This is a genomic window from Enterococcus spodopteracolus (assembly GCF_030441955.1).
Lineage (GTDB): Bacteria > Bacillota > Bacilli > Lactobacillales > Enterococcaceae > Enterococcus_B > Enterococcus_B spodopteracolus.
Genome location: NZ_JARJHD010000002.1, coordinates 57672 through 173014, shown reverse-complemented (window position 1 = coordinate 173014; position 115343 = coordinate 57672). Strand labels below are relative to the sequence as shown.

Sequence of the window (115343 nt, the reverse complement as noted above, 5' to 3'; positions counted from 1 at the left end):
TATATGATGCTACTTCAGCTAAAGTAATAGCTTGGGATTCATCCATGCCGGCACTCACTGTTCTCGTCAAATCTGACATATGCGCAGGATAGCCCAGCTTACTCCCCGTATCTACAGCCAATGTTCGGACATAGGTACCTTTGCCACATTCGACTTCAAACCGCCACGAAACGGTACCTGCTTCTTTTGACCAGAGGATTTCACTCGTTCGTTCAAAACGATAGATCTGTGCCTTGCGTACAGGTCGTTCCACTGTTTCATTATTTCGAGCATATTCATATAAACGTCGACCATTGATTTTCACAGCCGAGTACATTGGAGGAATCTGTGTGATCTCACCGACCAAAGCAGCCATTGCTTCATCTACTTGGTCTTCTGTCAACACTTCGGTGACAGCTCGTTGTTCAACGATTTCTCCTGACTTGTCTTCAGTCGTTGTACTGTAGCCAAGTGTGATTTCTCCTTTGTAGGTCTTCCCCGAATCGGCCAGATATTCAATGACTTTAGTGGCTTTACCAATACAAATTGGAAGAACACCATCTACATCAGGATCTAATGTCCCCCCATGTCCGATTTTCTTTGTATGTAAAATTTTTCGTAATTTGAATACACAATCGTGGCTAGTCATGCCGCGTTCTTTCCATAAAGGTAATAAGCCTTCCATTTTCTGTTCTCCATTCTTTTAAGTATTAACTGAATTATTATAACACATCGGATCAAAAACTGACGGGATTGATCCTTAAATGTACGATTATTTTGTTTTAGAAACATAAACGTAACAAAAGTTCACACTGTTGTAAATAGAAAGGTGGTATTCTTTTTGTAAAGGAGGGAGCACCTATGGAAAATCTTTTCTTTGCACCTTTTGATTGGTTATACGGATGGTTATCTGGTAGATGATCGGATGATTCTTTGATCAGTCAATTCTCATAATTTGCTTTTATGATGAAACATGTTTTCCCCAAAAAGCGGACAATTCAGCGATGATCATCTGCTACGAATACAACGAAAAAATTCGAAAATGGCTCCTGCTATTTTTGGATTTTTTCGTTGTATTTCGTTTGGCTCTCTAGTGTCGAATGAAAATATACAAAAAAACAGTGAGGATACAGTTATTGTATCCTCACTGTTCGACCATTGATACGAACGAGTCAACCCGTTAGAACATTAGTCTTTGTTTAAATTACGCAATAATTCATCGATATGATTACCATATACAACTGATTCGTCTAGCTCAAACGTCAATTCAGGTGTTTTATAAATGCTCATGTTATGCCCTAATTCACGACGAATCAGTCCACTTGCTTTATTCAACCCTTCTTGCGCTTTTTTCTTATCTGAAGCTAAGTCAGATAAAAGGCTATAATAAATCGTTGCTTGTTGCAGGTCACCCGTGACATGCACATCTGTGATTGTTACGTTTTCCACACGTGGATCACGTACTTTTTTGCGTAAGATATCATTCACTTCTTTTAAAATTTCTTGACCGACTCTGCGGTCACGATAGTTAGCCATAATGAGCGGCCTCCTTTTTTTAAATTAGTCGACTTTGATTTCTTCCATAATAAAGCCTTCGATAACATCGTCTACTTTTAGATCATTGAATTTCTCAACCATTGCTCCACATTCAAAGCCCATTTTCACTTCTTTAACATCGTCTTTGAAGCGTTTCAAGCTTGCTAATTGTCCTTCGAAAATGACGATACCATCACGAATGACACGCACGCCGCTATCACGACGAATGTAACCATCAGTGACAAAGGCACCAGCGATCGTTCCGACTTTTGATACTTTGAAGGTTTCACGGACAGTCATTTGACCAGTGATTTTCTCTTCAAATTCAGGATCCAACATCCCTTTCATCGCTGTTTCGATTTCTTCGATGGCTTTGTAGATGATACGGTGAAGACGGATATCCACTTCTTCTGTATCTGCTTGGATTTTCGCTTGTGGTGTCGGACGAACATTGAAACCAATGATGATCGCATTACTTGCCGCAGCAAGCGTCACATCACTTTCATTGATTGCTCCAACAGCTGAATGGACGATCTTGACACGTACACCTTCAACGTCGATCTTCTTCAATGAAGCAGCTAATGCTTCGGCTGAACCTTGTACATCAGCCTTGATGATAACATTGACTTCTTTTAATTCGCCTTCTTTTAAGCTTTCAAACAAGTTGTCTAATGTCACACGACTAGTTGCTGCACGTTGTTCTAACATCGCACGTTTGCCACGTTCTTCACCCGCCGCACGAGCTGTTTTCTCGTCTTCAAAGACAACAAAACGATCGCCTGCTTGGGGTACATCATTCAATCCTGTGATTTCAACTGGTGTTGCTGGTCCAGCTGTTTTTTCACGGCGTCCTAAGTCGTTGACCATTACACGTACACGACCGTATGTGTTTCCAACAACGATTGGGTCTCCAACATTCAATGAACCTTGTTGAACAAGTAATGTTGTCACAGGACCTTTTCCTTTGTCTAATCGTGCTTCGATCACTGTACCGATCGCACGTTGTGTTGGATCAGCTTTCAAGTCTTCCACTTCTGCGACTAAAAGAATCATTTCTAATAGTTCTTCGATATTTTGGCCGAATTTCGCTGAGATTTCTACAAAAATCGTTTCGCCGCCCCATGCTTCAGGAATCAATTCATATTCACTTAATTCTTGCATCACATGTTGTGGATTTGCACCTGGTTTATCGATTTTGTTGACTGCAACGATGATTGGAACACCAGCTGCTTTCGCATGGTTGATCGCTTCTACAGTCTGTGGCATTACACCATCATCAGCGGCAACAACTAAAATCGTGATATCAGTGATACTTGCACCACGAGCACGCATACTTGTAAAGGCCGCATGTCCTGGTGTATCCAAGAATGTGATTGGTTTGCCATCGATATCGATTTGATACGCACCGATATGCTGTGTGATACCACCGGCTTCTCCGCTTGTTACGCGAGAATGACGTAAAGTATCGAGTAAAGTTGTTTTACCATGGTCAACGTGTCCCATGATCGTAACAACTGGTGGACGTGAGACTAATTTTTCTGGATTCACTTCATCCGCTTCAAAGAATTTATCAATATCCGCAATATCTACTTGGATTTTTTCTTGTGGTTCCATACCGTAGTCTGTTGCTAACAATTCGATCGTATCTTTATCTAATGCTTGGTTTTGATTGACCATCACGCCTAGCATAAATAATTTTTTAATGATCTCTGCTGGTTCGCGGTGAATTTTCTTCGCGATATCTGCAACATTCATACCTTCTGTATACTCTAATACTTCAGGTAACTCACGGAATTTACGTGGTGGAACTGCTGGCTTGTTTGAAGTTTGTTGTTTGCCTTTTTTCCCTTTTTTGTTGAAACGATTGCGGTTGTTATTGTTGAATTTGCCGCGATTGTTATTATTGTTTCTATTTTGGCTGCCGCCTTGGTTTGCTCCTTGACGGTTTTGGTTGCTGCCTTGGTTGTTAGCTTGGCGATTTTGGTTGCTACCTTGAGTAGTTCCCTGACGGTTTTGGTTACTGCCTTGGTTGTTACCTTGGCGATTTTGATTATTGTTTTGAGTAGTTCCTTGACGGTTTTGATTGTTTCCGCCTGTCTGGCTACTCTTATTCTGATTTGTTGATTGGTTTTTTCCTTGATTCACTTGACCGCTCCCTTGACCGCGATCTTGATAGTTGCGGTTACTTTTATTTTTTTGTTGGTTCGATAGTTCGTTTGTTTTCTTTTGGTTACTTGGCTGTTGTCCGGCTGGTTTTTGGTTTGCTTTTTGTACTGGTTGCTTTTTCTGCTGTGGTTGGTTGAACGCTTGTTGCAGTTTCTTTTCATCTTGTGTGCTGACCGCACCCATGTGATTTTTCACATCGATTCCAAGTTTCTGCGCTTTATCAACGACCTCTTTACTAGACTTGTTCCATTCTTTCGCTAGTTCATAAATTCGTTTATTGCCCATGCAATCACCTTCCTAACCTTCAATTAGCTCCTTGACCTTTTTTGCAAAGCCGGTGTCCGTGATTCCTATCACTTTCCGAGGTTTACCGATCATCTGCGTGATTTCTTCCTCAGAAAACAGCTCAAAGCAAGGAACTTTGTAGTACGAACTCTTATCTTTGATTTTTTTTCTGGTATTCTCACTGGCATTACTTGCGACGAAAACGATCTTGGCTTTTTGGCGACGGATGTCTCCGATCGTCAATTCTTCACCTGTGATCATTTTTCCGGCACGCATCGCTAGACCAATAAGATTCATGGCTTTTTGCCGATTCATTCCATTCATTCGCCAAATAGCTCTTTTCGGGCTTTTTGGTGAGTGACGTAATCTAATAGTTCTTGATAAAATTCATCTGTTAGCTTAGCTTCAAGTACACGATCCAAGAGATGTTTATCCCAAGCTTGTTGTACTTCCTCCGGCTCAAGTGAGACATACGCTCCTCGTCCAGGCATTTTTCCAGTAGGATCGATCGATACCACGCCTTCTTTTGAACGTGTGACACGAATCATCTCTTTTTTTGGTTTCATTTCACCTGAAACCACAGATTTGCGTAAAGGGATCTTCCTTTGTTTCATCTCTTTGCCTCCTTCACTAGCAGTTAAATTTCTTCTTGTTCAGTTACTTCAGCTGTTTCGTCTTCAAATGCGATTGTTTGATATTCATCATCTGTCAAATCTGATTGGATGATTGCTTCATCGTGTAATTCTTCAGAGATTGCTGCTTCTGCCTGAGCTTTTTTCTCATAGAATTCAGTCATGTCTGACTCTGATTTGATGTCGATTTTGTGGTTCGTCAATTTGGCTGCTAGTCGCGCATTTTGTCCGCGTTTACCGATTGCCAATGACAATTGATAATCCGGCACAACGACCGTACAAGCTTTTGGATTTTGTTCGTCAAAAATGACATCCACGACTTGTGAAGGATTCAATGCGTTCGCAATGAACACCGCAGGATCTTCATCCCACTCAACGATATCCATGTTTTCGCCCTTCAATTCATTCACGATTGCTTGGACACGTTGGCCTTTAGGACCGACACAAGTGCCGACAGCATCGATATTCGGATCAGTTGAGCGAACAGCCACTTTTGAACGATCGCCTGCTTCTCTAGCAACGCTGACGATTTCAACAAGTCCATCATAAACTTCTGGTACTTCTTGTTCGAATAAGCGACGCAAAAGATCAGGATGACTACGGCTAACAAAGACTTGAGGGCCTTTTGATGTATTCTCAACACGTGATACATATACTTTGATACGATCATGTGGTTGATAAAATTCATTTGGCATTTGGTCTTGTTTTGATAGTACCGCTTCGATTTTACCTAAATTGACATAGATATAACGTTTGTCTTGACGTTCAACGATACCTTGCATAATGTCTTTTTCATAAGCACTGAATTCGTTATAGATGATCGTGCGTTCTGCTTCACGTACACGTTGCAAGATGACTTGCTTAGCTGTTTGGGCAGCGATACGACCGAAATCTTTTGGTGTGACTTCAAAACGGATCTTGTCACCGATCTCGTAAGCAGGATTGATCAACAAGGCGTCTTTCAAAGATACTTCTAATTGTGAGTCCATCACTTCTTCGGTGACTTCTTTCACTGCATAGACATGGATCTTGCCTTTTTTTTGTTCAAATTCTACTTCTACGTTTTGTGCTTGCCCATAATGGCGTTTGTATGCAGAAACTAACGCAGCTTCTAAAGCGTCGATCACGATTTCTTTTGAGATTCCTTTTTCAGCCTCTAAAGCATCTAACGCGTTCAACATTTCTTTACTCATTCTTCTGTTTCCTCTCCGTGATTAAAATTGGATTGCTAAGCGAGCTTTGGCAATATTCTTACGGTCAAAAACAATTTCTTTTTCCCGTGTCTTTATGCGTATCTTCAATGTAAGCTGTTCAGCATCAAATGATTGGAGAAAACCTTCGTATTGTTTTTCTCCGTCAACTGGTTGATATAAAGACACATGGATATACTCTCCTCGTGCTTTTTCATAATCTGCCTCTTTTTTCAAAGGGCGTTCTGCGCCTGGAGATGATACCTCTAGAAAATATGCTTGTGGTATCGGGTCTGGCTCTGTCGTATCAAGTTTCTCACTTAATTTTTCACTGACAAATGCGCATTCTTCAATGTCGATTCCGCCTTCTTTGTCTATAAACACCCGTAAAAACCAGCTTTTTCCTTCTTTGACAAATTCTACTTCTACTAGCTCAAACTTTTGTTCATCTAAGATCGGTGTCACCATTTCTGTGACTGTTTCAACGACGCTACTCAAAGATTTCGCCTCCTTAAAATTAGATCCGTAATTCCATTAAAAAGAGTGAGCGAAAATTCCGCTCACTCACAGTTAGTATCATTACCTTAAATAACTATAACATAAACCACTCTAAATGACAAGCCATATCATTAGAACCAACTGGCAACCAGCTTTACTAATCTTTGCTTTCATTTTGATTCATTTTCATTTCTGACGTTGACTTTTATAACATATCAAATAACGATAATTGATTTTCATCAGGTAAATCTTTCAAGACACCATTTTCTGTCATATACTCGATCAACGTCTTCGAGACTTTCCCACGAGTTGCCAAGTCTTCTTTGGATAAGAAAGGACCATCTTTTCTAGCTTCGACGATTTGTTTCGCTACGTTGGCCCCTAAACTTGGTACCGCACGGAATGGCGCAATCAGCGTATCTCCTTCGATCACAAAGTTTACTGCATCGGATTTGTATAAATCGATCATTCCGAATTTCAAATCACGTTCTAGCATTTCATTGGCTAACTCTAAAACTGTCAACTGATTCTTTTCTTTTACAGAAGCATCTAACCCTTTATCCGTGATTTCCTTCATCGCCTCTTTCACTGCTTCTTTTCCTTTGCACATAGCGACAAGATTAAAGTCATCTGCACGAACGGAAAAATAGGCACAGTAATACAATATCGGAAAATAAACTTTGAAATAAGCAACCCGTAGCGCCATCAAAACATAGGCGGCGGCATGGGCTTTCGGGAACATGTATTTGATTTTCGAACAAGAATCGATGTACCAGTCAGGTACGTTATTTTCTTTCATTGCGGTCAAATACGTTTCACGTAATTCGTCAGGGATCTTATTCCATAATCCTTTACGCACCGTCTCCATGATTTTGAACGCCATGCCACTATCTAAGCCAGCATGGATCAAATAAACCATGATATCGTCACGACAGCCGATTACTTCAGCCAGCGTCGCATCCCCACGTTTGATCAATTCCTCTGCGTTTCCTAACCAAACATCCGTACCATGAGAAAGACCAGAGATCTGCAATAATTCCGCAAAGGTCGTTGGATGTGTTTCCTCTAACATCCCACGAACGAAACGTGTCCCAAATTCCGGTATCCCTAGTGTACCTGTTTTAGAATAAATCTGTTCTTGTGTGACTCCCAAGACTTCGGGTCCAGAAAAGATCCGCATCACTTCCGGATCATCGGTTGGGATCGTTTGTGGATCAATCCCAGATAAATCTTGCAACATCCGGATCACCGTTGGATCATCGTGTCCCAGGATATCAAGTTTCAAGACATTGTCATGGATCGAGTGGAAATCAAAGTGGGTCGTTTTCCATTCTGAATTCTGATCGTCTGCCGGATATTGGATCGGCGTGAAATCATATACATCCATATAATCGGGGATAACAATAATCCCTCCTGGATGCTGTCCGGTCGTTCGTTTGACCCCAGTAGCACCTTTGGCTAAGCGATCCACTTCGGCGCTGCGGTAATGCAAGTTGTGATCACGTTCAAACCCTTTTACAAATCCATACGCCGTTTTATCTGCAACAGTACCGATCGTTCCCGCACGATAGACATACTCTTCGCCAAATAATACTTTCGTATAATGATGGGCTTCTGCTTGGTAATCCCCTGAGAAGTTCAAATCGATATCGGGTACTTTATCGCCATGGAAACCTAAGAATGTTTCAAACGGAATATCATGCCCATCTTTATTTAAACGAGCGCCACATTTTGGACATTTTTTCTCAGGCATATCAAATCCTGAACCGTAAGTTCCATCTTCATAAAATTCCGAATACTGACAATCTGGGCAATAGTAATGGGGTGCCAATGGATTGACCTCTGTGATCCCTGTCATGGTTGCTACGAAACTAGAACCAACCGAGCCACGAGAACCTACTAAATAGCCATCTTCATTACTTTTATGCACTAACTTTTGTGAAATCAAATAAATCACAGAGAAGCCATTACCATTGATCGAATCCAGCTCTTTTTTCAGACGCTTTTCTACGATATCCGGTAATGGATCACCATACATTTGTTTTGCCTTCGAATAACTTAGATCCGTGATTTCATCTTCCGAACCAGGAATTTTAGGGGTATATAATTCATCTTTCACTGGCACGACTTCTTCACAGATATCTGCAATCTTATTGGTATTTTCAACTACGATTTCTTTTGCTAAATCCGTACCTAAGAAGGAGAATGCAGTCAGCATCTCATCTGTTGTTCTGAAATGCACTTCGGGCAGACTGTGACGATTCAATGGATTGGCTCCCCCCATCGAATTGACCAAGATTTTACGATAGATTGCATCTTCTTCATTCAGGTAGTGGACATTTCCTGTCGCTACAACGATTTTATCTAATGATTTGCCGATTTCTACTAAGTTACGAATGATTTCTTCTAAGTCATGTTCATTTTTGACAAGCTCTTGCTCCAAGAGTGGTGCATAGACAGCTTTAGGCATGACTTCGATATAGTCATAAAATTTCGCCCGGTTACGTGCTTCTTCTACCCCTTTTTGCATCATGGCTTCAAAAATCTCACCCTTGTCACAGGCAGAGCCAACTAACAAATCTTGTCGGAATTTTTTTAGCTGTGATCGGGGGATTCGTGGCACGCGTTCAAAATAATCGACGTTTGACATCGAGATCAATTTGAACAGGTCTTTTAATCCAGCTTGGTTTTTAGCTAGTAATGTGACATGGAAAGGTCGCGCCCGTTTGTAAGAATCACCTTCACCTACATGGGCATTCAACTGATCGTGATAATACATTTCGTGGTTTTCCATCGCTTCTTTGATAAATATCCAAGCCAGATGTCCGGTTGCTTCCGCGTCATAAATCGCGCGGTGATGTTGTTCCAAGCTAACACCGAATTTTTTGGATAGTACACCTAAACCAAACCGTTTGAATTGTGGATATAAATAACGAGCTAATTCTAAGGTATCTATAACTGGATTGGCTGCTTCAGGGATGTTGTATTTGGCATAACTTGTATTCAAAAATCCCATATCGAATGCCGCATTATGGGCAACTAGGATCGCATCTTTTGAGAATTCCAAGAATAAGCGTAAAACTTCCTCCTCAGATTTTGAACCGCGAACCATTTCATCCGTGATCCCTGTCAAATCAATGGTTGTTCGTGATAAGGGATGTCCAGGATCGATAAATTCATCAAAACTTTCGATGACATTTCCTTTGTACATTTTAACAGCAGCTAACTCGATGATCGTATCATAAACAGCAGACAAACCTGTTGTCTCCACGTCAAACACGACATAAGTGGATTCACTCAATGAATCATGGGCGTCATTATACGCAATCGGCACCCCATCATCGACCACATTCGCTTCGACACCATACAAGATCTTCACACCAGCTTTTTTCCCTGCACTATGTGCCTCTGGAAATGCTTGTGCACCGCCATGGTCAGTGATTGCAATTGCTTTATGTCCCCACTTACCTGCTTGTGCCACAAGATCTGAAATATTGTTCGTTGCATCCATAGTACTCATATTACTATGAAGATGTAATTCGACACGCTTTTCCTCTTCAGGAGAATAATCTTTACGTGGTGCATGTTTAACTTCTAAAATGTCTTGGGCATTCATCACTAGGTCACGAACAAACGTGTCTTCTTGGACACTCCCACGAACTTTCAACCAACTACCCGTACTGATTGCTTCAAAGATTTGTTCATCTTTTTCATTATTTGAAAACTTTTTGACGATAAATGAAGAGGTGTAATCTGTGATCTTCAATGTCAAAATCTTACGTTTTGAACGAAGCTCACGTACTTCTTTATCGAACACGTAGCCTTCGATCGTTACCCGGCGTTCCTCTTCCAAGATATTGATCATCGGTGTGATAGGCTCATCATTCGGGATATTTCTTCCTAGTTGGATTGGCCCGTCAAGCGCTGGTAATTGCTCTTTGCGCTCTTTTTTCTTTTGTTCATGAACAATCAAACTTTCAGCCGCTTGTTTCATGAACGCCTCAGCCTGTTCTTGTCGTCTTTCTTCAAAAAGCTTTAGGACTCTTTCTGCTTGTTGCTCATCAACTTCTGGTTCGATTCGAAACTTAGGAAAACCGTAACTAACAAATAACTGTTCTACTAATGGCAGATATTGTTGTTTAAGATAGCCGATCGCTCCCTCACCATCAACAGGCAAAATCACCTTATGCTCTTTGATCGTTGGTACTTGCGTCTTTAATACCTTTTGTACTAAAGGTGTATCGCATTGCTGACTTTCCAGTGCTTGCGACCAATAATCTTGTAAGAGTTGTTCATCGAATGTTTGATCCGCTGCTTGGACTGTGATTTTCACCTCAGCAATTTCTTTGAACGCAAGTATAACATGCTGCACCAGCGAGCGATAAAGCATCACAGGCAAAATAGCTGGAAAACGTAACGTAAACTCCCACAGACGAGATTTACGATGGACCACCACCTGTTCCATTTCCCCAGCAGAAATAAGCGGATGTGCTTTTTCTGTTTCTTCTAATTGGATCTGCTCCAATAATTTCTCAAATAACTCTCGTTTTTCTGACAAAAATATACGCCCTTTCTGTCAAGACCAGAAATTATTCCATTTCCGACCCTTACTTTTCAATACTATCTAGTATAACCCTTTTTAGGGAAATTTTCATTAAGGTTGTAAGAAAAGCGCTCTGACCTGAGCAGTAAGCTGGAAAATCAGAAAATAGCTTTTCATATTTTTTAATTTTCCAGCTTAATGTTGAAGGTTAGCTTTTCGAAAACCGTTTATCAGGTTGTGAAAAAAGCGATCAGCACTGAGGAATAAGACAAGAAAATCGAAAAATGGCTTTTTCATTTTGATTTTTTTGGCTTATTATTGAAGTGTTGCTTCTTGGACACCGTTCATTAACTGAGGAAAAGGAAATGAAAAAGTCGCTTCCGTCTCCTAAAAGACTGATACGACTTTTCCACTCTTGCTTATTCGCCTTGATTCAATAAAATCGGTAATGTATTTACAAGTTCTTCTTTACGAACTTCGACCATTTCACCTGTTTTTTTGATTTTCACTTCGACGATGCCATCTACTGCTTTTTTACCGACGGTGATACGGATTGGACATCCGATCAAATCAGAATCAGCAAACTTAACACCGGCACGCTCATTGCGATCATCAACAAGTACTTGATAACCAGCTTCGTTCATTGCTTTTTCCACTTCATTCGTCAAGTTCGTTTGGAACTCATCTTTTAAGTTCATTTGTACGACATGCAAATCAAATGGTGCAATGCCTTTTGGCCAGTGAATACCGTTTTCGTCTGCATTTTGTTCAACGATCGCGGAAAGTAGACGGCTCACACCGATACCATAGCAACCCATGATCACGTGTTTTTCACGACCATTTTCATCAAGAACAGTAGCTCCCATTGATTCACTGTAACGTGTACCTAGTTTGAAGATATGCCCGATCTCGATCCCTCGAGTGAAGGCTAATACGCCATTATTATCTGGCGAAGGATCGCCTTCTTGGACGAAGCGTAAGTCTTCATATGCTAGAACATTGAAATCACGTTCTGGATTGACATTGATATAATGGTAGCCAGTTTCATTCGCTCCCGCAATAGCGTTTGCCAGATCTTGAACATGACGATCCGCATAGACTTTGACCTCTTCAGCTACACCGATTGGTCCAACTGATCCAAAATCAGCGCCTAAATAGTTTTTCGCTTCTTCTTCTGTTGCTTCTTCTAAGAAATCTGCACCTAAGAAGTTTTTCAATTTCACATCATTGACTTCATGATCGCCACGAACTAAAACTAGAACAGGTTGCTCATCTGCTGTGAAGAGTACAGATTTAATAATTTTTTGTGGTTGAACGTCAAAGAAAGCTGCAACCTCTTCGATGGTTTTCACATCTGGGGTTTCTTTCTTTTCCATTTCCAATTGTGTTTCATGGGATTTTTTTGGCACATAGTAGCTCGTCGCCATCTCCAAATTTGCTGCATAGTCACTTTCTGTTGAATAACAAATCGTGTCTTCACCAATTTCTGAGATTGCCATAAATTCTTTTGAGTCTTTTCCGCCCATCGCGCCACCGTCACCGATGATTGCACGGAACTCTAGACCACAACGCTTAAAGATCTCTGTATAAGCTTTTTCATAATCTTTGTATGTTTCATCCAAACTCTCTTGAGAGGCATGGAAAGAATAAGCATCTTTCATGATAAATTCGCGTCCACGCAATAGTCCAAAACGAGGACGTTTTTCATCACGGTATTTCGCTTGGATCTGATAAAGATTCAAAGGTAATTTTTTGTATGAATTGACTTCATCACGGATCAATTCTGTAAATGTTTCTTCATGTGTTGGTCCTAAGATCATCTGACGATCGTTGCGATCATTCAAGCGATATAAGTTGGGCCCGTATGTTTCATAACGACCAGATTCTTGCCATAGCTCAGCAGGTAAAATCGCTGGCATCAACATTTCTACTGCGCCGATTTTTTCAAATTCTTCGCGCATGATCGTTTTTAATTTTTCTAATACACGATTTGCAAGTGGTAAATAAGAATAGATTCCAGCCGAAACCTGACGAATGTAACCGGCACGTAGTAAGATTTGATGACTTAATACTTCCGCATCATTTGGAACCTCTCTTAATGTTGGAATCAACATTTTTGATTGTCTCATTATCTAAACTCCTTTATTCCTCAAATAATCTAACGCATGTCATTATACCCTACTTTTTCTAGAAAAAGAATCGTTGAATGTCATTCCATGTTACTAATACCATCAATAGCATCAGGAAGCCAAAACCAACAAGCGTCAAAATGCCTTCTTTTTCCTGACTAAGTGGTTTACCACGGACACCTTCAAAAATATTCAAGACTAGTTTTCCACCATCTAATGCTGGGATTGGCAATAAATTGACGATCCCTAAATTCATGGATAAGATTGCCATCAAACCAATGACTGTCATGATTCCTTGATTCGCTGCCTCAGAAGACAATTGGAACATCATCACCGGTCCACCTAATTTGTCCAAGCTAAAGCCGGTAAATAATGAACCTAATGCTTTGAATATTTCCAAAGAGCTACTAAATGCACGTTGTGTTCCACCGATGATCTTATCGAAGAAGCCAGTTTTCATTGGCGCTTGTATCCCAAGTTGACCAATTTTTTCACCATTCGACTCAATTGCTTTCGGTGTCACTTCAACAGAAGAAACCTGTCCATTTCGTTCAACTTCAAAATCAAGTGGTTTATCTGGATTTTCAGTAATGATCGCTGTCAGATCATTCCATGTTTGGATTGTTTTTCCCTCTACTGAAAGAATTTCATCATTTTCTTTCAGTCCGGCTGCAGCCGCAGCTCCGTCTGGCGTAACAACACCGATTTGGTTGGTATTTGTGACTGTCACCCCGCCTTGCATGAATGCTAATATGATGAATAATAGAATCGCTAGAATAAAATTATTCATTGGACCCGCAAAGTTAGTCAACATTCGTTGCCATAATTTGGCTGATTGGAACTGTACATCTCTCGGTGCGATCCTCAATTCAGTCCCATCCGCCTCGATGATCGAAGCATCATGATTCACTGCATACGTTACTTCTTGCGTTTCATCACCATTCACATAACCTGTGATCGTGAGTGCTTCATCAAGATCATAACGGATCAATTCCATTGGGATCGCATTGGTCAATTGGATTTTTTTGCTTAAATTGATTTTCTTTACGACATGATCTGAATCCATCAAGAGTGATAACGGCATTCCTGGGGCCATTTCCGTTTCGTCGTCCCCATTCCCAGCCATTCTCACATAGCCACCGATTGGTAACAAACGCAATGTATAAGTCGTGCCGTCTTTTGCTTGATGACCGTAGATTTTAGGTCCCATGCCAATCGCAAACTCACGAACTAGGATTCCTGATCGTTTCGCAAAGAAGAAGTGGCCAAATTCATGTACGATCACTAAGATGCCAAAAACGATAATGAACGTGATAATTGTTCTCATCCTATTCTCCTTTACATTAATCATTATTTTTTATTCAGTTAAAATAAAACTACTTAATTTTACCATATTATCCAAACTTCACCAAGCACCGATTATAATGTGAAAAAATAAAAATTCTGTAAAGAATCCCTTCATGATCTTGTCTTCTTGACTAGTAAATGACTGACCGCTTAGGAAGCTTCTCTACAGAATTTTGATTTATATCAATCCAAATAAATACATGACAGGAAAGACGAATAACAGACTATCGAATCGATCCAATATTCCTCCATGTCCTGGTAAAATATTCCCTGAATCTTTGACTTCGTAGTGACGTTTGATCGCAGACTCAACTAGATCCCCGAATTGTCCAACAATCGAAAGAATGATCGTTAGGAGTAACATGACTAGTAGTCCATGACCAAACAATTCTTGTGGTGGATACAATAAGAAGTACAATAATGCAACAACTACTGCACTACCGATCCCCCCTAATGCACCTTCAATCGTTTTGTTGGGTGAGATATCTGGCCATAGCTTACGCTTACCAAAACGTCTACCAACTAGATATGCGCCAATATCGGTTGCCCAAACGATGAATAAGCCAAAAAGCAATACGTTGATTCCTTCTGTACGCGCACTAACAAAGTTTTGAAAACCAAAACCGACATATAAACTGGTAACAACTGGAAAACCAGCTTCATCGATCGTATACATATTTTTTGAGAAGACAGCGGCACCCAATAGGATCATCACAGTCAAATAAAACAACATAAATTCATTTGTTTGTTCAGGTAAAAAGAAAAACCAGCGCTCTTTCGGCAGGACAAGAAAAACTGCACCGATGGCAGAAAGAACTCCTTCAAAACTTAATAGTGTCAATCCTTTCATACGAAAAAGTTCATAGACACCAACTACTGCTAATAAAGCCGCTACTAGCTCAAGACCAATTCCTCCGATCCAAATGATCGGAATAAATAATGCCAATGCTACGACCGCAGTGATCACACGTTGCTTCATGATTGTTCTCCTTTATCTACACTTTTTACGCCACCAAAACGACGGTCTCGATGTTGATAAGAAGCGATTGCTTCCTCTAAATGGGCGCCGTCAAAATCTGGCCATAAGGCTTTTGAAAAATATAATTCACTATAAGCAATCTGCCACAATAAGAAATTACTGATCCGTTCTTCGCCACTTGTCCGTATGACTAAACCTGGATCGCGAAGTTCGGGAGGTAAGAAACCGGTCATCAAATGATCCGCGATCATGTCCTCGTCAATGTCTTCCGTAGAAAGATCATTTTCTTTTACTTGTTCACTGATTGCTTTGACTGCAGAGATGATTTCTGCCCGACTACCATAATTCAGGGCGAAGTTTAAGATCATTCCCGTATTTTCTTTGGTTTGTTCAATGGCACGGCGTACTGCATCTTGCGTATGTTCCGGCAAGAGTTCTTCATAGCCCATCACTTGTACCTTGACATTTTCAGCAATCAACTCAGGGACGAACGTATCAAAAAAGTCTACAGGTAATTGCATCAAAAAATTGACTTCCTCTTTTGGACGTTTCCAATTTTCGGTCGAAAACGCATAGAGCGTTAACACCTTTACCCCAAGTCGAGAAGCTTTTTTAGTGACTTTCTTAACGGTTTCCATGCCTTCTTTGTGGCCAGCCACTCGCGGAAGACGACGATTTTGTGCCCAACGACCATTCCCATCCATGATGATTGCGATATGTTTCGGGATATCTCTCTGCGCATCAAAATGGTACTCACTTTTTTCTTGAATATATTTGTTTTTTTGCGGAAAAAAACGTAACATTCTTTTTCCTCCCATACTAAAAAATTACAACTATCTTTACCATTATAGCAATATCTATCGTTATTTCCTATGGTATAGCCCTTTTTTTACGCAAATTCAAAGGATTTTTTAGTTTTTCTTAGTCAAAAAAGTAAAAAACAGGAGACAGCACTTCACACTGTCCACCTGTCTTTATTGATTCTTATACTTCAAGCAATTCTTTTTCTTTGTCTGCAGCGATACGATCTACTTCTTTGATACTGTCATCTGTTAGAGTTTGCACTTCTTTTTCTAAGTCACGCAAATCATCTTCTGTAATATCGCCATTTTTTTGTTGTTTCTTGTACTCATCGATTGCATCGCGACGAATGTTACGGACAGCGATTTTTGCATTTTCAGCTTCTTTTTTCACGTCTTTCGCTAATTCTTTCCGACGTTCTTCTGTTAACTGAGGAATGACTAAACGAATCACATTTCCGTCATTTGTTGGGCTGATACCGATGTCGCTTGCCATGATCGATTTTTCGATGTCTTGAAGCACACTTTTATCGAATGGTGTGATCATCAATACTCTTGCTTCTGGGATCTGGATCGATGCTAGTTGGTTCAATGGTGTTGGTGCGCCATAATAATTAACAGTAATACGATCTAATAAGCTCGCATTCGCACGGCCGGCACGGATCTGTCCAAGTTCACGTTGTAGATTTTGTGCTGCTTTTTGCATCTTGTCTTTTGCTTCTGTCATAATTGCATCTGCCATTGTTTATTTCCCCCTTACGGTTGTTCCGATATTTTCACCTAAGATTGCTCGGCGAATGTTTCCATGTTCATTAAGATTGAACACAAGTAACGGGATATCATTGTCCATACTCAATGAACTAGCAGTTGAATCCATTACTTGTAATCCTTTTGCAATGACTTCCATGTGTGTCAATTCATCGAATTTCACTGCTGTTGAATCGATTTTTGGATCGGCAGAATAAACACCGTCAACATTGTTCTTAGCCATTAAAATAACATCAGCGCCAATTTCAGCTGCACGTAATGCCGCAGTTGTATCTGTAGAAAAATAAGGGTTTCCAGTACCACCGGCAAAAATAACGATGCGCCCTTTCTCTAAATGACGCTCTGCTTTACGACGGATGTATGGTTCTGCGATTTGTCGCATTTCAATTGAGGTTTGTACGCGTGTAGGAACACCAACATTTTCTAATGTATCTTGTAATGCTAAAGCATTCATCACAGTTGCTAACATGCCCATGTAATCCGCTTGTGCACGTTCCATCCCCATTTGTGCGCCAATTTGACCGCGCCAGATATTTCCACCGCCGACAACAATTGCCATCTCTACGCCTAACTCGTGGACTTCTTTGATTTCTTGGATGATTTCTTTGATAACTGGTGGTTTGATTCCAAACCCTTCATCTCCAGCTAAAGCCTCTCCACTTAATTTTAAGACGACACGCTGATATTTTGGTGTGACCATGTTCATTCCTCCAATATTTTCTATTGACATTCTACCATATCCAGATAGTTTAGGCACGAAAATACCTATGCTCCTGATATCTCTTGCCCTAAAAAAAAGAGCTGTGACGAATGTCGCTGCTCCTCATTTCATTCAAATAAGCGATGGAATCGATGGGGGCACAAAGAAAACGGAGAATGATCTTCATTTTCTTTGCACCAAACATCGTCCCATTGATCAAGTCTATAAACCGGATTATTTTTTCACTTGGTTCATTACTTCTTCTACAAAGTTATCTTCGCGTTTTTCGATACCTTCGCCGACTTCAAAGCGGACAAATGATTTCACAGTTGCGCCTTTAGAAGCAACAAATTTTTCAACAGTCATATCAGGATCTTTAACGAATGGTTGGTCAACCAATGCGATTTCAGCTTTAAATTTGTTTAAGCGTCCTTCAACCATTTTTTCAACGATGTTCGCTGGTTTGCCTTCGTTCAATGCTTGTTCAGTCAAGACTGTACGTTCGTGATCTAATTCAGCTTCAGGAATTTGTGTTTCGTTTACATAACGAGGGTTGATCGCTGCTACGTGCATCGCTACGTCTCTAGCTACTGCTTCGTCAGTCGTACCTTCTAAAACAGCTAATACAGCAATACGTCCACCCATGTGTAGGTAACCGCCAAATGCAGCGTTGTCCTCTTTTTCGATTACTTCAAAACGACGGAAGCTGATTTTTTCACCGATAACTTGTGTTGCTTCGATCAAGTCAGATTCAACTGTTCCTTTTGATGTTTTGATTTTCATTGCTGCGTCCATGTCAGCTGGTTTGTTTTCAGCAACTAGTTCAGCGATTTCTTTTACTAAGTCTTGGAACATTTCGTTTTTAGAAACGAAGTCTGTTTCTGAGTTGACTTCAACGATTGCTGCAGTATTACCTTTCACTGCAACTGAAGCAAGACCTTCAGCGGCGATACGATCGTTTTTCTTCGCAGCTTTAGCCATTCCTTTTTCACGTAAAAGATCTACTGCTTTTTCGATGTCACCTTCAACTTCAACCAATGCTTTTTTCGCGTCCATCATTCCTACGCCAGTCATGTCGCGTAGTTCTTTTACCATTTTAGCTGTAACGTCTGCCATTTTTTCTTCCTCCTAGTTGTATGCTTTTTCTTTAAAAAAAGCTGTTTCAAAGGAGAGTGAGGCTTGTCGCCTAGCCTTTGAAACAGCTCCATCATTTAAAAATTATTCTGCTGAAGAGTTGTCGCCTTCAACAACATCAACGATTTCTTCGATTGAAGTCGCTGTGTTTTCTGCTGAAAAATCTTCTTCAACTACTTGATCTTCCCCTTGATTTCCTTCGATGAAAGCATCAGCCATTTTTGAAGTAATCAATTTAACGGCACGGATTGCGTCGTCGTTTGATGGGATAACTACGTCGATCTCATCTGGATCACAGTTTGTATCAACCATTGCTACGATTGGGATATTCAATTTGTGTGCTTCTTGAACGGCAATGCGTTCTTTACGTGGGTCAACGATGTACATTACATCTGGGATTCTTGGCATATCAGCGATACCACCTAAGAATTTTTCAAGACGTTCACGTTGTTTGTTCAAACCAGCAACTTCTTTTTTAGGTAGAACTGCAAAAGTTCCATCTTCTTCCATTGCATTGATTTGTTTCAAACGAGCGATACGTTTTTGGATCGTATCCCAGTTTGTCAATGTTCCACCTAACCAACGGTGGTTTACAAAGTATTGTCCAGCACGAGTAGCTTCATCTTTGATTGCTTCTTGTGCTTGTTTTTTTGTACCTACGAATAAAGCAACGCCACCTTCTTCTGCTACGCTCTTCATGTAATCGTAAGCTGCATCTACTAATTTAACTGTTTTTTGCAAGTCAATAATGTAGATTCCGTTTCTTTCTGTGAAGATGTATTTCTTCATTTTTGGGTTCCAGCGACGCGTTTGGTGACCAAAGTGTACACCGGCTTCTAGTAATTGTTTCATTGAAATTACTGCCATGTTTGTTTCCTCCGATTTGGTTTTTATTTTCCCTCTTCTTGTCTTCCAACTCGCTAGCCAACTTTTACAAGCACCGACCAACGATCCAACAAGAATGTGGATTTATTGAGTAGTGACGCAAGATACACCAAAGTGATCTTTTTCTGCTCAACATTCAATAGTTTAACTGAATTGGGCATAAAATTCAAGAAAAAAAAATCAACTTACTTAATTTTTTGTGTCTTCTTTTTCTCCCTCTCATTTTTTTATTTTATTTCTTTGTTTTTTTATAAGGAATTCGTGAAAAAATAAACAGGTAACTGGAAAATAAAGATGGGCAATTCAACGTTTTTTTGTTATGATACTTGTGAAAAGTTTCGTTAAAGGAGAACTAAAATGCGAAAAACTGAGCGACACTTGTTGATTAAACAAATCATTGAAGATAATACGATCCGTACACAAGATGAAATGTTAGCTAAGCTGACTGAAATGGGTGTATCTGCGACTCAAGCGACGATTTCAAGAGATATACGTGACTTAAAAATCGTCAAGGCGCCTGATGAAAATGGTGTTTCCCATTTTGTCCTGTTCAAAGAAAAGGAGACAGCTGAATCAAAAAGCGAAGATGAAAAACGTTTGATCCAGATGATTGAAGATATCGTGTTAAAAGTGGAACGAGTTCATTTTTTGACTATCGTCCACACCTTACCAGACAACGCACCATTGTTCGCTGCTGTCTTAGATGAAATCAAACCGCCTCATATCGTTAGTACGATTGCTGGCTTTGATACAACGATCATTATTTCGAAAGATGATGAAGATGCGCAGTTAGTTGAAAACTTCTTGCATCATCCCACTACAGCTACAATTTTTTAAATACCATAACAAATAGTAATTGTATCTATATTTTTTGATGTTGGTGAAATTTGCCAGCATCTTTTTTATTTGAATCAATACTAGAGAAGAACCTTGAACCTCTCTCAAGTCGACTTAATCTTTCGTTGCTATGAAAGTTCCGGTATACCTCGTACTCAATTACCTCATAGAAACAACAATAGGAATGTCTTCCACTGGTAGAATACATACAAATATCATTGAGACACACAACAAGCGCTAAAAAATCATTTAAAGATTAGTTAACTTTTAATCAGGCAGGTTTTGCCAGTTTCATTTCAACATAAAACAACTATGAAACTGTATGCCTTACCAAAAATACGTCAAAAAAGCCGGGATTTTTTCAAATCCCGACTTGGCTCGTTTCTTAAATAAACTCTTCTAGATAAAAATCAATTTAATTGTAAAATATGTCATGGATTATTGACTGAAACATAACATTTAGATTTCTCTTCAGAAAATCTTTGAACAATGAAACTTTTTACATTTTATCTGGTGCATGTAATCCTAATAGACGTAAGTCTTCTTTTAGTAAAACAGTGACAGCATAAACTAACGCTAAGCGCGCATCTTTTTGGTCATCATCCGCTAAGATTTTTGTATGTGCATAGTACTTGTTGAACGCTTGTGCCAATTTGATCGCATGTTTTGCAATGATCGATGGCTCATATTTTTCACCAGCTTGAAGCACTGTTTCAGGATATTTCTGTACAAGCTTCACGACTTCCCAACTATTTTCGTCATTCAACGCATAAGCTTGATCTTCAGAAGGAACAAAACCTGCTTTGTCTAATAAACTCATCGCCCGAGCATGAGTATATTGGACATAAGGACCTGTCTCTCCTTCAAAACGAACCACTTCTTCTAAATTGAAGTCAAACGTATTTAAACGATCATTTTTTAAATCGTGGAAAATAACAGCACCCACACCGACTTGTTTTGCGATGACATCTTTGTTTTCCAAATCAGGATTCTTTTCACTGATTTGTTGTTTCGCTGAGTCGATTGCTTCATTCAATACTTCTTCTAGTAAAACGATCTTTCCTTTACGTGTCGATAGTTTTTTACCACCTTGTGTGATCAAACCAAACGGGATATGGTGCATATCATCTGCCCAGTCAAAACCTAGTTCTTTCAAGACAGCTTTCAATTGTTTAAAGTGATAACTTTGTTCATTACCAACTACGTATAGTGATTGACTAAAATCATACGTACGTTTACGGTATAGTGCAGCTGCCAAATCACGCGTAATATAAAGTGTCGCACCATCTGATTTTTTGATCAAGGCAGGATTTAGATCATAAGCAGATAAGTCAACGATTTCTGCACCTTTGTCTTCTTGTAAGAGATGTTTTTCTTCTAGTAATTCGACGATTTCATCCATCTTGTCATTATAGAAAGCTTCCCCGTTCAATGAATCAAAACGAACTTCTAACAAGTCATAGATCTTGTTGAATTCTTTCATTGATTCGTCACGGAACCATTGCCATAACTCCATCGCTTCTTCGTCGCCTTCTTCTAGACGCTTGAACCAAGAACGAGCTTCATCATTCAATTCAGGTTGTGTTTCAGCTTCTTCGTGGAATTGGACATATAGACGCAATAATTCATTGATTGGTTCAGCTTTAACAGATTCAGCAGATCCCCATTTTTTGTAGGCAACGATCAGTTTTCCAAATTGTGTGCCCCAGTCTCCTAAATGGTTGATACGTACTGGTTGGTAACCTAATTTTTCCATAATAAAGCCAATTGAGTTTCCGATTACTGTCGAACGTAAGTGACCCATTGAAATTGGTTTTGCAATATTTGGTGAAGACATATCGATCGGCACGCTTCCTTGGTTACCGATCGTGCTATCCCCATAGTGTTCTTTTTCTTTTACTACTGTAGCTAACACTTGCTTACTGATGATCTCTTTGTTCATAAAGAAGTTCAAGTATGGTCCGACGACTTCGATTTTTTCAAAATTTGTTGCATCGATTTTCTCAGCAAGATCCGCTGCGATCTGTTGTGGTGCTTTGCGGAAGATCTTTGCTAAAGAGAACGTGGGAAATGCGACATCTCCATGATCCGCTGATTTTGGATTTTCAAGTAATTGTGCGACTTGCTCCAACGTCAAATCATCTTGTACGACTTCATATAGTGCTTTTGCAACAACATCTTTGTTATTCATTTATTTTCCTCCTACATATTGTTTGCTGTAAAACAAAAAAATCTCTAGCAAATCCATCTTTTCCATGAATTTACTAGAGACGAGAATTCCCGCGGTACCACTCCAATTGTCCTAAAAAAGGACCTGCTCAATCTGATATCGGTAGACGACCGTCTGTCAAAGACAGAGTTCTCCAAGTGCGCTTCATTGGGATTTGTTCGTCCGGCTTCCACTCTACCCAGACTCGCTTTGAACGAAATGACACCAATTACTCTCTTGTTCAGCAAACGTTGCTCTTATTTAACTTGATTTGAATTATAGCAGATATCCCATCTCCTGGCTAGAGTTTTCTTCATAAATAAACGGTGTTCGAAAAGCTGACCTTCAACAATAAGCTAAAATGTCCAGGAGGTCTAAAGGAGATTAAAAACCAACTGGACATTTTATACACATGGTCATGGTAAAACGATAAAAAGTTTCTTACGCTTCATCAGCAACAATGATTGTTCCTTCTTCTGAAGCTAATAGATTTTCAATATTTTCTAAGGAAGTAATAATTGCTTTCCCAGTAGGACGAGCCTCAACAAAGGCAATCGCTGCTTCCACTTTTGGCAACATGCTTCCTGGAGCAAATTGGTTTTCAGCAATATACTGTCTCATTTCTGAAACACCAACTGTTTCTAATTTCTTTTGATCTGGTTTTTGATAATTTACGTAGACATTATCGACACCAGTCAACACGATCAATAGATCTGCACCAATGATCTCTGCTAATTTTTCAGAAGCAAAATCTTTATCGATAACAGCTTCTTTTCCGTCAAGACCAGTCGCAGTTTCCACTACTGGAATACCACCGCCACCTACAGAAATCGTGATCACGCCTTGTTCGACTAATGTTTGGATCACACGAGCTTCTTTGATTGAGATTGGTTTTGGCGAAGCAACAACCTTACGCCAGCCACGACCAGCATCTTCTTTGAATGTAACGGAAGAGTCTGCTTTCATCTGATCGTTCGCTTCTTCTTCTGTATAGAACGGTCCAACTGGTTTGCTTGGATTTTTGAACGATGGATCATTTTCATCAACGATGACTTGTGTCACTAAAGAAACGACATCTTTATCGATTCCTTTTTCCTTCAACACTTCGCCCATCGCATTTTGTAACCAGTAGCCAATGGAACCTTCCGTCATTGCCACACAAGTATCTAATGGCATAGCAGGCGTTTTTTCGGAATCAGCTGCTTGCTGTTGGATCAACAAGTTCCCAACTTGTGGCCCGTTCCCGTGTGAGATGATTAGTTCATCTCCTTGTTCAATGAATTTCACTAAGTATTTTGCTGTTTCCATCAACGCGTCTTGTTGCGCTTTTGCACTTGCATCTGTTGATAAAATTGCGTTTCCGCCCAATGCAACGACTACTTTTCTATTTGCCATGTTTATCTCCCTTTCTTTCAGAACATTCTGAATTTTAACGATGACAAAACAAGCCAGCGTTCCTCTCGAACGATCCCCACGCTGACTCGTTTTGATTACTTACTTGTTAGTTGTTACACACGAGGAATGAATAAGTTTCCTAGTGTTGCTGCCATGATTGCTTTGATTGAGTGCATACGATTTTCTGCTTGCTCAAATTGACGTGCATATTTACTGCGGAATACTTCGTCTGTTACTTCCATTTCAGTGATACCAAAGCGTTCTTTCATTTGTTCACCGTAAACTGTCTTCGTATCATGGAATGCTGGTAAGCAGTGTAAGAAGATCAAACGATCTGTGTTGTTTGTTTTTTCGATCATATCCATATTGATTTGGTAAGGTTTCAATAATTTGATACGTTCTTCGAATTTATCCTCTTCACCCATTGATACCCAAACGTCTGAATAAAGAACGTCTACTCCGTCTACCCCTTTAGCAACATCGTCAGTAATCATTAATTGTGCACCTGATTTCGCTGCAAACTCTTCAGCCATTTTCACGATTTCTTCTTCAGGTTGTAATTCTTTTGGTGCAACGATACGCATGTTTGTTCCTAAGATCGCACCTGTTACTAACAATGAGTTAGCCATGTTGTTACGTCCATCGCCACAATAAGCAACTGTGATGCCTTCTACTTTACCGAAGTTTTCTTGGATCGTTAAGAAGTCAGCGATCATTTGAGTTGGATGCCATTCATCAGTTAAACCATTCCATACAGGTACGCCTGAGAATTCAGCTAACTCCTCCACCATTTTTTGGCTGAAACCACGGAACTCGATGCCGTCAAACATACTACCTAATACTTTCGCTGTATCTTCAGTCGATTCTTTTTTACCTAATTGGATGTCATTTGCACCTAAATACTCTGGATGCGCACCAAGATCGATTGCTGCAGTTGTAAATGCTGCACGTGTACGTGTTGATGTTTTTTCAAATAGTAATGCAATGTTTTTTCCTTCTAAGTAATGATGTGGGATGCCACGTTTTTTCAAATCTTTCAAGTGTTGAGAAAAGTCGATCAAATATTGTAACTCTTCCTTTGTAAAATCTTTTTCTGCTAATAAACTTCTTCCTTGAAATACTGATTCTTTCATATGAACATTCTCCTTTAAAATTGTATTCTATTTGATAGTACATAAAGCACTTGGTATTAAGAGGAAATCCGATGGCAGCTGACAGTGACTGCCATCAGGAATAAACTATTTTAAATCTTCACGAACTAATGGTTGGCTCATGCAACGAGGGCCACCACGACCGCGTGACAATTCACTTGATGTGATTTCCAAGACTTTGATGCCGTAGCTTCTCAATAATTCGTTTGATACATAGTTACGATTGTAAGTAACTACAACCCCTGGAGCAATCGCTAATGTGTTTGAGCCATCATTCCATTGTTCACGAGGTGCAACGATCGCATCGCCATTACCTGTTGGGATCAATACAAGATCATCTAACCCTAAAACTGATTTCAATGACTCTTGTAAATCATCTGAATGAGAAATTTTGATATCATCGCCAGCTTGTTCAATTGTAAAGACGTCCATTTTTCCTTCTTTACTTTGGATCGCTGGATGGATTGTGAATTTATCATGATCAACCATAGTAAATACTGTATCTAAATGCATCATAGCACGATTATTCGGGATCTTGATTGCCAAGACTTTTTCAAATCCTGCATTTTTCGCAAATAAGTGACGTGCTAAACGCTCGATTGCTTTTGCATTTGTTCGTTGTGAGATACCAACAGCGACAACTGTGTCACTAAGGATCAATTCATCCCCACCTTCGATATGATCTGGATTTTCGCGATCCAACCATACGTCAACCCCTTTATTTGCAAAACGTGGGTGGTGGTTCAAAATGTATTCTGTGAACATTGACTCACGACGACGTGCTTCAAATGCCATTTTATTGATTGTCATCCCATTCCCCATTGATGCGGAAGGGTCCCTTGTAAAGTATAGGTTTGGCATTGGATCCATGTAGAAAGGATAGTCGTCATCAGATGATAAATCGTATAAACTACGTGATTTCACATCGATATCTTTTGTACGGACACCCGCCATGATCTTATCTACCATATCTTGAGTTTCCATTGATAGAAGGAACTCATGAAGACCATCTCTAACAGCATTAGATGCAATAAAAGATTCATCTAACATTTTATTTAAAAATTCCTCTTTGACATTACCTGCATCGATTGCTTCAGCCGCTAATTTTTCTAAATATAATGTTTCAGCGCCTTCACTTTGGAGCACTTGTGCAAATTCATCATGCTCAGCTTGTGCAATCGGTAGATACGGAATGTCGTCGAACAACAAACGATCCATAATATCAGGCGTTAGATTTTCCACTTCTTGACCAGGTCGTTTTAATAATACTGTCTTTAACTTTCCTATCTCAGAGAAAACGTGAATCGGTTTATCCATGTTGTGTTGCCTCCTTCGTTTTGATTACATACTTAGAATAAACTGCTTTTGTAATCACTTTCATGCTTTTCTCGCATTTAAAAAGAGAAGAATCTCTCATTATTAAAGCATAATTAAATAATTACACATTTTTGCATCTTTTATTAATAATTTCTCTTTTTTTTATACTGAAAACTCTCTTAAAAAAATTTTTATTCATTAAAAAAATTTTTCTGTATATTTTTAAATCCCATTTAAATTAATGTTGTTAGCGTTTACTTTATGTATATTATTTGTTTTTTATACACTTTTATAATCAGTCATCAAATTATATTCATCTGTTCTGTATAAATCCTACATAATAACAAACGCAATTAATATTTTACAAAATATAGCTTTTCTCGGAATGTATTATGGCTTTACAAAAGAAATAAAAGAAGTCACAATAGAAGGAGAGAATTATAGGAAGCAGGGATGTTCATGCGTGTAAATAAAATTGATTATCATTTTTCTAAACTCAGATATCAACCTGATTTTGAACACTTTACTGATGAGGAATTTGAAGAAATCAAAGAGCAGACTGTCCTACGTTCATATAAGAAAGGACAAGTGCTTTTTGATGAAGGAGATGAGCGGCAACGTTTCTATGTCTTAACAGAAGGATTGATCCGTTTAGAGCGTTATGACGAAAGTGCTACTTATTACTACTATGATTATGTCACAGCCAATAATCTCTTTCCAATGTCTGGTATTTTTGAAGAAGAACCTTATACGTATACAGCACAAGCCATGACAGATATCGAGACTTTTTATTTTCCTGTAGCTTGTTATGAAAAAATCGTCAAAAACAACCCCAATCAATTGATTTACATGATCCAGAAGTTAGGAAAAGTTGTTCAGATGCACGAACTACGCATCCAAATCGGCTTGACCTCCAGTGCATTTGACCGAGTGAAACAAAACTTATTTGTTTTAAAAGAAGAATTAGGAATCCCTACAGAAGACGGTCATATATCGATCCCCTATCCCATCACGTTGAAAGAACTAGCAGTCAATAGCGGGACCACTCGTGAAACCGCCGGACAGGTGATCAAACAGCTGAAAGATTCCGGCTTGGTGAATTATGACAAGAAGCGGTTCACGTTTTGTAAGGAGGCAGTGACGCCGGGATGGCGGGAGTGATTCTTTGCCATCCTCTGCTATAAATATTAATAAATGAGCCAAAGGTATTGGAAGATATCCACTACCTTTGGCTCATTTTTTGATAAATAAAAAAGAAGTAAGTAAATCATTCACTTACTTCTTCTCTCTTGAATAAATGAAACAATAGGATTTGTTCTCATTACTACTGTAAAGATAAAATACAGGGTAATAGCAATCAAACCTTGGACGATATTAGTGATTAAACTTGCTTGCATAGAATTAGTCAATATTCTGGTAATCATCATCATTGCAAGTGCTGAAATAAAATAAATACTTATTCGCCGAAAATTAAAAGAAAAGTTAGTAGATTTGAGAAACGAACGCACTCTTACTGCAGTAACAAAGAATTCAGCCAATAAATTAGAAATGACAACTCCAAAAAAACCAACAGTTGGTAGTAAGATTAGATTACTGATAATGTTTATACCTGCACCAATAATCACAGATTTATTATATTCTCTAACTTTACCTATAGGAATAAGGTACTGTCTTGAAACAGCCATACCTAGCGGAATAATTACTATTAAAGGAGTAAAAAACGGGATAACATTATTAATAAATAAGAACTTTTCCCCAAAAAACCATGGAACAAGCTTATCATATACAGTTAACATCCCAAACATAATCGGTAAACTAAAAAACAACTGTAAATCAATCGTTTTATCCATCAGCTCTACAATTCGCTCAACATTTTTTTTAGCAAACAAACCACTCATATGTGGAAGTAAAACAATATCAAGTGTAGTGATGATTGTTATAAAGACTGTATTTAATGTGAGTGAGTTTGTATAAAATCCAACTGCTGAAGCCCCTATGAATAATCCTAATAAGGTCTTATTTAAATTCGTATATAAGGTAATCGCTACTTGGGGTATAAAGAATTCAAACGAGCCTTTGATGTGACTAAAACTTTTTTTTAGATTTATTTTTTGAAATGTTATATAAGGTTTGATAAAGAACCAAACTAACACTTGTGAAACAAATATACCAGCTGTTTGGATCAAAATATAGATACCTACATCATTTGAATCTTTAATAAAAAGCAGTATCAACACAAAAGTAATTATTTGAACGAATAAACTTGATACACTAGTTAACTTAAAATCTTCAATTCCCATAAAGAACCATGATATATCAAAAAGCACTGCTAAAATGGTTAAACTTTGAAAATAAAAATAATTACTGTTAGGTAAGAAACTGACAACAGCAATGTAGATAAAAAATACTGCTAATGTCAATATCGCTTTAAATACAACAATTTCCCAAAATAATTTAGAAATGTCCTCTTGTCGATTATACGCAAGTGCGATTTCTCTGTTCCCATACATAGCCACACCTAAGCTAGCAACTAGTACAAAATATTGTGCAATTGAATTGGTATAGTTGAAGATCCCTATTCCAGCAGGACCTAACGCCATAGAAACTATAGGTATGGTTATAATTGGAATAACTATTTTCATTATCTGGAAGATGGATTGATAAATGAAATTACGAGCTATGTTTTTCACTCAATCAATCCCTTCTAAAAATATCTCTAGTATAAACTTTTTCTTCAACGTCATTCAATTCTTCATCAAATCGATTGGAGATGATTACATCACTTAGATTTTTAAAATCTGCTAGTTCAGGTATCACCGGAAACCCTGAAAATTCCTTCTCATCTACAGTAGGTTCATAAACAATAACAGAAATACCTCTCGCCTTCAGTCTTTTCATTACTCCTTGAATTGAAGAATAACGAAAATTATCTGAAGCAGCTTTCATAGTCAAGCGATAAATCCCTACAACTTTGGGACTTCTAGCTAAAATTTGTTCAGTGATAAAATCTTTTCTCGTCGCATTTGCATCAACGATTGCACCAATCAAATTACTTGGGACACCACTATAATTTGCACGTAATTGCTTAGTATCCTTTGGTAAACAATACCCTCCATAGCCAAATGATGGGTTATTATAATGTGAACCAATTCTAGGATCTAGTCCGACACCTTCGATAATTTGCTTACTGTCTAAACCATTCGATTCAGCATACGTATCAAGTTCATTGAAATAAGCAACTCTTAAAGCTAAGTAGGTATTTGAGAACAATTTGATTGCTTCCGCTTCTGTTGAATTCGTCAATAGTATCGGGACATCATTATCATGAGCATTTTTCTTAAAAAGATTAGCAATTTCTTGTCCCCTAACTGAGTTTTCGCCAATCACGATTCTTGATGGGTGAAGGTTATCGTATAGGGCTTTACCCTCACGCAGAAATTCTGGTGAGAATATTATCCGCTCCGTTCCATACTTTTTCTTTAACTCTTCTGTGTACCCTACTGGAACAGTTGATTTGATTATAAAAGTAGCATCCGTTCGAATTGCTAAAGCTTGTTCGATGACTTTTTCAACTGATGAAGTGTTAAAATAATTCTTTTTTTCATCGTAATCTGTTGGGGTTGCAATAATTAAGTAGTCACCGAAAATCACAGCTTCTTCAAAGTCTTTGATAAAATTAATTTTTAGATTATCCTTTATTAAAAATTCACTAATTTCTTTATCCTCTATAGGAGAAATTCTTTGATTCAACTGGTCTATTTTATCTTTAACAATATCATATGCTTTGACTTCAACGCTTTGGCTTAGAAGTAGTGCATTTGCTAGGCCAACATAACCTAAACCGAATACTGAGATATTCATATTTAATTCTCCTCTACATAATATTTTTTATTAGATAATTGATCTGTAGATACCATAAACCAGAAAAAGAAACTTGAAATATTCACGATACTTGATAGTCCACTTTCAAATAAATAATATAATAGGTAAGTAAAAATTATTGCAGTTTTGTATTTATCAAATTTTGTAGTTTTATTTTTGTTAGTTAAAAATTTTATAACAGATGCACACCAAAGAGTTAACCCGATTAGCCCAAATTTGCCAAATAACTCTACATAGGCGTTTGTTATAACCTGATATTGAGGGTGAGTTTGTAAAAAACCTCCAAAAAACAAAAAAATTAGATTATCATAACTCAATATATCTTGCCAAATACTTAATCTATGACTCGATAATGTATCTATATATGACAAAAAGTTTTTATTACTTTCAAAAATGTTATTAGAGAACAATATGAGCATAATAATGATCAATATAACTAAAAACATTAAACTTTTTTGTTTTTTCTCAAAGTGAAAAATAGAAGTTATAACATAAAACAAAACAAATACTATAACTGCAAGAAATACAGCGCGACTATCTGTTAAATAAATTATATAAACGCTAATTATAGAAAAAAGTAAAGAAATTATTTTTCTATTTATACGAGTATTGCTCGTGAATGCATAATAAAATGAGAGAAGAAAAAATACTAAACAAAACTGCGCTAACTCATTGGGATTATTAAAATATGATATAAATCTATATCTATTAGATTGCAAATAATAATTATCATTGAAAAATGACAAAAAAATTGAAGGTAAAAATAAAAATAGGAATAAAGAAAGATACATTATACTCAATACTTTTTCCATTAGTTCTTTATTTATATTAGGAAAAATAATAAAAATAAATGGGAGGTAGATGACTACTAATAATATAAAACTAACTATATTAGAAATAGTAGCGTTAAAAAAAATGGGAATCCCTGAAAATACAGCTAATGTAGAGAAAAGAATAGTGTTTTCTTTACTAATTTTTATTTTACTTTTATTTAATAATATATAGACCACTATAAATATGAGTGATAAAGCAAATTTTAGAAAGTAAAAAATGGAAGACTGTGGTAATTTAGTAAACGATAATATATAAGACGAAAATAAGAGAAAAAGTAAAAGTATTAATATTTTATCTTTTTTTATTTCATTAAGCACCATAAAAATAGCTCCTATTTTCTAATTATTTTTTCGATTTTAGTAGATATTTCGTTTTTAAATTTTGAAAAATCTACTTTTGATTCCATATAATTTTTTATTTTCTTTTTCATTAATAAATGTTCTTTTTCATCTTTATAATACAATTCTTTAATCGCTCGTCTAAATTCTTCAACATTGTCTAATGAACATACATAGCCTTCTTCCCCATTTTCAATATCATTCCAGGGCGTCTTATCACTAATTATGACAGGACAATCGTTTAATAAAGATTCCGAAATCACATGTCCGTAATTTTCACTTTTCGTTGGAAATAAAAAAGCATCATATTGACTAAATATTGCTCCAACCATTTCATGTCTAACATTACCTTTATACTTAACTTTTATATTTTTTGGTAGATTAGATATTTTATCTTCACAAAGATTCCAATATTTCTTATCTTCAATTGGCCCAAAAATATCTAGAGATATTTCTTCATTGAGTGTAGTTAAAATATCAATAGCATAATCCAAATTCTTTTTAGACACAATTCTGGACAAAAAAACTAAATGCAAACTATTGGGTTTCTTCAATCTTACATTATTGTCTTCGTTTGTTTTACTAGGGATATTTGTAAATGTCAGTATAGAATCCGGTGAAAATAAGTGTTTTAATACTTCTTCTTCTTCTTGGCTAGTCGATTGGAAATATACATTTTCTCGGAACGTATAGAATAATTTAAATAACCGTAAGTATATTGTTTTTTTTAATTTCTTATTGCTCATAGCTCCGTTCAACAACTGTCCTCTAGGAGCAATGAGTATAGGAATCTTATTAGGTGTTAAGAAAATTGAACTCAATAATTTATAATCAAAGAAACTATTAATATAAATCAAATCTGGATTTAACTTCTTAATTATATTTTTTATACGGCTAATCCAATTTTCTTTTTTACTCAGATATAGAACCTGTGCTTCAAATCTCGAATTCCAGCCTTCATCAATTCCATTCAATCTTTCTTGTTGATTTAAATCATTATCTTTTGTAACAATGTAAAAATTGAAGTCTTCTTTTAACAATTCACAGAAATTTTTTATGCTTACTGGAGGTCCACCATAGTTTTGTGCTGGAAAATACCCTTCTGCTAAAATCAATATATTACTTTTCATTTTTTCCACACCATCCGATTCACATAATCGGTATAAGACAAAATAATTCGTAACACTTTCTCTGAAACATTTGGCATTGAATAATCTGAGACCTTTCTCAAGGTATCATTCTCTTGTGTTTCTAACACTTCTAGACCTTTAAGAATTCTTTCTTTTTCCAGTCCGACCATCATCACACTTGCTTCTTCCATTGCCTCTGGGCGTTCATGCGCTTGACGGATATTCAATGCTTTAAAATTCAAGATAGAAGCTTCTTCACTAATGGTTCCACTATCACTTAACACTGCTTTGGCGTTGAGCTGTAACTTATTGTAGTCATTGAATCCCATCGGTTTCATTGTTTGGACCAATTGATGAAATTCGATTCCTTTAGCTTCAATCATTTTCATTGTCCGAGGGTGCGTACTTACAATGATTGGTAACTGATATTTCTCAGCAATCGTATTTAGACTATCTACTAAATTCATAAAGTTGTTTTCGGAACTGATATTTTCTTCACGATGGGCGGAAACAACAAAATATTTTCCTTTTTCCAGACCAAAACGTTGAATGATGTCAGAATTCTCAATATCCTCTTTTCTCGAATGAAGTACTTCAAACATCGGACTTCCAGTTTTAATGATGCGATCGGCAGGTAATCCTTCACGTAAAAGATATTCTCTTGCAATATCACTATAAGTTAGATTGATATCTGCTGTGTGATCTACAATTTTTCGATTTGTTTCTTCTGGCACACGTTGGTCAAAACAGCGATTTCCAGCTTCCATATGAAAAATAGGAATATGTCTTCTTTTCGCAGCGATTGCACATAGACAACTGTTTGTATCACCTAATACTAGGAAAGCATCAGGTTTTACTTCCTCTAAGATGGGATCAATCTTGATTAAGATATTTCCTACTGTTTCAATTGCTGTGCCATTTGCAGCGTTCAAAAAGTAATCTGGTTTTCTTAATTTAAAATCTTCAAAAAATACTTCATTTAATTCATAGTCATAGTTTTGACCGGTATGAACTAATATGTGTTCAATCGCTTCTGAAGTCTCTAAACGATTGATTACTGCAGATAATCGGATAATTTCTGGACGAGTACCTACAACGGTCATCACTCTTAATTTTTTCATTCATTAAACCTCCACATAATAAGTATCAGGTTGTTCTGGATCAAATGGTTCATTGACCCACATGACGGTTACCATATCTGATTTACCTAGATTCTCAATATTGTGTGTATAACCAACTGGGATATCCACTACTTCTAATTTTTCACTAGAAACAAAATATTCAATCACTTCATCTGAATCTATTTTTCTGAAACGAATGACTCCTTCGCCATTTACCACTAAAAATTTTTCATTTTTTGTATGATGCCAGTGATTTCCCTTAGTGATGCCTGGTTTTGAAATATTAATTGATACTTGGCCACGATCTTTTGTTCTTAAAAATTCTGTAAAAGATCCACGATCGTCTACATTCATTTTTAAAAAATATGAAAATTCGTCTTCTGGTAAAAAACTTAAATAAGTGCTGTAAAGATTTTTTTCAATTCTTCTCGAAAAATCTGGTAAAGTTAAGCTCACTCGACTTTCTTTAAAAGAAATAATCAGTTCTTTCAATTCGCCAACAGTGATTTGATCAACTTCTCGAACAGAGCAATACCCTTTTTCCATATATGGTTTATCATTTAAACAAAAAATCAATTCCTTGACTACGTCATCAATATAACACAATTCAATCATCGCATTAGGATCATTGACTGTTACTTCTTCATCACGAGCAATCTTGTAACAAAAAGTAGCAACTACCGTATTATAATTTGGACGTGACCATTTACCATACAAATTTGAAAAGCGATAGATATAAACTGGTGCACCTGTTTCCTCATGATATGATTTTAAAAGGTCTTCACCAGCTTTTTTACTCTTGCCGTAAGAGTTATCCAAAGAAGCTTGAATAGATGAAGAAATCATCACGGGGCATGTATTATGATATTCTTTTAGCTTTCCAAGTAACTCTGAAGTAAATCCAAAGTTACCTTTCATGAAATCGTCCTCTTCTTTCGGGCGATTCACACCTGCTAGATGAAAAACAAAATCTGCTTTTTTGCAATATTCGTCTAATAAATTTTTGGGTGTGTCGATATCAAAACTGAGAACATTTTCATATCCTTCATTTTTTAATTCAGCAATCAAATTTTTACCTACAAATCCATTGGCTCCAGTTACTAAAATATTCATTTTGTATGCCACGCTTTCAACTCTTTTTTTACATAATCCAATTCAAGAAGCTTTTCTTTGATTTCTGCTACTGATAATCGATGAGTATTATCTGAATTGTACTCACCTTCTTGTGTTAATTCTTTACTACCTTCAAAAAAGTATTTATCGTAATTCAAATCACGCGTATCCGCAGGCACACGATAAAAATCACCCATATCTTTAGCAACTAGATACTCTTCTTTGGTAAGCAAAGTTTCATATCTCTTTTCGCCATGGCGCGTTCCAATCACATGGACTTCGTTATCTACATTAAATAATTCAATGATTGCTTGAGCTAAATCCCCAACAGTTGAGGCAGGTGATTTTTGAACCATGATATCGCCAGCTTTGGCATTCTGAAATGCAAAAATGACCAATTCAACAGCTTCGTCTAAACTCATTAAAAAGCGAGTCATTCCTGGATCAGTTACTGTCAGTGGCTTACCCTCTTTGATTTGCTCAATAAATAGTGGAATGACCGAACCACGAGAAGCCATGACATTTCCATAGCGAGTCCCACAGATCGTTGTTCGTTCATCCGCTACTGTTTTCGCCTTAGAAACGAAAACTTTCTCCATCATTGCTTTAGAGATTCCCATGGCATTGATTGGATAAGCTGCTTTATCTGTAGAAAGACAAATCACTTTTTTTATCCCCATCTCAACAGCTGCTGTAACTACATTATCCGTTCCGATAATATTTGTTTTTACAGCTTCCATTGGGAAAAATTCACAAGATGGTACTTGTTTAAGCGCAGCAGCATGAAAAACATAGTCTACTCCGTACATAGCGTTTTTAACACTGTTGATATCTCGAACATCACCAATATAAAATTTTAATTTATCATTATTGTATTTCTTTCTCATGTCGTCTTGTTTCTTTTCATCGCGAGAAAAAATACGTATTTCTTTAATATCAGAATCTAAGAATCTTCGCATCACCGCGTTCCCGAAAGAACCAGTTCCACCGGTGATTAATAATACTTTGTCTTTAAACATCCTCCAAAACTTCCTATCTTATGATTTTAAGTGCTTCATTATGATTGAATAACTATTGTTTACATCATAATTATCTTTTAAATAATTATATGCATTTTTCCCTAATTCAATTCTTTTACTATTATCTTTTAACAAAAGAATATTTTTGATGAAATTTTCCAAGTCACCGTGTAATGAACTATAACCAAATTTCCCTTTTTCAATTATTTCAATAAGATCAGTATTTTCATCTACTGCAGCCACGACCGGTTTTTGAGATTCCATATAACCCAAGATACGAGAAGGAATATTCGGGATTGTAAATTTTTGATCTAGAAATACTAACCCTATATCAGAAATAGACTCAATTTTTTTATATTCTTCCTTAGGCAAACTATTTATTAAAACTGTGTTCTTAATTTTATTGTAGCTCAAATAATTTTCTATTTTTGAGTATTCGGTTCCAGATCCAACAATTACTAATGTATAATCTTGGTTATCTTCTAAATATTTAATGATTTCGATTAGAAAATCTATTCCTTGAGGTTTGCCTAAATTCCCTCCATAAAGTAATACAATTCTTTCTTCTGGAATATTATATTTTCTTTTTACATTACCAATAGCTATTGTAGAAGAATCTATCGGGCCAACTTTAATTGAATTAGGGTTTATTTCAATAATCTGATTTGCATCAAAAGTGTTATTTGTTTTTATATATTCTAAGTTCTTATATGACATTGTTCCAATAAAATCAGAAACCTTATATAAATCAATTTCTTTTTTTCGAAAATACTTATAAACAATACTTTTTTTTGATAAATGTTGTAAATCAACTGCATTTTGTGGAAATATATCTTTTAACAGTAGATAACTTTTGCAATTATCTCGTCTTTTTACATATTTTATCACTTTGGCGAAAGTCACCGGAGGTGTAGAATATATAACTAAATCAAACATTTTGTCGCTAAAATATTTTTTTATTCCTGCAATAAACTGATTTTCTATTAAAATGGTAGAAATTCCTTTTTCTATTTTATTAGTCTTTTGTATATTGCCAATTTTCAGTTTTAAAATTTCACATTTATTATTATCTTTAATTAGATGTGTCTTTTTTCTTTTTTTTCTTTCGGTAGGCGATATGATGGAAATATTATGTCCATGATCAACAAATTCAGACATTAAGTCCGTATAAATATTTCTGTCAACTAAACTATCAAAATCCAAAAGAGTAATAAACAAAATATTTAATGCCATCAATATTGATCTCCTTTAAATTTTTCTGGTATATCTTGTGTAAGTGTATTAATATTTTCGCTTTTGATCACTTTAATTATTGTATGAAATATTATTGTTACATCACACAAAAAGTTTACTGAGTTTATATACTTAACGTCTAATTCGAATTTTTTTTGCCAACTAATCGCATTCCTACCCTTGACTTGCGCTAATCCCGTTAATCCTGGGCGGACGCTATGACGTTTCCGTTGTTCCTCATTATATAATGGTAAATATTCAACTAATAATGGTCTTGGACCCACAAACGACATATCTCCTTTTAAGATATTCCAAAGTTCAGGGAGTTCATCCAAACTAGTTGCTCGTAGTAATTGTCCAAATTTCGTTAACCGAACATTATCAGGTAAGTCATTTCCATTTGCATCTTTTGCATCCCTCATTGTACGAAATTTATACATGGAAAAAATGACTTCATCTTTTCCAGGTCGATCTTGCTTAAATATGATTGGAGAACCCAATTTAATTTTTACTAAAAGCGCTACGATTAAAAGAACAGGTGAGAAGACGACAAGAGCAAGAGCTGAGAAACATATATCTAATGCTCTTTTTCCCCATTTCTGATATACGTTTTTATTATTCATGTTGCAACACTCGCTTGATTGTTTTCACGACTCGAGACAAATCTTCATCTGTCATTTTCGTATCTGATGGCAAACACACACCAGTATTAAATAATGTTTCAGCAACATTATTTCCAACATAATCATATTCTGCAAAAATTGGTTGTAGATGCATTGGTTTCCAGACAGGACGTGCTTCGATATTTGCTTTATCCAATTCATCCATAAGCTTATTCGTATCCACATCTGAAAGCAAAATTACACTTAGCCAAAAATTCGGTTGATTCCATTCATTTTCAGGCATGAAGGAAATGGAAGGAATGTCAGATAGTTCACGTTTATAGTAATTAAAAATATATCGTTTCTTGTTGATTCGGTCTGACAAGACTTTTAGCTGTCCTCTGCCAATCCCTGCTACAATATTGCTCATACGATAATTATAGCCTATTTCATTATGTTGATAATGACGTGCTTGTTCCCGAGATTGTGTTGACCAAAATCGAATTTTTTCAATTCGTTCTGGATTATTTGAAACAGCCATTCCTCCACCAGATGTAGTGATTATTTTATTTCCATTAAAAGAATAGATACCATATTCCCCAAATGTGCCAGTATATTGACCTTTATATGTTGTACCTAGTGACTCTGCTGCATCTTCGATCAATGTCACTTGATATTCTTTACATATTTTGATGATTTCATCTAAATTTGCAGATAAACCGTACAAATGAACGACAACGACTGCTTTTGCTTCAGGATATTTCGTTAACGCGAGTCTAAGTTGTTCAGGGTCCATATTCCAAGTTTCATTATCACTATCTACAAATACTGGTTTTGCACCTTGATAGATGATGGGGTTTACAGTAGCTGAAAATGTTAATGATTGACAAATCACAATATCATCTTTCCCTACACCAGCTGCTTTTAATGCTAGATGGATGGCCGCTGTGCCTGAAGTCAATGCAGCCGCATGGTCAATTCCCACATACTCAGCCAATTCTTTTTCAAAGTTATTCACATTCGCACCAAGCGGAGCAACCCAGTTGGTGTCGAATGCTTCTTTTACATATTCCTGTTCATATCCTTCATCACTCATATGAGGTGATGCTAATAGAATCCGTTCATTTTTCATCATAGTCCCAACTTTCTATTATTTTTGCAGGTACCCCCACACTTTTTGTGTTGTTTTGAATATCTTTAACAATCACACTTCCTGCGCCTATAATATTCCCCTGGCCAATTGATACCTCTGGTATCACTTTTGTTCCGACACCAATTTCATTTCGATTCCCCATTACTGTGTAACCAGAAAGATTTACATTTGGATAGATTGAGTTATAGTTTCCTATCTTTGAATCATGCCCGATTGTTGAATGGATATTGAACATATTGAAATCACCTATTGTTATATCGGCTGTATAAGTTGTGTAAGGCATCAAAATATTCCCTACGCCTATTCGCACATTCAACCCTACTACAGCAGTAGCATCAATCAGATTTGGGAATGTCAAATGATTATTAGCTTTCAATTCCAAAAAAATTTTTTCCCTCATACGCGGAGAAGCAATTCCTATGAATACAGCAGTCTTTAGTTTCATTTTTTTTAATATGTCTATTTTCCCTAGTACTGGTATGCCAACAATCTTCTCATCTTTCATCTTCGCATCATCAACAAATCCAACTAAGTCATATACGGATTGTCTACTTAATAAAAAGGCGAGTTCTTTACCGAATCCTCCTGCACCAATAATTATTGCTCTCATGATACTCCCCCACTATTTACTCGAAGCCTTTGCAAATGCTACGACTTCTTTTGCTAGTTGTTTGTCATCCTCGGATAAACCTGTTACGAATTCCATGACTTCTTGGATCGGGTACCCTTTGATATTCCCGACAAAAATCTTTTCATACACCTGTTCATCATTTCGTTCTTTGTCCAACAACAGTTCTTCATACAATTTTTCGCCCGGTCGGATACCTGTTTCGACGATTTCGATTTCTTCTTCGGTGTAACCACTCAAGCGGATCATGTTTCGTGCAAGATCTAAAATTTTGACTGGTTCACTCATATCTAAGACAAAGATTTCGCCACCTTTGGCTAATGCACCCGATTGGATGACTAAACGGCTTGCTTCTGGGATCGTCATAAAATAACGAGTCATCCGAAAATCGGTGATCGTGATGGGTCCGCCTTTTGTGATCTGTTCTCGAAAAACAGGGATTACGCTTCCGCGAGAGCCCAACACATTCCCAAATCTTACGGCCGAAAACTTGGTATTGTTTTCTTCATTTAAGCCTGTGACGATCATTTCTGCGATTCGCTTCGTGGCTCCCATCACATTTGGTGGGTTATTGGCTTTATCGGTGGACACCATGACAAAGTTCTTGACATTGGCTTCTTTGGCAGCTTCTGCTACATTTTTTGTTCCTTTGATATTGTTTTTTACTGCTTCTCTTGGGTTATATTCCATCAAGGGCACATGTTTATGTGCTGCTGCATGATAGACGATATCTGGCTGATGTTCTTTCATGATGTGGAAGATCTTTTCACGGTCTTGGATATCTGCAATAATTGGAATGATTTCTGTTTTATTATAAGAGGGATCTCCTGATAGTTCGCGATGAATCAAATAGATCGAGTTTTCACCATGTCCTAATAAGAGTAATTTTTTTGGCGAAAAAGCAAGTACTTGACGACAAATCTCTGAACCAATAGAGCCTCCAGCTCCGGTAACAAGTATGACTTTTTCTGAGATGTGTGATTTTAGTTTGTCTAGATCTAATTTGACTTCTTCTCGTCCTAACAAGTCGACCACGTCGATTTCTTTCAGGCGAGAAACATTGATTTTCCCTGATGCGATTTCTTCAATCGAAGGCATGGTATTCATCTTGACTTCTTTTGATTCGATAAGATGGAAAATTTCACGAATTCTTTTTCGTGGCAAAGAAGGTATCGCGATCGTTACCATATCGATCGACAATTCGTCGATCAATCTTGGTAAGTCCTTGGTATTCCCTACGACTTTTATCCCAGACAAATATGTTTTATATTTGTTCGGATCATCATCCACAAAGCCAATCACTTCCAAATCGTTGATTGCTTTTGAACTAAGAATACTATTGCATAGAATACGTCCGCCTTCGCCAGCTCCGATGATCAGTGTTCTGTGTTTGTTTAGTGGCGATTCTTGACGCTGTGTTTTATGTTCGATATATATACGCCAGAATAAACGACTGCTGATGATAAGAAACATGGATAAGATGTAAGTTAATACTTGTAATCTAAGACTGATTTTTCGCATAAACAAATATTGGATGATAAATGATGAAATAACGGTACAAGTAATGGCTGAAAAAATGGCTGCCATCTCATTTAAATTGGTATATCGATTGATTCGTGTGAATGTTTTGAACAACATACCATATCCAATGTAAAACATGAGTGATACGCCTAAATTAACGGCTAAATAATCTTGATCGATACCCACAAATGGTGTCATAAAATAATAGCTTGATAAAATAGAGACGCCTAATAATAAACTATCAACCAAAACTAAAATGATTACTTTTCTTTTTCTAGTAAGTTCAAACAACCCTTGCGCCCCCTAAAACTTTTATACAATAGGTCGAAAATCCTTTGCGTGCACTTGCTCCCCATTGATGATGTCTCTTGTTACTTGATCCATTTCTTCGATAACGGTCGATCCATATTTTTTCTCTACGATACTATATGCTTTTTCCATATAAAAATCCCGATCTTTTCGACTATGGGCATCTGAGGCGATCATCTGGACAAGCCGATGTTGAACCAGTTCTTCACTTAACTTCTTGATCTGTTTGCCATACACACCTGCAATACTTGGTGCAGTCAACTGCGCCAAACAGCCCATATTCAAGTAGGGTAATAATAGATTAGGACTTTCTTGGAACCCGCGGTTCCGCTCAGGATGGACAATGATTGGTACGATCCCCATCTGACGTAATTCATAAAACAAACTTTCTGTGTATTCGGGAATGCTGTTTGTTGGTAGCTCAGCTAACAAATAGCGATCGGTGACATCTGCAAAAAGAATCTTGTCACTTTTAATTTCATCGATCAAATTACTTTTTATTCGAACTTCTTGTCCTTCAAATAAAGTTAGGGGGATGGACTGTCGATCGAGTTCTTTTTGCAAGTCTTCGACAGCTAGTAATACATCTGCTTTTTCATTCGTGAAACGTTGATTGTGATGAGGAGTGCATAAAATGTGGGTGATTCCTTGTCGAACAGCTTCTTCTGCCATGGCAATCGATTCTTTGACCGTTTTTGGTCCGTCATCTATACCTGGTAAAATATGACAATGTAAATCAATCAATTTTGCTCACTTCCTCATCAATAGTAATAATAATTAAAATCTGCATTCTTCTTCGCACCGTTGTAAACAACACCTAAAATCGTTGCTTGTGCAATGGCTAGCAGTTCTTTTGCTTTGACTAATTCTTGTTTCATTGTTTTACGTTCTCGGACGACTAAAAGTGTCCCATCTGTTTTTGCGGCTAAGATCTGAGCATCAGTGACTGTTGCAATGGGTGGTAAATCAAAAATGACCAGATCGAATGATGCTTTTAGTTGTTCGATCACTTCTTCCATTCGTTTCGAATCAAGTAGTTCGGATGGATTAGGTGGCTTCGGTCCACTTGTCATGATCCAAAGATTTTCGACGGAACTGGTATGATAATATGATTCCGGTCTTCCTTCACGATCGCCTAAGAAATTACTTAATCCATTGACATTTGGCAATTGAAAAGTCAATGCTACACTTGGTTTTCTCAAATCAGCATCAACCAGCAAAACTCTTTTGCCACTATTTGCGAATACGACAGCTAAGTTAGCAGCAGTTGTTGATTTTCCTTCACCTGGTCCAGATGAAGTCACGACCATCGTCTTCAATTCACGATCGACAGAAGCAAATTGGATATTTGAACGAATTGTCCGATATTGTTCGGAAACCATGGCATTTTTATCGGTAATGCTGAGGAGTGAAACAGGTAAAATAGTGTTCTTCTTCATAAATACTTCTCCTTATACACGTTTTCGTGAACGACGGCTTTCTCTCTGCTCAGTCGTTTCAATCGTTTCGACTTCTGCTGGTTGAAACATACGGCCGTTTTCTAGTTCTTTCTTCGTCATTTCATTGACGTCTCCAAGAATCGGCAATCCTAATTCTTCTGTGACAAAACGTTCATCTTTGACTGTTTTATCTAACAATTCTAGAAGAAAGGCTAATCCGACTCCAATCATCAAGCCAAGCAACCCACCGATAACTACGTTCAACATGTTATTTGGTGAAACAGGTGTAGGATTGCTTTGTGCTGCAGAAGTGATCGTCACTTTATTGACATTCAATACGTCCGTTGCTTTCGATTGGAATACTTGTGCTGTGACGTTGGCGATATCTGTCGCATGATCTGGGTTATCGACAGTTGCAACGATTTGGAACATTTGTGAGTTTTGTGATTGATTGACACTGATTGCCGATTTCAACTCACCCTTTGTAAGACTTTGTCCATAATTTTGTTCAAGTTCTCGTTGAACATCATTGATGACAACATCACCTAATATCATATCTTTGTAGGTATTGATCAGCATAACATTCGCGTTGACATCTTGTAGATTCGTATTCGTATTCTCTGCTTTTGACTGAACGATCATCTCAGCTGATGAACTGTATTTTGGTGTGATCAAAAAGAACGTAACTCCAGCAGCTAAAGCAAATCCGGCTAGCGTGGTCGCAAGAATCAGCAACCAACGCTTTCTTAAAATCTCAAATAATTCTCCTAGACTAATCGTTTCTTCCATGTTTTCTCCACTTTCTATCGTTAATATCTTTTCTTAACTTTTCGTCTTCTTAATAGTTCGCTCAACATCCAGATGATGAAACTACAAATAATGAGCACGATTCCCCATTGGATAAATGTTACAATAAAATTGCTTAGATACGTAGTTAAAAAATGATAGAGCGACTTTGAATTGATGCCGATACGCTCGACCATTTTTGAAAGGTACACAAAAAGAGGTAACGCTAAAAGCATTAGACCAGCGCCACCCACTGCATAACTTAAATAGCGTAATGCACGATGGAAAAAACGTGTGTCGATTGCAATGATCGCAATCACTAATAATGCAGAAACTGTCATTGTAAAGAAAATCAATAAGGTCAGTGTTCTTTTGTACCCCATCACTTGCTTCCCATAAGTCAAAAGATAAGGGATCTCAATATATTCAGTATAGGTTTCGATGGCAGATTTTTTTAGATTATCAATCGATTGTTGTGTTTCTGCATTGATTTCATAATTATTTTCTTTCGCATAGTCTTCGATTTTTTTCTGGATGATTTTGTCTACATCCTCTGTCCGTTCAATCAAAAAAGGAATGTCTGTATAAATGGTGCGAATATAGTGTTCAACATTCGATCGTACATAAGCTTGAGGAACAGTGTCTGCCAAAACATCTGCAGGAATATTGCTTCCTCGACCTAGATCGCTGATTCTTTGATTGATCTCAGAGGTGATCGTTTCTGAATAATTGGCTTCTTCCATGGCTTTTTCCATAAACTGTTGGTTGAACAACGTTAGTCTTAATACGACTAACGTCATGCCGGCAAACAAACTCAAAGAACAAATAAATGTAAGTAGCCAACGGGACCCTTTTTGCATGAATTTTTGCGTACTCATGATTTCCTCCTATTTATTAGGATTGATCAACGGACCTTCAACTAACTCACAGATAACAAAAAGTCGTTCATCCGTCATGCCTAAACTATCAACAGGATAGCATGTATAAAGAAGCAGTATTGGTTTATCTTTTTGACTGATCAATTCATTGATTTCCGGATCATCTTTATGACGAATCACCATTTCTTTTACTTGATAGCTGTAATTCGCATAGGTCGTCTTAGCTGTCACGATATCATTTGTTTGAATACCGCTTAGCTTACCAAACCCATCAACATTGTGCCCACCGACAAGTGACGTTCCAGTCTCACCTATGTAGACAGAACCCATATATTGTCCGGCACCTTTTCTTAATATCTCATCGGTATCTCCAAAATACAAAGGCACATTCAGATCTAAAGAATCCACCATGATGTCACCATAGCGTTCGCCACCTCTAGGGTAAGCGATACTGCTAGATGCCAGTTCATTGTTCTCATCTTTAGCGACATCTTCTTCTTTTACAGCTTCAAAGCTTTGTTCTTGTGTTTCGAATGTTGGGACATCTGAAAGTAAAAACAAATTTAAAGAAGAAGTGGCAAAATGAATGACAGGTCTTCCTATGACGTACATTAGAGAATAACCAGCTGCCAAAAAAAAGACAGGGACAAAAAGCATTGCCCCTAGTCTCTTAAGCAGCTTGCGCTTTTTACGCAACCTTTGTCTTTCTTCCTACTACAACCGCACCTGCTGCGACTAATAGTAATGAAGCAATTGCCATTGCACTAGCGGTATAATTACCACCTGTTTGTTTAATTGGAGAACTAGTGCTAAAAGCTGGTGAAGTTGTTCCATCAGCATTTTTTGCACCGATTTGGATATCGCTACCATTCCAACTTAGTACAACTAATCCCAACGCGTCAGCAACTCTCGTTACCTCTTGTTGGATTTGCATGATGATATCCCGCGGTAAAGCACGAATCAAATCATCAAGCGTGTTGATTCCTGTCATATCGATTGTTACTGAACCTAACAGATTACGCACATTTTGAATACCTGTAACGGCAGTTTCTACTTGTGCATCCGTTAAATCATTTTGTTTCAAATGGTTTTCGGCTTGTGTAATGTAAGTATCAGGGACAGTGAATTCTTTTCCTTGAATACTTACTGGTGCTTTTAACAAGTCTAGGATCTGTTGCTCATTCGCAGAAATCGCGCCAGCGGCATCTACAGGAACAGTGAACAATAATGCAGTGAAAAATACAACTAAATATCCGACAAACTTTTTCATCCATTCGACCTCCTTTGCATTTTATTGTGAAGGCTTTCAGCCTTCAGATAAAACATTATAGAAAATAACATTATTCATTTTATTTTCTACATTTCTTATACTATCACATAGAGTTAGCTGACACAATTTATATAACCTAAGTAAATTTATGTTTTTTTGGGCCTATCAGCCATGTTGATATTAAGTGTATAAAAAAGGATAAGATTCCCATTCCCTAGCAATTTTTATCACAGCATAGATTATATTCATATAATCTTTTTGTTTGCGAATATCTAGGTTAAATGTCAGGTGATTTACCTGACATTTTCCAAGGGCTCACCTAACACTAAACCTGGTTCTGCATTCAGTCGATAATCAGCAAGATGCCCTTTTCGCCATTCGACAGATGCAGCGGCTCCGATCATTGCCGCATTGTCCCCACAAAGACGTAATGGTGGTACGATCAGTTCCAATTCAGGTAATTCTGTGGCTAAATTTTTTCTCAAACTTTCTCTTAGTCCTTGATTAGCAGCAACACCGCCTGCAAGGATCAATTGCTTCACCGGATAACTTTTGCAAGCACGTATCGTTTTTGTTACCAAGACTTCGACAACACTGGCTTGAAAACTCGCAGCAAGGTCTGCTCGATCTAATTCTTCCCCTCGTTGCTCCGCGTTGTGGACTAAATTGATAAATGCACTTTTTAAGCCACTGAAACTAAAATCATAGTTATCTTCGCGAAGCATTGCCCGAGGAAAGTGGTAGGCATCTTTCCCTTGATGGGCTAATTCATCGATTTCTTTTCCACTTGGATAGCTCAATCCTAAAACACGTCCTACTTTGTCGTAGGCTTCTCCAGCGGCATCGTCTCTTGTTTCACCGATGATCTCATAAGCGCCATCTTCTTCCATATAAACTAACTCCGTGTGCCCTCCACTGACCAACAACGCCATCAATGGAAATTCATACGCTTTTTCGAAGCGGGCGGAGTAAATATGTCCTGCCATATGATTGACTGGGATCAATGGCAGATGATTTGCCCAAGCAAAAGCCTTTGCTGCTGAAATACCGATGAGTAATGCCCCCACAAGACCTGGTCCTTCTGTGACAGCAACCGCGGTAAGTTGTTCGGCGGTCACGCCTGCTTCCACCAACGCTTCTTCAAGACATAAAGTAATTTGCTCTACATGATGGCGACTGGCCACTTCAGGTACGATCCCGCCAAAGCGTTTATGGCTGTTGATTTGAGAGGCAACGATATTCGATAAGATTTCTTGTCCATCTTTCACGACCGCAACGCTTGTTTCATCACAGCTTGACTCGATTGCTAAAATCAATTCTGTTTGTTTTTCATTCATGGTTTCATCACCTCTGTTTTTAGCTTTGTACACATGATGACCGCATCTTCGACCGGATCATGATAGTAGGCTTTTCGTTTACCTACTTGGCGGAATTTTTCTGATTCGTAAAGGTGTTGGGCAGCAATATTTGACTGTCGTACTTCTAAAAAAACACTATGCGCTTGGTTAGCTTTTTCTCGTTGCAGCATCTCTTGTAATAATTGTCTTGCTACACCTTTGTGTTGTTCAGCAGTCAGAACTGCAAGATTCGTCACTTCTACTTCATCAAGTACTTTGGCATATCCAATAAAGCCAATGATTTCCTCTGCTTGATGAACGACTAAATAATTGGTTTGTGGTTGTTGGATATCAGACAAAAATTGCTCTTTTGTCCAAGGTGACCCATTTAAAAAAGCATCGTCACTGACTTGCCAAAGCGCTTGGGCTAATTTTGTATCATTGAAAGCTGTTTTTTCTTCAATCACTTTATTTCACTCTTCTTTTAATAGTTTTACCATATCTAAGGCATCTTCATTCGTTTCTGTATAATACCCTTTTTTTACTTTTCTCGATTGGAAGCCTAGTTTTCTGTATAAGCGTTGGGCATTTTGATTACTAATCCGTACTTCTAATGACATGGTCTCGCATTGATTCATCCGTGCGAATGTCTCGATCTCGTTGATTAAATAGGTACCGACACGCTGCCGTTGGTAACTCGGACTGACCGCAATGTTTGTGAGATGGCAATCGAGTCCTAATACTCTAGATCCAACAAAGCCGAATAATTCTTCTCGATCGAATATCCCTAAATATAAAGTCATGAATGGGGAAGTCAGCTCTGAGATGAATGCACTTTTTGTCCAAGGTAATTCCCCCAAATAAACTTCCCGTTCGATACTTAACAACGCCTTGACATCATCAACTGTCAGTTCCCGTATTTGAAATTGCTTTTCGCCTACAGTGACCGTTTTCTCTGGATAATCTGCTTTTTCTTGAAGCATGGTCCGTAGATAGGCTTTAAATTTTTTCAACATAGCTTTCTTCTCCTGGCGTATGTGTCTCCAACCATTTTTCTTCTGCTTCCACTCGTTTTAAGTAACGTGGTAAAAAGGCTTGGATATCGTTGACCGGATTACTTGAAGCCCCTAATTGCGCGACGACAACTCCACTAGGAATATCCCAAAGTGGCAAGGAGTTACGCTTAGCATCAGGTATTGATTCAGCAATTTCTGAGTTGAATTTGTGGCAATCGCTACCGACAAAAGTGATCGATCCATCCATTTGTTTTAATTTTTCGGTTAATTCTACGAAAGCAATATGTCTGTCCTCTAGAACGTTTTCTAATGTTCCATGATGCCAGCGATAGGCACCAGCATAAACATTTTTTCTTCTCGCATCAAACATCGGTACAATGATTCCTTCGATTCCTACGCAATTTGCTGCAAGTACAGCAAGACTGGAAACACCAACCAATTCTTTATTTAAAGTATATGCTAATGTCTTGGCAGTTGTGACACCGATTCTCAATCCTGTATAAGAGCCTGGACCACTTGACACAGCAATTCGATCGATTTGTTCTGGTGTGAGTTGGCAATCTGAGATCAATTGATCCAACGCTGGCATCAACGTCAGACTATGATTTTTCTTTCTATTGATTTGGATTTGACCTAACACTGTTTCGTCTTCCAATACGCCAACAGCTAAGGTTTGATTTGCTGTATCGATCCCTAATGTAATCATTTGACCGTTCCCTTCTACTACTCTAATGTCGTTTATCATTGTAGCATACTTCGAGGTAAAAAAGGGGAGGAAAAATCAAGTTTGGCTCTCACCGCTGTTGAAATTCCCACCCCTTTACTTAGGTTGATAATCGTCTATTTGATCGTATTTTGTTTTGTTGATTCTCGTAAAATTAGTTCTGTCGCGATCGTGATTTTTCTTGCAACCGGTGCAGTACTATGGATTAACTGGCTCAATGTCTCAACTGCCAACTCCCCCATCCATTCGGTGTACACCTTGACTGTAGATAGGGGGGGTGAGACATACTTTGCCACACTGATATCGTTGAAGCCTATCACTGAGATATCTTGTGGGATAGTCAGTCCTGCTTCTTTGATTGCCTTCAATGCACCAATTGCTAACGCATCATTCGCAGCAAACAACGCATCAGGTAATTCCTTTTCTTGCAATAAAAAATCATGAACAGCTTGATATCCTGCCTCCACTGAAAAATTCGCTTCAATGATCTTTCCTGAGAGGTTCTTTTCTTCACTGATCATTTTTTGAAAAATTGCCGTCCTAGGATCAGTCACCGGTGTTCGGTGTTGCTTCGTGTACTCTTTTCCGGCTAACATCACGAGTTGTTTGACTTCTTCTTGTAAGAAATGATTCATCACTAAGCGAAGACTCGACTCAAAATCAACGACTAATGAATCGATGCCAAATCTTGTGCCATCTGAATCGACAAGTAAAAGGTTCTCTTGCGTACGTTTCAATTCTTTCAATTGCTCTTCGTCAAACTTTCCTAAAGCAATCGTTCCATCTGCAGATTGCTCACTGATGGCATCCCATGTTTCCTTGATCAGGCGAATATTCGCTTCTTCCGCTTTTTTTTCGATTCCTAAGCGTATAGAAAGATAATAAAGATCTTCTAATTCTTCTTGTGTATCATACCATTGGATCAATTTGATCGTTTGTTTTTCAGAGGCTAGATTCTTATGATGTTTTTTATAATTCAAGTGTTCAGCTACTTCAAAAATTTTTTGTTTCGTTTCCATTCCTACTGACAATTTCTCATCATAATTCAGCACTCTTGAGACAGTGGCAGGAGAAACTCCCGCCAACTGAGCAATATCTTTGATTGTGGCCATTCGTTTCCCCTCCTGTAAGTGACCGATGCTTATAATGTTTCAGTAAAGCGCAAGAACGCAGCTCTTCCTTGTTCATCCCGTTTGAAGACACCGGCATCTTCTAAAACTCTGGCGAAGACTTGCCCAACAGCATTTTGGATAACAACTGTCGCAGTCTCTTCAGTCAAATCAGGATTTGCTTGTTTTAGCTGTTCTGCCCATTCACGATGGTAGTCCGCGACTTGATTTTCTTCACCCAATAGATATTGCTTCACTTCTTCCAATTCTAGTTTTAAGCGTGGCGGCAACACAGCCAACCCCATAACTTCGATCAAGCCAATGTTTTCTTTTTTGATATGTTGGATATCACGATGAGGATGGAAAATCCCTTCAGGATATTCTTCGGACACATTGTTGTCGCGCAATACTAAGTCGATTTCAAAGTAATCATCTCTTCGACGAGCAATCGGCGTGATCGTGTGGTGTGGCGTACCATCTGCTGAATAGGCGATGACTGATACTGATTCATCTGAATAGTTCTGCCATTTGTTTAAGACCGAATCCGCTGCTTCTACTAATAGCTCTTTATCGGGCGACTGTAAGCGGATCACTGACATTGGCCATTTGACGATTCCCGCAATCACTTGTGGGTATTCACTTAGCTTGATCAATTTTTCCATCGGCGCTTTTGCCATCGGAAATTCATGACGTCCAGCTTGATAATGGTCATGTGAAAGGATCGATCCACCAACGATCGGCAAGTCAGCATTTGAACCGACGAAATAGTGTGGTAAAACTTCAGTGATCTTCAACAAACGAGCGAATGTATCTTTTGTGATGCGCATTGGTCGATGTTCTTCTGATAAAATGATTGAGTGTTCATTGTAGTAAGCATAAGGCGAATACTGAAATCCCCAACTTTCTCCGTCTAAGTTCATTCGAATGATCCGATGATTGGTTCGTGCTGGGTAATTCAATCTTCCTTTGTACCCTTCATTTTCCATACATAACATACACGATGGGTAATTGACTTGCACCGCTTTTCTTTCTGCAGCAATTTGTTTTGGCTCTTTTTCAGGTTTAGATAGATTGATCGTGATTTCCAAGTCCCCATATTCAGACGGATAAGTGTACACGATATTTTTAGCGATGGCTCGCGTTTTGATATAGTCATTGTTGCGGCTCAACTGATAAAAATAATCGGTTGCTTCTTCTGGACTTTTTGAATAATGTTGAGCAAAAAAAGCATTGACAACAGAAGGTGGTGGCGTCAAGAAATCCATCAATTGTGACTCAAACATTTCTCGGTCAGCTGTTACATCCGTCACCAAACCATTTTCTTTTGCTTGTTCAACTAAACGATTCAATAGATCGACCGATTCTTCTTGCACTGGACGTACTTCAAACGAGTCGCCGGCTTCTTCACCAATAAGGCCTAAAATACGATTTTGTAAGTAGATACGGTCCATTTCCATCCAACCACCAGTAGCGATTGCTAGTGTGACAAAATCTGCAATTGTTTGACTAATCGTCATTTTCTTCCACCTACTTTTCATACCCGTTAGGATGGCTTTCATGCCATGCCCAAGCAGTTTTGATGATTTCTTTCACATCTGTATATTCAGGTGTCCAGCCAAGAACGGCGCTCGCTTTTTCACTTGAAGCTACTAAACGACTTGGATCACCCGCTCTTCGTGGTGCGATTTTCGCAGGGATATCACGGCCTGTCACTTCTCGTGCTGCTTCTAGCATCTCTGTGACTGAATAACCTTTGTTACTTCCTAAGTTGAAGAAGTTGCTTTCATTTCCGGCTTTTAAATATTCTAAAGCTAAAATATGCGCAGCAATCAGATCTTCCACTTGTACATAATCTCTGATACATGTTCCGTCTGGCGTATCATAATCATCCCCATAGATCGCTAATGACTCTCGTTGGCCTAAAGCTACTTGTAAAATGATCGGCACTAAATGAGTTTCAGGTGTATGATCTTCGCCGATTGACGCATCATTCTTAGCCCCTGCTACATTAAAATAGCGTAAAGCCACATAACGCATCCCATATGCTTCGTCACACCACTTCATCATTTTTTCCATCATCAACTTGCTTTCGCCATAAGGATTTTTCGGATTCGTTGGTGACTCCTCTGTGATTGGCGATTCTTTTGGCTCACCGTACGTCGCAGCTGTTGAAGAAAAGACAATCCGTTTCACATCAAACTCGTGCATTACTTCTAATAATACTTGCATGCCATAAACGTTATTATTGAAGTAGACTAAAGGTTTTTCAACTGATTCACCGACTAACGAACTCGCTGCAAAGTGCAAGACGCCGTCAATCGTTTCTTTTTGGAAAACTCCGCGTAAAAATTCTTTGTCACGAATATCTCCTTCATAAAAACGTGCATCAGTATGAACTGCTTGACGATGGCCCGTCAAAAGATTATCCACGACTGCTACATCATAGCCCTTTTCAATTAATTGATCGACGGCATGGGAACCAATATAGCCTGCTCCGCCTAATACTAAAATTGTCATGTTAAGACTCCTTTATCCATATAATTATATTCGTTATTTATTTTAACAAAAGTGATGACCAGAAAACAGGGACTTTTTTTGACAAAACCTTCTTTCATTTTATTTAGTAAATTTATAATAAAACATTTAGTAAATTTTTTCAAGATTTTATTGTAAAGGGTTTCAAATAAAAAAACGAAAGACTAGCGTTTTTCCTTGTTTTGCTTCATAATAGAAGTGTCAAATAGATAAACGAGGTGAATCATTATGAAAAAATTTGTATCAGGTATCTTAGTAGGTAGCTTGGCTACTGTAGCAGCTGTGGCTGGTTTAGTAACTTCTGTGAAGAAAACAGTCATCGACCCAATCGACGAAAAAGAAGCAATGATTGAAGAAAATCGTAAAAAAGCAATGAGAAAACGTGTATCACGTTAAGAGCTAGTGATTGAAGCATTCAGCTTCAAAAACAAAAAACCCAAAATTGTTCTTCAATTTTTTGGGTTTTTTTGTTTCTACCGAGTTTTTTTTAAAACTCACATTTTTAAGTTACGATAGAAATGGAAGCGGACGAATAGCACAGTTGTGTTTCCTCTATCTCCCTCATGCTATCCAAAAAGAACGTTCCTACAAGTGTCGGGACAGAAGTATTTAGCCTTATTTCCGAAGAGGTTACTTCTGTTCCCGCCGTTTATTCAGTTTTAGGTGGTGGGAGAGAACTAATGTCCCACTCTCCTGAAGGGACGTTCTTTTTATGATGTTTCTGCTAAAATCAGTTGTGCGATACGATCAATTTGTCTAAGATTCCAAAAATCGACATGGGGTCTCGGAACGGAGGCTGTTAACCATTCTACCCCTTCAGTTGGGATGCCGATACAATACAAATTGTTTTGTACTTCTCCATGGGCATCGATCACACGTGAACTTTCTCGTTCGATCGTTACCGCACCAGAAACGAAATCGCCACTTGGATCATGCAATTGGAATGGCTGAAGGATCTGGGCATCACGTAGACTGATCAAGGCTGGATTTCTTGTTGTTCGTAAGTCATTTTTGGGTAATCGTGCCTCAATTAGATAGCTACTTGTAAGCCCTTCTGGTTCAAGTTGAAATCTCTTGTCCTTTCCTACAACAGTAAAAGGAGGTTCCACCAAATGGAAAATTCCTGCATCGATCAATGCTGCTAATTCCTGGGTTCTTCGCAAAGGCGGACCAATAGTAAAAAACGCATCAAACGTATTGAACCATTGCCACAAAACCTCTTTATACTCTTTTGCAGAAAAAACTTCCCATAGCATCACTTGATGCACGATATTTCGCCAATCTTTCAATGCATCCAGCGTCGCAATCAATGGACCGCTCACATTGCCTTTTAACGCTTCATTGATTTGATCTTCGATATACCTCCGACTCATTTGTTGATACGGCAACGTATGGTCGGTCAAGTGATCTAGTAAGTCCCATGACCACAAGTGGCTTGATAATTCAGGATATTTTTGCAGCCATTTCTTTTCTGTCGCCCCAAGAAAGACTTCTTGAAATTCGCTGAGAGCAATCGACAACCCCTGTTCCTCGATCACTTTTTTGTAATAAAACAATTCGAGATCTTTTTTTAAATCAGCAAAAAAATCCTGCCCAGTCAGTTTTTTAGTACGATAGTACATATTTAATCGTTCTTGCGTCAGAATAACTGGTTGTGCCACTTCGCCAACTTTTTTCTGGTTGCGTCCGTGGGGATAGTAAGGTAAGCCTCGCCGAGAGCTGCAATAGACGACTGGCTCTTCTCCCGACGGACGATAAACCAATCGACCTGCCAATTCTTCAAAGCGACCGCCTCGTTGTTGTGTCAACAAACCGATATAATCAAAAAAACAAAGTCCTAACCCCCGAATAAACACCGGTTCTTGGGCAGGGATCATCGATAAATCAACATCGGCTGGATTAGCAGGCCCTTGGTAAAATAAGTGATGTTCAGCAGCATATTCACTCAATCGGCTTTCTTCTGTCGATTGCTCATGTTCCCAATGACCTGTTGCTAGGATCAGTTGATCCACCACATAGGCTTCGTCTTTTGTTTGTAGAATGAATTGTTTCTCTTTCTTGGTGGCTTCGAGGACTAATTCTTGTATATAATCGAAACGATCAGAAAATCGTTCTTGTAGTCGCGCGTAAAACCATTTTAGATAGACGCCGAAGAAGCGACGACTTGTTGGTTGGTTTTCTAATAAATTAGCTGCTTCACACAAAAACGCTTCTTGTTCTTTGATCGTTGTCTTACTAAGATAAGAAGGAGCGATTTCTTTCGCCCACCGATAAAGATTCACTCCGTTAGCGACCACGCCTCCACTACTTAATGTCTCATCCGTAAACATCGTCACTTGTGACGCCAATGAATTCATCAGTACTTCTTTTGGCTGATCGACTCGCCAAACCTTGCCACCGATTCCACTTGGATCAAAAAGGAGGATCTCAATATCTTCTTGTTGTTGATTATAGAGTAAACGCTCTAACATGCTAAGTCCACGAGGTCCTGCCCCGATGATCGCAATTCTCATCTATCCACCTACTTATATGTATTTGCTTGGTTGTCACGCATCTTTTCTCTTGAATTCACTCAATACGCGCTACAATGATTTACTTGGCTAACTCATTGAGGAGCAAAAGTTCTTCATGTTTTTCGTTTTGTGAACAACTGATTTCCTAATAACATCCGTAATAAAAAAAACGAATTCAGGAAAAAACTTGGTGCTGACTACCTTTGTCCTATCCTATCCTCTCATTCCATCATAGCATAATTTTTCTGCAATAAGAAAAAACAACAAGAAAAAAGAGCGAATAACCGCTCTTATTCTTGTTGCTACTAAGGTAACATAAGAAGTACAAGACTCTTCGTTAGATTTTTTTACTTTTGATTTTACCTGACCAACCATCATAGCCGCCTTTTAAGATATAGATATCTTGGTAGCCTGCTTTACGCAGTTGGTTAGCTGTACGAATACTCAAACTTTTCTTTTGATCATAAATATAAACCGGTTGGTCTTTACGAATCGAACCAAGTGAATTTTTTAGCACTGTATAAGGAATATTTCTAGCGCCTAAAATATGACCCGCATCAAAGACATCTTTTTCACGAACATCGATGACTTGTGCACGACGCATTCCTTCACGAAATTCTTCTTCTTCAAGCATTGTTGCAGAACGTTTAGCCATTACTCGTAAGTAAACTTCCCAAAATACGATAGCTAAGATGATCAGTAATAAAATGATATTAATAATCCATAAAACCATGTCGTGCCTCCACTTTATTCAGCATATTTCAAGGCTAATGAGGCAGCACCAATGACGCCTGCTTCATTTCCTAATTCAGCTAATTTGATTTTTGTTGATTCTCTTACTTGTGGGAAGGTAAATTCTTTGAAATATTTCTCCACACGACTGCGTAAAAATTCTCCCGCAGCAGATACGCCTCCACCGATGACAATACTTGATGGATTCAACGTGTTTCCTAAATTCCCGCAAGCTAGTCCTAGATATAGACAGACACGATCGACCACCATCAAACCAAATGGATCATCTGCTTCTGCTAATTCAAAAACATCTTTACTTGTTACTTCTTCACCATTATCAAGCATCGCTTTCAAGCGTGAATCACCGGCATATTCTTCTGCCAAATGACGGGCCACTCGAACGACTCCTGTCGCACTTGAGACAGTTTCTAAACAGCCACGTTTGCCACAAGTACATTCGAATCCATTTGGATCGATCGTAATGTGTCCAATTTCTCCAGCGGCTCCAGTCACCCCATGAAGTAAATGACCATCTGCCACGATACCGCCACCAACACCTGTCCCTAGAGTGATGAATACGACATCAGGATCATTTTCGCCTGCACCTTTCCAACGTTCGCCTAGTGCTGCGACATTGGCGTCATTATCGATGGCAAATTTGATGCCCGTTCCTTCTTCAATCATTTTTTTGACAAATTGAAGCTCACGCCAATTTAAATTGTAAGCACCAATCACTGTACCAGCTTCGCTGTCGACTGTTCCTGGTGTTCCCATGCCGATACCAATGAAATCTTCCGCTTTCATATGGTATAGATTTAAACGATGGTTGATAGACTCAATGATTTCAGGAATAATGTGTTTGCCATCATCCAAAATATTGGTATCGATACTCCATTTCTGTTGAATTTCTCCGTCAGGTGTCAAGATCGCAAATTTTGCTGTTGTTCCACCTAAATCAATCCCAATAATTTTTTTGTCCATGATCAAATTCCTTTCTTTCTGCTCTCTTCGATTCGGTGTTCTCTTTTTAAGATGTGCCACGCAGTCATATATGTTTCGTGATCGATCAAATGATTATCATAAAGCTTACGTAATTCGATCGTCATCAATTCAATATCATAAATCCGTGCTCCCACATAAATAAAGATACCAAATCTCTTGAATAGCTGTTGTACGTCGTATAAGCTTTCCATTTAAAGCACTTCCTTCACATTATACAAGTATTCCATAATTTTTTAAACCCACTAAAACACATATTATAAAAAGAAAGAGAAAAACGATCGACGATATAATACGATGATGGATCGAGTAATCATTGGATCGATTTGGTAATCCTAATAGATTCCCTATCAGGAAACCTCCGATCAAGCCACCAACATGTCCCCAGATATCTACTGAGGTATCTGATATACCGAATATAAAAGAAAAAACAATGAATATCATGTAACGGCGTACAAGCTGTTTCACCACATAATCATTTTTGTAATGAATACCTAGAACAAATAACGCACCAAATAAACCAAAAAGCGATGTACTTGCCCCACCAGATAATACGTTCATTTCATTGAAGGCGAAACTGGTCAAATTTCCCATGATACCACTAAGTAAATAAATCAAGAAAAAGCGCCAATGACCGTATACCGTTTCGATTTGTGAACCCATAAAATACAAAACGACAGAGTTCAGTACAAAATGCATCATCCCAAAATGGATAAATATTGGTGTGATCAAACGCCACCATTCATGTAGGTAGGCAATATGCTGGCCAGACATGCCTAGTTTAAAAGCCACGCTATTACCAGGTAATACCTCCATTGCGAAAAAGATGATTGTTTGGATCACTAAAAAAATCCGTGTTAAAAATGGCCCATCGAGCCAAGATTTTAATTTGAATTGTTGCTGCTGTTTTACTTTCATATATACCCCCTTATTTTTTAGTCATTCAATAAATGTTGGATTCTCTTATCAAAGTCTTCTGGTTCCCAATCATTATGAATCATCTCTTTGAAAGTCAAGCTGCACGTTTGATGCGGATACTCTTCCAGATAGCGATCATAATACCCTCCACCAAAGCCGATTCTGTACCCCTCTGGATGAAAGATGATTCCTGGAACGATCAATAAATCGATCATCGTTGCCTCATAAGGGTGCGTTGAAACAGGTTCTAACACACCAAAACTTGAACGTTCCAATACTGTGTTCTCGGAGAACTCATAAAATGCCATTTGACGTTTTGGCAATGTTTTGGGAATCACAACGATTTTCCCTTCGGCTCTTGCTTGTTCGATCAACGGTCGTGTATCTATTTCAATTTCATTTGAAAGAGTTATACCGATGACTTTCGCCTGTTTCCAATACTCGGTTGCAAACAATTGCTTATAGATTTTTTGTTCTTTTTCTTTTTTATAGCCACTTGCAGCAATTTTTTTAAGTTCATTAATGCCAAATTGACGGAGCTGTTCTTTTTTCTGCTTTTCGTCCCCCAAATAATCACCTGCCTACCTTTTGTTAAAATGGTAGCGGAAAATGATAAAAATAGCAATTTAACTTTTTAGATTTTTATATTTATTCTATCTTATTTTACTTAGAACATCGATCAATTATAGCTTTACTGGTTTTACATTTATTGAACCATGGGCAGCCCACCGCTACGTCATGTAGTTATTGCCATCAGATTCTACAAAAAACATTCACAAATTAGTTTGACTAATACCGTGAATGTTTTTTATTAACTATGTTTGCTATTCAGTTTCAAATTCATTATTTATGAATTGAATATTTTCAAGTATTTAAAAGTGTTTAATCTTAGCAACTCGATTTCTATTAACTCTTAGTTCACTTTCTTCATTTTATAAAAATATATAATATATCTTTTTTTTTTAATGAAAGATTTGGGAATGACTTCTTCTAAATTCTCATTCCTAGCGGTCATGTATTCTTTCTCTTCTCCCTGAAGATTTGCTATTGCCCAGCTCTTCAATAAATCTAATTCTTCTATGACAACGCCTAATTTAATATTTAAAAATCGCTATTCAAAGTCTGTATGAACAATATTATTCACTTGGACAAGATCTTTTCTAGTGTACTTGTAACTTAACATTTTTTGTTTACTAAGAGACTCACTTGCAGAAATTTTATTCACATAATACCAATCTCCTTTTTTGTTTATAACTTCTGATAAAACTTTTCGCCCAACTGTAACATCTCTAATATATTGAAATTTTTCACCACTATCATCTAGTTCACCAAAAAGATAAATTTTACAATTATATTCTTCATTGATTTTCATAAAATCAAAATTTTTAAAACTAGTAACAGCAGAATCATCAAAGCATACATCAATAGTAGCTGTATCTAAACTTTCCAATTCTAAGTTTCGTGTTGCTACTGATTCTTCTATGGAAAGTAGTTTATACATACACTTCCTCCTTTTTAGTTATATGCTTGGATAAAAAGAAACTACAAAACCATTACTTTCATATACCAAAGTATATTTTTGTCCATCTATACTTTAAACCGAAAATGGTCTTTTAGGTCCGATTCCTTGTTTTATTGGTTTTATTTTCAATGTATCATGTAGAAAACTAGGAATATCTTGAACACCTTTAGCATTGAAATCCTCTATATGTCCATTGACAATATGCTTTAATACTGCTTTTTCTTTTCCTTTTTCAAACCAAAATAATTTATTTGAAGAATCTTTTCCAATCATAATTACATGATCGGGGTTATACTATACATCGCTTTTCGAAAGTTCTTCTAATAAACTAGGTTCTAACAATTTATTTCCTTCCCGCCCTTTAATCTTACCATTCTCCACTTGCTTCACACCAGTGGTCGTTAATACTTTGTATAAGTTGGATGCATATTCTAGATCCATGCTTAAAATTTACTCACGTATTGGCTTTTCTATGTATAACTCAAAGCCCCAAGTACAAAAATCATTCACAAACTAGATAAATCTAGTATATGAATGATTTTATTTCAATTACCATGTTTATTAAGTTTTTCAATTTATATCTTCATTGGTTCAATAGATTTCTTAGTAAATATCAATTCTTGCAATATCAGCTTCTAAATATTCATGTTGTTTTATATCCATTGGAATATCTCCATCTGACAAATCTATTTTAAATTCTCCTATTTGAAGAATTTCGTTTTTCAAATCTATAAGCTCTCCCTGAACATGATAGTAATCATTTTTTTTATCTATTATATATTCTTCATTTAAACTTTTAACAATGTGTTTGATGTTAAATCCATAAATTATATCTGTGAACATATCACCTTCTGATACATCACAATCACTACAAAAACATTCAATGGAATATAAGCCATCTGAAAGTAAAATATCAGCTTCTCCTGAGTCTTCATCTATCCAGTTTACTTTTCTTATATTAATCATTTTATAACATCTCCCATTATTTTAAACCTAAACTAGGTGCTTTTTTTATAAGTTCTTTTACAGATTTTAAGTGCAAGGTTGTTATGTTCCCAGTTGTTCTGTCTAATCCTACAAATGCATACTTTGCACTTCCTTCTCCACCAACCAGTTTGATATATCCGTTCATTTCAGGAACAAATTGTCCCTCTTTAATCACATGATTTGCATCTCTTAAATACTCAACTATTGAATAGTGATTTTTATTTAAAGCTTGTTGTATTTCTGAACCATGTTTTGAAAAGTGAACTTCTAATTTAGTTTTACTATTAAATTCAATTCCACTCACATCCTCAATCTTATCATTCTCCACCTGTTTCACACCAGTGGTCGTCAAGACTTTGTAAGACGCATACGTAAATGCTAAGATCATCAGGGCTTGACCGAGTTCAGATTCATTGATCCATGTGTAGCCGTCTTTGACGTATTGTGAGGTAGAGACGAGACTGCCTAAGAGTGGGTCTAGTTTTTCACCAGTTTCATAATTAACACCTTGGCGCCAAGCCACATTGACTTTTTCTTGGTAAGTATCGTACGTCATGAATTGGATCAGTTCAGGTTCTAAATAGTGACCTACTTTCGTGACATATTGATACAACTCAGGGTTCACGATGCCGTAGCCTGATTGCTTGTCTTCGATTTTCCAAAAGACAAGTGGATTCCCATCGCTATCGTGAATAATGAGGGCATAGACGTTGTACTTTTCTAGTTCTTTGTTTTTAGTTGGATCGATGCCTTTTTTCTCGTTTTCTGCTTGCTGCCATTTGTCTTGGATCGTAGTTATCCAGGACAAATCTTTTGGTATAGAGAATGTCTTCGTTTGGCTATTCCAAGCAGTTTTTGTTTGAGCAAGTCCTTGATTGACTGCTTGTTCGAGACTTTTGATTTCTGTAAAAAATAGCGCGGAGCTTTGGTTGTAGGCTAAGAGTTTTTGGAGTTTTTCTTCCAGTTTATGTTTCAAGTCATGATACATCGTGAGTAATAACGTATTTTGATTGAGTTGAAAGCTTTGATGTTCTTCTGGCATATGAGGTGAAAGAAGCAACTGCCGTATCCCTTCGGCTTGAGTGATATACTGATTCATTTGGCGAATCTGTGCTTCTAATTCGGATTGTTTCAAGCTAATGGAGTCGACTTGTTCTATGTACTGTTGTGGAAATCGTTTTGCTGCTTTTTCAACCGCTTTGGAGAGTAAGATTCCTCCTTGCACAAGTGGGTAAAGTACTTGGGAAAAATAGGCTTTCGCAGCGTCGTAGGTTTTCCCTTGGAGATTGGGCGTTTGTAAAGTAAATTGAGTGATGGCTTGTTGGAGATTTTGGTAATCAGTGACTTGTTTTTGGCAGAAGTGACGGGCGCTCGTAGCTTGTGTCAATGAGTCATTTAGGTACATGTCGATACTCATAGGTTTTGTTCCTCCGACATGTTTTTTCTTTTCTCAAAAGCAATTTCTTCGAGTTTATTCGTGATTTTTTGTTGGTGGATCATTTCGTGATGTTGGCATTCATCAAAGCCATTCATCAATCGCCTACTTTGATGTGAAAATTCTGTGGCGAATGTTTCGATAGATGTAGAGGTATTCGACTTCTGGTAGGATATGTGTAATAGAAATAAGAAGTTCCCCACTTCTTTTAAATGATCTTGGTAATCTGAACGGCAGGCATCAAGTTGTTTCATTTTTCTTTCATGTTCTTCTCTTTTTACGAGCAAACATGTTTCTTCTGTATGTAGATCGGTCATTCGATCCATTAGTGTCTCTCCTTAAAAAGATCTCGACTTAATTGAGTGTCTAGTGTAGAAAAACCTTGAGCAACAGTTTGCAATTGACTAGCTGCGCCTGCAATGGCTGAGGCGATTTGATTGGCTGAGTTTTTGGCGGATGTTATGCTACTTTGAATGTCTTGATTACCAATTAGCGTGGTACGTGTATCATTTTGAAGCGATGATGCTTGGTTTAAAGGGGTGGTTGCACTGGTGATTCTTGAAGTGGACTGTTGGGCTTGTTGAGAATTACTGCTGAATGTGACCATAGATCTCCTCCTCGATTTATATAGGCTGTATAGAACGCTTACATATCCATTATAACAATACATCACCTTTTGGTTGATAAGAATTGTATTAGATAGGTCTTGTTACTTTATTTCTTATCTGGTTGTTGAAGGTATTTCTCAATGTACTAAAAAACACTGAAGACAAAATTGCCTTCAGTGTTTCCCTATACCAACATTCTGGTCTTATTTTATACAGATAGTTGTTTCTTTTGAATATAAAATAATAAATAAAGAAAATACGGCGCACCCAAGACAGCAATCAGAATTCCTGTAGGTACTTCTCCATCTGTCAAAATGACGCGTGCAAGAATATCAGCAATGTTGACAAATAATCCTCCGAACAAACCACTGAATAGGAGTGCCCATTGATTTTCTTTACGTACAATGATTTTGGCAGCATGCGGTGCGAGTAAACCCACAAAGGACAAGCTGCCTGCCACAGCCACACTGCCACAGGCTAAACCAACAGCAAGCAGTAGTAAAATCGACTGACTTCGTGACACATTTACCCCTAAGCTTTGCGCTCGATCTGGCCCAAAGGATAAAAGACCAATCCTACGACTATAGAAAAACGCTAAAGGGATCAGAATAAGTACCCATGGCAAAAATGCAGTGACGTAAGGCCAACTAGCACCCCAGATCGAACCTGCTAACCAAGCGTTTACAAAACCATAATTTTCTTTTGATATCTTTATCGTACTTAATAACATTGCCGCAGAGAAGCCCGCATTCACAGCGATACCTGAAAGGAGCAAACGATTCATCGCTACTTGTCCAGAACGCTGATAAGCAACAAAATAGACTAGACATGCAGCAAGTGTGCCGCCTAGAAAAGCAACAAAAAGCAACAAGAAAGGTGATGCATGGCTAGTAAAAAAGCCTAAATATAGCATAACAAAAAAGCCTGCACCGGAATTGATGCCTAAAATACTTGAATCGGCTAATGGGTTTCTAGTTACTCCTTGCAAAAGATAGCCAGCAATTCCTAGACAGGAACCTGCGAATAAACTGATCAATAGGCGTGGCAAGCGAAATTCTTTCAGAACCAATTGTTGGACCTGTGTTCCTCTACCAACTGCGACATCGATCAATTGGTCAATATAAAGAAACGGTGTACCAATCATTAAACTGATTCCGGCAGTCACAAGCCATAAAAATAGTAACAAGCCAATCCCCCAATATATTTTTTTCACACGCGTTCCCTCCTAACTTGTACCAATAAAAAAGGAACCCCAATCAAGGAAATGACTAAGCCAAAAGGTGTTTCGAACGGTGGATTGACCATGCGTGCTACAAAATCTGCTAGCATGACTAAGATTCCCCCAGCGATAAATGATGCTGGCAAGACATACCGATAATCCGTACCTACAAAGCCACGAACAACAGGTGGAACCATCAAACCAATAAAAGAGACGGGCCCAACTAAAGAAACAGCTAACGCTGCTAAGATCGAAACAAAGATGAAAACCAATACCCGTGTGCGCTGTGGATGTCCTCCTAAGGCGACCGCATGTGATTCACTCAAATGGATCAGGGAGATCGACTTCCCTAATAGAAAAGAGCAAATAACCGCCACTAGATAGATAGGTGAAAGAACGAGCAACTGTTGCCAAGTAATATTCGCCGCACCGCCAACAAACCAAAAAGTCAAATCTTGTTGTAGATTAAATAACTGGGTCAGTGCTTGGCTGATTGCGGTAAAAAAAGAACTGATTGCCACACCGGCTAAAATCATCTGCATAGTACTGCGTCCTATTTTTGAAAAACTGAAAAAACCTAGAACGAGTATCGTCACGATCAACGAACCAAGTAATGAAAGCAGAAAAATTGAAAACGGCGAAGCTTTAGGTAAAAAAGCAAAGCTAAATGCCATGGCTAACGACGCACCAGCATTGATCCCTAACAGTCCTGAATCTGCCAAGTTGTTTCGCGTTACCCCTTGCATCAAAGCACCACTGAGGGCGAAACAGCTTCCCACAATAAATGCTCCGATGACCCGAGGCAGACGGATATTACGAATGATCTGCTGGGCTTGATCAGTCGGATCGAACTGGAACAACGCCTGCCAAACTTCATTGCCTTTAACTGTAGAAGCACCATTATACAAAGCAAAAAAGAAGACAATGATTGCCAATAACAGAAGCAACCATAGGATATTTATTTTTTTCCCTTTCCTCATCATTTTCCCTCCGGTTTCTTGATGAGATCATATGTTAAAAAGACAGGTTTATTTGTTTCTGGTAACTGGACGATTTGTGCTTCGATCTCAAAAATCTCTCTCATCCATTCTTTCGTGATGACTTGTTCTGGAGTCCCATTGACGATCAATCGACCTTCTTTCATTGCGATTAAATAATCGGAAAATCGGGAGGCATGATTGATGTCATGGATCGACATCAAAATCGTTGTTTTTTTCATTCGGTTGATTTCTTTCAGCAAATCTAAGATCTCCAGTTGATGCGCCGGATCTAAAAAAGTTGTTGGTTCATCAAGGATCAAGATATCTGCTTCTTGAGCTAACGCCATCGCGATCCAGACTCGTTGGGCTTGACCTCCGGATAAACTTGCTAAATCTCGATCTTTTAGCGAGATCAGATCCGTCGCTGTCAATGCCCATTCAATGGCCTGTAGATCTTGATCATCCATGCCACTGAATAGTTTTTGATAGGGATATCTACCGTAAGAAACGACTTCTTCGACTGTCATTCCTAATGGGTATTCACTCGTTTGGGCTAGTAAGGCAAGTTTCCGAGCTAGTTCTTTCGAATGATAGGTCGTCAAGTCACGATCGTTGACTAATATTTTGCCATTTTTTACAGGAAGTATGCGGGTAAAGCTTTTTAATAATGTAGACTTACCACTGCCGTTCGGACCAATCAAACTGGTGATTTTCCCTTCTGGTATAGCGACAGACAAATTTTCAATTATCGTTTTGTTGGGGTAACCGGTAGTAATTTCAACTGCATTTAATCTAGACATATACTTCCCCCTCTCATTGAAAATCATTCTCAATTATGACGGTACTTCACAAATTCGTCAAGCACAAATTTCGTCGTATACGCTAGTAAAAAGAGTTGACAGCGCACTTTTCTTGGGGAATAATAGCAATTGAGAAACATTCTCAATTACGTTTGGAGGAAAGACATGAGACTTAAAAATAAACTATTCACAATCTCTAGCGCATTACTTTTGGTGGGATTACTGAGTGCTTGCTCGCCAGGCTCATCCACAACCGAAGAGACAACCGCATCATCGACTACTGCTGATAACGGTACGCATACCTTGACAGATACATTAGGGCATTCAGTTGAAATACCTAACCAACCAAAACGGATCATCGGCAGTTACTTAGAGGATTATCTTGTTGCGTTAGGTGAAACCCCGGTTGCTCAATGGACAGTCGGCAGTGGTTCGATCCAAGATTATTTACAAGATGATCTGAAAGATGTCCCAACTATCTCCTATGATCTACCCTATGAAAATGTGTTAAGTTTTGAACCTGATTTATTATTGATTTCTTCTTCAGCCACTGTCGAAGGTGGCAAATACGAGCAATATAATAAAATTGCTCCAACCTATGTTGTTAAAAATGGTACCGATGTCACATGGGAAGAACAGTTGCAAGACATTGGCAAAGTATTGAATAAAGAGAATAAAGCAGAGGAAATCATTCAAGATTATCAAGATTACGCGAAAGAAACACGAGAAGAATTGAGTGATCAGATCGATGGGAAAACAGCTGCTGTCTTATGGGTCACGAACAACTCTGCCTTTATGGTCAGCCAGAATCGTTCAAGCGGTCGCATCGTTTATGAAGATCTACAATTCGGTGTGCCATCTTTAGTAGAAGAAGTATCAAAAGAGGCAACCTCTGATTGGTCAGCTGTTTCATCAGAAAAATTAGCTGAATTAGACGCAGACTATATCATCTTAGTCAATAGTGACGAACAAGCTGCGATGTTCAACGAACCCACTTGGCAAAATCTGAAAGCAGTCAAAGCGGGGCAAGTATTCGAATTTGGTCCAACTTCTAGCTGGTTATATAATGGACCAATCGCTAGTCGTCAAATGATCGATGATATCAAAGGCGAGCTAAAGTAAAAGCGTGAAAATCACATTTTGACTTGTGCTGTAAATAAAAAGAAGTGTTCAGTATGCTAGCTGGTAAACAGCACATCAAAAAACGACCATCACCAAGAGGTAAAATTCTTCGGTGATGATCGTTTTTTTCGATGTTCAATTTGTTTGTCGATTACTAAGAATTTCGGTAATCACGTAACCGATAGCCAACGCCGATCTCAGTGATCAAATATTCTGGACGAATGGTATTTTTCTCGATTTTTTTCCGAATGTTTGACATATTCACTCGCAACACTTGGGAATCTGTTCCATAAGACCCCCAAACTTCTGATGTTAATACGCGATAAGTAACGACCTTCCCAAGGTGTTGGAATAATACGAGCAAAATGCGATATTCATTCTTAGTGAGATGGATCGGTTCTCCTGCTTTGGTTAACAGCTGGCTTTCTGTATCCAAAGACAATTCCCCATTCGTGATGACTGAAGGTAACTCCTCTTGTTTACGATGACGAAAAGCGGTTCTGATCCTAGCAAGTAATTCATTCATCCCAAAAGGCTTAGTGACGTAATCATCCGCACCAAGATCAAGCGCTTTGACTTTTTCATGCTCGTTGTTTCGCGCAGAGATCACGATCAACGGCGTAGCCAGTCGTTTACGAATGATTTTCAATAATTCGATGCCATCAATATCTGGCAAACCTAAATCGAGCAAAATCAAGTCAAAGGAATCTTCTTGGAACACATGCAAAGCTTCCATGCCAGTTATGGCAATCGTAACGTGATAATGTTCTTTTGCCAACACGACCTCCATAAAATCAGTGATCGTTGGATCATCTTCAATCAATAGTACTTTCCTCATGTAACCCCACCTCCTCACTCTTGTTCAAATCGATGCGAACCACTGTTTTCCCTTCTGATACAGCCATCTCTAATTTCCCATTATGGGCATGGATAATGGTTTTTACAATACTTAATCCAATGCCAAGCCCATTTTTTGAATCGATTGGTACTTCTTCTTCATTGGATAGATTCATCTGGATTTTTTCATATTGCTTCAATGAGATTTCACCCTCATTCTTCACTTCACAAATGACCTGTTGGCCCTCTTGAAACACGCTGACTTCTACTTGCCCTTGTGTTGCTCCATGACGAAACGCATTTTCCACCAGATTGAACATGGCTTGCTCAATCAAGATAGGGTCAACTTCGACAAATAAAACCGCTGTCGGTAAATGGACCAATAATTCCTTGTCAGGATAAACTTTTGTGACATGTTCATAGACTGCTTCAATGATTTCCTCAATCGGCTCTGTTGTTTTTTTCACTTGCATCGTGTCCATATTGATCCGTGTGATCGACAACAGATTCTCCACCATTCGAATCAACCATTGGGATTCTGTCTGGATATCAGTCAGCAATTTTTGGCGCGTTGCTTGTTTCAGCTCTTCATCTGTTTGCAAGAGTGTTTCTGCAATCCCAGAAATCGCAGTCAATGGCGTACGCAAATCATGGGAGATCGCACGTAATAAATTACTGCGAACTTTTTCACGTTCATTTTCTAACTCAATTTGTTCTTTTTCATTCTTAAGCTCTGTTTGTTCTAAGATAACAGCAAGCTGGGTCAACACTAACCGTAAGTAGTTCAATTGACTATCCTCGATCGGAAGCCCGCGACTGCGACGAATCCCTAACACGGCTAGCGTCTTACCATTTGCGACAATCGGTAAATAAAAACCTTTTGCACCACTTAATGTATCCGTTCCATAACCAGAATCTTTTTGATTTTTAGCCGTCCAATAAGCCACTGCTGCTTCTTCTGGATGATCGAGTAAAAATAGGGAATCTTTTGGTGTATATTGACTTAGCTTGATGGCATGTTTATCAAAGAAAATCACTTCCCGATCCAATAGTCTGCCTAAATAAGTGGCAGATAATTCAACGATTTGTTGCTGGTCTTCTGCTAAAACAAACTGCTTGTTCAGTTCATACAGAATTTCCATCTGTTGTTCTTTTTCTCTGGCATGGACAGCCTGTTTTTTCAAACGAACCATCAAATTACTGATCATCAGTGCAACAATCAGCATGATGACTAAAGTAATCGGATAGCCTTGTTTGTATACAGTCAAGGAATACAGCGGCTCGACAAAAAACCAGTTGAAAGCCAAGACACTTAAAATTGAAGATAACGCGCTCCAAAAATAGCCGGAGGTCAGACGAGCAACGAGTAAAATAAAGAAAATGTACACTAACATCAAGTTTTGATCTCCGAAGTGAAGATATTGCATCACCTCAGTCAAAAGCGTTGCTACGAATACACAAATCAATGAAATTGCAAAATCTTTTCCTCCCCCTTCCACTAGTTTCTTGGAATGGGAAAGGAGGGTTGAACGTTTTTCTTTATAAGGAATCAAGTGAAGTTCAGTTTCTGGCAATCGTTTGAGCAGTCGAACATCCAGCTCTTCTGAAAATAATCGCTCCGTCCACGGTTTCGCCAAATTTTTACCGATGATCAAATCGGTTGCGCCAACCAGTTTAGCATACTCGACGATCGTTTCAAATGAATGATCCTCCTCGATCACCACGACTTCTGCGCCAAGTTTCTCCGCTAAGTCATTCGTCCCTTGTAAACGATCATCGGAACGAATGTATAGCACGATCCATTCTGCCCCCAAGCCTTGCGCTAACCGAGCAGTCCACCGAATACTTTTCTCAGCCATTTTAGGGAAAGCATCTTGAACGATTGTGATCAATTTACTTTGGACACCATTTGTTTTACCGATCACACGATTGATATGATCCGAAGCCCGTTGGATCGCTAGACCACGTAACTGCTCCAATTTTTTAGGAATAAAGAAGTGCTGCAAGGCGCGTTTTGCATTTTCATTAGCATAGATTTTCCCTTGCGCTAAACGATCGATCAATTCATCTGGTTCCACATCGATCACCTTCAATGTCGCCTGTTGGAAAAACGTATCCGGAACCGTTTCTTTTACTTCGATTCCAGTCACTTCTTCAACGATATCATTCAAGCTTTCAATATGTTGGACGTTGATCGTTGTATGGACATTGATTCCCGCGTTCAATAATTCTTCAATATCTTGATATCGCTTGCGATTTCTTGATCCTGGCGCATTACTATGGGCTAATTCATCGATCAAAACGATTTCTGGCTGACGTTTGATAATGGCATCAATATTAGGTTCACTCAAAGTCAGCCCCTTATACGTCACTTCTTTTAAAGGGATCTGTGGTAACCCTTCTAATAATTGATTCGTATCCGGGCGATCATGCGGTTCGATGTAGCCTACCACAATGTCTTTACCTAGTAAGCTAAGCTCTTGTGCTTCCGCCAGCATCGCATAAGTCTTGCCGACTCCCGCCGCGAAACCAAAATACACGCGTAGACGTCCTCGGCTTTTTTCACGCTGGTGTAACATTTCTGAAACATCCTGTCTTTCCATCTTTGTTTCTCCTAACCCCTCTGCCACCTACATGTTATCAAGTGACAGATTCAATTCAAGCACGTTGACAAACATTCGATCTGAAAACCAATCCTTCTGTGCTTTTTCCTGTATTATAGCACGAATCTTAGTAACGTCTTCTCCCCGCTCTTTAGCGATACGAGACACTTGACTTTCTGCGGCTGCCACACTGATATGCGGATCAACACCGCTTGCAGAGTTTGTGACTAGATCGATTGGGATCTCCATAGTTTGATCGTTTTGTTGGGCCAATTTTGTTTTATTTTCTACTAATTTCTTTTGCTCCAATGAGGTTGGTGAAAGTTGGGTCACGTCTTGCCCTCTTCCATTAAAATAAGCTGCCTGTTGAAAGGATTGTCCAATCAACGAAGAGCCGACCATCTTCCCTGAAACAACTCTCTGACTGCCATTGGCTTGATGGGCAAAGAAAAGTTGACCGATACCAGTAACAGCGACGGTGTATAGCCCGCCAAGGACTAGTATGCTGAGGAATAAAAAACTAAGCTGTGCTCTAAGGATCTTTTTCATAGGTGAATTCCTTCTTTCTGCAAAATGTCTTTCTTTTTATATTAAGAAAAAACTCAAAGCGAGATCGATCACTTTGATGAATATGAATGGGGCAATTAAACCACCTAATCCATAGACCAATAAATTATGCCGCAAAATCTGACTAGCAGGTTTTTCTGTATACTTGACTCCTTTTAACGCTAAAGGAATCAATGCGACAATAATCACTGCATTATAGATAACAGCCGATAAAATCGCTGTAAGAGGACTACCTAGTGCCATGATATTCAACTGGGCCAATTCGGGATAGATCCCATAAAACAAGACTGGGATCACAGCAAAATATTTTGCGACGTCATTTGCAATACTAAATGTGGTCAAGGCACCTCTAGTCATCAATAATTGTTTACCGATACGTACGACCTTCAATAGCTTCGTGGGACTAGAATCTAAATCAATCATATTGCCTGCTTCTTTTGCTGCTTGTGTCCCTGTATTCATTGCCACTGCCACATCTGCTTGTGCTAATGCTGGCGCGTCGTTCGTTCCATCACCTGTCATTGCTACAAGATGTCCTTTTTCTTGATAGTCACGAATAAGATTCATTTTATTTTCAGGTGTTGCTTCTGCGAGAAAGTCGTCGACTCCCGCCTCAGCCGCAATCGCCGCTGCTGTCAAAGGATTATCTCCTGTGATCATGATAGTTTTGATCCCCATTTTACGCATATCTGCAAAGTTTTCCTGTACGCCATTTTTTACAATGTCTTTGAGATAAATGACCCCCATCACTTGATCATTTTTTACAACCACCAAAGGAGTTCCGCCAGCTTGGGCAACTTTTGCAACGATTTGATCACATTCTTCTGGGTATTGTCCACCACGTGCCTGCACATATTTCTTGATCGTATCGGCGGCACCTTTACGGATCTGATCGCCACGATAATCCATGCCGCTCATGCGGGTTTGCGCACTAAAATCAATGAATTTCACTTCGGATTTTTCAAAAATACGTTCCCGCAAAGCAAATTTTTCTTTAGCTAAAATGACAATACTACGGCCTTCTGCCGTCTCATCTGCCAAAGATGAGAGTTGTGCTGCATCAGCTAATTGTTGTTCTGTGACGCCATTGACAGGTAAGAATTCACTTGCCCGACGATTTCCTAAAGTAATCGTTCCTGTTTTATCTAACAGTAATACATCAACATCTCCCGCTGCTTCGATGGCACGACCACTCATTGCGATCACGTTTTCTTTCGTTAACCGACTCATTCCAGCAATTCCGATCGATGAAATCAATGCACCGATCGTCGTTGGCGCTAAACATACGAATAAAGCAATGACAACGATCGTCGCAATCGGCGCCCCTTTCCCTGACAGCTGACTACTGAATTCGGTAAAAGGAACTAAACTAACAGAGACCGCTAAAAAGATGATCGTTAACGTGATCAAAAAGATTTGTAACCCGATCTCATTCGGGGTTTTCTTTCGTTGAGTTCCTTCCACCATCGAAATCATTTGATCTAAAAAGGAGTGTCCATTTTCGGATGTCACACGAATCACCAGGTAATCAGAAACCACCGTCGTCCCACCAGTAACGGCACTTCGATCGCCCCCTGATTCACGGATCACTGGCGCTGATTCCCCTGTGATGGCACTTTCGTCCACGGAAGCAGCTCCTTCGATCACATCACCATCCGCCGGAATTTGTTGACCCGATACTACGTATATCAGATCCCCTTTTTTGAGATCAGAAGATTTGATCTCAATAAATTCTTGGTTTTCAATATCTTCTAAGCGATTGATCTTATAAGTGATCACTTCTTTTTTCGCTTGCTTCAAGCTATTTGCCTGCGCTTTTCCGCGACCTTCTGCGACTGCTTCGGCAAAATTTGCAAACAACAAGGTAATCCATAACAAACAGGTGATCGTTATAGTAAACCATAAAGGCACCGTTGTTTGCTCAAAGCAAAGGATCGTCGCTAAGATCGCTCCGATGTAGACCATGAACATCACTGGGTTTTTGATTTGTTGTCTTGGGTCTAATTTGACAAAGGCTTCTTTGATTGCCCATACATAAATAGTTTTCATTTGATTTTACTCCTTCTAACTTAAGGTAAAATGATCAGCGATCGGACCTAACGCCAAGGCTGGTAAAAAGCTTAATGCTCCGACAATAAGGATAACAATCATCAACATAGAGATGAATGTACCGTTCGTTGTTGAAAGTGTTCCATCATTGATCGCGATCGTTTTCTTTCTTCCCATGTTTTCAGCCAAAAACAAAATAGCAACGATCGGAATGTAGCGAGAGCACAACATCAAGACACTTCCTAAAAGATTTAGAAACGGTGTATCTGCCGACAACCCACCAAATGCACTCCCGTTATTATTTGCTAGAGAAGTCACATTATAAAGCAACTCACTAAATCCATGAGGCCCTTTATTGGTCAACCAAGTTAAAACATCAGGATGCAGCGAAACGGCCATCGTACCAAATAATGTCAATAATACCGGCGTCAAAATCACTAAACTAGCCATTTTGATATCAAAAGCCTCGATTTTCTTGCCTAAATATTCTGGCGTACGCCCGACAAGTAGCCCAGCGATAAAAACAGTCAGTAGTAGAAATGCCAACATGCCATATAATCCACTACCCACACCACCAAAGATAATCTCCCCTAATTGCATCAAGAAAAGCGGGATACCACCACCGAGAGACGTAAAACTGTCCAACATCGCATTGACGGATCCATTCGATGCTGCTGTTGTGCTAACAGCCCATAAACTTGACCATCCCACACCAAAACGTACTTCTTTTCCTTCCATATTCTGTGAACCCAGTACATCCGTAAAAACGAGTCCATGATATTCACTAATTGCTACACCTATAAAAGCTGCAAAAAGAAAAACAAACGAAACGATTAGAATCGTTCGACCTTGTTTCCATTCTTTGACCCAGTAACCAAAAGCAAAAATCAATGCTGTAGGGATCAACAAGATGGCGAGATTCTCGATGAAATTAGAAAAGATCGTCGGATTTTCAAATGGATAAGCGGAATTGGCACCAAAAAATCCACCACCATTGGTTCCTAATTGCTTGATGGCTACTTGACTGGCCACAGGTCCTAGATATAACCATAAAGATTCTCCAGATAAACCAGTGTAAGACATCCCATGACTAAACGTTTGAACCACGCCTTGGGAAATCAGAAGTACAGCGGTAATTAATGAAAGTGGTAAAAAAATGTAAAGCAAACTACGTATTAGATCTTGCCAAAAATTGCCCAATTGGCTTGATTTCCTTTGAACGATGCCGCGGATCAATGCACAAAGAACCGCTAAACCTACAGCTGCTGACAAGAAATTTTGAACAGTCAAACCAAGCATTTGCGTCGTATTCGACAGTGTCAATTCTCCCGCGTAGGCTTGCCAGTTGGTATTTGTCACAAAACTAACTGCTGTATTCACGGCTAAATCAAATGACAGATTTTCCACGCCATTATTGCCAGGAAGCCAACCTTGGACCATCAATAATCCGGTTAAAAATAGCAAAGAACAGATTCCAACACCCAACACATGCGCTAAATAACGCTTCGCCGTCATTTTCCTTTGACTCTCAGGACCTATCAATTGATAAAAAAAGCGTTCGATTGGTTGGATGAAACGTACATATTTTGGTGTTTCCCCTGTCATGATCAACTTGATGTACCACCCAAGAGGTGCGGCTAAAACAAGTAGAATAAAAAAGAAAAACAACCCTTGAAATACTGCACTCATCATTGCTCTTCCCCCTTAAATAAAAACCAGAATAGATAAGCTAACAAAATAATACTGATACAACCTAAAAATAAGATCATTTTCTTCCTCTCCTTTGTTTTCATCATAGACAAAGGACTATAAAGATAGTGTTAATATTCAAGAAATTTCTTTATATGTTCTTTATACAACATAAAAAACAGCTAAATCTTAAGGAGCAAAGCTCGCTTGACTTAGCTGTTTCTCTATAAAAAAAGATGCGCCCATGATCTTGAACATCTCCTTTTATTTCTTTCAATCATCCATTTTCTGCATCAATGATCAGAGCTTACTTTCTTACCCATTTTTGAAAACGATGGGCATAATGGTTTTCTTGATCCGTGATACCGATATGTTCTTCTGCTAGTTCAAAATCACTAAAGTCGATCTCTCCAATATACGTATCTCCCTCGAACTCACCATCGATCAGTGTTCGCCAAATAATCCCAGTCTGGGGCAAAAGTTCTTGAAAGATCCGACTTCCACCAGAAACATAAATATCTTCTGAAACAGTCTCAGCAAAAGCCAATAATTCATCGATCGAATGCATGACTTCTGCATTTTCTTTGACCTCAAAATCTTTTTGGGTAGTCAACACGATGATGTGGCGATAAGGAAGAGATAGGTCGCCCATGCCTTCATATGTTTTACGCCCCATCACTAATAAACGATCCACCGTATGTTCTCTGAAAAAACGCATATCATTTGGCAAACGCCAAGGCAATAACCCATCTTTACCGATCAATCCATTCTTGTCTTGGGCCCACATGGAAATAAACATTTTGAATCGCTCCTTTCATCTACTACTTGATTATACTAAAAATAAAAAAGCTTGGGTACAGACCCAAACTTTTTTAGACATATTATTTTGTTTCGCGGTGCAAAGTAACTTTACGTTCGCGTGGGCAATATTTTTGCTTTTCCAAACGATCAGGATTGTTACGTTTGTTTTTGTTAGTTAGGTAGTTACGTTCTTTACAAGAAGTACACTCTAAAGTAATGTTTACGCGCATGATTTTCCCTCCCATTTATACTAGAATCCTCTAAGATGACTCTCAGACTTGATTATCTTACCATGATTTTTATCAGATTACTAGCCTTTTTCACGATTTTGTTAAGTAGTTCTACTTGACGAGCAAAAAACAAGCACAGCAAAAATTGAAACAGATGATTTTTCTTTTTACCAAGTTGAGATTACACTTGTTATAGTAGTAAAATCAATTATTCTTTTAGGAGGACTTAGCTATGCCTTGGAATATGAAAGATTTTCCACCAGCCATGAAGAACTTAGAAGAGTTGACTAAAAAGAAAGCAATCGATATCGGCAATGCGCTTTTAGATGAAGGTTATCCTGATGATCGAGCAATCCCGATTGCGATCAGTCAAGCGAAAGAATGGGTTGAAAGTGCAGATGAAAAAGAGAAGAAAGCTTTCTCAAAAGAGAAAAATCCACAAAAAAAGGACAAGCATGAGAGCAATCCGCGAGCGGCTAAATTATTAGACGCTACAGTCGAAGTCAAATTCGAAGAAGATCATTGGATCGTTCGCTCTAAAGTCGCTGAAAAAGCAAGCAATCACTTCGATCATAAAGAAGACGCCATTGAAAAAGGAAAAGAAGTAGCTCGTAATAAAGAAACATCCTTGATGATCTATAAAAAAGATGGCACATTTGAGCGAGAAGTCCATTACTGATTGTATACTATCGTCCCTTTGAATAAAAAATCAACTCATTCCGATTGACGGCAAAAAACGAAGAGTCTGCCCATTATGGATCGGCACTCTTCGTTTTTGCGTTCAATAGAAACATTGTTGGATCGTCTAAACTGTTACATATTGGATTGGTTCAGCTTGGGGAATCGTTTCATCCACAAAATAAACTTTGTACCACGTCAAGAAACTGAAAATCGTCCAAATCTTACGTTGTTCTTCACTTCTACCTTCATGATGATCATCAAGTAATTGGATGATTTTAGCTTGATCAAAGAACTCTGTCGCAAAATCAGCTTCAAATAATTCTTTTACTTGGTGATAGCCATGTTCTTCTTTCAGCCAAGCTTTGATCGGTACAGGGAAACCAAGTTTTACACGATTTGACCATTCTTCAGGCAGATGCTTGTTCGCAGCTTGTCTAAAGACATCTTTCGTATTGTTTTGATTCAATAAATACTTACTTGGGATTTGTTGCGCTAATTTCATTACTTCGATATCAAGAAGTGGTACCCGCACTTCCAGTGAACTTGCCATTGAAAGTTTGTCGGCTTTTAACAAAATATCTTTTGGCATCCATTGGTGTAAGTCAACATATTGCATCTTGTTAATCTCGTCTTGGATTCCTTCAGTTTTTGCATAATGTTCTGCCATGATTTCTTTAACTGTTGGGGCTTGTTGAAATTCTGGCGTCAACAGGTTGGCCGCTTCGTTTTCTTCAAAGATCCGTGCATGTCCGATAAAATATTCTTTGGCAGGCGCTAATGATTCATATAAATGGATCCTACCATGGAAATTACGCATCTTGCCGATTTTTCTACCTAAGTTATAGCGAGTACCTTTTGGTAATTTTTTCAATCCTTGAGCAATCACTCGGATAAATTTTGAATTTGTGTGGAAGCCATATGATTGATAGCCAGCAAATAATTCATCTGCCCCTTCGCCAGATTGAACGACTCGTACACTTTGTGCCGCAAGATTCGCTAAGAAATACAACGGTACACAAGATGGATTAGAATCTGGTTCATCTAAATGGTATTGAATCAAAGGGAAAGCCTTAAAGGACATGTCTCCATCAATGACAGCTGCGGTGTTATCCAAGTCAAGCATTTCTGTTAATTTACGTGCCTCGATTGCTTCATTATAGGTTTTATCATCAAAGCCTATTGAGAAAGAATGGTCTGGTTTCAAAACAGAAGTCACATAACTTGAATCGACCCCACTTGATAAGAAAGAGCCAACTTCCACATCACTGATCGTGTGTGCTTCGATCGATGCTTTCACTGTTTCATCAATTTGATCGATCCATTCTTGACGGCTTTGTGTGCCTTTTTCTTCAAAGTTCGCATCCCAATACTGTTGGATATCCATGTGGCCATCTTTGTAAGTGAAATAATGACCTTCTGGTAAACGATAGACGCCTTTAAAGAATGTTTCCCCATTTAAAGGAGAATATTGAAACGTCATATATGGTTTCAATGCTTCCCGATTCAATTCTTTATTGAAATCTGGATGTGGTAAAAAACTCTTGATTTCAGAACCAAACATCAAAGTTCCGTTCATTTCAGCATAGTAATATGGTTTGATCCCAAAATGGTCTCTTGCACCGAATAATTCTTTTTTCTCATTATCCCAAATCGCAAAAGCAAACATTCCACGTACTTTTTGCAATAACTCAGTTCCCCATTCTTCATAGCCATGTAATAAAACTTCTGTATCTGCATGGGTTTTAAAAATATGACCTGCATCGATCAATTCTTTTCTAAGTGGTTGATAGTTGTAGATTTCTCCATTAAAAATAATGATTTTTGTTTGGTCTTCATTGTAAATGGGCTGTGTGCCCCCTTCTAAGTCAATAATACTTAGACGTCTGAAACCCAAAGCCACATCACGATCAATGTATTCACCGGAACTATTCGGTCCACGGTGAATGATGCGATCCATCATGTCATTGATGATTGCTTTTTTATTATCTTTGTCATTAACAAATCCTACGATTCCGCACATTTATTTCACATCCTACTAAAATTACTATTCCATTATTATGTCCACATGAATCTTATCACAGGAAGGCATTCAGAATGAATGATTTTCACTCTTACAATTTCGTCACATGAAAACAAATAAAATGAAAACTCTCTATCTTTAAAAAAAGTAGACTCAACAATTAATTTAACATGTTTTATCCTAGGAAGCTACTGGATTCTTCTATAGTTTACAAATATTTCATGTTATTCATAAATAGGGAGATTTTTGTAGACATATATCTTCAAAATAACAAGCGATTTCATTTTCTATTTCAATCTAAGATTTTCTTTGCTTGCGCTTTGATAGAAGGCTTTTTATCCATCTCTGTCTTTTACGTCCGCATGTAAGAAAATCATCATGCGTGAAAAAAAAAGTACGTTATTCTGTTTGGTAGAAGTGAGAACTACTTGGCATAATATTAAAAAAACTTTTTATTCGCCTCTTATTTCATTTGAAAATAACTAAGTATCTCTTTGCACTACCTGCTTCACTTTATAGAATAGGTAAATTTCAAGAAATAAAAACCAATATACAATAACTATAACCTGCTATCAAATCACTTGACGAAAAAACGAATTTCGGAGATGCTCAATCTAAGAACATATTTTATTTTAAAGTTAGGAAGGATGAACATGAAAATCGGAAAAGTATTATTAGGGATATTGTTAGGGGTAACAACTATTATTGGGGCATTTATATTAGGTATCATGCTATTCCCGTTATTTGCACCAGAAATTCAAAACACGACAGTTCAAGAAACCACGAAAACTTCACAGACAAAAAGGACCGAACGTTCATTAACCACGACAGAAACAACAAGCCCAAATGATCAACAGCTAGTAAATCAAACAACTCCACAAGGACAAACCCAAGATCCAATTTTGGAAAAGGCATTAAACACACCTGCTACACCATTGAGCGCCTTTAGCTCAGATCCTTATGATTGGGATTTAAATCAAGCGAATATTACGAACGGCACCGCTCAGTCTATCGGCTGGATTCAAGCAGAAGACTCAACTGGAAGAATAGAAGTTGAATATCACTGCTTCGCTTGCGACACGAATTGGAACGGCAGAAATTACGCCTATGAATGGAATGGCCAAACAACGACGACTAAAATAACTCCTTTTACAATCGTTGGAATACCTTGTGAACATCAAAAATCCTTAAAAAATCATGGCTATATTAGTTGATTTCAGATAAATAGAAAATCTATATAAAAAAGAGAACAGAATACTTGAATACAAGAAAGCAAGCGCACAAACCAAAAAGACTACACCGTCGTTTAGATTTCTGCGCTTATCTTCTTGTAAATAAATTTTTATCGTTTACTAAAGTAATGGACTCGCCGATTTTCATATCGCAATAAAAAAAACCACTTGAAGCTCGATGATAAAAATCAAAATCGGCAATCACTACTTTTATACAATTTTTTCTTCTATCCTGCTTATTTCAAGAATTTTTTAAAACAACCTCTTCCATCCTAACGAAAAAATAATCCTCATGTTCATTCAACCTTCCAGTATAATTTAAATATCAATGTGCAAGACATTGAAATAAATCAGGGTGGTAGATATAGATGGCAATTTATTATTTTAACAAAAAAACAGATGCGCGAGGAAATCACGAAGTCCACGTGATCTCATGTACGCATTGTCCAGAGGATGCACTTTTTATTGGCATATTTTCTACATGTGAAGAAGCCTTACATAAAGCAAACACAACCCACTCATCTAAAAGTTTTGATGGTTGTTCTCATTGTTGCAAAGACTGTCATAGCGGTTGATTTTCAAGGGATAGCTAGGCTGTTCCTTATTGTTTCTTTCTTTTACAGAGAACTTTCTTTCTACATGAATCGGTCATATTTGAAAATTTGCAAATTACATAAAAGGAGTACCAAAAGGGGAGTCAAAAAATATTTCAGGGTAAAAAATCAACAAAAAAGACACGACCTAAATCGTGTCTAAACGTTGGTATATAAGGAAGGTACGGGATTTGAACCCGTGCACCACATTACTGCGGCTCGCCGGATTTCGAGTCCGGTGCATTACCACTCTGCCAACCTTCCATGCCTACTATTTTTAATCTTTTTTCTAAAAATGTCAAGAGGTATTATGCACTCCTGTTAATCTTATTTGTTTTGTAAACTGGTCATTTAAATACCGCAACAGTTATGTTTAAATCCGAAAACACTTTTCAAATTACATGATTGGAATAAAATAGCTTACGGGACATTCGTCCTCTCACCATCAAAAAACGAATAAACGGCGTTAACAGTAGAAGTAACCCCTTCGAAAGTTAAGACGCCATCCACTAAAATTTGAAGCACGTTTTTCGTGGATAGCGCCTTATTTCTCGAGGCTAAAAAACTTCTGTCTCAACCTCATGATGTTGTAATTAGCGTATTTTTTCTGGATTTTCAATTGCAAGTACAGAATCGACCGTCGTTTTGATGATCGAAATGATTTGCTCTTCTGTAGGATGCATGATACTAGAAGACATCAATGAAGCAATACCAGTGATGGTTACCCAAGTACCAGTATGAAGCGCATCAATATACGCTTCCGATAAATCTTTATATCGGGCGTCCTCTTTTAATAACTTACGGAAATAATTATAAGAAAAATCATGCATCTTTTGACCATTTCCATGTTCATCGATATATAAAGCCATGTAAAGGCTATGGTTTTTCTTAGCGAAATAAATATAATTCAATCCTAAATCGATGATTTTATCTCCTGTACGCTCTACAGGAAACACTTCTTCTTCTAACTGTTGGAAGATGACATCTAATAGCGTATTTTTTAAATCTTCCATGTTTTTGAACTCTAAGTAAATCGGTTGGGTCGATATCCCCATCTTTTTCGCGATATTTCGTGCAGTGAAACCTTTAAATCCTTCTTTAGCAACCACTTCATATGCAGCTTTCAGAATTTGATCCTTCGTATAGACTTTTCTTCTCATAATAAACTCCCCCACTTCATGCTACAGTCTCTGTTCTTTTATTTTAACCGATATTGATCAATTATTGCAAATAATATACCTAAATTGTTATATTTTAAAGCATATATGTGTTTTTTATTGGTTTTCTCAATTTTCTAAATATTTTTTTACGTAATTTGTTTCCCCTTACAATTTTTGATTTTGTGTTGAATTTAAGTTGACCTAAAGTTTTCTTTCAAGTTATAGTTAAATAAAAAGGAAAAGAAGGTGTGTAATGAAGAATAAAAGTGACGTTATTTATATTCATCCCCAAAAAAGAATCATTTCTCAAAGAAAAAACTATTTTTACCTTATTTTTACAGGCGTGTTTTTTTTGATTATTGGCTTGCTTAGCGATTCTTTATCGAATAACCTCGTAGGATTAATGGTGATCATAACCTCCCCCAGTAATCTTTTGACCGACTATATTGCTTTAGGTGGATTTGGAAGCGCATTTATGAATGTAGGACTCCTCACATTATCTTCTGTCTTACTAGCCTATCGCCATAAAGTCATGTTGAATGGTGCGATGTTTGCTTCCATATTGACTGTCGCAGGTTTTTCATTCTTTGGGAAAAATCTATACAATTCCATCTCCATTATCCTCGGTGTTTATTTATATGCCTATTTTATGCACAAACCATTTTCTCAATATGTAATGATTGGCTTATTTGGTAGTGCACTCTCCCCTGTTGTCAGCTATATTACATTCGGAATGGGTTTACCAATCCTTCAAGGTGCTTTCCTGGGTAATTTAGCCGGTTTGATCGCTGGCTTTTTATTGCCGATCCTAGCTGTTCAGACTCTGACCTTTCATCGTGGTTTTACACTTTATAATATCGGTTTTACTTCAGGGTTGATTGCTATGTTGGTGACAGGTATCCTTCGGCAATTTAGTTATTCGATCGAAGTGCATTCGATTCTCTCGACTGATTACCATCATGAATTGACTTGGATCATTTTTTTATTCTTTTTATTAACCGCTGTTTGTGGCTTCTTCTTTAATGCATTCAAATTGAAAGGATTACGTGAAATCTTTGAGTCTTCTGGAAAACTTACAACAGATTTCATCGGCACATCAGGTATCGGCGCCACCTTGATCAATATGGGCTTGGTTGGCTTGTTATTGATGTCGTATGTCTTGCTGGTCGGTGGTGTGCTAAATGGACCTGTGGTGGGAGGAATCATCTCAGTAGCTGGTTTCAGCTCATTTGGAAGTCATGTTAAAAATTGTTTTCCGATTTTGATTGGTATCTACATTGCCTCAATATTAGGAACAATGCATGATATGACCGAAACAACCATGCTCGTAGCTGCGATTTTCGGTACAGGCCTTGCCCCGATCAGTGGATTTTATGGCGGCGTTTATGGAGTGATTGCAGGCTTTTTACATATTACTCTTGTCCATAATCTCAGCACATTACACGGAGGATTGAATCTATATAATAGTGGGTTTTCAACGGGATTTATTGCTGGTATACTAGTGCCTATCCTAGAAAATTTTACGTTTGCAGGGAAGGGAAAGAACGCACATGGAAATGGAAAAAGAACTATCAAAGAGGATCATTGATGAATTTCTCACGTATTTTTACGAACATGAGATCAATGAGATTCGTATTGGCTTAGAATATACAGATGAAGGACTATATATCGAATTTCAAGGAACAACAAAAAATTCGCCAAAAGATTTGAATACATTGGCCTCACTGTTGAATACACCTAGAGATCCTAGTATGGAGATCTATTACCACGAATTGCTAGGTACCCCTTCCCATGGCCAAGAATCCTATCGATTACTTGGGAATCTGATCGATGATGTGGAAATCATGTATGATTCGCCAATTTTAAACATCAAGATTTTTCGCCGGATTTAAATGTGAAATAGCCATGAAAGTTTTATAGATCATAAAATTAAGTAAATAAGACTCTAGATGGATGTTTTATTTTGTTTCATCCTCTATACTTGGTTTGAACTTACAAAATTGTTTGTTGTTTCTCACTTGAAATAGTGGCGCGCAGTTACGCTTTTCAGGTAAAATACAATTATCAGATGAAAACTTCGAAGGAGTTGACTAGGGATGAACGTTGCAGTATCTCGTAAATTAATGAATATTATATCGATCATCGGTATTGGTTTATCAATTGCACTCACGATTTATTTTATTAATCTAGGCGTCTTTAAAGATTTGAACGCATTAAGAGGTCTTGTAGGTGATTCAATTATTTTAGGACCGATAATCTTTATCTTGATCCAAATACTGCAAGTCGTTATACCGATCATTCCTGGAGGGATCAGCACCGCAGCAGGTGTCCTGATTTTTGGTCCTTACGCTGGCTTTATCTATAATTATGTTGGTATTTGTATCGGTTCGATCATTATTTTCCTATTAGGTAGAAAATATGGAAAACCATTTATCCTGTCGATGATTAGTGATAAAACATATGACAAATATATTGGTTGGCTAGAAAACCAAAGTCGTTTTGAAAAGCTTTTTGCGCTAGCGATCTTTTTACCAGTAGCACCAGACGATGCCTTGTGTTTAATGGCTGGCTTGACAAATATCTCAGTCAAAAAATACACGTTGATTATTTTGATTGCTAAACCCTTATCGATCTTTTTGTACAGCATGGCATTGATTTATGGTGGTAACTTCCTGACTGGCTTGTTAGGATGATTTCTTAATAGATACACTGTGAGTACTGCAATGAAAGGTTCCTGCAGTACTCCTTTTTTATGTTTTTTGCGCTATAATGTTAGGAGTAGGTGATAATAATGATCGTTTATTTAAAACGAAGTTTAGGAAATGCTTGGGATTTCTTGAAAGGAACACAAGCTTATTTTCGTGATGTAGTTCTAATGCATGGGTTTATTTTGTTTATTTGTTTGCCTTTGCTTGGTAGTATGACACGCTTGATTTTACAACGTGGGTCGATCGATTATCTTTCAACGGATAATATCCCCACACTGATTTCGCAACATCCAGGAGTTTTCTTCTCCTTGATTGCTGTCTTATTGTTGATTTTGCTCTTAGTCTATTTTGAGTTTACTTTTTTGCTAATGAGTGTTTATTTCATCAAAAAACAAGAACCAATTTCATTGAAGCAATTATTGCAGTTGACCATCCGACAAATAAAAAAAGTTCGTCCGATGATTTTTTTATTTTTCTTAGCTTACTTTTTTTTGATTTTACCGATCAGCGGGTTAAGTTTTAATTCAGATTTACTTTCTAAAATAAAAATCCCTGCATTTATTATGGATTTTATTTTTACTAATCGCTGGATCATCGTAAGTTCTTTTCTACTCGTCTATGTCTTCCTCGGTTATATCGGCATTCGTTTAATCTTTGCATTACCTGAAATGATTTTAAGAGATCGCCCATTTCGTGAAGCGATCCGTGAGAGTTGGCGTTTGACCAAAGCACGTTTTTTTGCGATTTCAGGTCAATTTTTAGTGATCAGTGGTACAATTTTATTGATTTCAACAATCAGTTACTTGGCGATCTTGTCAGGTCAGATCTTTGTTGAGGAATATTTTTCCGATTACTCATTGATTAGTGCTGTTTTTGCCATGACACTCTTACAAGGTGTTCTTTTGTTCAATATCGTGATGTCCACCGTCGGAATTTTTTACGTCATTGTAGACTTTATGGATGATGAAGGTTTCTTACCAGATATTCCCAGCTGGTTCTCTTCACAAGAAGTGCCAAAAAAACACACAGCTTTAAAAAATACTGCGTTTACTTTATTTGCTGTTTTCTTCGGTGTTGGTGTTTGTATTTACAATATGAATTACCTGACATCTGCTTCTGAAACAAAACCTCTAACGATTTCCCATCGTGGCGTTAGCTTAGGAAACAGCGCACAAAACACGATAGCTGCACTAGAAAAGACGAGCAAAGATTATCATCCAGATTATGTAGAAATGGACATCCAAGAAACAAAAGATGGTCAATTCGTGGTCATGCATGATTTCAATTTAAGAAATTTGACTGGAGTCAATAAAGCACCGCAAGACCTAACTTTAGCAGAACTGGAAAAATTAACTGTGACTGAAAATGGTGCCAAAGAGCCATTGGTTTCATTCGATACGTATTTAAACCGAGCAAATGAACTGAACCAAAAATTATTGATCGAAATCAAAACGACTCGAAAAGACTCGGATGATTTAGTTGAAAATTTTGTTGAAAAATACGAAGAAACTATTTTAACGCATAGACATATTTTACAAAGTTTGACTTACCAAACAGTGTCCGATTTAAAAGCGGAAAACCCTAATTTTTACGTTGGCTATATTTTGCCTTTTAATCTAGTTGGTCCTCCAGTAACACCTGCCGACTTCTTAACCATGGAGTACAGTACGATCAATCGTAATTTCATTGATTCTGCCCATCAAGATGGCAAGAAAGTCTATGTATGGACACCCAATGAGGCAGACGATATGAGCCGGATGATGTTTTATGGTGTAGATGGTATCATTACAGATGATATGAAAGCATTGAATGATACGATCAAAGACTCTGAAGGAGAAATTACTTACTCTGACAAGTTATTAAACTTTGTTCTTGGTGTTGGTTAATATAAAAACGTGTCGCTAACTATCCCACTGGATAAGTAAGCGACACGTTTTGTTTAGTTTATCTTTGCTTTGATTCCTTAATAGCTCGAACGACTGCTAAAACAGCAGGGATAGCAGATATAACTGCTAGAAAAATGCTTAGTTTACCAGAATTTTTTCTTTTTTGCATAGCGATTCGCCCCCTTTCTTTTATTATAATGAAGTTTGCGAAATATCTCAAAGCAAGTGTTTGCTCGACGCTTTCAATTTTCACTATTTTGATTCCTGTTCTGCTATTATTTCAGTCATTTCAACCCAAAATATGACAATTTTGTTTGAACATTATCCCCCACTGTTCGTGAGTCGGAACCAAAAAAGAGATACACTAGGCTTAAAGAGGTGAATAATGATGGTCTATATTCAAACTGGTATATTTATCTTATTGATGATTGGATTATTGATGGGAATCTCAGAGAATTAATTTCAAGTAAACTAGTAACAGCTATCTTATAGCACATTTATTGCCCAAATTTTAAAATGGTGCTAAACTTAAGGTGTATTCGGAATTTTTATGAAAAGTTTCATGAATACACAAATACCAATGAAAGGAGAGATATCTATGACATTCACAAAAACAAGCATCAGCTATCGTGTAGCATTTGATAGTTCAACGAATCGCTTCATGGCAATCGATGCACTGAACGAACAACATATCGCTTATGGAATCACCATTGAGCAAGCAGTAAAAGCGCTACACGAATCTAACTAAGGAGTGTTCCCTTTTCATGTCAGCTGATAATTCTAGAGAGAATTAAAAGACGTTTTTGGCTAAACGAGCCATAGAAACGTCTTTTTTGTTTGCTCCAAATAATAAGAATATCTTAGCAGCACTTTTAAGAAAATCCTATCGATCATTTTTTGTTCTTCCCTGCTCCTCTGAGAAATCACGCCATTTTTTCAAACGTACTTTAACAAAATCAGGTACAGGTATTCCTAGTTTCCTTAGATTTTCAATAACAGACAAGCCATAGATTGCACAATACGAAAAAACCAAAGCAATACCAATTGCTTCAAAACCTGTAATTTTTAGATAAGGATAAGCAATCAAAACAATAAGTAAAATCAACAAATATTTGATCATATCTTTAATCACAGAACGTTTGAATCGTTTCTTTTTTCCTGTTTTCAGACAGATACCGCTAATAAAATCAAGACATAGAATCAATACAAAAATCTGAATGTACACATTACTTACAAGATTTCTAAACTCATTCAATACCACAGCATTCTCTACAATCATTGTGCTCACCCTCCACTTTCTGGAATACTTTACCTTTGTTTGATCTTACCTATCGCCACAGATTACTTCAATTTGATTACAATTCAATGTTCATCATCTTTGACACTGAATAACTTTTAAGCTATTATGAAGTCAATAGAAATCATCGGAATACGCTCAATCTTAAGCATGCTCTATCGAAAGAACTTTTAAGTAACTTTATTCTTAACTTTTCGAACAATTGAATCAGTGTATAAACAAACTATAATAGCTTAAAAGCTAATTGTCAACAATAATAACTTTTATGCTATTTAAATTTCAAGAAAGGTGGTTCCTTATGACACTAGTTGCGCGAATCAAACAATTAGCAGAAGAAAAAAAAGTAACCTTTGCTGAAGTCGAACGTGCCGTAGGAATCTCTAATGGCCAGATCCGAAGATGGGATCGCGTTTCACCAAAGTCGGAAAATTTAAAAAAAGTAGCGGATTATTTTGGGGTAACAACTGATTTCTTATTAGGCAGCAACCAAGCGCCAAAATGGGCAAATAAAGATGATTTATTTGAGTTAGACAAAATGCTCAATTCAAATGTCAATATGGCGTATGGTGGAGAAACATTGACAGAACAAGAAAAGCAACGTGTGAAAGATGTATTGACGGGGCTTTTCTGGGAATTTCGAAAACGTGGCAAAGAGAAGTGAGCATATATGGAGATGGATATTATCAAATTAGTAAGCGAACTGAAGCGTACCTATGATACCGCCAATCCTTTTGTGATTGCTGAAAAATTAGGAATCGAAATCAGATATGTTTCTTTTCTCGATAATCCAAAAGGACAGTTTCAAGAACTATTAGGCTCCCCTATTATTTTATTGAACAACTCACTGAAAGAATCAGAAGAACGTTTTTACATTTGTGCCCATGAACTTGGACACGCTTTGTTCCATCGAGAAATATCTAGTTACTATGTATCCTCTAGAAATTCAAGAAGCAAGTCTGAAAGCGAAGCTAACTGCTTTGCTTCGAACTTGATCGTTTCCTTGTACAAAGAAGATACGGAAACCTGCCCAAGAGAAGTGGAAGAACTGACAAGACTTTATGGTCTTCCAGAGAGTTGTTATCGGTTTTTGATTTAATACAGAATAAGCTACAGGTCTTTTTTCTCAAAGTCTTGTAGTTTTATATTTTTTTCTATAAAAGACAAAATAATAGATTTTACAAAAAGTATAATTCGATATAATATGACTACCTTCGTTGGGACAAATCATTTTTATTAAAAACAGTAAGCGATTTGCTTACTGTTTTTTTCTTCATCACCAATTCTGCTTTTTTCTTTCATCAACAAAAAATATGTTACAATAACTTTATAAAATTTCAGGAGAATGTACTATGAATTTTCATCCTCAAAAAAGTATCATGCATAAATTGATTCAGTTACAAAGGCAAGACCATTCCATCGTTGCTGCTGTTGTAGACAACAAAAATATGATTGTATCCATCGGAAAAACTACTGTCTTAGATGAGCATGATCCCACTTCTCATGCTGAAGTAAACGCCGTCAGAAGTGCGTGTGAGCAATTAAAAACACATATATTACCTGAGGGATATTGGTTATATAGCACTTTTGAACCATGTCCTTTGTGTAGCTCAGTGATTATTTGGGCGGGAATAGTTAAGTAAAATTTTGTCTCGGATTTATTCGTTTTAAATCTAAAAAATAATAAAACCTTATGACAAGTTTATATTATACTTTTCCTATTAAATTCTTTTCTATCACCTACACCAACTGCCCAAACCAACCATTTCCTTTAGTTACTTCTCAATATCCCAATTTTTCATATAGCTCTTCATGTTATGTTTTTATATAAACTTCACTAAAATCTATTTCCCATAATAGATGTTCACTTATTTAAACTAACTTCTGGCTCAAATGCTTTCCTTGATATGTTGATGTGACAAAATAGTTAAAATATCAAAGGTATATCCATTTGTGTCGCTAATATCTTCTTCTATACGAGTCCAAAATCCCACACCTTTGTCTCTTTCTTTTGCGCTGATCACTGATTCCCAATCTACAAATTTTTTCTTCATTTCTCCACTATTCACTATATAGTTTGCTGTTTTCCAATCAAAGTGACTAATATAGTTAGCCCCTTTTAGCCAGATGGAACATCTATTTGTCAAGATCAAGTAGTCCATATAGTTTTCCTCTTAGGACTTTTTAATAACAAAAAAACCATCTCACAAAGAGATGGTTCAAATTCGTCTATTGAATTATTTATTGATATTTACTGCTTGTGGTCCACGTTGACCATCTTCAATATCATAAGTAACTGCTTGACCTTCATCTAAAGTCTTAAAGCCTTCACCTTGGATCGCTGAAAAATGTGCAAACACATCTTGTCCATCTTCACCTGTGATAAATCCAAAACCTTTGTCTGAGTTAAACCATTTTACTGTACCGTTATTCATATATATTTCCTCCTATTACGTAGATCATACGTGTTTTGTTGCAATTAACATTACTTGGTAAAAGGAGTTTTTATAGTGTGAATATATCCCTCAGATTACGTTTCAAATTAGATTACTTATTTAATATACCATGTATTACCTAAGAATACAAACATTTACGCTTATTCTTTTGATTTATCATTCTAGTAGGATAAGTTTGTACCATTCACATTTTTATTTTGTCAATGTGTACTCGATGCCATGGATCGTAATATTTTGGATAGTATCAGGCCATCCTTTGCTCTGCCATTTCCCTTCATTTGCCTGCTTTTCAATTTGATCAGCACCTTGGTTATAAAACTTCACTTGGTTTTTATTTGTACCAAGGATCTTTATGTGGATTTGGGGGCAATTGGTAGCGATATTTATCTGGATTGATCATATATCCTCTGTTCGTGCCACCAAATGACGCTTCTCTCCATTTATACTTTTTTCCTTCTATTCTCATGGTAGAACCTAGAAGACTAGAGCCACGTTCCTCCTTTGCTGTCACATCTTTACTATTCCAAAACATACTCCCACTTAATAAAACTGTTATACCTAAAAATAATCACTAAAATTCTCTTCATGAAAAAATGCTCCTATCAATTTTTTGAATCCGCTTAATCTTACCAATGATCTATGAAAAAATATGAGACTCCATTGATTTTTACTAAGAGTAAGCTTACGAAAACGTCACATCGATGTTCAACAAACACGAACGAAGATGTCTGCATACTTGTTTTACTTATTCAGCTAACTGATTCATCGCTTAGTATGAACCGATCCTATTCATTCGGATCCTTCATTCTTCAAATTTTTTTCTAATACTCGCATCAATCGTCCAAACCGATCGTTTTCCTTAGTTACTTCCTGATAACCCCATTTTTCATATAACCCTTCATGTTGAGTTGTTATATATACACTACTGAAACCAATTTCCTTTAGTTTGTTTTCACCTGTTGCAACTAATTTTTGGCTGATATGTTTCCCTCGATATTCTGGGGCGACAAAAACAGTGGCAATGTTAGGCGTGTAGTCCTTCGTATCAATAATGTCTTTTTTTACAAGAGTACAAAATCCTACAACATGATTTCCATCTTTTGCAATAATCACGGATTCCCAATCTGTAAATTCTTGTTTTTCCATTTTATCTGCTATATATTTTGCTGCTTTCCATTCAAATTGACGGATAGAATTAGCTACTGAAAGCCAATCAGAATGTTTTTGGGTTATAATGACATATTCCATATACTTTTCCTCTTTTCTAATTACTTTAAGCGCATTTGATTCTCTGATTTTACGCATATCAAAAATAGCGTGATGTTTCAAAAACTTAATAAAGTGACAGAATAGTTATTCCTTTTTGATCGATCCATTCTCTCATGTCCGGAAGAATCATCTATTGTTCTTTGAATTTTATGAATGATATAAAATTTCATGTATCACTTATCAACCACTTATGGTGATTCTTGCTATCTCTACCTACTGATCATTAAATAATAGTTTACTTGATTTTTCAAATGTTTCCAAAATTTTCGTATCTATTTCTAATAACAAAAAAACCATCTCACAAGGAGATGGTTCAAATTCGTCTATTGAATTATTTATTGATATTTACTGCTTGTGGTCCACGTTGACCATCTTCGATATCATAAGTAACTGCTTGACCTTCATCTAAAGTCTTAAAGCCTTCACCTTGGATCGCTGAAAAATGTACAAACACATCTTGTCCATCTTCACCTGTGATAAATCCAAAACCTTTGTCTGAGTTAAACCATTTTACTGTACCGTTATTCATATATATTTCCTCCTATTACGTAGATCATACGTGTTTTGTTGCAATTAACATTACTTGGTAAAAGGAGTTTTTATAGTGTGAATATATCCCTCAGATTACGTTTCAAATTAGATTACTTATTTAATATACCATGTAGCAGCTAAGAACACAAATAATAACTCTCGCACAACTTAATTAGAGTTTATGCTATCTATCTTTAGTCAAAACAAGTTTAATGTAAGTTATTATTATCACCATGTATATATTTTTATTATAAATATTTTTCTCTGATGAATAATATCCTTAGTAACCACACTTCTTTTATACCGTTAATTATAATAGCTTAATTCAAGATTATTAGTATGATAATGGTAATTTGGATGGCTTATCTTTTTACAATATATATTTGAAGTGTACGATAAATAATATATATGGGAGAAATTATAATGAAAAAAATTGTTTTTATTGGTATGGTAACTAGTCTTCTTTTACTTGCTGCTTATGAGACAACTACCTCAAAAAATACAGAGTCAGATATCCAATCTATAAGTTCAATGAATGAAGAAAGTTCGTCTCAAGAAAATTCATCAGTATTTAAACATTCACAAATTCAAGAGGTTATAAATTCTACTCAATCATCTGAGGTAACAACGGAATCAACGGATGCTTCTTCGCCTCTTATAGGTAATGCAATAACCTCTCAGGAACGAGCAATGCAAGTACTTATCAGTGATTCTCCTGAATTACAAAATGAGGACATTGTGATTGCTTTCTATGAAATGATTGAATCAGACTATCTATTCAATGCACAAAGTCAATCAATTCTTGAACAAGGAGGATCAGGATCGGTAGGGTTTTATCGAGTATCTAAGGAAGGAATGATCACACTAACTGATGCAAAAGGAAACACAGTTTTATTGTTAAAAAAAATTTAGTAGGCTTTTTTTGTCGATCAACCTTGATAATACTATACTACCTCCATAAATATTTTCTCACTCCATTTATACTCGGTGGTAAAGAAATATCTATCCCCAAGATATATGCTCACCTCTCTCTCCTTGTCAAAGAACATGCTGTAAGTAAATCAGATAATTTTTTAAATACTCAAGATAAGAAAACATTTGGTCAAGTGGTCCAATTTACATCAAAAAAAGACAGCCAATAACTGGCTGTCTTTCTTCATGTAGTACCATTTGTAGTACCAAAAATAAAATGGTGCCTACATGTTTAGTCGTTTTCATTACTAAGAATCTTCTCTAAACCCTATCCTAAAGGCGATCGTTCAACTCTTTCGCCAACTCTTCAAACCCTGGTTTACCTAGTAAAGCGAACATGTTTTTCTTGTAAGCTTCTACTCCTGGTTGGTCGAATGGGTTGATACCATTCAAGTAACCTGAAATGCCAACAGCAATTTCAAAGAAGTACATAGTGTAACCTAATGTGTAAGCATCCATTGTAGGGATTTTAACTAATAGGTTTGGTACATCGCCGTCTGTATGAGCTAATAATGTACCTTCAAAAGCTTTTGTATTTACAAAGTCGATTTCTTTTCCTTGTAAATAACCAAGTCCGTCCAAGTCTTCTGCTTGTTCTGGAATTGTAATCGATTTACGTGGTTTTTCAACTTTTACGATTGTTTCGAAGATATTGCGACGTCCTTCTTGGATGTATTGTCCAAGTGAGTGCAAGTCTGTTGAGAAGTTTGCACTTGAAGGGTAGATTCCTTTTTGATCTTTACCTTCTGATTCGCCGAATAATTGTTTCCACCACTCAGAGAAATATTGCATTCCTGGCTCGTAGTTGATCAATAATTCAGTAACTTTGCCTTTACGGTAAAGAATATTACGCATTGCTGCATATTGGTAAGCTTCGTTTTCTTCAAGTTTGTCGCTTGAATAAGCTTTGCTTGCATCGGCAGCACCTTGCATCAAGGCATCGATATCTGCTCCGCTTGCGGCGATCGGTAATAAACCAACTGCTGTCAATACAGAGAAACGTCCACCGACATCATCAGGAATCACAAATGTTTCCCATCCTTCTGCGTCTGCTTCTACTTTAACAGCCCCTTTTGCTTTGTCTGTTGTAGCGTAGATGCGTTTGTTTGCTTCTTCTTGACCATATTTTTTAACAAGTAATTCTTTGAATACACGGAATGCAATGGCTGGCTCAGTCGTTGTTCCTGATTTTGAAATGACATTTACTGAGAAGTCACGGTCGCCGATCACTTCGATCAAGTCAGCAAGATAAGTTGAGCTGATTGAGTTTCCAGCGAAGAAAATTTGTGGTGTTTGACGTTTGTCGCTTCCCAACAAGTTGTAGAAGGTATGTTGTAAGAAATCGATTGCTGCACGAGCACCTAAATAAGAACCACCGATACCGATGACCACAAGGACTTCAGAATCAGATTGGATTTTCTTAGCAGCAGCTTTGATACGAGCAAATTCTTCTTTGTCGTAGTTCGTAGGTAGGTCGATCCATCCTCGGAAATCGCTACCTGCGCCAGTTCCTTCTCGCAATAATTTGTCTGCAGCAGTAACTTGACTCTGCATATAGCCTAACTCATGTTCATTGACAAATGGTGCAACTTTTGAATAGTCAAAATGAATGTGTGCCATTTTTGTTCCTCCTTAAAAGTTTCAATCTACAGATATACTTTACGTTTTTTTTTATTATTTTTCAAGCAAATATGCGAGAAGCTTCTAATATTTACAAGAAACTTCCAATTTTTTAGACTAAACCTTGCATAGCCATTACTTTTGCGACTTTTTCAAAACCTGCCACATTGGCGCCAAGCAAAAGATTTTTTTCGTTGCCAAATTCTTTGGCAGTTTGACGACATGTTTGATAGATCGTTGCCATGATCTCATCAAGTTGCGCATCAACTTGGCTGCTTTCCCACACCAATCGTTGTGAATTTTGGCTCATTTCTAGCGCAGATACAGCTACACCACCAGCATTGGCAGCTTTTCCTGGGCAATACCAGATGTCTGCTTTTTCATAGACTGAAACAGCATCTAATGTGGATGGCATGTTCGCACCTTCTGCGACGATTTTAACGCCATTTTCTACAAGGATCTCTGCCAATTGTCCATCGATTTCATTTTGTGTTGCACAAGGTAAAGCAATATCAGCCGCTTGTTTCAAAGTCCAAACCGATTCATTTGCGTGGTATTCAGCCGATGAGCGTTCTTTGGCGTATTCTGTTAAACGGGCTCTTTTGACTTCTTTCAATTCTTTTAATAGATCAAGATCGATACCTTCTGGGTCATAGATATAGCCACCTGAATCAGAACAAGTAACCACTTTCCCTCCTAATTCATGGACTTTTTCGATTGCATAGATTGCCACATTCCCACTGCCTGAAACCATCACTGTTTTGTCAGCAAATGAATCTTGTTCTTCGTTCAATAGATGTTTCACATAATAAACTAAGCCATACCCTGTTGCTTCTGTTCGGATCTTACTTCCCCAGAAATCTAAAGGTTTCCCTGTCAAAACGCCTGCATCATATTGTTTCAATCGTTTATAGGCACCATACATATAGCCGATTTCACGAGCACCTACACCGATGTCGCCTGCCGGCACATCAATTGAAGGTCCGATATGTTTTGCCAGTTCCAACATAAAACTTTGACAAAAGCGCATGATTTCATTATCCGATTTTCCTTTTGGGTCAAAATCACTTCCGCCTTTACCGCCACCGATTGGTAGGCCTGTCAGACTGTTCTTGAAAATTTGTTCAAATGCTAAGAATTTTAAAATACTTAAATTGACACTTGGATGAAAACGTAAGCCACCTTTATATGGTCCGATGGCTGAATTGTATTGAATACGATACCCACGATTCACTTGCCAATTCCCTTGATCATCTTGCCAAGGAACACGGAATTGGATCACTCGTTCTGGTTCAACTAAAATCCCTAGAATATTTTTTTCAATGTATTCTGGATTTTTTTCTAAAAATTGGATGACCGTAGGCATAAATTCATCGACCGCTTGCAGAAACTCGATTTGGCCGTCATCTTTTTGGTGAAGTTTTTCTTGTATCGCTTGTACGTATTCTTTTGCATTTGACATAGGTTCACGCTCCTTTATTCATCTGACTTTATTTTAGCTTATTTCAATCATAGGTCAAAACATTTTCTGCGCATCGTCTTCAAATATGCTACACTCTCTGTGAGGTGAGAAAATGGAAAAAACTTATGACGTGATTGTTGTTGGCGCAGGAACAAGTGGTATGATGGCCGCAATCAGTGCAGCCGAGTATGGTGCCAATGTCTTGTTGATCGAAAAAAATAAAAAAGCAGGTAAAAAATTATTGATGACTGGTGGCGGTCGATGTAATGTCACAAATAATCGCCCTGTTGATGATTTGATTGCGCATATCCCAGGAAATGGTAAATTTTTATATAGTACGTTTTCTCAATACAACAATTTTGACATCATGGAATTCTTTGAATCACAAGGAGTTCACTTAAAAGAAGAAGATCACGGACGGATGTTTCCAGTGACAAATAAATCAAAAACGATCATTGAAGCGCTGGTTCATCGTCTGAATGAATTGAACGTCACGATGTTTTTTGGTGAACGTGTAGAAAAATTGATCCATAAGGACAACCAAATCTATGGTGTGCGTACTGAATTTGATGAATTTAAAGCAAAATGCGTCATTTTGACGACTGGCGGACGCACCTATCCTTCTACTGGTGCAACGGGTGATGGGTATAAATTGGTCAAAAAAGTAGGCCACACGATCACACCACTTTATGCAACAGAGTCTCCTTTGATTTCTGAGGAGTCATTTATTGCGGATAAAGTGTTGCAAGGTCTTTCTTTACAAGATATCACGTTACGTGTCTTGAACCAAAAAGGAAAAGTGATCACGGAACACACGATGGATCTTTTATTTACCCATTTTGGGATCTCTGGACCAGCAGCTTTAAGGTGTTCCAGTTTCATCAACAATGAGCTACAAAAAACGCAGGCACCTGTAACTGTTTCTTTAGATTGCTTCCCGATGAAGTCAGTCGAAGAACTGATACGGGAGTTAGTGGAACTAAGTAAGGAGTCGAAAAAGAATTTGATCAATTCGTGGCGTGGTTTTCTACCTGAACGTCTACTCCAATTTTATCTTGAACGGCTAGAAATGACCGAACTAACTGGTAGCCAAACATCTGAAAAACAAATCCAAGAATTTGCTGAATTATGTAAAAACTTTGAGCTATTGATCCATAAGACATTTCCCATCGAGAAATCTTTTGTTACTGGTGGTGGAGTTTCATTAAAAGAAGTCAATCCAAAAACCATGGAAAGCAAAGTATTGAACGGCTTGTTTTTTGGCGGTGAATTACTTGATGTAAATGGGTATACAGGTGGCTTTAATATCACGGCAGCTTTTGCTACGGGACGTGTTTCAGGAATGCACGCAGCGCTGCAAAGTCAATGGTAAGAGACAAAAAAGCAAAACATTGCTTGCATGAAACATCCATGAAAGGCAACGCGTATCGTTCGCCTTTCATGGATCGATCTTTCAGCATTTGTTTTGCTTTTTGTTTGTGGTTTTTAAATTTTGATATCGACAAATGTCGCATTGGTCAACTCAGCGATTGCTTTTGGAGCAAGTTCCATTTGCAGTCCGCGTTTTCCAGCAGAAATAATGATCTGGTCATATTCTTTTGCCTTTTCTTCAATAAATGTTGGGAATAATTTTTTCATACCAATTGGTGAACAGCCACCTCGAATATATCCGGTTGTTTTTTCCAAGTCCTTGAGATGGAGCATTTCTACTTTTTTATTGCCGGAGACTTTTGCTAGTTTTTTTAAATCAAGTTCAGTGCTTCCAGGGATAACGGCAACGATCGGGCCTGTATTATTCCCCACTGCTACTAATGTTTTAAAAATTCGTGATTCACTTCCTGGCAACTGAGCAGCAACGGATGAGGCACTGATATGTGCTTCATCCCAAGCATATTCATGTTCTGTATAAGCAATCTTTTTTTGTTCTACCATACGTATAGCATTAGTTTTTACTGGTTTCTTCTTTGCCAAAATCTTCACCTTCGTCTAGCTTAATTTTCATTGAGTAAACTAATGATTTGTTTTAATTCTTTAACTGGTAATTGGCCAGGTGCAGAAGCTCGTGTCGCATCTAACGCACCGAAAGTGATGGCTGAACCTGTCACGTTGCCTGCAAGTCGAGAGACCATGCCAAGTTCACCCATTGACATAGTGACTAGAGGCATCGACACAAACGCATGAGCGCGACGAGTCAATTCCATCAACCGTAAAACATCACGTTCATTATTTGGCATCACAGCAATTTTTCCGATACTTGCACCAAAATGTTCCATCATATTCAAACGGTACAGCAAGACCGGATCTGCTGGTGTTTCTTTAAAATCATGACTACTGATGACCAGTGGGATCTGGCGGCGGTGGATATCATGGAGCAGATCCTTTTCCATACTTTCGATTTTGAACAACTCAATATCTAGCATTTCCACTAATTCTGTGTCGATCAAAAATTTATACAGATCGTGATAGTCTTTGATTGAAATATCTTGCGTTCCACCTTCTTCTAAACTTCGAAAAGTCAAAAGCAATGGAAGTCTTTCTAACATTTCATAGATCAGCACTAACGTTTCCTTTAGTTGAACTTTGTTGAAGACATCATGATAACAATCAAGACGCCATTCAGCCAAATCAGCACCGGCTTCCCTCGCCAGGATTGCTTCTCTCAGAAGTTCCTCGCGCGTTGTACCAGTCAAGGGCGCACAGACTTTTGGACGTCCAGTACCAAATCTTACTCCTTTTACTTGAAACATTTACTTCACGCCCTCTCTATTTTTTTATTTCATAAACAAATACCTTTAAATAATTTCCTTCCGGGAAAGAATCAATGGTTTGAAAATCATCAGGTAAACGATAAACGCCGCTGATTTGGTATTGATACTCAGCAGAGATTAGTTCATCTTCAATCATTGCTCGAAATTGATCAATCGACACATTGGCTGCATTTGTTGAGGCAATCAGGATTCCTTCATCGGCTAAGATCGACAAGCTATCTTTCACTAATTCACCATAATTTTTAGCTACACGAAAGACTTTTTTCTTGTTCCGAGCAAAACTTGGAGGGTCCAAAACGATTACATCATAAGAGAAACCTTTGCGTTGTGCATATTTAAAGTATTCAAAAACATCCATAACGATGATTTTATGGGCATCAGGTATCAACCCGTTGACCTCAAATTGTTCACGAGTTTTTTTCAAACTTCGTTTTGCTAGGTCTACACTTGTCGTTTCTATTGCCCCACCCATAGCAGCAGCTACAGAAAAAGCACCGGTATAGCTGAACATATTCAGTACTGATTTCCCTAAAGCTAAGCCATCGATCAATGCGCCTCTGACTTCTTTTTGATCAAGGAAAATTCCGGTCATCAGGCCTTCATTCAAATAAGTGGCATAAGTCACTCCATTTTCTTGGATAAGTAGTGGTTCTTTGGCCTCTTCTCCAGTCACATGCTGGCTCTCCGGTAATTGTGTTGTTTCAAAGCGAATTTTTTCGTAGATTCCGACAATTTCAGGATAAGCAGCTTGAAAAGCTTTTAATAGAACTCCACGAGCCAAATATAAGGTTTCATTGTACCAAGAAAAGACAGCAAAGCTATCGTAGTAGTCAATGATCAAACCACCGATCCCATCTCCTTCTCCATTGAACAAACGAAAAGCTGTTGTCTGCTCATCATTAAAATAGCTTGTCCTTTTTTCTTTAGCTGTCAAAAATTTTATTTCAAAAAATGATTGATCAAATGGTTCATCCTTTTGACTGAGTACCCAACCAATTCCTTTGTTTTGTTTTCCTAAATAGCCTTTTCCTAAAAATTTTCCTTGCTGATCAATTAATTCTACCCATTCTGTCGTTTTTTTCATTTGCACTAGATCTTCTTCTTGGATCAATGGATAGCCTTTTAAAAATTTCTTGACTACTCTTTTTTTTATTGTTAGTTTCATTGGCTCACCTGCTTTTTCATTCTCCCTTTTAGTATAACAAAAAACACGCTTCTTGTCTTAGAGATTCCTTGTCTTGTAGGTAGTTTCCCTTAGAAAAGAGCTAAAATAAAAACTCCTTATCTCCCACTAAAACTAAATACACGTGTTCCGAAAGTAGCTCCTTCAGAAAAAATTTGGAAAAAACGACAATTTGAAGAATGATTTTCGATTTTCCATGATGATTTCTCAGTGCTGCGCACCTTTGTCCTCCCTCTTCATGTGTAGATTTTTGCACAAAACTTAGCGATCTTAAAGAAAATCTTAATCTATCAAGCTTGATTTGTACTTTCAATTGACACTATTTTGGTCTACTAGTAAAATAGTTAGGAGTACGTGAGTCGTGAGTATGTTTCATGCCACTCTTTTTTTATGTAAGAGTGCAGAAAGGAAGATTAATTTGAAAATAAAAACACCCGCTTTTTTAAATAAAAGGCTCGGATTTTTTACTTTACTAGCCGTTTTGTTATGGGTCAAAACGATTGCTACTTATCTATTTGATTTCCATTTAGGGATCGAGAGTGGCATCCAATATTTTATCTTGTTCATCAACCCAATCGCAACGACTATCCTTCTTTTAGGGATTGCCTTATATGTTAGACGAACGAAAGCAGCGTATATCACGATGCTAGTCATCTATTTCTTGTTGACCTTGCTCTTATTTTCTAACATCATCTACTATCGTGAGTTCACTGATTTTATTACGATCAACGCGATCCTAGGCGCCGGAAAAGTCGCAAGTGGTTTAGGCGAAAGTGCCTTACGGTTATTCCGCCCTTATGATGTCCTTTATTGGATCGATATCATTTTGATCATTGCGCTTTTAGCAACGAAAAAAATCAAAATGGACCCACGTCCTGTGCGCGCTCGAATGGCGTTTGCCTTTACTACCTTAGCAGTGATGATCTTTTCTGGAAATCTATTTTTAGCTGAAGCGGATCGCCCAGAGTTATTGACACGTACATTCTCTCGTGATTATTTAGTTAAATATCTTGGACTGAACGCGTTCATGGTATACGACGGTATCCAAACGTACCAAACGAACCAAGTACGAGCTGAAGCAAGTCCAAATGACATGAAAGAAGTAGCCACTTACGTCAAAGAACATTATGCGCAACCAAACCAAGATCTTTATGGATTAGCTGAGGGCAAGAATGTTATCTATATCCATTTAGAAAGCTTACAACAGTTTGTGATCGATTATAAACTGAAAGACGAAAATGGCGTAGAACATGAAGTAACACCTTTCTTGAATAGTTTATTCCACAGTAATGAAACATTCAGTTTTGACAATTTCTTCCATCAAGTAAAAGCTGGAAAAACAAGTGATGCAGAGACATTGATGGAAAATTCATTATTCGGTTTGAACCAAGGATCACTATTCACTCAACTTGGTGGTAAGAATACTTTCCAAGCAGCACCAAATATTTTAAAACAAACAAAAGGGTATACCAGTGCAGCGTTCCATGGGAATGCTGGTACATTCTGGAACCGTAACGAAACTTATAAGAGTTTTGGGTATGATTACTTCTTTGATGCTTCATACTATGACGTGAATGACGATAACTCATTCCAATACGGTTTACATGACAAACCATTCTTTGAACAATCCGTCCAATATTTAGAACGGATGCAACAACCATTCTACTCAAAATTCATTGCTGTATCGAATCACTTCCCTTATTCAAAATTCACGAATGAGGAAGCTGGATTCCCTGTAGCTAATACGAATGATGAAACAATCAATGGTTACTTTGCGACAGCTAACTATTTAGACACAGCGGTAGAAGAATTCTTCAACTATTTAAAAGCAAGTGGCTTGTATGAAAACTCAGTCATCGTCTTATACGGTGACCACTACGGGATCTCTAATACAAGAAACAAATCTTTAGCTGAATTAGTTGGTAAAACAAGTTCGACATGGACAAATTTTGATAATGCAGCGATGCAACGCGTGCCATATATGATCCATATCCCCGGACAAACAAAAGGCGGAATCAATCATACGTACGGCGGCCAAGTCGATGCTTTACCGACATTGCTTCATTTGTTAGGTGTGGATTCAAAAAATTATATCCAATTAGGACAAGATCTCTTCTCACCTGATAATAACCAGTTAGTCGCTTTCCGTGATGGTGACTTCGTTTCACCTAAGTACACCTATTATGGTGGAGCTGTCTACAATACCCAAACAGGTGAAGTCCTATCCGATATGACTGAAGAACAACAAGCAGAAGTTACTGCCTTACGTGAAGCAGTCAGCAAGCAACTCGCCGTTTCAGACCAGATCAACAATGGCGATCTACTTCGATTTTATACAGAAAGTGGTTTAGAACCACTTGATACTTCTAAGTTTGATTACAAAAATGGTTTGCGACATCTAAGTGATACCGAACGTTCACTTGGTGACAAATCAACAAGCGTCTTCAGTGAGAACAACAACCAAACGACACAAAATCTGTACGAAACTAAAACCTTCCAAGATATCCATGGTATTCCTACTGAGGAACCCACGGATAGTGAAGATTCAGTGGAAAATAACGAATGAACAACGTGAGAACAAGTAGCTAATGTTATCACTCAACGAACAGCACTCGAGGAAATCCTTTCTTCGGGTGTTTTTTTGATCTATAACTAGAGATATAAATAGATTTGCTTATTTCTACTCAGTAATTTTTTCTTACCAGCACGATTGAAAGTGCAAAGAGATGCTACTAACCATATTAAATATACCTCTTCCCCCTCCTACCTACTCTAAGTCTGAAAGGATTAAGATCCCAGACAAATCATTAGATTCTTGGGGATTCATCGCTTGTTCATAGATCTTGAAATTGATACATTTCCCTATTAGTTTTGCACTAGAGCTCATAGTACGACCAAAAGAATAGCATTACTAAAGAAGTTTTTATACGCCTTCAGGTTCCCTTTGCTTGTCCTACTTGATCAGCCTCCCTTTATTTCGGTTTTTCACTAAATGATTTTCATACTTTATTCATATTCATTTTTTATACTATTCTTGAGGTGAAAAGTATGAATATGATCCGTTATTCTACCGCACGATTACTTTACTACAAAAAACAAACATTTCTATATACTTTGTTTTCAAGCTTTTCTGCTTTTCTATTATTGATCAGCTTCAACTTATATAATCTACAAACCACTTTACACAAACAAATCCAAGATCGGGTGTTGATATTTGATGCTTCTGATATCAAAGAGAACTTACCTTCATCAGAAACGCTTCAACAAGCCTATCTGGTTGTGATTAGTTGTATACTAGCACTGTTTGCCTTGTGTTTCTTTTTTTTCTTTTTACTCTCACTCTATCGTCATCGTATGGAAATCATCAATTGGCGATTAGCGGGTCTTTCCAAACCAAAAATGTTCTTCTTTATTTTTTGGCAATCCTTGATTCCATTAGTTCTTAGTTGCCTTGGCGTTCTTTTGATCGTTTTTGCTTTCCAAAATGGCTATCAAGCTTTACTCCAAAAAATCAATTTGACTTTGTTAGATTTCTTCGAACTACCGAATTTACCAAGTGTCTTTTCTTCTGGAAATGGTTTATCGATCTCGATTGACCAAAATAGTTTTTTTATGATCGATTTTTTTAGCGATAACTTTTTAGTAGATACCTTAAAAGGGATCGGACAGACGATCATTTGTTTAGTTAGTATTAGCACATTACTTAGTACCGGTCTTTTCATGATTTCAAATCGACTTTTAAAAAGAAAGAAGCTGATCATTGATGAACCAACATGATTCACTGATATCATTTAGCGGTTTTACTGTTCTGATCGGTTCGCAAGCCGAACAACAGGTGATTTTCACAGAGATCAAAGCACAACTCCTTGCTTCAGAACGAACTGATCTGATGATCGTTCAAAAAAATTGGCCGTTCTTCCCATACCTTAATTTAAAAGAACAAGTATTTTTGGACATCCCCGAAAAACAAAAAAAAGCCAAACAGGAACAAGCGCAAGCTAAGCTAATGATAGATTCCTCGCTGCTCAAAAAATCAGTAAGTGAATTGAGCACGTATGAAAGAATCATATTGCAACTGATGCATGCGATTCTCGCAGATAAAAAGAAACTGATCATCGAAGACCCTATCGATGATTTATCGATTATCGAGATTCAAGATCTTTTGACAAATCTTTGCGATTTAGTCAACGATCATTCTTTTTCGATTTTATTGATGACTCATGATCTTTCCATTGCCGAAAGTCCATATGTCACTGATTGTAAAGAAGCTAGTTGACTTGTGTTTGTTAATCTTTATAAAAAAACCGTTAAAACAAGAAAGAAGCCTTGTTTTAACGGTTTTTGATTTAGTTATCATTCGATTTCAACATCTGGTAATTTTACAGTAAATGTCGTGCCTTTTCCTAACTCACTTGTTACGTCGAGTTTTCCTTTGTGCAATCGAACTAATTGTTGAACGATTGGTAACCCTAAGCCGGATTCGCCATATTTTGTGTTTTTTCTAGAAGGATCAACTTTGTAATAGCGATCCCATATGCTTTTCATTTGTTGTTCTGACATACCAATACCGGTATCGGTCACTTTGATGATCGTTTCAAGATAGCCTTTTTCTAAAGAGACTGTGATCGTTCCATTTTCAGTGAATTGGATCGCATTTTGAATAATGTTGACCATGATCTGTACAAATCGATCATAATCAGCGTATACGTCTAATTGTTCAGGTGCTTCTAAAATCAATTGATTACCCGCAGCTTCTGCTTTTGCTTCCAATTGAGCGACAATATTTTTTAACGTTTCTGTCCCATCAAATTTTTTGATGACCATACTGATTTGATTCGTTCTGATTTTTTCATAATCTAAATTCTCATTGACTAGACGAATCAAACGTTCGGTTTCATTTTTCATTAATTTAATGGCATTTTCCCGTTGGTTTTCTGGGATGGCATTATACTCCAAGCCTTCTAACAAGCCATTAATAGTTGTTAAAGGTGTCCGCATTTCATGAGAAGCATCTGCCATGAATTGTCTGCGCCGATTCTCTTGTTCCTCGATTTCTGCTCGTGATTCTTTCAGTGAGTTGGTCATCTTATTGAAATCGTCTGCTAATTCATCAAATTCATCTTTGTCATTTACAGGTAATTGCACATCGAAGTTGCCATTTGTGACTTCTTTTGTAGCATTTCTCAAACGATTGATCCGTTTGACTTGGAAAGCCGCAAAGGCATAGCTTGCGATGATTGCTATAATACTTGAGAAGATGAAGCCCTTGAAGAGATTCAAGGTGACTGAACGCACGCTATTGTCGATGTTTCTGGCTGGTTGGCTTACAACTAATCCCCCATAAAACTCATGATTCAAGTTGAAAGGAACCAAAGCATAGGAAGTGGCTTGATTCTCTCCTGCGATATTTTTATTTGAAGTAAACTTGACTTGGCGACCGCTTTTCAAACTTTCCCATTGATCTGCTGTAATCGTAAAATTCAAGTAAACCCCAGCAGTTGGATAGATCACTCGCTCATATTTATCAATAAAGATAAAATTGACATTTTGTTCAGTTAATACTTGTTCAGTCAGTTCCAACGCATTTTGGAATGCTTGATCTTGATTAAATTGAGGAAACGTATCCGCAAAGGTTTGGGTCGTTTTCTCCACCGACTCGGCATAACCAAAAAGTTGTTGGTAATTATTTTCTTCGATCGTCTGCTTGGTCAATTGCGTAAAAGAAATACCGACGATCAAGATGATCATCGCGATCATCCCACAAAATGCCAGTAATTGTTGGTATAAATAGCGCATCAGGCAACACCTGAATCATCAAATTTATAGCCTACTCCCCAAACTGTCTGGATCACTTGTGGGCCTACTTTCTCGATTTTTTGACGAAGTTTTTTGATATGGGCGTCGACGGTTCGTTCATCACCAAAATATTGATAATCCCAAACTAGTTCCAATAACTGTTCTCTTGAAAACACTTGTCTTGGTTTTTTTGCTAATGTAAATAAAAGATCGAATTCTTTTGGTGTTAATCCATCGATCGGTTGGTTATTCAAGTAGGCTTCACGCGTTTTCGTATTCATCTTGAAGTGATCGGTTTGGATGTCAAAATTTTGTTCAGATAATGGATTTTCTTCTTTTGTTTCTACCAATTCGCTACGACGGTGTAATGCCTTCATACGTGCAATCAATGTCAAGGGACTAAAAGGTTTAGTGACATAGTCATCAGCTCCCATTTCCAAACCGATCACTTGTTCACTTTCAGAATCTCGGGCGGTCAACATGATGATTGGTACCGTACTTGAAACTTTTCGGATTTCTCGTCCAACCATCATGCCATCCATTGTCGGAAGATTAAGATCCAACGTGACCATATCCCAATGTTGCGGATTCTCTAAAAACGCATCTAATCCTTCTTTTCCGTCATATTTGAAGGTTGCTTCCCATCCTTCATTTAAAAAAAACATCTGCATCATTTCAGATACGGATTGATTATCTTCAATCATTAAAATGTTCATGCTCGTCTCCTCCATTTATCAAATCGTAAGTTTGTAATTTTTTTTCTGTTAATATAAAAATCGGCATGATCGGAAACACTAAGAGTAACATTTCAATAATAAAAAAATTGGTATGTCCTGTGATTTTTAATCCGTAGCCGATCAAGGTCATCAATAATCCGAAAATCAAGAAATATTTTCCGCTTGTTCGTTGGGCAATCCGCCAATGTTCGTCGGATCTGGTGGCACGTTCTGAATGATAACCATAGAAAGGTAAATTACCTTTAGAAGGCAAAATTAAAAATAAGAGCCCTATCAAGGTCAAAAAAAGACCAACTGTTAAAAAAATCATGATTTCACTCTCCAATCTCTGTCTATAGTATACTCTAAAATGGTTGCTGAACCAATAAGTTCAGTAATTCTTCACGAAACGTTTGTCTTTTGTTCATTCTTTGATAAGATAAAGATATTCAAATGAAAAAGGAGTTTTATTTGTGACAAACTATCAAGCAATCACATTTTTCGATCTCGATGGAACTTTATTAGATGGACATTCTAAAATAACTCCTGAGATCGTCGCAGCAATCCAAGCATTAAAAGAAAATGATATCCTACCTGTTATCGCCACTGGACGGACTGAAATGGAAATCAAACAAATTATGCGTGATGCAGGTATTACTTCCGCTGTAACAATGAACGGTTCTTGTATTAGCGTAGAGGGAGAAGTAATTTATTCTGTGCGCTTTTCTAAAGAAGAATGTCAAAAAATGCGTGACCATATCGAAGAGCAAGGTCATGCCCTTTGTTTTTATAATAGAGAGAACATTTGGAGTACTCATCACACAGAGACCATGAGAAAAGCTTATGGCTTTATCCATTCAGATGTGCCACCAATCGATCCTTCCGCTTTTCAGGATCATCCGATCAATATGTTGCTGATTCTTTCCGAATCAGGTGATGAATATTATCATGAACGTTTCCCTGACATGACTTTTTACCGCAATAGTCCCTATTCGATCGATACGGTCAGAAAAGGTATTTCAAAAGGTGCAGGGGTCAAACGCTTAAAAGAAACATTAAAATTAGAGAATGTCCCAACTTTTGGTTTTGGTGACGGGCCGAACGATTTTGCCTTACTTGAAGCTTGTGATCACAAAATCGCGATGGGCAATGCTTACGATGAGTTAAAAGAACTTGCAACCTTCATTACGAAGAAAAATACCGAAGGCGGGATCGTTCACGCATTGAAGCATTTTGAATTGATTTGATCGTCTGCTCTCTCACAATTAGCGATTCGATATTCCATATAAATGGCTGAATCATGTAAAAAAGCCCTAGTTATCATCTAGAATTCAAGGACTCTAACTAGGGCAATAGGCTATAAATTTTTGACAGTAACGTTAAATGACTTTAATTGTGGAACTGCTTAAACATGATAAAAAGAAATAAGTTAAATCTTTGCTACCAAAAGGGACTGTTCACGCAGTTTCTTTTTTCATTTCATTTTAGCCAAGGACTGAGGATTTAACCATCGTTCGTTTATCTCATGGTTAGTAAATTTTATCTAGTCAACGATAGATCTCTCCCCCGTTACTAACTCTCTTTAATTGAAGAAATCACTAAAAACACCGATCCTGAAACAGTCACAATGCGCTGTCCTAAAATTTTTGTATTCAATGGGATACTCACGATCGTGTTGATTGCCTGGTTGGTTGCTAGCTCGTTTATCTCTTCTATTGTCTTACCACCTCTTTTATTATTTTTAGTAGGAACATGCATTGCTTTAATGGTCAATTCCCCACATCTAAAAAGATCGATCCGCACGTATTGGTGCAAATGGTAGCGATGAGGTGCAAGTCGTTATTTTAGTTTTTGCAGCGGAGTTTTCAGGGGGCTTTTCCAAGGTTCCGGTATGGCTGAAGCACTCGCGAATAGCTTTACTTATCTTATTCCAAAACAATTAGCAGGATGCTGGGGATTAGTCCTTGCGTTGATTTCAGCGCCCGGTACTTTCTTTATTTCAAATGATGGTTCTTATTTCGGAGTATTACCCGTTTTAGCAGAAGCCGGACATACCTATGGCTTTACGAATATGCAAATAGCTCTCGCCTCTTTGATGGGTCAAGCCTTCCATTTGCTCAGCCTTTTAGTTGCTTTTATCTATCTTTGGTTACGTTTGACCGGATTGGATATGGGAAAACGGCAACGAGAAGTTGGAAAATATGCCTTAGGTATTTTTACTATTTTTGTCGTCACAATTATTCTTTTTGCTATCTGCCATTTTATATTTCCCAATAAAAACAACCGTCTAAAGTAGATGTCCACTCTGAGAAGTGTTCCGTAAGAGTAGAAAACAATTGATACTCTCTTTTTCGATGTTACAGAACAATTTCTCAGAGTTTTCCATACGGATACTTTATTCCGATTTGTAAAATAAAAGTCATTCACGTTTTAGTCATTTCTCATGAGGTGCAGAATAAAGCATGAGAGACTTATTCATTGACTTAGTTTTTTATAGCTAAAGTAGAAAGGGGGAGAAGAAATGAACAAAGTTGTTGAAGCATTACGTAAAAATTTGGACCTCACACAAAATAAGACATTGTATGTGCTTATTTAAGAAGCGTTTCGTAAAACGATTATTCTTGGCGATATTCCTGCCAATACGTGGCTCAACGAAAAAGTCTTAGCCGAAGAATTGAATATCAGCCGTACACCTATTCGCTTAGCAATGAAACAATTAGTCAATGAAAAATTGTTTGAACGCGTACCCAAAATCGGCATCGTCGTCAAAGGTATCCACATAAAAGACGCTTACGAAATCTATGATATCCGTAAATCTTTAGATACACTTGCCACGATCAAGGCAATGAATCAGATGACAAAACAAGAGTTCATTGAGCTAAAAGAACTATTATTACGAGGTGAAAGCAATAATCAAGCAGATCAAACAGAAAAAGTCTTGCAAAATTTTTCGGACTTCAATACGTTCATCTATGAAAAAAGCCAAATGCTCCGTTTAAAATCCATTGTCTTAGAATTACAAGCTTACTTAGTTTACTTTCACGATATCGCCATTCGCTCTTCCAAACGCAGGGATAAAGCCCTTGAAGAACATTGGCTGATCTATCGCGGGATGCAAACAAAAAATGCAGAACAAATCACTTTGATCACACATGAGCATTTAGTTCGTTCATTACAATTTATTTTAGCTGAAATGGAGCGTAAAAAAATTGACTGACCACAAACTGATCGGTACGATCGCACAGGCTGCACAGCACGCTTTGTTTTACGGAGTAGCATTAAGTTCAAAACCTGGATTAGTCGACCCTATTTCAAATGGCGCGCATACAGATATAGATTTTCAGACCTTTCAAATAAGGATTCAAACAACTAACTTTGCCAATTACCTAGCAATGAGCTGACCGGAGTCAAAACAAAAAAATGTAGCAAAAACACTGTACAATCGTTGGTACAACAGTGTTTTTGCTACTTATATGATTTCTCCTAATGGAGACGGCGGGAGTCGAACCCGCGTCCAAACACATCGCCACTTAAAAATCTACGTTCATAGTCAACTCATTTAGAAGTTCGCTTTACAGCTTGCCGAGTGACAGGCATTCTGTATCGCTAGTCTGATGTTCTCTTTTTCAACTTACAGACGGAAAGTTGAAACGTATCCCACTAAAGTTAGGACCCTTACTCGAGCACATGGGCGATGCCGAGAGGATCTACGCTAACTGTTTTTAGGCAGCTAAAGCGTAAGAGTTGTTTTCGTTTTTAGCAGTTATATTTAACTGTAACGTTTTAGCGTAGACGTAACCTACGAAACGCAATTCAAGCTCGAACTGTGCCTGTCGAATCCGTAACGTCCCCTTAATAAAATGGGTTACGGTATTTTCAAGATACTTACATAATATACCACATATGTAGTTTTTTTTCAATATGGTTGATTGCTTTTCAAATAGATGCTTCACTTCTTGAGAGAAACAAGAAAGATCTAAGAGATAAATAGACATTAGACTTTTCTTGCTCCCTCTTAAAGTGAAGGTTCTTTCTACTTTAGCTACTTTGATCGCAAAAGAGCGTTTCAGCGAATTGTTTTAAGCAAGTGTTTTCGCAACATTCAATTCTGTTTCTTTTTCTGCATATTCAGGCATGTTTTTGAACAATTGTTGCAACAATGGACTTTGGTTATGTCCTTCGATTGCTTGTTCATCCCGCCAATTTTCAACCATCACAAAGACATTTACTTGTTCCGTTGATTCATACAATTGATAACTCAAACAACCGTCTTCTTTTCTAGTCGCTTCGATCAATTGTGTCGCTTCTTCTAAAAATTCAGCGCGTTTCGCTTCTTTGATGGTAAATTTTGCATTGATGATGATCATTCGTCCGTCTCCTTTTTCTTTCTATTTGAAAGAAGTGATTTTTTCTGAAGCTAAACGAACAGATTCGTAGCCTTGATCGACCGCTTTACCAACGGACAAGATCATCACAGGAACATAACGTTCTTTGTCCAAATCGAAAGCTTCTGCTAATTGGTCTGCTTCAAATCCGCCGATTGGATTTGTATCATATCCATGGCTACGTGCAGTTAACATAAATTGCATAGCTGCTAAGCTTGAATCGATTTTCACTACGTCATTCATTTGTTCACGTGTGAAATTTTTGTAATAAGGAATGATCGCTGCTAGTTGTTCGTCACGAACTTCTGCTGGCATTTTGCCTTCTTCCACAGCTTGATCATAAATTTCTTCTCCGTATTCATAGCAATTCATATCACCAAAAATCAAGACCATGGCAGATGATGTATCATTTTGTTTTGTGTTAAAACGGATCAATGGTTTCAATTTTGCTTTTGCTTCTTCGCTTTCAACTACTACAAAGCGCCAAGGTTGTAGATTCACAGAAGATGGTGCTGTTGTTGCTTCTTGGATCATTTCCAACATTTCTTCATGAGGGATTTTCACATTTTCGTCGTACACACGGATTGATTTTCTGCCAAAGACGATATCAGAAAAATCATTGTTTGCTAGAGTTTTATTCATTACTTAACCGCTTCTTTCTTTGTTTTGATTTTTAGTATAATTTATCTAGTAATTGAGTCAGTTGATCGATTTCTTCATCTGATAGCGAAACACACAGGGAGTCATCTGATTCTTGATGATTTTTTTCACACTCAGTCAATTCATTCACTGCTTTATCGGACAAAGAAACGAATACTTCACGATTATTGTTCTCATTTCTTTTTCTGATCACATATCCTTTTTGTTCTAATATCTTTAGATGACGTGAAATAGCTGCCAAATCGATTTTTAAATCGCTCTGTAACTTATTTTGCAAACATTCCCCGTTTTTTTGTAAGAACATCAAGATCTCGTACCTCGTTAAACTAAATCCAGTTTCTTTTTCAAATAAAGCTGTTCCTTCTTGACTGATGATTTTTATCTGATAAAGCAATTGACTTAACTTTCTCAGCTCCATAATATTGCCTCCTACCATCGTTGACTAATCAATTATTGACTTATCAATAATATAGATCATTTACTTCCTTTTGTAAAGTAAAAAGAATAAGAAGCAAGATAAAAGTTATTTTCCCTTTTAACTTGCCCCTTCTTCAACTGTCTGTATTCGAGTATTCTATTTCTTAACGATTATGTATGAATGTTCAATTGCTTCTATTATGTATGCAAATTAAAGGAAGTCTGATAACTAACAATGGCTTATTCAAATCAGACTTCCTGATAGGCGCTAGGTGTATTCATCACTTTAAGATACCATTGCTTGTGTGTACAGCTTGGTTGGTGACTGAAAGACTTGTTCAACGGGACTCAACTCAAAAATATCTGTATATTTTGCGACAACTTTTCCACATTTCTCTAGAATATCTAAGTGATCTGTACGATCATATTCCTCTACACTCATAATCACACAGTTTTCTAATTTTACGATTACTTCTCCGACTACTTTATTTTTGATGCCGATTGGATGACATACATATTTTTGTCCTAAAACGATTGTTTCGCTTGTCATAACCCATTCTCCTCTTGTTCTTTAATATTTTATAAAATGATAATAACATTAAAATTAGATTATGAAAACAAAAATGTTCAATAAACTAAAAAAGAGTTGAAAAAAAGTGATCAAACACCTTTTTTCAACTCTTTTTCACTTTATTTCATAACATTTACAGGAAAATCACCTAACAATAACTCAATATATCGTTCCAAAAATTCTTGATCTAAAGCATCGTAGCCCTCAGTCACACCACAATCGATATCAAGTACTCCGATCAATTGACCTTCTTTGATCATCGGCACTACGATTTCAGATTGTGCGGCTGAATCACATGAAATATAATTTTCATGGGTTTTCACATTCGCAACGATCAATGTTTTTTGTTTTTCGGCTGCTTCGCCACAAACACCTTTTCCCATTTTGATACGGGTACAGGACACTCTACCTTGGAAAGGACCTAAAATTAATTCTTGTCCATCATATAAATAATAGCCGGCAAAGACTGTTTGAGGTAAAGTTTCATTCAATAATGCAGAGGAGTTAGCTAAATTGGCTAACCAGTTGTCTTCCGCTTCTAAAAGACCTTTTTGTTGGAGTAGCAAAATTTCATAAGCATCTCTTTTTTCTTTTTCTGTCCATAACATCCAAAATCACTCCTTCTATGCCCAAAATTATAGCCTAATTCAAGGAGCAACGCTATGATTTGTTTTTGATTCTTAATGACTAGATGATCATTCTGCTTGCTCGATTTCAGCAGCTAGATCTGCATAGTCGATTTCATTTTGGATAAAAGTCGGGTCATTCGTCGGAAAATGTTGCACCAAAGATTCTATTTGACTGATTTCTACTGTTCCTTGCGACACAGTAAAATCAAGGATATGTCCTCCAAATGTTTTCTCATCGTCAATAAAATGCAAATGGAAGCCTGCAGCAGCCACCCCTTGAAATAATTCCGGTGTATAAAAACCAGCAATGGTCCCTTGAATATCTGATCGATGAAACTCTGGCTGGGATTCTGAGATTTTCGCTAAACGTCGATATGGTTTCTCTTGTTTTGGCATGATCCGGATATGCATATCTTTAAATAAACCGCTGATCTTGACTGCTAAAAAGAGATTTTTCCCTGCTGCGTCCTTTAGGATTTGTTCTTTTAATGCTTCGCTAGATAGATGTTTGACTGCAAATGAACGATCCGCTGAAAATGCAGTGATTGCCGCATAAGGAGTGGACTCTTCTCCAGACAAATGGATCAATGCGCCATCTGATCTACCTTGATAGGCTTCACCGTCTAAAAATATCACTTCGCCGTCTAATCCATGTAACGTTCCAAGACCTAGTGTACCGTACTTCAAGACCTCCGCGATGGAAGTAGTACCGTCCATCAGTCCCGCCATTAGCGCACCTAATGTCCCATGTTGATATAATAGTTTCTCTTTCATCTGAACATCCCCTTAGTAAAATTGGTCCGGTAAGATCGTTTCACCTAATTTTTCATTATCTCGATAGTCAATCGGGATATCAATGATGACTGGCCCTTCTGTCGCAAATCCTTCTTCTAAGGCAGATGCCAATTCTTCTGCATTGCTTACTCGCAGACCTTTAGCCCCAAAAGCTTCGGCATATTGAACAAAATCAACTGGACCAAAATCAACCCCTGATGCTCGATCATATTTCATGATTTCTTGAAACTCGACCATATTATAACGACCATCATTCCAAATCAAATGAATGATATTCAGTTTTTTACGCACAGCTGTTTCTAAATCTTGGGCAGAAAATAAGAAGCCACCATCTCCTGACACAGAGATTACTTGCGTATTTGGACGAACCAGTGCAGCAGAGATCGCCCAAGGAAGTGCGACTCCTAATGTTTGCATGCCATTACTGAATAGCAAATGACGCGCTTCATAACTTCTAAAGTGGCGGGCCATCCAAATGTAATGACTACCTACATCAACCGTCACAGTCATGTCGTCCGTTACTTTCGATTGCAGTGTATTGATTACTTCTAATGGATGTAAGATCCCGTCTTCATTACTGGTTTCACAAATATCTCGTGCCTTCAACTTTTCTTGCAACGTATTTAAATATTCTTGCGCATCTACCGATACTTGTGCTTCTTCTAATGACTCTGTCAGTAAATCTAAGGTTGCAGAAATGTCCCCGATTAGTTCACGTTCTGGTTGCATGTAACTGTCGATTTCAGCTGGTGTTTCATCAATGACGATGATTCTAGCATCTTTTTCAGCATTCCAATTTCTCGCTTCATATTCGATTGGATCATAACCAATCGCAATCACTAAATCACTCCGTTTTAACAGCATATCTCCTGGTTGATTGCGGAAGAGACCGACGCGACCAAAAAAGTGGTCTTCTAATTGACGAGAAATCACACCGGCTGCTTGGAAAGTTTCTACCACAGGCAATCCTGTTTTTTCAACAAGTTGACGAATGGCTGCTGTTTCATCTTTACTTGATCCACGCATTCCAACTAACAATACTGGTAACTTCGCCTCACGAATCCGTTCAACTAGATAGTCGATATCTCCTGAAGATGCTGAGCCTAATTTAGGATCTTGTAATGGTTTGATGACATCACTTTTGACTGGTGCATCCACCACATCTTGAGGGATACTGATAAAACTAGCGCCTTTTTTCGAACTCTTTGCCATTCGGTAGGCATTAGCGATAATTTCTGAAATTGTTTCCGGATCTTGAATCTCTGCACTATATTTTGTGATTGGTTCAAACAACGCGGCATTGTTCATGCTTTGATGTGTTAATTTTAATAAATCACTTCGTTTTACTTGGCCTGCGATTGCCAACACAGGATCACCTTCTGCTGTCGCTGTGACTAATCCGGTTGCTAGATTACTTGCACCTGGCCCACTTGTCGCAATCACCACACCTGGTTCTCCAGTAATACGACCAATTGCTTGCGCCATAAAGGCAGCATTTTGCTCATGACGCGTCACGATCAACTCTGGACCATGATCTTCTAATTCATTGAATACTCCATCGATTTTCGCTCCTGGAATACCGAATACGTAATCAACTTGATGATTGATTAAACTTTCTACTACAGTTGTTGAACCTTGTTTTTCTTTAACTACTTCTTCTGATACAGTTTCTACGCCTTGTTTTTCCTTAAACAACATGAGACATCTTCCTTTTCAACGATATTTACATGGTCGTTACATAATAAATATAAATAATATTAATACAGATATCAATACCTGTTTCATCTGTTAGTCTAGCACTTAATGAGTCATTTGTGTAGTAAGATGCAAAAAAAAGACATACATTTTTGTCACATGGACAAAATGTACATCTTTATTATTGATTTTGATATTTTTTTCCTAGAATGATCAGATCATTTTCTTGACTGCCCATGTTGGCAACTTTTGGCAAATGTCCCCAAACGGCATATCCATTTTTGAGAAATAACTTTTTACTTGCCTGATTCACATCGAAAACAAATGCAAGCACTGTCTGGATTTTTAAACGATGCAGTTGAGTTTCCACAAAGCCAAGTGCGGCCTTGCCTAAATGATGACCACGTGTTACCGGGTCTAGATAAATACTGATTTCCGCTGTCTGTTGATACGCAGGCCGACCATAAAAATCACTAAGGCTGATCCAACCAACGATATAATCACCATGCCGCATTACCCAAAGCGGTCTAGAATCAGCATGATGCGCCTCAAACCAAGGGACCCTCGAGTCAACCGTTATCGGTTCTAGGTCCGCCGTTGCTTGCTTCGATGCGATAGACTGATTATAAATGTCTACAATTCGCGGTAAATCCTTGATCGTTGCATAGGTATACTTGATATCGATTGGTTTCGCCCCCTTTATTTTTGAATAGTATAACACGTTTTTTATCATCGTTATACAGCAAAAAAAGGAGATATATCGAAACCAATGATAT

General features: G+C 37.7%; 115 protein-coding genes, 1 tRNA gene, 1 other RNA gene and 2 pseudogenes (1 of these 119 only partly in view). 23 read left to right on the top strand and 96 right to left on the bottom strand.

Features of this window, described 5'->3' with window-relative positions:
* The 16 genes from truB to rpsB form a co-directional block, all read right to left on the bottom strand.
* A protein-coding gene (gene truB, locus P3R27_RS03775; RefSeq protein ID WP_034687597.1) for a tRNA pseudouridine(55) synthase TruB crosses the window boundary here: on the bottom strand, positions 1-664 show its 5' portion. It extends 260 nt beyond the left edge of the window; only the first 664 of its 924 coding nucleotides appear in the window; its start codon is at positions 662-664; the stop codon falls past the left edge of the window.
* A 503-nt stretch (positions 665-1167) separates the two neighbouring features.
* Positions 1168-1515: a 30S ribosome-binding factor RbfA gene (gene rbfA, locus P3R27_RS03770; protein WP_010735198.1), complete on the bottom strand. Its 348-nt coding sequence runs from the start codon at positions 1513-1515 to the stop codon at positions 1168-1170.
* Between the two features lie 24 nt (positions 1516-1539).
* Positions 1540-3966 carry a translation initiation factor IF-2 gene (infB, locus tag P3R27_RS03765; protein WP_034687599.1) on the bottom strand — a complete coding sequence of 809 codons (2427 nt, stop codon included), beginning with the start codon at positions 3964-3966 and terminating at the stop codon, positions 1540-1542.
* A 12-nt stretch (positions 3967-3978) separates the two neighbouring features.
* Positions 3979-4290, bottom strand: a complete 312-nt coding sequence (locus tag P3R27_RS03760) for a YlxQ-related RNA-binding protein (protein WP_034687600.1) — start codon at positions 4288-4290, stop codon at positions 3979-3981.
* Entirely contained in the window at positions 4287-4580 is a 294-nt protein-coding gene (gene rnpM / locus P3R27_RS03755) for an RNase P modulator RnpM (RefSeq protein WP_010735195.1), read from the bottom strand. The genes P3R27_RS03760 and rnpM overlap by 4 nt, the downstream gene beginning before the upstream one ends.
* Before the next feature lie 23 nt (positions 4581-4603).
* On the bottom strand, positions 4604-5791 hold the full coding sequence (nusA, locus tag P3R27_RS03750; protein WP_010735194.1) for a transcription termination factor NusA: 1188 nt from the start codon (positions 5789-5791) through the stop codon (positions 4604-4606).
* A 21-nt stretch (positions 5792-5812) separates the two neighbouring features.
* Positions 5813-6286 carry a ribosome maturation factor RimP gene (gene rimP, locus P3R27_RS03745; protein ID WP_010735193.1) on the bottom strand — a complete coding sequence of 158 codons (474 nt, stop codon included), beginning with the start codon at positions 6284-6286 and terminating at the stop codon, positions 5813-5815.
* Between the two features lie 205 nt (positions 6287-6491).
* Complete coding sequence (locus P3R27_RS03740) at positions 6492-10844, bottom strand: PolC-type DNA polymerase III (RefSeq protein ID WP_126134155.1); 4353 nt, start codon at positions 10842-10844, stop codon at positions 6492-6494.
* Positions 10845-11248: 404 nt separating this feature from the next.
* The gene (locus tag P3R27_RS03735) at positions 11249-12958 is read right to left on the bottom strand and encodes a proline--tRNA ligase (RefSeq protein WP_010735191.1); all 1710 of its coding nucleotides are present in this window, start codon (positions 12956-12958) and stop codon (positions 11249-11251) included.
* Between the two features lie 58 nt (positions 12959-13016).
* Positions 13017-14285 carry an RIP metalloprotease RseP gene (gene rseP / locus P3R27_RS03730; protein WP_126134156.1) on the bottom strand — a complete coding sequence of 423 codons (1269 nt, stop codon included), beginning with the start codon at positions 14283-14285 and terminating at the stop codon, positions 13017-13019.
* Positions 14286-14483: 198 nt separating this feature from the next.
* The gene (locus P3R27_RS03725; RefSeq protein ID WP_034687606.1) at positions 14484-15284 is read right to left on the bottom strand and encodes a phosphatidate cytidylyltransferase; all 801 of its coding nucleotides are present in this window, start codon (positions 15282-15284) and stop codon (positions 14484-14486) included.
* Complete coding sequence (gene uppS / locus P3R27_RS03720; protein WP_065095888.1) at positions 15281-16087, bottom strand: undecaprenyl pyrophosphate synthase; 807 nt, start codon at positions 16085-16087, stop codon at positions 15281-15283. The genes P3R27_RS03725 and uppS overlap by 4 nt, the downstream gene beginning before the upstream one ends.
* Before the next feature lie 181 nt (positions 16088-16268).
* Complete coding sequence (gene frr / locus P3R27_RS03715) at positions 16269-16826, bottom strand: ribosome recycling factor (protein ID WP_023519849.1); 558 nt, start codon at positions 16824-16826, stop codon at positions 16269-16271.
* A gap of 3 nt (positions 16827-16829) precedes the next feature.
* On the bottom strand, positions 16830-17552 hold the full coding sequence (pyrH, locus tag P3R27_RS03710) for a UMP kinase (protein WP_010735186.1): 723 nt from the start codon (positions 17550-17552) through the stop codon (positions 16830-16832).
* 234 nt (positions 17553-17786) lie between these two features.
* Positions 17787-18668: a translation elongation factor Ts gene (gene tsf / locus P3R27_RS03705; protein ID WP_126134158.1), complete on the bottom strand. Its 882-nt coding sequence runs from the start codon at positions 18666-18668 to the stop codon at positions 17787-17789.
* A gap of 102 nt (positions 18669-18770) precedes the next feature.
* Entirely contained in the window at positions 18771-19553 is a 783-nt protein-coding gene (gene rpsB / locus P3R27_RS03700; protein WP_010735184.1) for a 30S ribosomal protein S2, read from the bottom strand.
* A 375-nt stretch (positions 19554-19928) separates the two neighbouring features.
* Here rpsB and P3R27_RS03695 point away from each other — a divergent pair, with 375 nt between their 5' ends.
* On the top strand, positions 19929-20408 hold the full coding sequence (locus P3R27_RS03695) for an arginine repressor (protein WP_034687612.1): 480 nt from the start codon (positions 19929-19931) through the stop codon (positions 20406-20408).
* A gap of 499 nt (positions 20409-20907) precedes the next feature.
* On the opposite strand, the gene argS is transcribed toward P3R27_RS03695, so the two are convergent.
* The 4 genes from argS to arcA form a co-directional block, all read right to left on the bottom strand.
* Positions 20908-22599, bottom strand: coding sequence for an arginine--tRNA ligase (gene argS, locus P3R27_RS03690; protein WP_034687613.1), 1692 nt, complete (start codon positions 22597-22599; stop codon positions 20908-20910).
* Positions 22600-23058: 459 nt separating this feature from the next.
* Entirely contained in the window at positions 23059-24012 is a 954-nt protein-coding gene (gene arcC / locus P3R27_RS03685; protein WP_034687615.1) for a carbamate kinase, read from the bottom strand.
* A 113-nt stretch (positions 24013-24125) separates the two neighbouring features.
* Entirely contained in the window at positions 24126-25145 is a 1020-nt protein-coding gene (gene argF / locus P3R27_RS03680; protein ID WP_126134159.1) for an ornithine carbamoyltransferase, read from the bottom strand.
* A gap of 105 nt (positions 25146-25250) precedes the next feature.
* Positions 25251-26480, bottom strand: coding sequence for an arginine deiminase (gene arcA, locus P3R27_RS03675; RefSeq protein ID WP_062805084.1), 1230 nt, complete (start codon positions 26478-26480; stop codon positions 25251-25253).
* Positions 26481-26939: 459 nt separating this feature from the next.
* On the opposite strand from arcA, the gene P3R27_RS03670 reads away from it, so the two are divergent.
* A complete protein-coding gene (locus P3R27_RS03670) occupies positions 26940-27641 on the top strand; it encodes a Crp/Fnr family transcriptional regulator (protein ID WP_023519859.1) in 702 nt (233 codons plus the stop codon).
* A 110-nt stretch (positions 27642-27751) separates the two neighbouring features.
* On the opposite strand, the gene P3R27_RS03665 is transcribed toward P3R27_RS03670, so the two are convergent.
* The 25 genes from P3R27_RS03665 to galE form a co-directional block, all read right to left on the bottom strand.
* A complete protein-coding gene (locus P3R27_RS03665; RefSeq protein ID WP_271524038.1) occupies positions 27752-29170 on the bottom strand; it encodes an oligosaccharide flippase family protein in 1419 nt (472 codons plus the stop codon).
* Positions 29171-29174: 4 nt separating this feature from the next.
* On the bottom strand, positions 29175-30341 hold the full coding sequence (locus P3R27_RS03660; protein ID WP_034687620.1) for a nucleotide sugar dehydrogenase: 1167 nt from the start codon (positions 30339-30341) through the stop codon (positions 29175-29177).
* Between the two features lie 2 nt (positions 30342-30343).
* On the bottom strand, positions 30344-31516 hold the full coding sequence (locus P3R27_RS03655) for an O-antigen ligase family protein (RefSeq protein WP_301390115.1): 1173 nt from the start codon (positions 31514-31516) through the stop codon (positions 30344-30346).
* 11 nt (positions 31517-31527) lie between these two features.
* Complete coding sequence (locus tag P3R27_RS03650; protein ID WP_301390114.1) at positions 31528-32664, bottom strand: glycosyltransferase; 1137 nt, start codon at positions 32662-32664, stop codon at positions 31528-31530.
* On the bottom strand, positions 32661-33785 hold the full coding sequence (gene wecB, locus P3R27_RS03645; protein WP_301357499.1) for a non-hydrolyzing UDP-N-acetylglucosamine 2-epimerase: 1125 nt from the start codon (positions 33783-33785) through the stop codon (positions 32661-32663). The genes P3R27_RS03650 and wecB overlap by 4 nt, the downstream gene beginning before the upstream one ends.
* Before the next feature lie 3 nt (positions 33786-33788).
* On the bottom strand, positions 33789-34898 hold the full coding sequence (locus P3R27_RS03640) for a capsular polysaccharide biosynthesis protein CapF (RefSeq protein ID WP_301357501.1): 1110 nt from the start codon (positions 34896-34898) through the stop codon (positions 33789-33791).
* Positions 34895-35917, bottom strand: coding sequence for a nucleoside-diphosphate sugar epimerase/dehydratase (locus P3R27_RS03635; protein WP_301357500.1), 1023 nt, complete (start codon positions 35915-35917; stop codon positions 34895-34897). Before P3R27_RS03635 ends, P3R27_RS03640 begins: the two co-directional genes overlap by 4 nt.
* An 18-nt stretch (positions 35918-35935) precedes the next feature.
* On the bottom strand, positions 35936-37150 hold the full coding sequence (locus P3R27_RS03630) for a glycosyltransferase family 4 protein (protein WP_301390113.1): 1215 nt from the start codon (positions 37148-37150) through the stop codon (positions 35936-35938).
* Positions 37150-37773, bottom strand: a complete 624-nt coding sequence (locus P3R27_RS03625) for a sugar transferase (RefSeq protein WP_301357041.1) — start codon at positions 37771-37773, stop codon at positions 37150-37152. Before P3R27_RS03625 ends, P3R27_RS03630 begins: the two co-directional genes overlap by 1 nt.
* The gene (locus tag P3R27_RS03620) at positions 37766-38884 is read right to left on the bottom strand and encodes a DegT/DnrJ/EryC1/StrS family aminotransferase (protein ID WP_301357053.1); all 1119 of its coding nucleotides are present in this window, start codon (positions 38882-38884) and stop codon (positions 37766-37768) included. The genes P3R27_RS03625 and P3R27_RS03620 overlap by 8 nt, the downstream gene beginning before the upstream one ends.
* Positions 38874-39515, bottom strand: a complete 642-nt coding sequence (locus P3R27_RS03615; protein ID WP_301357043.1) for an acetyltransferase — start codon at positions 39513-39515, stop codon at positions 38874-38876. Before P3R27_RS03615 ends, P3R27_RS03620 begins: the two co-directional genes overlap by 11 nt.
* A 12-nt stretch (positions 39516-39527) precedes the next feature.
* The gene (locus P3R27_RS03610) at positions 39528-41345 is read right to left on the bottom strand and encodes a polysaccharide biosynthesis protein (protein WP_301357044.1); all 1818 of its coding nucleotides are present in this window, start codon (positions 41343-41345) and stop codon (positions 39528-39530) included.
* Positions 41346-41366: 21 nt separating this feature from the next.
* Complete coding sequence (locus P3R27_RS03605) at positions 41367-42107, bottom strand: tyrosine-protein phosphatase (protein WP_301357046.1); 741 nt, start codon at positions 42105-42107, stop codon at positions 41367-41369.
* Positions 42108-42124: 17 nt separating this feature from the next.
* Positions 42125-42802: a CpsD/CapB family tyrosine-protein kinase gene (locus P3R27_RS03600; protein ID WP_034687638.1), complete on the bottom strand. Its 678-nt coding sequence runs from the start codon at positions 42800-42802 to the stop codon at positions 42125-42127.
* Between the two features lie 12 nt (positions 42803-42814).
* Positions 42815-43591 (bottom strand): YveK family protein, encoded by a 777-nt coding sequence (locus P3R27_RS03595; protein WP_034687640.1) that lies wholly within the window; start codon positions 43589-43591, stop codon positions 42815-42817.
* Positions 43592-43611: 20 nt separating this feature from the next.
* Positions 43612-44466, bottom strand: coding sequence for a hypothetical protein (locus P3R27_RS03590; RefSeq protein ID WP_051536097.1), 855 nt, complete (start codon positions 44464-44466; stop codon positions 43612-43614).
* A 9-nt stretch (positions 44467-44475) separates the two neighbouring features.
* Positions 44476-45123, bottom strand: a complete 648-nt coding sequence (locus tag P3R27_RS03585) for a class D sortase (RefSeq protein WP_284592194.1) — start codon at positions 45121-45123, stop codon at positions 44476-44478.
* Positions 45124-45154: 31 nt separating this feature from the next.
* A complete protein-coding gene (locus P3R27_RS03580) occupies positions 45155-45736 on the bottom strand; it encodes a hypothetical protein (RefSeq protein ID WP_034687643.1) in 582 nt (193 codons plus the stop codon).
* Between the two features lie 293 nt (positions 45737-46029).
* Positions 46030-47073 carry a tRNA (adenosine(37)-N6)-threonylcarbamoyltransferase complex transferase subunit TsaD gene (gene tsaD / locus P3R27_RS03575; RefSeq protein ID WP_034687644.1) on the bottom strand — a complete coding sequence of 348 codons (1044 nt, stop codon included), beginning with the start codon at positions 47071-47073 and terminating at the stop codon, positions 46030-46032.
* Positions 47070-47540, bottom strand: coding sequence for a ribosomal protein S18-alanine N-acetyltransferase (gene rimI, locus P3R27_RS03570; RefSeq protein WP_284592193.1), 471 nt, complete (start codon positions 47538-47540; stop codon positions 47070-47072). The genes tsaD and rimI (P3R27_RS03570) overlap by 4 nt, the downstream gene beginning before the upstream one ends.
* Positions 47541-47546: 6 nt before the next feature.
* Complete coding sequence (gene rimI / locus P3R27_RS03565) at positions 47547-48089, bottom strand: ribosomal protein S18-alanine N-acetyltransferase (protein WP_023519872.1); 543 nt, start codon at positions 48087-48089, stop codon at positions 47547-47549.
* On the bottom strand, positions 48073-48795 hold the full coding sequence (gene tsaB, locus P3R27_RS03560; RefSeq protein ID WP_010735154.1) for a tRNA (adenosine(37)-N6)-threonylcarbamoyltransferase complex dimerization subunit type 1 TsaB: 723 nt from the start codon (positions 48793-48795) through the stop codon (positions 48073-48075). The genes rimI (P3R27_RS03565) and tsaB overlap by 17 nt, the downstream gene beginning before the upstream one ends.
* 134 nt (positions 48796-48929) lie before the next feature.
* Positions 48930-49925, bottom strand: coding sequence for a LacI family DNA-binding transcriptional regulator (locus tag P3R27_RS03555; protein WP_034687651.1), 996 nt, complete (start codon positions 49923-49925; stop codon positions 48930-48932).
* Positions 49926-49954: 29 nt separating this feature from the next.
* Positions 49955-51439 (bottom strand): UDP-glucose--hexose-1-phosphate uridylyltransferase, encoded by a 1485-nt coding sequence (galT, locus tag P3R27_RS03550; protein ID WP_284592192.1) that lies wholly within the window; start codon positions 51437-51439, stop codon positions 49955-49957.
* Positions 51440-51449: 10 nt separating this feature from the next.
* A complete protein-coding gene (galE, locus tag P3R27_RS03545; RefSeq protein ID WP_034687655.1) occupies positions 51450-52439 on the bottom strand; it encodes a UDP-glucose 4-epimerase GalE in 990 nt (329 codons plus the stop codon).
* A 246-nt stretch (positions 52440-52685) separates the two neighbouring features.
* On the opposite strand from galE, the gene P3R27_RS03540 reads away from it, so the two are divergent.
* On the top strand, positions 52686-52853 hold the full coding sequence (locus P3R27_RS03540; protein ID WP_010735150.1) for a DUF3042 family protein: 168 nt from the start codon (positions 52686-52688) through the stop codon (positions 52851-52853).
* A 314-nt stretch (positions 52854-53167) separates the two neighbouring features.
* Here P3R27_RS03540 and P3R27_RS03535 read toward each other — a convergent pair whose 3' ends face one another.
* The 16 genes from P3R27_RS03535 to P3R27_RS03460 all read right to left on the bottom strand — a co-directional run bounded on the left by P3R27_RS03535 (position 53168) and on the right by P3R27_RS03460 (position 65170).
* On the bottom strand, positions 53168-54970 hold the full coding sequence (locus P3R27_RS03535) for an FAD/NAD(P)-binding protein (RefSeq protein ID WP_301357051.1): 1803 nt from the start codon (positions 54968-54970) through the stop codon (positions 53168-53170).
* 337 nt (positions 54971-55307) lie between these two features.
* Positions 55308-55703 carry a rhodanese-like domain-containing protein gene (locus tag P3R27_RS03530; protein WP_010735146.1) on the bottom strand — a complete coding sequence of 132 codons (396 nt, stop codon included), beginning with the start codon at positions 55701-55703 and terminating at the stop codon, positions 55308-55310.
* A gap of 14 nt (positions 55704-55717) precedes the next feature.
* On the bottom strand, positions 55718-56683 hold the full coding sequence (locus tag P3R27_RS03525; RefSeq protein WP_034687658.1) for an ROK family glucokinase: 966 nt from the start codon (positions 56681-56683) through the stop codon (positions 55718-55720).
* A gap of 2 nt (positions 56684-56685) precedes the next feature.
* Positions 56686-56895, bottom strand: a complete 210-nt coding sequence (locus tag P3R27_RS03520) for a YqgQ family protein (protein ID WP_010735144.1) — start codon at positions 56893-56895, stop codon at positions 56686-56688.
* Between the two features lie 19 nt (positions 56896-56914).
* Positions 56915-57619, bottom strand: a complete 705-nt coding sequence (locus P3R27_RS03515; RefSeq protein ID WP_034687659.1) for a rhomboid family intramembrane serine protease — start codon at positions 57617-57619, stop codon at positions 56915-56917.
* Between the two features lie 17 nt (positions 57620-57636).
* Complete coding sequence (locus tag P3R27_RS03510) at positions 57637-58188, bottom strand: 5-formyltetrahydrofolate cyclo-ligase (RefSeq protein WP_034687661.1); 552 nt, start codon at positions 58186-58188, stop codon at positions 57637-57639.
* Positions 58189-58730: 542 nt separating this feature from the next.
* The gene (locus P3R27_RS03505; RefSeq protein ID WP_034687663.1) at positions 58731-59120 is read right to left on the bottom strand and encodes a hypothetical protein; all 390 of its coding nucleotides are present in this window, start codon (positions 59118-59120) and stop codon (positions 58731-58733) included.
* 93 nt (positions 59121-59213) lie between these two features.
* Positions 59214-59414 (bottom strand): hypothetical protein, encoded by a 201-nt coding sequence (locus P3R27_RS03500; protein ID WP_126134172.1) that lies wholly within the window; start codon positions 59412-59414, stop codon positions 59214-59216.
* Positions 59415-59435: 21 nt separating this feature from the next.
* Positions 59436-59582, bottom strand: coding sequence for a hypothetical protein (locus P3R27_RS03495; protein ID WP_157072117.1), 147 nt, complete (start codon positions 59580-59582; stop codon positions 59436-59438).
* A gap of 162 nt (positions 59583-59744) precedes the next feature.
* The gene (locus P3R27_RS03490; protein WP_301357075.1) at positions 59745-60107 is read right to left on the bottom strand and encodes a hypothetical protein; all 363 of its coding nucleotides are present in this window, start codon (positions 60105-60107) and stop codon (positions 59745-59747) included.
* A 16-nt stretch (positions 60108-60123) separates the two neighbouring features.
* The gene (locus P3R27_RS03485; protein ID WP_301357077.1) at positions 60124-61545 is read right to left on the bottom strand and encodes an LXG domain-containing protein; all 1422 of its coding nucleotides are present in this window, start codon (positions 61543-61545) and stop codon (positions 60124-60126) included.
* On the bottom strand, positions 61542-61889 hold the full coding sequence (locus P3R27_RS03480; protein ID WP_126134173.1) for a DUF3958 family protein: 348 nt from the start codon (positions 61887-61889) through the stop codon (positions 61542-61544). The genes P3R27_RS03485 and P3R27_RS03480 overlap by 4 nt, the downstream gene beginning before the upstream one ends.
* Positions 61889-62170 carry a TIGR04197 family type VII secretion effector gene (locus P3R27_RS03475; protein WP_034687669.1) on the bottom strand — a complete coding sequence of 94 codons (282 nt, stop codon included), beginning with the start codon at positions 62168-62170 and terminating at the stop codon, positions 61889-61891. Before P3R27_RS03475 ends, P3R27_RS03480 begins: the two co-directional genes overlap by 1 nt.
* A gap of 209 nt (positions 62171-62379) precedes the next feature.
* Positions 62380-63384, bottom strand: coding sequence for a FecCD family ABC transporter permease (locus tag P3R27_RS03470; protein WP_126134174.1), 1005 nt, complete (start codon positions 63382-63384; stop codon positions 62380-62382).
* The gene (locus tag P3R27_RS03465; protein WP_034687673.1) at positions 63381-64370 is read right to left on the bottom strand and encodes a FecCD family ABC transporter permease; all 990 of its coding nucleotides are present in this window, start codon (positions 64368-64370) and stop codon (positions 63381-63383) included. Before P3R27_RS03465 ends, P3R27_RS03470 begins: the two co-directional genes overlap by 4 nt.
* Positions 64370-65170, bottom strand: coding sequence for an ABC transporter ATP-binding protein (locus P3R27_RS03460; protein WP_034687675.1), 801 nt, complete (start codon positions 65168-65170; stop codon positions 64370-64372). The genes P3R27_RS03465 and P3R27_RS03460 overlap by 1 nt, the downstream gene beginning before the upstream one ends.
* 165 nt (positions 65171-65335) lie before the next feature.
* Between P3R27_RS03460 and P3R27_RS03455 the strand changes: the two genes are divergently transcribed.
* Complete coding sequence (locus P3R27_RS03455) at positions 65336-66292, top strand: iron-hydroxamate ABC transporter substrate-binding protein (RefSeq protein WP_126134175.1); 957 nt, start codon at positions 65336-65338, stop codon at positions 66290-66292.
* Between the two features lie 154 nt (positions 66293-66446).
* On the opposite strand, the gene P3R27_RS03450 is transcribed toward P3R27_RS03455, so the two are convergent.
* The 7 genes from P3R27_RS03450 to rpmG all read right to left on the bottom strand — a co-directional run bounded on the left by P3R27_RS03450 (position 66447) and on the right by rpmG (position 75083).
* Entirely contained in the window at positions 66447-67130 is a 684-nt protein-coding gene (locus tag P3R27_RS03450; protein ID WP_301357080.1) for a response regulator transcription factor, read from the bottom strand.
* Positions 67108-69732 (bottom strand): DUF4118 domain-containing protein, encoded by a 2625-nt coding sequence (locus P3R27_RS03445; protein ID WP_284592183.1) that lies wholly within the window; start codon positions 69730-69732, stop codon positions 67108-67110. Before P3R27_RS03445 ends, P3R27_RS03450 begins: the two co-directional genes overlap by 23 nt.
* A 27-nt stretch (positions 69733-69759) precedes the next feature.
* Entirely contained in the window at positions 69760-70281 is a 522-nt protein-coding gene (locus P3R27_RS03440) for a potassium-transporting ATPase subunit C (RefSeq protein ID WP_034687681.1), read from the bottom strand.
* A gap of 36 nt (positions 70282-70317) precedes the next feature.
* Positions 70318-72348, bottom strand: coding sequence for a potassium-transporting ATPase subunit KdpB (gene kdpB / locus P3R27_RS03435; RefSeq protein WP_126134177.1), 2031 nt, complete (start codon positions 72346-72348; stop codon positions 70318-70320).
* 15 nt (positions 72349-72363) lie between these two features.
* Positions 72364-74040 carry a potassium-transporting ATPase subunit KdpA gene (kdpA, locus tag P3R27_RS03430; RefSeq protein WP_126134178.1) on the bottom strand — a complete coding sequence of 559 codons (1677 nt, stop codon included), beginning with the start codon at positions 74038-74040 and terminating at the stop codon, positions 72364-72366.
* Between the two features lie 304 nt (positions 74041-74344).
* Positions 74345-74836 carry a dihydrofolate reductase gene (locus P3R27_RS03425; RefSeq protein WP_034687688.1) on the bottom strand — a complete coding sequence of 164 codons (492 nt, stop codon included), beginning with the start codon at positions 74834-74836 and terminating at the stop codon, positions 74345-74347.
* An 82-nt stretch (positions 74837-74918) separates the two neighbouring features.
* Positions 74919-75083, bottom strand: a complete 165-nt coding sequence (gene rpmG, locus P3R27_RS03420; protein WP_373865805.1) for a 50S ribosomal protein L33 — start codon at positions 75081-75083, stop codon at positions 74919-74921.
* Positions 75084-75300: 217 nt separating this feature from the next.
* Here rpmG and P3R27_RS03415 point away from each other — a divergent pair, with 217 nt between their 5' ends.
* Positions 75301-75747, top strand: a complete 447-nt coding sequence (locus tag P3R27_RS03415) for a DUF2188 domain-containing protein (protein ID WP_301357242.1) — start codon at positions 75301-75303, stop codon at positions 75745-75747.
* A gap of 126 nt (positions 75748-75873) precedes the next feature.
* Here the strand turns inward: P3R27_RS03415 and asnB are convergent, their stop codons facing one another.
* Entirely contained in the window at positions 75874-77769 is a 1896-nt protein-coding gene (asnB, locus tag P3R27_RS03410) for an asparagine synthase (glutamine-hydrolyzing) (protein WP_034687692.1), read from the bottom strand.
* Positions 77770-78422: 653 nt separating this feature from the next.
* Here asnB and P3R27_RS03405 point away from each other — a divergent pair.
* Complete coding sequence (locus tag P3R27_RS03405) at positions 78423-78983, top strand: hypothetical protein (RefSeq protein WP_126134180.1); 561 nt, start codon at positions 78423-78425, stop codon at positions 78981-78983.
* A 787-nt stretch (positions 78984-79770) separates the two neighbouring features.
* On the opposite strand, the gene P3R27_RS03400 is transcribed toward P3R27_RS03405, so the two are convergent.
* Positions 79771-79858, bottom strand: a tRNA-Ser gene (locus P3R27_RS03400).
* A 329-nt stretch (positions 79859-80187) separates the two neighbouring features.
* The gene (locus tag P3R27_RS03395) at positions 80188-80754 is read right to left on the bottom strand and encodes a TetR/AcrR family transcriptional regulator (protein ID WP_034687698.1); all 567 of its coding nucleotides are present in this window, start codon (positions 80752-80754) and stop codon (positions 80188-80190) included.
* A 253-nt stretch (positions 80755-81007) separates the two neighbouring features.
* On the opposite strand from P3R27_RS03395, the gene P3R27_RS03390 reads away from it, so the two are divergent.
* The 4 genes from P3R27_RS03390 to P3R27_RS03375 all read left to right on the top strand — a co-directional run bounded on the left by P3R27_RS03390 (position 81008) and on the right by P3R27_RS03375 (position 85348).
* Positions 81008-82342, top strand: coding sequence for a DUF1576 domain-containing protein (locus P3R27_RS03390; protein ID WP_126134181.1), 1335 nt, complete (start codon positions 81008-81010; stop codon positions 82340-82342).
* A complete protein-coding gene (locus P3R27_RS03385; RefSeq protein ID WP_200868950.1) occupies positions 82311-82646 on the top strand; it encodes a hypothetical protein in 336 nt (111 codons plus the stop codon). Before P3R27_RS03390 ends, P3R27_RS03385 begins: the two co-directional genes overlap by 32 nt.
* A 204-nt stretch (positions 82647-82850) precedes the next feature.
* Positions 82851-83447, top strand: coding sequence for a TVP38/TMEM64 family protein (locus P3R27_RS03380; protein WP_034687704.1), 597 nt, complete (start codon positions 82851-82853; stop codon positions 83445-83447).
* Between the two features lie 101 nt (positions 83448-83548).
* On the top strand, positions 83549-85348 hold the full coding sequence (locus tag P3R27_RS03375) for a glycerophosphoryl diester phosphodiesterase membrane domain-containing protein (RefSeq protein ID WP_301357277.1): 1800 nt from the start codon (positions 83549-83551) through the stop codon (positions 85346-85348).
* A 58-nt stretch (positions 85349-85406) separates the two neighbouring features.
* Here P3R27_RS03375 and P3R27_RS03370 read toward each other — a convergent pair whose 3' ends face one another.
* Positions 85407-85601 carry a hypothetical protein gene (locus P3R27_RS03370; protein WP_034687708.1) on the bottom strand — a complete coding sequence of 65 codons (195 nt, stop codon included), beginning with the start codon at positions 85599-85601 and terminating at the stop codon, positions 85407-85409.
* 345 nt (positions 85602-85946) lie between these two features.
* On the opposite strand from P3R27_RS03370, the gene P3R27_RS03365 reads away from it, so the two are divergent.
* Complete coding sequence (locus P3R27_RS03365) at positions 85947-86096, top strand: hypothetical protein (RefSeq protein ID WP_164546244.1); 150 nt, start codon at positions 85947-85949, stop codon at positions 86094-86096.
* Positions 86097-86231: 135 nt separating this feature from the next.
* On the opposite strand, the gene P3R27_RS03360 is transcribed toward P3R27_RS03365, so the two are convergent.
* Positions 86232-86627, bottom strand: a complete 396-nt coding sequence (locus tag P3R27_RS03360) for a phage holin family protein (RefSeq protein WP_034687712.1) — start codon at positions 86625-86627, stop codon at positions 86232-86234.
* A gap of 316 nt (positions 86628-86943) precedes the next feature.
* Here P3R27_RS03360 and P3R27_RS03355 point away from each other — a divergent pair, with 316 nt between their 5' ends.
* The 3 genes from P3R27_RS03355 to P3R27_RS03345 all read left to right on the top strand — a co-directional run bounded on the left by P3R27_RS03355 (position 86944) and on the right by P3R27_RS03345 (position 88285).
* Positions 86944-87306 carry a helix-turn-helix domain-containing protein gene (locus P3R27_RS03355; RefSeq protein WP_010735116.1) on the top strand — a complete coding sequence of 121 codons (363 nt, stop codon included), beginning with the start codon at positions 86944-86946 and terminating at the stop codon, positions 87304-87306.
* A 6-nt stretch (positions 87307-87312) separates the two neighbouring features.
* Positions 87313-87741 carry an ImmA/IrrE family metallo-endopeptidase gene (locus P3R27_RS03350; protein WP_301357273.1) on the top strand — a complete coding sequence of 143 codons (429 nt, stop codon included), beginning with the start codon at positions 87313-87315 and terminating at the stop codon, positions 87739-87741.
* Between the two features lie 253 nt (positions 87742-87994).
* On the top strand, positions 87995-88285 hold the full coding sequence (locus P3R27_RS03345; RefSeq protein WP_051536107.1) for a nucleoside deaminase: 291 nt from the start codon (positions 87995-87997) through the stop codon (positions 88283-88285).
* Between the two features lie 246 nt (positions 88286-88531).
* Here P3R27_RS03345 and P3R27_RS03340 read toward each other — a convergent pair whose 3' ends face one another.
* The 6 genes from P3R27_RS03340 to P3R27_RS03315 form a co-directional block, all read right to left on the bottom strand.
* Positions 88532-88804: a hypothetical protein gene (locus tag P3R27_RS03340; protein WP_034687717.1), complete on the bottom strand. Its 273-nt coding sequence runs from the start codon at positions 88802-88804 to the stop codon at positions 88532-88534.
* A gap of 75 nt (positions 88805-88879) precedes the next feature.
* Positions 88880-89077, bottom strand: coding sequence for a cold-shock protein (locus P3R27_RS03335; RefSeq protein ID WP_010735111.1), 198 nt, complete (start codon positions 89075-89077; stop codon positions 88880-88882).
* Between the two features lie 213 nt (positions 89078-89290).
* On the bottom strand, positions 89291-89422 hold the full coding sequence (locus P3R27_RS03330; RefSeq protein WP_268745013.1) for a hypothetical protein: 132 nt from the start codon (positions 89420-89422) through the stop codon (positions 89291-89293).
* 7 nt (positions 89423-89429) lie between these two features.
* Positions 89430-89630 carry a hypothetical protein gene (locus tag P3R27_RS03325; RefSeq protein WP_235186293.1) on the bottom strand — a complete coding sequence of 67 codons (201 nt, stop codon included), beginning with the start codon at positions 89628-89630 and terminating at the stop codon, positions 89430-89432.
* A 257-nt stretch (positions 89631-89887) separates the two neighbouring features.
* Positions 89888-90346 (bottom strand): GNAT family N-acetyltransferase, encoded by a 459-nt coding sequence (locus P3R27_RS03320; RefSeq protein WP_034687719.1) that lies wholly within the window; start codon positions 90344-90346, stop codon positions 89888-89890.
* A 352-nt stretch (positions 90347-90698) separates the two neighbouring features.
* On the bottom strand, positions 90699-90896 hold the full coding sequence (locus P3R27_RS03315) for a cold-shock protein (RefSeq protein WP_301357275.1): 198 nt from the start codon (positions 90894-90896) through the stop codon (positions 90699-90701).
* A gap of 425 nt (positions 90897-91321) precedes the next feature.
* On the opposite strand from P3R27_RS03315, the gene P3R27_RS03310 reads away from it, so the two are divergent.
* Entirely contained in the window at positions 91322-91810 is a 489-nt protein-coding gene (locus P3R27_RS03310) for a hypothetical protein (RefSeq protein WP_034687721.1), read from the top strand.
* A 333-nt stretch (positions 91811-92143) separates the two neighbouring features.
* Here the strand turns inward: P3R27_RS03310 and P3R27_RS03305 are convergent, their stop codons facing one another.
* Together P3R27_RS03305 and gdhA are read right to left on the bottom strand one after the other, a co-directional pair.
* Entirely contained in the window at positions 92144-93490 is a 1347-nt protein-coding gene (locus P3R27_RS03305; RefSeq protein ID WP_034687722.1) for a glucose-6-phosphate isomerase, read from the bottom strand.
* A 112-nt stretch (positions 93491-93602) separates the two neighbouring features.
* On the bottom strand, positions 93603-94952 hold the full coding sequence (gene gdhA / locus P3R27_RS03300) for an NADP-specific glutamate dehydrogenase (RefSeq protein WP_034687723.1): 1350 nt from the start codon (positions 94950-94952) through the stop codon (positions 93603-93605).
* A 112-nt stretch (positions 94953-95064) separates the two neighbouring features.
* Here gdhA and P3R27_RS03295 point away from each other — a divergent pair, with 112 nt between their 5' ends.
* Complete coding sequence (locus P3R27_RS03295) at positions 95065-96324, top strand: BaiN/RdsA family NAD(P)/FAD-dependent oxidoreductase (protein ID WP_284592176.1); 1260 nt, start codon at positions 95065-95067, stop codon at positions 96322-96324.
* Positions 96325-96437: 113 nt separating this feature from the next.
* Here the strand turns inward: P3R27_RS03295 and ybaK are convergent, their stop codons facing one another.
* Genes ybaK through P3R27_RS03280 form a run of 3 tightly spaced genes read right to left on the bottom strand, consistent with a single transcriptional unit; the run spans position 96438 to position 98885 of the window.
* A complete protein-coding gene (gene ybaK / locus P3R27_RS03290) occupies positions 96438-96923 on the bottom strand; it encodes a Cys-tRNA(Pro) deacylase (protein ID WP_284592175.1) in 486 nt (161 codons plus the stop codon).
* Between the two features lie 20 nt (positions 96924-96943).
* Positions 96944-97699, bottom strand: a complete 756-nt coding sequence (gene aroD, locus P3R27_RS03285; protein WP_034687728.1) for a type I 3-dehydroquinate dehydratase — start codon at positions 97697-97699, stop codon at positions 96944-96946.
* 16 nt (positions 97700-97715) lie between these two features.
* Positions 97716-98885, bottom strand: a complete 1170-nt coding sequence (locus P3R27_RS03280) for a class I SAM-dependent rRNA methyltransferase (protein WP_034687729.1) — start codon at positions 98883-98885, stop codon at positions 97716-97718.
* Positions 98886-99321: 436 nt separating this feature from the next.
* On the opposite strand from P3R27_RS03280, the gene P3R27_RS03275 reads away from it, so the two are divergent.
* The 3 genes from P3R27_RS03275 to P3R27_RS03265 all read left to right on the top strand — a co-directional run bounded on the left by P3R27_RS03275 (position 99322) and on the right by P3R27_RS03265 (position 103179).
* Complete coding sequence (locus tag P3R27_RS03275; protein WP_034687731.1) at positions 99322-101469, top strand: LTA synthase family protein; 2148 nt, start codon at positions 99322-99324, stop codon at positions 101467-101469.
* Between the two features lie 482 nt (positions 101470-101951).
* The gene (locus P3R27_RS03270; protein ID WP_126134182.1) at positions 101952-102680 is read left to right on the top strand and encodes a hypothetical protein; all 729 of its coding nucleotides are present in this window, start codon (positions 101952-101954) and stop codon (positions 102678-102680) included.
* Positions 102667-103179, top strand: a complete 513-nt coding sequence (locus P3R27_RS03265; RefSeq protein WP_034687733.1) for a hypothetical protein — start codon at positions 102667-102669, stop codon at positions 103177-103179. Before P3R27_RS03270 ends, P3R27_RS03265 begins: the two co-directional genes overlap by 14 nt.
* 77 nt (positions 103180-103256) lie before the next feature.
* On the opposite strand, the gene P3R27_RS03260 is transcribed toward P3R27_RS03265, so the two are convergent.
* The 3 genes from P3R27_RS03260 to P3R27_RS03250 are packed head-to-tail and all read right to left on the bottom strand — an operon-like array spanning position 103257 to position 105746.
* A complete protein-coding gene (locus P3R27_RS03260) occupies positions 103257-104699 on the bottom strand; it encodes an ATP-binding protein (protein ID WP_034687735.1) in 1443 nt (480 codons plus the stop codon).
* Positions 104699-105415 (bottom strand): winged helix-turn-helix domain-containing protein, encoded by a 717-nt coding sequence (locus P3R27_RS03255; protein WP_301356974.1) that lies wholly within the window; start codon positions 105413-105415, stop codon positions 104699-104701. Before P3R27_RS03255 ends, P3R27_RS03260 begins: the two co-directional genes overlap by 1 nt.
* Positions 105396-105746, bottom strand: a complete 351-nt coding sequence (locus P3R27_RS03250; RefSeq protein ID WP_034687740.1) for an SdpI family protein — start codon at positions 105744-105746, stop codon at positions 105396-105398. Before P3R27_RS03250 ends, P3R27_RS03255 begins: the two co-directional genes overlap by 20 nt.
* Before the next feature lie 142 nt (positions 105747-105888).
* Between P3R27_RS03250 and P3R27_RS03245 the strand changes: the two genes are divergently transcribed.
* The 4 genes and pseudogenes from P3R27_RS03245 (at position 105889) to P3R27_RS03230 (ending at position 108816) form a co-directional block, all read left to right on the top strand.
* Positions 105889-106662 (top strand): Cof-type HAD-IIB family hydrolase, encoded by a 774-nt coding sequence (locus P3R27_RS03245; protein ID WP_301356973.1) that lies wholly within the window; start codon positions 105889-105891, stop codon positions 106660-106662.
* Between the two features lie 356 nt (positions 106663-107018).
* Positions 107019-107692: pseudogene (locus tag P3R27_RS03240) on the top strand (CitMHS family transporter); the annotation flags it as partial.
* 244 nt (positions 107693-107936) lie between these two features.
* Positions 107937-108632, top strand: a pseudogene (locus P3R27_RS03235) (GntR family transcriptional regulator).
* Entirely contained in the window at positions 108625-108816 is a 192-nt protein-coding gene (locus P3R27_RS03230) for a triphosphoribosyl-dephospho-CoA synthase (RefSeq protein WP_301356972.1), read from the top strand. Before P3R27_RS03235 ends, P3R27_RS03230 begins: the two are co-directional and overlap by 8 nt.
* An 83-nt stretch (positions 108817-108899) precedes the next feature.
* Here the strand turns inward: P3R27_RS03230 and ssrA are convergent.
* The 9 genes from ssrA to P3R27_RS03185 all read right to left on the bottom strand — a co-directional run bounded on the left by ssrA (position 108900) and on the right by P3R27_RS03185 (position 115300).
* Positions 108900-109267, bottom strand: a transfer-messenger RNA (tmRNA) gene (gene ssrA, locus P3R27_RS03225).
* A 227-nt stretch (positions 109268-109494) separates the two neighbouring features.
* A complete protein-coding gene (locus P3R27_RS03220; RefSeq protein WP_023519920.1) occupies positions 109495-109782 on the bottom strand; it encodes a putative quinol monooxygenase in 288 nt (95 codons plus the stop codon).
* Positions 109783-109803: 21 nt separating this feature from the next.
* Entirely contained in the window at positions 109804-110442 is a 639-nt protein-coding gene (locus P3R27_RS03215; RefSeq protein WP_010735080.1) for a nitroreductase family protein, read from the bottom strand.
* A 31-nt stretch (positions 110443-110473) separates the two neighbouring features.
* Entirely contained in the window at positions 110474-110878 is a 405-nt protein-coding gene (locus P3R27_RS03210) for a MarR family winged helix-turn-helix transcriptional regulator (RefSeq protein ID WP_034687748.1), read from the bottom strand.
* A gap of 285 nt (positions 110879-111163) precedes the next feature.
* The gene (locus tag P3R27_RS03205) at positions 111164-111427 is read right to left on the bottom strand and encodes a hypothetical protein (RefSeq protein ID WP_034687749.1); all 264 of its coding nucleotides are present in this window, start codon (positions 111425-111427) and stop codon (positions 111164-111166) included.
* A 140-nt stretch (positions 111428-111567) separates the two neighbouring features.
* Complete coding sequence (locus P3R27_RS03200) at positions 111568-112056, bottom strand: free L-methionine (R)-S-oxide reductase MsrC (protein ID WP_034687751.1); 489 nt, start codon at positions 112054-112056, stop codon at positions 111568-111570.
* Between the two features lie 87 nt (positions 112057-112143).
* Positions 112144-112851: an acetolactate decarboxylase gene (gene budA / locus P3R27_RS03195; protein WP_301356968.1), complete on the bottom strand. Its 708-nt coding sequence runs from the start codon at positions 112849-112851 to the stop codon at positions 112144-112146.
* 12 nt (positions 112852-112863) lie between these two features.
* Positions 112864-114570 carry an acetolactate synthase AlsS gene (gene alsS, locus P3R27_RS03190; RefSeq protein WP_301356967.1) on the bottom strand — a complete coding sequence of 569 codons (1707 nt, stop codon included), beginning with the start codon at positions 114568-114570 and terminating at the stop codon, positions 112864-112866.
* A 178-nt stretch (positions 114571-114748) separates the two neighbouring features.
* On the bottom strand, positions 114749-115300 hold the full coding sequence (locus P3R27_RS03185) for a GNAT family N-acetyltransferase (protein ID WP_271524268.1): 552 nt from the start codon (positions 115298-115300) through the stop codon (positions 114749-114751).
* Positions 115301-115343 lie beyond the last annotated feature (43 nt).

What these genes read in the sequence shown, in the direction of transcription:
- P3R27_RS03260 (WP_034687735.1), bottom strand. Translation starts at nt 104,699, where the DNA reads ATGCGCTATTTATACCAACAATTACTGGCATTTTGTGGGATGATCGCG.
- P3R27_RS03250 (WP_034687740.1), bottom strand. Translation starts at nt 105,746, where the DNA reads ATGATTTTTTTAACAGTTGGTCTTTTTTTGACCTTGATAGGGCTCTTA.
- P3R27_RS03210 (WP_034687748.1), bottom strand. Translation starts at nt 110,878, where the DNA reads ATGGAGCTGAGAAAGTTAAGTCAATTGCTTTATCAGATAAAAATCATC.
- P3R27_RS03460 (WP_034687675.1), bottom strand. Translation starts at nt 65,170, where the DNA reads ATGTCTAGATTAAATGCAGTTGAAATTACTACCGGTTACCCCAACAAA.
- arcA (WP_062805084.1), bottom strand. Translation starts at nt 26,480, where the DNA reads ATGGATAAACCGATTCACGTTTTCTCTGAGATAGGAAAGTTAAAGACA.
- P3R27_RS03580 (WP_034687643.1), bottom strand. Translation starts at nt 45,736, where the DNA reads ATGAAAAAGTTTGTCGGATATTTAGTTGTATTTTTCACTGCATTATTG.
- P3R27_RS03640 (WP_301357501.1), bottom strand. Translation starts at nt 34,898, where the DNA reads ATGAATATTTTAGTAACTGGAGCCAATGGATTTGTAGGTAAAAATTTG.
- P3R27_RS03620 (WP_301357053.1), bottom strand. Translation starts at nt 38,884, where the DNA reads ATGAAAAATGAACGGATTCTATTAGCATCACCTCATATGAGTGATGAA.
- P3R27_RS03625 (WP_301357041.1), bottom strand. Translation starts at nt 37,773, where the DNA reads ATGAATAATAAAAACGTATATCAGAAATGGGGAAAAAGAGCATTAGAT.
- P3R27_RS03495 (WP_157072117.1), bottom strand. Translation starts at nt 59,582, where the DNA reads ATGGATCTAGAATATGCATCCAACTTATACAAAGTATTAACGACCACT.
- P3R27_RS03340 (WP_034687717.1), bottom strand. Translation starts at nt 88,804, where the DNA reads ATGGACTACTTGATCTTGACAAATAGATGTTCCATCTGGCTAAAAGGG.
- tsaD (WP_034687644.1), bottom strand. Translation starts at nt 47,073, where the DNA reads ATGAATGAAAAACAAACAGAATTGATTTTAGCAATCGAGTCAAGCTGT.
- P3R27_RS03315 (WP_301357275.1), bottom strand. Translation starts at nt 90,896, where the DNA reads ATGAATAACGGTACAGTAAAATGGTTTAACTCAGACAAAGGTTTTGGA.
- P3R27_RS03490 (WP_301357075.1), bottom strand. Translation starts at nt 60,107, where the DNA reads ATGATTAATATAAGAAAAGTAAACTGGATAGATGAAGACTCAGGAGAA.
- P3R27_RS03760 (WP_034687600.1), bottom strand. Translation starts at nt 4,290, where the DNA reads ATGAATGGAATGAATCGGCAAAAAGCCATGAATCTTATTGGTCTAGCG.
- P3R27_RS03205 (WP_034687749.1), bottom strand. Translation starts at nt 111,427, where the DNA reads ATGACAAGCGAAACAATCGTTTTAGGACAAAAATATGTATGTCATCCA.
- galT (WP_284592192.1), bottom strand. Translation starts at nt 51,439, where the DNA reads ATGACGATTAGTCAAACAATTGCAGATTTTGTCACACTAGCAATCGCT.
- uppS (WP_065095888.1), bottom strand. Translation starts at nt 16,087, where the DNA reads ATGTTACGTTTTTTTCCGCAAAAAAACAAATATATTCAAGAAAAAAGT.
- P3R27_RS03585 (WP_284592194.1), bottom strand. Translation starts at nt 45,123, where the DNA reads ATGCTTTTTGTCCCTGTCTTTTTTTTGGCAGCTGGTTATTCTCTAATG.
- P3R27_RS03335 (WP_010735111.1), bottom strand. Translation starts at nt 89,077, where the DNA reads ATGAATAACGGTACAGTAAAATGGTTTAACTCAGACAAAGGTTTTGGA.
- P3R27_RS03350 (WP_301357273.1), top strand. Translation starts at nt 87,313, where the DNA reads ATGGAGATGGATATTATCAAATTAGTAAGCGAACTGAAGCGTACCTAT.
- P3R27_RS03695 (WP_034687612.1), top strand. Translation starts at nt 19,929, where the DNA reads ATGCGAAAAACTGAGCGACACTTGTTGATTAAACAAATCATTGAAGAT.
- P3R27_RS03325 (WP_235186293.1), bottom strand. Translation starts at nt 89,630, where the DNA reads ATGTTTTGGAATAGTAAAGATGTGACAGCAAAGGAGGAACGTGGCTCT.
- P3R27_RS03395 (WP_034687698.1), bottom strand. Translation starts at nt 80,754, where the DNA reads ATGAGAAGAAAAGTCTATACGAAGGATCAAATTCTGAAAGCTGCATAT.
- P3R27_RS03385 (WP_200868950.1), top strand. Translation starts at nt 82,311, where the DNA reads ATGGAAAAAGAACTATCAAAGAGGATCATTGATGAATTTCTCACGTAT.
- galE (WP_034687655.1), bottom strand. Translation starts at nt 52,439, where the DNA reads ATGACAATTTTAGTATTAGGCGGAGCAGGCTATATTGGTTCCCATGCC.
- rnpM (WP_010735195.1), bottom strand. Translation starts at nt 4,580, where the DNA reads ATGAAACAAAGGAAGATCCCTTTACGCAAATCTGTGGTTTCAGGTGAA.
- P3R27_RS03500 (WP_126134172.1), bottom strand. Translation starts at nt 59,414, where the DNA reads ATGATTGGAAAAGATTCTTCAAATAAATTATTTTGGTTTGAAAAAGGA.
- P3R27_RS03380 (WP_034687704.1), top strand. Translation starts at nt 82,851, where the DNA reads ATGAACGTTGCAGTATCTCGTAAATTAATGAATATTATATCGATCATC.
- P3R27_RS03450 (WP_301357080.1), bottom strand. Translation starts at nt 67,130, where the DNA reads ATGAGGAAAGTACTATTGATTGAAGATGATCCAACGATCACTGATTTT.
- P3R27_RS03215 (WP_010735080.1), bottom strand. Translation starts at nt 110,442, where the DNA reads ATGAATAAAACTCTAGCAAACAATGATTTTTCTGATATCGTCTTTGGC.
- argF (WP_126134159.1), bottom strand. Translation starts at nt 25,145, where the DNA reads ATGAAAGAATCAGTATTTCAAGGAAGAAGTTTATTAGCAGAAAAAGAT.
- argS (WP_034687613.1), bottom strand. Translation starts at nt 22,599, where the DNA reads ATGAATAACAAAGATGTTGTTGCAAAAGCACTATATGAAGTCGTACAA.
- P3R27_RS03635 (WP_301357500.1), bottom strand. Translation starts at nt 35,917, where the DNA reads ATGTTTAAAGACAAAGTATTATTAATCACCGGTGGAACTGGTTCTTTC.
- rseP (WP_126134156.1), bottom strand. Translation starts at nt 14,285, where the DNA reads ATGAGAACAATTATCACGTTCATTATCGTTTTTGGCATCTTAGTGATC.
- P3R27_RS03295 (WP_284592176.1), top strand. Translation starts at nt 95,065, where the DNA reads ATGGAAAAAACTTATGACGTGATTGTTGTTGGCGCAGGAACAAGTGGT.
- P3R27_RS03615 (WP_301357043.1), bottom strand. Translation starts at nt 39,515, where the DNA reads ATGAGAGCAATAATTATTGGTGCAGGAGGATTCGGTAAAGAACTCGCC.
- P3R27_RS03390 (WP_126134181.1), top strand. Translation starts at nt 81,008, where the DNA reads ATGAAGAATAAAAGTGACGTTATTTATATTCATCCCCAAAAAAGAATC.
- P3R27_RS03425 (WP_034687688.1), bottom strand. Translation starts at nt 74,836, where the DNA reads ATGTTTATTTCCATGTGGGCCCAAGACAAGAATGGATTGATCGGTAAA.
- P3R27_RS03505 (WP_034687663.1), bottom strand. Translation starts at nt 59,120, where the DNA reads ATGTATAAACTACTTTCCATAGAAGAATCAGTAGCAACACGAAACTTA.
- nusA (WP_010735194.1), bottom strand. Translation starts at nt 5,791, where the DNA reads ATGAGTAAAGAAATGTTGAACGCGTTAGATGCTTTAGAGGCTGAAAAA.
- asnB (WP_034687692.1), bottom strand. Translation starts at nt 77,769, where the DNA reads ATGTGCGGAATCGTAGGATTTGTTAATGACAAAGATAATAAAAAAGCA.
- P3R27_RS03355 (WP_010735116.1), top strand. Translation starts at nt 86,944, where the DNA reads ATGACACTAGTTGCGCGAATCAAACAATTAGCAGAAGAAAAAAAAGTA.
- P3R27_RS03515 (WP_034687659.1), bottom strand. Translation starts at nt 57,619, where the DNA reads ATGAAAGTAAAACAGCAGCAACAATTCAAATTAAAATCTTGGCTCGAT.
- P3R27_RS03270 (WP_126134182.1), top strand. Translation starts at nt 101,952, where the DNA reads ATGAATATGATCCGTTATTCTACCGCACGATTACTTTACTACAAAAAA.
- P3R27_RS03725 (WP_034687606.1), bottom strand. Translation starts at nt 15,284, where the DNA reads ATGAAGCAACGTGTGATCACTGCGGTCGTAGCATTGGCATTATTTATT.
- infB (WP_034687599.1), bottom strand. Translation starts at nt 3,966, where the DNA reads ATGGGCAATAAACGAATTTATGAACTAGCGAAAGAATGGAACAAGTCT.
- P3R27_RS03445 (WP_284592183.1), bottom strand. Translation starts at nt 69,732, where the DNA reads ATGGAAAGACAGGATGTTTCAGAAATGTTACACCAGCGTGAAAAAAGC.
- P3R27_RS03310 (WP_034687721.1), top strand. Translation starts at nt 91,322, where the DNA reads ATGAAAAAAATTGTTTTTATTGGTATGGTAACTAGTCTTCTTTTACTT.
- P3R27_RS03465 (WP_034687673.1), bottom strand. Translation starts at nt 64,370, where the DNA reads ATGAGGAAAGGGAAAAAAATAAATATCCTATGGTTGCTTCTGTTATTG.
- P3R27_RS03630 (WP_301390113.1), bottom strand. Translation starts at nt 37,150, where the DNA reads ATGGCATTAAATATTTTGTTTATTACTCTTTTGGATTTTGATAGTTTA.
- P3R27_RS03185 (WP_271524268.1), bottom strand. Translation starts at nt 115,300, where the DNA reads ATGATAAAAAACGTGTTATACTATTCAAAAATAAAGGGGGCGAAACCA.
- P3R27_RS03265 (WP_034687733.1), top strand. Translation starts at nt 102,667, where the DNA reads ATGAACCAACATGATTCACTGATATCATTTAGCGGTTTTACTGTTCTG.
- P3R27_RS03535 (WP_301357051.1), bottom strand. Translation starts at nt 54,970, where the DNA reads ATGAGAATTGCGATCATCGGGGCAGGACCTCGTGGACTTAGCATGTTA.
- P3R27_RS03480 (WP_126134173.1), bottom strand. Translation starts at nt 61,889, where the DNA reads ATGGATCGAATGACCGATCTACATACAGAAGAAACATGTTTGCTCGTA.
- P3R27_RS03655 (WP_301390115.1), bottom strand. Translation starts at nt 31,516, where the DNA reads ATGGTGCTTAATGAAATAAAAAAAGATAAAATATTAATACTTTTACTT.
- P3R27_RS03530 (WP_010735146.1), bottom strand. Translation starts at nt 55,703, where the DNA reads ATGGTTTTATGGATTATTAATATCATTTTATTACTGATCATCTTAGCT.
- P3R27_RS03455 (WP_126134175.1), top strand. Translation starts at nt 65,336, where the DNA reads ATGAGACTTAAAAATAAACTATTCACAATCTCTAGCGCATTACTTTTG.
- gdhA (WP_034687723.1), bottom strand. Translation starts at nt 94,952, where the DNA reads ATGTCAAATGCAAAAGAATACGTACAAGCGATACAAGAAAAACTTCAC.
- kdpA (WP_126134178.1), bottom strand. Translation starts at nt 74,040, where the DNA reads ATGATGAGTGCAGTATTTCAAGGGTTGTTTTTCTTTTTTATTCTACTT.
- P3R27_RS03540 (WP_010735150.1), top strand. Translation starts at nt 52,686, where the DNA reads ATGAAAAAATTTGTATCAGGTATCTTAGTAGGTAGCTTGGCTACTGTA.
- aroD (WP_034687728.1), bottom strand. Translation starts at nt 97,699, where the DNA reads ATGTTTCAAGTAAAAGGAGTAAGATTTGGTACTGGACGTCCAAAAGTC.
- rpmG (WP_373865805.1), bottom strand. Translation starts at nt 75,083, where the DNA reads ATGGGAGGGAAAATCATGCGCGTAAACATTACTTTAGAGTGTACTTCT.
- P3R27_RS03660 (WP_034687620.1), bottom strand. Translation starts at nt 30,341, where the DNA reads ATGAATATCTCAGTATTCGGTTTAGGTTATGTTGGCCTAGCAAATGCA.
- P3R27_RS03405 (WP_126134180.1), top strand. Translation starts at nt 78,423, where the DNA reads ATGAAAATCGGAAAAGTATTATTAGGGATATTGTTAGGGGTAACAACT.
- alsS (WP_301356967.1), bottom strand. Translation starts at nt 114,570, where the DNA reads ATGTTGTTTAAGGAAAAACAAGGCGTAGAAACTGTATCAGAAGAAGTA.
- frr (WP_023519849.1), bottom strand. Translation starts at nt 16,826, where the DNA reads ATGGCAGATGCAATTATGACAGAAGCAAAAGACAAGATGCAAAAAGCA.
- P3R27_RS03220 (WP_023519920.1), bottom strand. Translation starts at nt 109,782, where the DNA reads ATGATCATCATCAATGCAAAATTTACCATCAAAGAAGCGAAACGCGCT.
- P3R27_RS03475 (WP_034687669.1), bottom strand. Translation starts at nt 62,170, where the DNA reads ATGGTCACATTCAGCAGTAATTCTCAACAAGCCCAACAGTCCACTTCA.
- rimI (WP_023519872.1), bottom strand. Translation starts at nt 48,089, where the DNA reads ATGTTGAAAAAATTTAAAGCCTATCTACGGACCATGCTTCAAGAAAAA.
- P3R27_RS03365 (WP_164546244.1), top strand. Translation starts at nt 85,947, where the DNA reads ATGACATTCACAAAAACAAGCATCAGCTATCGTGTAGCATTTGATAGT.
- P3R27_RS03305 (WP_034687722.1), bottom strand. Translation starts at nt 93,490, where the DNA reads ATGGCACACATTCATTTTGACTATTCAAAAGTTGCACCATTTGTCAAT.
- P3R27_RS03485 (WP_301357077.1), bottom strand. Translation starts at nt 61,545, where the DNA reads ATGAGTATCGACATGTACCTAAATGACTCATTGACACAAGCTACGAGC.
- P3R27_RS03650 (WP_301390114.1), bottom strand. Translation starts at nt 32,664, where the DNA reads ATGAAAAGTAATATATTGATTTTAGCAGAAGGGTATTTTCCAGCACAA.
- P3R27_RS03345 (WP_051536107.1), top strand. Translation starts at nt 87,995, where the DNA reads ATGAATTTTCATCCTCAAAAAAGTATCATGCATAAATTGATTCAGTTA.
- tsf (WP_126134158.1), bottom strand. Translation starts at nt 18,668, where the DNA reads ATGGCAGACGTTACAGCTAAAATGGTAAAAGAACTACGCGACATGACT.
- rbfA (WP_010735198.1), bottom strand. Translation starts at nt 1,515, where the DNA reads ATGGCTAACTATCGTGACCGCAGAGTCGGTCAAGAAATTTTAAAAGAA.
- arcC (WP_034687615.1), bottom strand. Translation starts at nt 24,012, where the DNA reads ATGGCAAATAGAAAAGTAGTCGTTGCATTGGGCGGAAACGCAATTTTA.
- P3R27_RS03520 (WP_010735144.1), bottom strand. Translation starts at nt 56,895, where the DNA reads ATGGAAAGCTTATACGACGTACAACAGCTATTCAAGAGATTTGGTATC.
- wecB (WP_301357499.1), bottom strand. Translation starts at nt 33,785, where the DNA reads ATGAAAAAATTAAGAGTGATGACCGTTGTAGGTACTCGTCCAGAAATT.
- P3R27_RS03320 (WP_034687719.1), bottom strand. Translation starts at nt 90,346, where the DNA reads ATGGAATATGTCATTATAACCCAAAAACATTCTGATTGGCTTTCAGTA.
- P3R27_RS03555 (WP_034687651.1), bottom strand. Translation starts at nt 49,925, where the DNA reads ATGGCCACAATCAAAGATATTGCTCAGTTGGCGGGAGTTTCTCCTGCC.
- kdpB (WP_126134177.1), bottom strand. Translation starts at nt 72,348, where the DNA reads ATGAAAACTATTTATGTATGGGCAATCAAAGAAGCCTTTGTCAAATTA.
- P3R27_RS03415 (WP_301357242.1), top strand. Translation starts at nt 75,301, where the DNA reads ATGCCTTGGAATATGAAAGATTTTCCACCAGCCATGAAGAACTTAGAA.
- P3R27_RS03735 (WP_010735191.1), bottom strand. Translation starts at nt 12,958, where the DNA reads ATGAGACAATCAAAAATGTTGATTCCAACATTAAGAGAGGTTCCAAAT.
- P3R27_RS03280 (WP_034687729.1), bottom strand. Translation starts at nt 98,885, where the DNA reads ATGAAACTAACAATAAAAAAAAGAGTAGTCAAGAAATTTTTAAAAGGC.
- P3R27_RS03440 (WP_034687681.1), bottom strand. Translation starts at nt 70,281, where the DNA reads ATGAAAAAGATCCTTAGAGCACAGCTTAGTTTTTTATTCCTCAGCATA.
- pyrH (WP_010735186.1), bottom strand. Translation starts at nt 17,552, where the DNA reads ATGGTCACACCAAAATATCAGCGTGTCGTCTTAAAATTAAGTGGAGAG.
- P3R27_RS03200 (WP_034687751.1), bottom strand. Translation starts at nt 112,056, where the DNA reads ATGTTATGGACAGAAAAAGAAAAAAGAGATGCTTATGAAATTTTGCTA.
- P3R27_RS03670 (WP_023519859.1), top strand. Translation starts at nt 26,940, where the DNA reads ATGCGTGTAAATAAAATTGATTATCATTTTTCTAAACTCAGATATCAA.
- budA (WP_301356968.1), bottom strand. Translation starts at nt 112,851, where the DNA reads ATGAAAGAGAAACTATTATATCAACATGGGACATTAGGTGCGCTAATG.
- P3R27_RS03590 (WP_051536097.1), bottom strand. Translation starts at nt 44,466, where the DNA reads ATGAGTACGCAAAAATTCATGCAAAAAGGGTCCCGTTGGCTACTTACA.
- P3R27_RS03360 (WP_034687712.1), bottom strand. Translation starts at nt 86,627, where the DNA reads ATGATTGTAGAGAATGCTGTGGTATTGAATGAGTTTAGAAATCTTGTA.
- tsaB (WP_010735154.1), bottom strand. Translation starts at nt 48,795, where the DNA reads ATGATTACATTAGGGATCGATACAGCAAATCAAACCTTAGCTGTTGGC.
- P3R27_RS03255 (WP_301356974.1), bottom strand. Translation starts at nt 105,415, where the DNA reads ATGAACATTTTAATGATTGAAGATAATCAATCCGTATCTGAAATGATG.
- P3R27_RS03525 (WP_034687658.1), bottom strand. Translation starts at nt 56,683, where the DNA reads ATGGACAAAAAAATTATTGGGATTGATTTAGGTGGAACAACAGCAAAA.
- P3R27_RS03595 (WP_034687640.1), bottom strand. Translation starts at nt 43,591, where the DNA reads ATGGAAGAAACGATTAGTCTAGGAGAATTATTTGAGATTTTAAGAAAG.
- rpsB (WP_010735184.1), bottom strand. Translation starts at nt 19,553, where the DNA reads ATGGCAGTAATTTCAATGAAACAATTACTAGAAGCCGGTGTACACTTT.
- P3R27_RS03600 (WP_034687638.1), bottom strand. Translation starts at nt 42,802, where the DNA reads ATGAAGAAGAACACTATTTTACCTGTTTCACTCCTCAGCATTACCGAT.